This is a genomic window from Chryseobacterium sp. FR054, from assembly GCF_056844565.1.
Window position 1 is genome coordinate 346,029 of the sequence record NZ_JBXDSA010000003.1, and the last position, 114,117, is coordinate 460,145.

Below are 114,117 nucleotides of genomic sequence, written 5' to 3' on the forward strand. Positions count from 1 at the left end.
CTGCTGATCCGCAACACTGTTCAGTTTAAAGATCAGGGAAGCGATGCTCATGTTTTTAATGTCGTCTGATGAGATTTTGTATTTATCTACCATTCCCATTACTTTACCGATGATGTTTTCACCGTCTCCGAGAAGGTTTTCTCTGAGAATCTGCGCATTTTCGCTGTGATTTACAAATTTATCCAGTCCTTTTCCGGCGGAAACCTGGCGGATCACATTGTCGAAGAAGGTATTATCTCCTCCTACAATATCAATTTTAGCAGATTTGAATGCTTCTGCCAATACCAGTGACTGCGCGTCTGCAATGTCTTTCTGAATCGCAATCTGAGCCAGTTCCACTTCTTTTTCTTTGTTCAGTTTCAGACGGAATTCTTCGTGGTCTTTTCCTGCTTCGTTCAGTTTTTTCATGGCTTCTGCCTTTTCGGTAATTCCCGCAGCTTCTGCCAGTGCTTTTTCTTTGATCACTTCTGCCTGTGCAATTCCTTCTTTTTTCACCGCATCCGCTTTTTTCTCGATCACCACAGCTTCTACAATACCCTGTCTTTCTGCCGCGTCTGCTTTGGCATGTAATACCTGAGCTTCAGATAATCCCACGGTAGCTTCTTCTTTTGCTTTGGCATCTGCAATGATCTTGCGTGCTTCCGCTTCTTTTTCTGCGGCATCTCTTTTCGCCTGAGCTTCGATCACATATTTCTGAGCATCTTTTTCTGCTGCCAGTTTTCTTGCTTCTGCGGCTCTGGTTTCTTCGATCAGCTTTTTCTCTGCTTCCTGAGTGGCCAGCGTAATTTCTACCTGTTTGTTTCTTTCCGCGGTTTTGAATGCTTCAAGGTCTTTGATTCCCTGCTGTTCTTCGACTACGGTTTTTTCCATAGTTAAACGCTCACGGATCGCATCCTGAATACTTTTCTTCTCAAGTTCGATGGCTTTATCTTTTTCAATCTGTGCCAGGGAAACGATTCTTTCTCTTTCGGTAGCTTCAAGAGCTTTGTCTTTCATTACCCTTTCTGTTTCTACCAGGTCTGCACGCTCTTTATTTTTAGCTGCGATCACAACCTGGCGAAGTTTGTTTTCTTCTGCAATCTGCAGTTTTTCTTCCGTAGCGATGCGAACAGATTCATATCTCAGACGCTCTTCTTCTTCTACTTTTAAGATTTCTGCATTTTCACGGGCCTTGATATTGGCTACTTCTCTTTTTTGAGATTCTTCTTTTTCTGCCAGCTGTTTTTCAAGTTCCAGAATAGCTTCACGGGCTTCTACGTTCTGTTTGGTAATGGTTTTTTCCTCATCCCTGCGTACCTGGTTGGCTTTAATATTCTGAGTAGCGGTAAGTTCTGTAATCTTTTTGATCCCTTCAGAATCAAGGATATTGTCTTTATCAAGTTTATCAATGGAGGTCTGTTCCAGATAGTCGATTGCACAGTCATCAAGAACATATCCGTTAAGGTCTGTTCCGATGATGTGAAGGATTTCCTGACGGAATTCACTTCTTGCCTCGTACAGTTCTGTAAAATCAAATTTCTTTCCTACGGTTTTAAGTGCTTCCGAGAATTTCGCTTCAAAGAGCTCTCTTAAAGTCTGTGCATCGGAGGCTCTCTGACATCCGATCGTTTGGGCTACATTGATGATATCGTCTACTGATTTGTTGACACGGATAAAAAAAGCCACCTGAATATCGGCTCTCATATTATCTTTACAGATCAGTCCCGCTTTTCCTTCTCTTGCAATTTCCAGTTTTTTCACGGAAATATCCATAGATTCCATACGGTGAATGATAGGGATTACGATACCTGCATTAAAAAATACTTTTGATCCGCCATATCCTGTTCTTAAAATAACGATTCCCTGAACGGTCTTCTTATACATGGACAGGATCCAGAAAATCAACCCGACTGAAGCCACCACGGCAACAATAATTCCGGCAATAAAAGGTAAGTTCATAGTTTATTAATGTTTGTTTATAGTGAATGTGTTTTTTTGTTTTTTCTAAAAATACCGACTCAGGATATCCAGGATATAGCTGAATATAATCATAAAAATAGAAAGCATATTTTCAGTTTTTTAATATCTCATCGATTTCCGTACATAGTAAATTCTTTTGTCATAGTCTTCGTCTACGATCATAACGTGCGTTCCGTGTTCCAGTCTTACTCCGTTTTCACTTTTTACCATCAGGGTCATCGGGTCGCTGCCGATAAACACTTCCATCATCCCTATTTTATCGTCGTGTATACCGGATTTCAGTCTTCCTTCTCTTCCCAGAAAATCATGAGCTATTTCTCCCCTGTGATTTATCTCTTTAAAAAAGGGGTTTAAAGGCTTCAGAATCAGCTTCGTCAGCAGCATTCCGGCAATCAGCAGCGGAAAGAGTGCCAAAATTCCCAGCCATACGGGCATGGTTACAAAATAATTCAGATAAAAGGATCCCAGCCAGGCGATCAGAAGCGACAGGGTAAGGAAATACGTCATCGGAACGATATCCAGGTTAAGAAATTTCAGGAACTGCATCCATGCGGAGGCATCGTGATCAGCAATATGAACATGTCCGTCCGGGGAATCTGCCCCGGCATCCAGGTCATGATGTATTCCCACATCAATATCCAATCCGGTAAGTATGGTAAATATCCAGTAGATCACCGACAGGATCAGCAAGACGCTCAATACGGTGTTTACCGGGGAAAATGCTGTATTTAAAAATTCCTGAAAGGTCATATCTAGCCTTTTTTAAGTGTTTCTTTTAATCTGTTCAAAGCTTCTTCGGCTTCTGTGTCTTTAGTATTGACCATAGCATCTATTTCTTCATCAATACTTTTCCCGGCTTTTGAGATATCGGCGTAGGCTTCTGCAACAGCTTCCTGCTGAACGACTCTTTCTTTAAGCTTTTCCAGCATGGTTACGGCACTGCTGTTGTCTATCTGGGTCATTTTCTGGTTGATATCTCTGGTAGCTTCGCTTACCTGAACTCTTGCTTTCAGCGTAATCAGTTCATTTTCCCATTTGGCAATACTGGATTTCAGATGGGCGATACCGGTCTGCATTTTTTCACAGTCAGCCTGGAGTTTTTCATGCTCTTTCTGAAGAATGGCGGCACTTTCTTTGGAGGAAGTCTGTTTTTTCAGGGCTTCTTTAGCCAGACGGTCAGCTTCGGAAGGATCTGCTTCTCCTTTTTCTGCTTTCTGAACAATGACTACGGCTTTATTGTAGTAATCTCCGGCTATCTGTTCTTCTGCTTCTGCCGCATTTTTTTTACGGATAGCCAGCGCTTTCAGCTGAGCCAGAGCTTCAATGCTTTTACCCAGCTCTTCTTTCATTTCCCTGATCCCCTGTTCAGTTAAATTAATAGGATCTTCAAAGCTGTCGATCACCGAATGGATCTCTGCCTTTCCTATTGTTAATAGTCTTTTAAAAATGTTCATGACAATATCTTTTGTAAATTACTTACTCATTTCAAGCATTTCGTTGGCAAATTCCCCTACAAGAATTCCCAGTGAATTGATGGAGGCCATTACTTCGTTCTGCGCCATATTATCCGTAGGAAGGGTGTCTCTGAAAATCACCCGTTTTCCTGTATGGTCCAGCACAAATGCACCGTGTACTATGTCCCTGTTTTTCTGAAGCAGGCTTCTGTATATTTTTTCGGTAGGATTTTGTATTTCGAACAGGAACTGCTCCATAATCAGGATAGAATCAGATATAATAAGGATCATATTCTTGATTCCGTTGGATTCTTTTTCTATGATTAAGATTCTCTGAGCTTCATCTTCCAGCGTAATATTAAATTCATAATCTAACAACCACTCTTTGACTGTTCTAAATATCTGATTTTTCATGATGGTTTGTTTAGTTGTTAAAATTCTTTACACAAATATAAAATAAAATTTTCAAAATGCAAATATTTTTAGCATTCATTTGTCTTATATTTTCTATATTTGCAAAAAAGATTAGACAAAAATGAGCTTTTTCGGAACCAACATCAAGAAAATCAGACAGGTTAAAGGATTGAGCCAAAAGGCCTTTGCTGATCTCTTTGATTTAAACAGAGGAGTAATCAGCTCCTATGAAGAGGGGCGCGCAGAACCTAAAATAGAAACGATCCTGAAAGTAGCCAGCCATTTTAACCTGAATCTTGACAAATTACTGACCGAAACCTTACAGGTGAATCAGTTAGCCAGTGTTTCCGACATTGATCAGCTGATGTTTTTTCCTGAACTGGCTATAAAGAACAATGCCAAAACGGGGACAGAACCAGAAAATAATTCTGCCAATTCTGCCATCCTGCAAAAACTATTAGCAAACACTGATGTGGTATACGAATTCACTCCTCAGCACCCTCTACTTTCACCATACCATTACGGAGACATTCTGTTTTTGAATAAAGCAGAGTACAGAAAGGAAGAATCCCAAACATTTGTAATCCTTACCGAAGGCCATTTACAATATGCATCCGACAGCAGTCCGGAGCTCTACAAGATAACAGGTTCTGTTTCCACTTCGGAAAAAAATATTTTTACCGATATTTTTGCAAGACTGGAAGCCCTGGAAAAAAATATGGGCAGGAAATAAAGAATGCGGCCGGCTTCAGTATTGAAACACTACTTTAAACTATCTATGAATACACTTTTTGGGTAAGAAGCCCTTCCAAACGTATTAAAAGCAAAAATCTCTGCCATAACTGACAGAGATTTTTTAAGCACTTTTAGCTCAGTGCGGATGAAGGGACTCGAACCCCCACGCCTCGCGGCACCAGATCCTAAGTCTGGCGTGGCTACCAATTACACCACATCCGCAGGATTTATCTGGCGACAAATATAGGACTTTAAATTAGATTTACAAAACAAAAAAACCAGTGTATTTCATAAAAAACATCAAGTATTTGATAATATATACATTAGCGTTTCATAAATTTTTGTAGTTTAGTTTTCCTGAAGAAGACAGGCTGCATGTTATCTGAAAACTGAACAGAAAAAATCATTGAGCAGGTATGCAGTAAAAAAAATGTCATTTTAAATACCAAAACTAAACCAGCCATGCAATTCAAAACTTTCACTTCCAACCTGAATACCAGTCAATTAAACTGTTACTCACCCTATAAACAACCTGGTGATTTCAGGAGAGTGCCATCCGAAATATTAATTCAGACATTTTACAGACAACGATAGTGTAAATGAGTGAAAATTATGACATCGCCATTTTCGGAGGCGGAATTTCAGGGTTTTCGGCAGCTTTGAGATTACAGAGCAGAGGATTTAAGACTGTTGTATTGGAGGCTCACGGGCAATTGGGCGGCTGTGCCGGCTTTTTTACCCGGAAGAATTTTTCATTTGATGTGGGAGCAACAACTTTGGTTGATTTTGTAAAGGGAGGAGTAGGCGGTAATTTTTTCAGAGATATTGGCTTAGATATCCCTGAGGGAAGCTATCTTGATTATATAGCCTGGCTTCCGGACAGGCAGGTTACCCTTTACCGGGATTCTGAAAAGTGGCAAAAGGAACGTTTGGAAAAGCTCGGCTCAAGCCGGAATCATATAAAATTCTGGAAGCTGATGGATAAAGTAACAAAAGTGTTCTGGAATGCCAGCAGGAAAAACATTAAACTACCTATCAGGACTCCTGCTGATCTCTATCACGTTATCAAAAGTATCGGGATCAGCAACCTGTACCTGGTGAGGTATCTGAATTCAAGCATGCTTGATGTTTTAAAGCAATATAATCTGGAACATGACAAGCCTCTTCTGGGTTTACTGTCGGCCCTGATTGAAGATACGGTACACAGCAGTATAGACAAGGCTCCGTTTATCAACTCGGCGCTGGGAACCACTATCCGGGGAGCCGGACTTATGAGAGCAAACGGCGGAATGAAAGGTTTCTGGAATTATTTATCAGAATATTATTTAAAGTCAGGCGGAACCATAAAAAAAGGAAACAGGGTGACCGGCTTTGAGCATGAAACGGATCACTGGCAAATCATTACCGGTAAAAGAGTATTTAAAGCCCAAAAGATCATCAGTTCATTACCCATAGACGTAACCCACGCCATCAGTCCTGATTCCATAAAAAATAAGCTGCTGCCTTTCATCACAGAAAACAAGGACTACCGGGGAGGTGCAATTGTTGTTTTCTTAGGGGTTCCGGAGGAAGAGGTTTCCGGGCAGATTCTTACCCATCACCAGATTCTGCTGGATTATGATTCAAAGCTGGGAAACGGCAACAATATGTTTATTTCTGTCTCCTGTAAAGGTGATGTGGTTTCTGCACCTGAAGGCTTCCGATCGGTAATGATTTCCACCCATTGCGGGATTGATGAGTGGCAGGGTTTATCAGAAGCCGGCTACGAGTTCAAAAAGCAGCAGATCGGGCAGTATCTGATCGAACAGGCCAGAAAGGTATATCCTGATCTTGGAAAAAATCCGGTGATTTATGAAATCGGAACTCCTTTAACGTATCAGAAATTCACAGGAAGGACCAACGGAAGCGTGGGAGGATTCAAACAAACGATGAAAAATGTAAATTTCAATGCGGTTCCCCATGATATAGGCATTAAAAACTTCTGGCTTACAGGCGACAACACATGGCCCGGGCTTGGAACGGTGGCAGGACTGATTTCAGGAAGAATAGCAAGTGAATATGCATCAAAATAAAAACATAAAACCCATGACGGAATTTGAAGAATACAGGAAAATGGTCCTTGACAAGGTTTTGACGGATCTGTTTTTTACAGAACAGGAAGGACCTCATGATTATATGTCCGGAATTTCGCCTGCCTATTATTTTTCGACTATCATGGAATTGAATCAACATGAAAAACTGCGGCTGGGAAATGATTTTATAACAGAATGGAATGAAGAACAGCCGATCATAAAGCTTACCAATAAAAACTGGAATCTACCGGAAAAACTGATATTTACAGATCAGAAAATCACGGACCTCACCCAGGACGAATACGGCCGGCTGGCTCTTCATCTTGAAAACGGGACTATGATTTACCATACAATTGATTATGGCGACCAGTTATTTATTGAAAACGAAACAATTAATCCCGGTTAAGACTTTTTAAATGAGAAAACAAAAAAAGAAATACGCGAAATGCCCATGCTGCTCCATAGAGAAACACAGTACAGAGATTACAGTATGCCTGTCTATTCTTGAAAAGATCATCATGAAATATTATAACAGCCCTGCTTCTGATGCTTATGAAATGTTGGTTGACAGTAGTTATCAATGGGCCTGTGACGACTGCTTAAACCACAAAAAAGCCATTGTTGCCTTTCCCGCGTTCCAAAATAACGAGCTGAAATCCTATTTGGCTTACTATGATACGAAACTCACCTGCCGGACCTGCGGAACAGGGTTTATATTTGCCAAAGAGGAAAAAAAACTCTGGTATGAAACATTAAAATTCAGGATCGAAGCCATACCGGTAAATTGTTTACCGTGCAGAAAAAAAGTCCGTTTGCTGAAAATTGAAAATAATACCCTTTCTGATATCCTCAAAAAAGCCGACCATGACATTTCAATGGAAGACCTTAAAAAGCTTGTAGAAATTTACACAAACTGGAATAAACCGGAAAAAGTATCCTATTATCAAAAGCTGATCAGGAAAAGACTCAAAACATTATAACAGCCATAGATTATGAAGCAGTTCACCGGAATTCTCATCATCATCCTTACCGGCATAAGCACGCTGGCATTGGCGGCCATGATTATTGTCTGTATCGCTATGAGAACCAGCTATTGGGACAGTGAAATGGGTAATGAAGCCTCCGGGTTTTATAATGCTGCGGTACTGATGACTTTCTTTATCAGCCTGCCTACAATAGCTTTATGGCACATTTTATTGCAGCAGAGAAAACAAAATACCAACTCCAAATAGTTCAACAATGAAAATCATTATTACCTCCCTGCTCATGGGTATAAGCATGCTGTTCTTTTCAAAAAAAGAAACACACAGCGGAATTGAGGGAACATGGAATTTGAACCTGTATACCCTTGATTCAGATACCCTTTATTTTGAAAATTCTGAAAAGCATACATTCCGTTATTTCGAAAAAACCATGAAAAATCCTGCAGATACGGACGAAAGAAAGAATAAAGTTAAAGCCGAAAGTCAAAAATTGTATAATCAGTTGAAAACAGTTGAATTACAGATCAGTAAAAACACCATCCAGTCTTACCGGTCCGGCGGAATGCTGACAGAAATCAACTTAAAATATAAAATATCAGACGGAAAGATTATTCCTGATGAAAAAGGAAACCGGAAACACCAGTATACCATTGACTTTGATGAAAGTACGGATCAGCTGACCATAAGGCACGGCGGTTCCGGGGTGAATATCGTAAACAGATATTCGAAGGTGAAAAAATAATATTTTGCTTTAAACGACAGTGAAGTACAAAGCCAGCCATGCACCCATGAAATATCCGGAAAAAAAGATTGAAAATTTCACGATCACTACAACCTGTGAAAAAGTAATTCTTGATTATAAAAAGACACCCAAAGACCGGTTCGATGGCTTCATGGTTCTGATCATTGGAATTCTTCTTTCAATAGCCACCTACTTTTTAATGCTTCAGGGCATCAGAGTGACAAGTTATATCACTATTGCCGGAGGGCTTATTTTCGCGTTTCAGGCCGTCTATCAGACTATTTCAGGAATTTCCCGGATATTCCAGCCTGCCAGAAATCTATTGGTTATAGATAAAAAAGAGGAAAAAATTATAATAAAACGAGCCTTTTTTTCATCAAAAATATATCCGTTAAAAGAAGTTCAAACACTTATTGTGAACGGGCAAAAAGAGAAAGTCTTCACAGGAGAACAAATAAGACGGACGTATTGTTCAGTAAATATAAAACTGACCAATAGCTCTGTGGAACAACTTTTCGTCATTAATACCCACCGCTTTTTCCAGGCTTCTTCTGAGAAGATCGAAACTGAACTCTACACAGTGGCAAAACAACTTACCACAGAATTAAACAGACACCTGAAACTGGACTGCAGATGGTCCGGATACCACGAAGAATAAAGCAGGTTCCTTATACTATTTATATCTTTATACCAAAATAACCTTCATGAAATTTTTAACCTCTATCTTACTGCTTATTCCGTGTCTTCTTTTGTCGCAGCATTCCCATACTGATGAACAGAATCTACCTTTCTTCGATTTTGACCAGATCGATCATTATTCGATAAAAATAGGCACCGATAAGATTTCTGAAATGGAATTTAAACCGCAGAAAAAAGATGCTTTACTCCTGAAGATCATCAGAGGAAACTATCCTGAGAAAACTGATCCTGACATTTCAAAAACATTAACAGATCATGGCTTCAGTATAAAAGCCGTAGATAAAGCCCTGTATTCCGGGTTAAATGATATTTTCAGTGAAAAAGAATGCAGTGATCATATTGGCGGAGGTTTTTGCATTCCTACTTTCAGAGATATTCTGGTTTTCAGAAAAGAGGATAAAGTAGTGGGAGTGGTTAAATTATGTTACCAATGCCGTTTTGCCATTCTAAGAGGAACACAAAAAAATGTGAGGAATTTTGGGAGTTGCGGGGATTTTCTGAGGTTGGAGAAGTTACTGGAGAATAAGCCATGATTTCATCTGACAGTTATTTGTAATCAAACCGGTCTTCATCCGGGTACCAATAAGTATTTAAAGCTGAAGTGAAAGTACCATTTTCATAGGCTTCCAAATAATCTTCTAAACTGCCTGATGTACCAAAGCCAACCACCCTGCCTGTTTCTTTTTCAACTAAGAAAGGAGCATTGCCTACCAATGACTTATTAAAATTTCCTGTCAAAAGGTATTCTTTAGAATTATAATGGTAAATGTTACCATAAGATTTTTTAATAATATCATCTATAACTACTTCAATTTCACTCCCTCCAAATTCTCCGCGTCTTTTTAAATAACGCTCTGCTATTGATAGCATTTCTTTGTCTGTTAGCATAACTTATTCAGGCTAAATCTAAAATTATTTATAATCAAACCTATCTTCGTCAGGATACCAATAACGAGTTAGACATAGTCCTAAAGTACCCTCTTCATAAGATTTTATATAATCTTCTAAACTGCCTGATGTACCAAAGCCAACCACCCTGCCTGTTTCTTTTTCAACTAAGAAAGGAGCATTGCCTACCAATGACTTATTAAAATTTCCTGTCAAAAGGTATTCTTTAGAATTATAATGGTAAATGTTACCATAAGATTTTTTAATAATATCATCTATAACTACTTCAATTTCACTCCCTCCAAATTCCCCTCTCTTTTTTAAATAACGCTCTGCTATTTGTAACATTTCTTTGTCTGTTAACATAATACTTTTTTCTTTTGTAAACATACACTATTAACACTCTCTTTGGATAAAAAGTCCATACTTTCTATCCAAATATAACAGATTTTCTTGTTTGACCATTCAATAAATATAATTTTTCGGTTTTACATCTACGAGTTATGCTGAGGTTATTTTTCGGAAGGGAATATAGTAGGAAACTAATTCTAAAAAATTCTAATGGTAAAAACTGTCAAACAGAAGCCCGGGAGAGGTGCCACCGCGTGTACAGTTTTTCAATTTTATCCGTTTTCAGGTAATTTTGAACATAAAAAAACCCTCTGTCACCGAAGTTACAGAGGGTTTTAGTACCCCGGGCGGGACTTGAACCCGCACGCCAAAAGAGGCACAGGATTTTAAGTCCTGCGTGTCTACCAGTTCCACCACCAGGGCATGGTGTGGAGCGAAAAACGGGATTCGAACCCGCGACCCCAACCTTGGCAAGGTTGTGCTCTACCAGCTGAGCTATTTTCGCATAGTGCGGATGAAGGGACTCGAACCCCCACGCCTCACGGCACCAGATCCTAAGTCTGGCGTGGCTACCAATTACACCACATCCGCAGTTGCTTTTTTAATATATTTAAATTTAAAGAGCTTGTTTCGTTTTTGTGAGTGCAAATATAGGGCATTTTCCTTTACCTCCAAACTTTTCAGGAAAAAAAATTAAAATTTTTACATTTTTTTCCCGTGGGACCTGATATTACATTTCATTTTCTTACTTTTACAACGTTAATAATTACAATATGGAATTACAAGGAACGGTAAAGAAACTTTTTGATGCTCAGACTTTTGCGAGCGGTTTCCAAAAGAGAGAAATGGTTATTTTAACCCAGGAACAGTATCCACAGCCGATAAACATAGAATTTTTGTCTGATAAGATCAGCTTATTGGATAATCTTAAAGAAGGTGAAAATGTAAAGGTAGGAATCAACATCAGAGGTAGAGAATGGGTTTCTCCACAGGGTGAAACGAAATACTTCAACTCTATTACAGGATGGAGAGTAGAAAAAGTATTTGATAATGCTTCTGAACCTACTCAGGCTGCTCCGTCTCAATCGGCTTCCCCGGTATCCAACGAAAATCCTTTTGCCGGAGACGACGATGACGATTTGCCATTTTAATTAAAAAACAAAGATCTAATATAAATCCTGCTTTTCTGAAGTGGGATTTTTTTCAACAATGTTCCGACTAGACGAAAACGAAATTTCTTTCCCCGATCCTGAAGTTTATGACGGGCATGAAGGAGTGATTGCTATTGGCGGAGATCTGTCCATAGAACGGGTTTGGTTTGCCTATCAGCTGGGTATTTTTCCCTGGTATAATCCTGATGAAGAAATTCTATGGTGGTGCCCGGACCCAAGATTTGTCCTGTTTCCTGATGAGATAAAAGTATCGAAATCGATGCGGAAAATACTGAACCGCAATGTTTTTACCTTTTCAGAAAACCGGGATTTCAGAGGAGTAATCCGAAACTGCCAGCAGATCAGCAGAAAAGAGCAGACCGGAACCTGGCTTTCGGATGAGATGATGGAAACTTTTATCAGGCTGCATGAATACGGTCTTGCCAAAAGTATCGAAGTATGGCAGAACGGTGAGCTTGTCGGTGGATTTTACGGGCTTCAGATCGGAAACGTATTCTGTGGCGAGAGCATGTTTGCTAAGGTAAGCAACGCCTCAAAAGCAGGCTTCATTCATTTTGCAGAGAGCCATAAAGAGACGATTGATCTCATTGACTGCCAGTCGCATACCGATCATCTGGAAAGCTTAGGTGCCAGAATGATCCCTAAAAAGGAATTTTTAAAAATTTTACACGAAAATAATGAACGCGGATAGAGAAAAATGGATTCTTCTGATAGTGCTAACTGTGATCTGGGGATCATCATTTATTTTAATAAAAAAATCCCTGGAACATTTCAGCCCGTATCAGGTAGGGGCGCTCAGGGTTCTTATCGCAGGAATTATCCTGATGCCGATTGCCATTTCAAAATATAAGCTTTTTCCGAAAAAACATCTGAAATGGCTGATCCTGGCGGCATTTACCGGAAATTTTATTCCCATGTTCCTCTTCCCGATCGCAGAAACGGAAGTAAGCAGCAGTATTGCGGGAATCATCAACTCTATGATGCCGATCTTCGTGATTATTGTAGGCGCGCTGGTCTGGAAATTTGAAACGACAAAACAGCAGATCACAGGAACGCTGATCAGCTTTACAGGAGTATGTCTGCTGGCATTTGGCGGAGGAGACGGTGAAGGCGGAACATTCAAGCTTTTTCCGATCCTGCTCCTGTTATTGGCCACCCTGTGCTATGCGATGAGTACAACCACGGTAAAATCTAAGCTGATGGAGGTCTCCTCCACTGTTCTGTCCGCATTTGTATTTTCATTTGTTTTATTTTTTCCTTCGGTAATCGCTTTAACGTTTACAGGCTTCTTTTCTACCTTCAGTTTTACGGAGGACAACATGCTCGGGCTGATGTTTGTAAGCCTGCTGTCGGTATTCGGAACCGGACTGGCCATGATGATGAATTACAGGCTGCTGAAAGTATCCACTCCGCTTTTCGCGTCTACTGTAACGCTGCTGATGCCTATTGTAGCGATTGTCTGGGGTTTTCTGGACGGTGACAGGCTATCCTTGATGCAGTTTGCAGGAGCTGCGATCATTATTGCCGGACTTATCTTTTTAAGGTCAAAACCTAAGAAATAAGAAAGCCGGAAGAGGGAAAGCTGAAGTTATTTTTTCGCCCCGTATCTTATAGATTTGTTTCAAAAGTTAGGAGAATATTTTTTTATTTATCGCAATGATAAACGAAGATGAATAACAGCAAAGTGTTTTTAAGATAAACAAGGCCGCTTCGCTTATTTTAAAATAACAATCTTTATATACTTTACTAAGACTAATCCATATATTCTATCTTCCATTCAAAATAAAAAGCCTGAAGGGTATTCCTCCAGGCTTTGGTATTCATTGATTTCTTCCTATGAATTTTTCTTTTTCAGCTTGGTTCTGGCTTTCTTTACCTCATCTTTGATGTATGGATATTTTTTCTGCATATCCTGTACAAGAGAAGGATCCAGGCTCAGTGCCTTCTGAAGCGATTCTGCACCTTTTTCCGAATTTTTAAGATTAAAGTAACAGTTGCTCAGCTGATAATAAAGTTCTGCTCTGTTATGGGCCATTACAGCTCTGTTCAGAATGGTTACCGCTTCCTCGTATTCTCCCAGAAGCATTAATACTTCCGAATAGGCATACCAGTTATAAAACCTTGTAGGTTCAGCGTCTACCAGCTTTTTAAGGCAATAAAGGCTTTCTTCAAATTTTCCTGAATCGATGAACAGAAAGGCCAGTCTTTTCTGATAGTCAAGATTGTTTTCGTTCAGCATGGTAGCTTCTTTCGCAAAATGCAGTGCTTCGGACATTCCTCCCATTTCTTCATACAGATAAGACTGCTCCATCATCGCGAGATAGAACTGAGGATCTTCTCTCAGCGATTTCTGAAACGAATTAAGGGCCAGAATAGGCTGTTTCTGTGCCTTGTAGCACAATCCTATTTTGTAGAATGTGAAAGCTTTGGTATATTCCAGCTCAAGCATTTCCTCATAAACCTCCACGGCTTTGTGATACTGTCCCAGAGCTTCATAGCAGGCCGCTTTGTTGGCATATACCCCAACAGAACTTGAATTGATGGCCAGCAGGTAATCATACCCTTTAATGGCTTCATCATAGTTTTTACGGTTGAAATAGAACTGTCCGTACTCGAACCATGCGGTTTCAGAGTAGGAAAATTCATCTAAATATTCATTTAGGAAGGCAATAGCCTCCTCGCTCTTATTCAGGTCGCTGAAGCAGATCATACAGTTTTCGAGCGAATATTCATCCGCAGGATCTTCTTTCAGTGCTTTTCTGTAATGCTTAAGAGCGTTAAAGGGATCTCCTAAGTTCACATATTCATCCGCAATAAAGTTGTGAAGGAAGTTTTCTTCTTCTTTCAGTTCTAAAGCTTTTTTGCAGATTTCAATGGATTTTCTGGGATTTCCCAGGTTCGAATAATACTTGGCATAGCAGACCATAAAGTCTGTATTTTCCATCGAAGAGCCTTTCAGCTCGTCAATAAGATCTTTTGCCGTATTATAATCTTCCCATTCCAGAAGAATTTCAAGTCTTTTGATCTTGATGTCTAATGAATTGGGGTGAAGCTTAAGGCCATAGTTAACAGCATTGTCTGCGTAGTTAAAATCTCCCAGCTCCAGGTAATAAACAATAATGTCTTCCAGCTCCTCGGTATCGAAGTAGAATTCATCATTATTTTCCATCATTTCCTCGAACTTTTTTACCAGTTCATTTCCAAAATACTCTTCCAATAGTGTCTTCTTTGTCGGCCTGATGTCTGAATATGCTTGCAGACCTCGGCAAACCCTGTTTTAATTAATAATACAAAACTTCTGAAACTGAATTTCAAATGTTTATGCAAAGTTGCAACTTTTTTTTGAATTACCTGTTTCATTAATTTCTATTTTAAAGATAGCAAAAAAAGAAAACAATACGAAAGGATTGTGGATAAAAAAAGGAAATTATGGATAAGAAGGGAAGACGGGAGCAGGAAGAGGGAAGTTATTGAGGTCTGAAGTACTGCAGGAATTCCTTTAAACCAATATGAATAAGACTATTATTATTGGTTTAAAAACAGAGTCTTCTCTCTTCCGGCTTCCAGCCTTTTAAATGGTAATAACCAGCCTTTTTCCGCCCGGAATTTCTTTATTCCAGACTGTTTCTATGTCTTTTATCTCTGCGGTTTCGGTATCGATCTTAATTTTTCCATCTGCTGCTGCCCGGAACATTTCCGGGATGATCTCCGAGAATAAAAGCTTTGATTCTTCGGGAGTCCAGCTTCCCAGTCCAGATCCGGAGATCTGAATATCTGTTCCCCTCAGGATCTGTGAAGACAGCTGAATGGTATCGCCGCTCATTCCTCCTACCGAAATCAGTTTTGTTTTATGCGAGAATGTTCCGTTCCCTTTCAGGGCTGTCAGGATCATTTCCACAGAATGTCCCCAGATGTAATCTAAGACAACGTCAATGGGAGTTTCACTGTGAAGTTCTTTTATTTTTCTTTTGAAATCATCATCCTGTAATTTTAAAGAAACGGTTTCATCCGCGCCCAGACTTAGGAGGGACTGTAATGATTCTTCATTTCTTCCGGTCACGATAATTTTCCCGGCTCCGTACAGTTTCGCGATCTGGACGGCTATTTTCCCGGTTACTCCGGTTGCCCCGTTGATCAGGATGGTATGTCCCGGCTTCATTCCCCCTTTGAATTTCAGCCCCATAGCCGAGCCCATCACAGCATTGGGAAGAGCGGCCGCAGTGGTAAAATCCAATGTTTCAGGCACCGGAACAATAAAGTCTTTATCGGCCACTGCTATTTCAGCTACGGTTCCTTTTTTGCTGAAAAAATATACTTTCCGGCCGTTTTCCAGGTATCCGGCACCGTCTGTTCCTATGATTCTTGGCTGATGCGGTTCACTGCTTACGGAATAATGGTTTCCTCCGGCTATGGCACGGTCAAGGTTTTTAACAGAGGCTGCTTTTACCGTTACCGGAATCCCGTTTTCCGTTATTTCAGGTTCAGGAAAATCGGCATATTGGGGAATGCTTCCTTTTTCAAATACGACTGCTGCTTTCATTTTGTTTGATTTTTATGCAAAATTAGCTTTGGCGGATGTCTGCGTGCAATAACATTTGTTATCAGTTTCAGGAGTGAAAAGGGAAGTTTATTATTGTTCGGATATAACTTGACGGGGTTCAATCAAAATTACAGGGCAGAATAGTATTTTTAGGGAATATTCCGCTTCCGGCACCACTACTTTTCTTTCAGAATCGCACTTTTTATCCGGCTCAGATGTACGGTGGTAATTCCTAAATAGGACGCGATATAGTGCTGGGGAATCCTCCGGATGATTTCGGGGCGTTCTCTGGCCAGATTGAGGTATCTCTGTTTCGGGGTATCTTTAATGAAGGAGAAAAAGTGTTTCATATAATCAAAAACCCTTTCAAACAGGGAATCCATGAACATATTCCTGAGTTCTCTGTCTTCATATACTTCTTCCAGAACGGTATCTGCATCCGCTTTACTGATTTCCCATAAAATACAGGGTTCTATGGTTTCAAAAGAGACCATGCCGGGCAGTCCTTTTCTGAAGCTTTCCAGGGAAGAAAACATGGTATTTTCCATAAAGAACTGGAAGGTTACATCTTTTCCGTCATTATTATACCAGGCTCTCACCACTCCTTTTTCTATATAGTAGGCATGTTCTGATATTTCACCTTCCTGTAAAAGCAGGGTTTTGGCCGGAACTTCCATCCGCCGGAAACAGCGGAGAAATTTCCTCCATTTTTCTTTCGGAAAGAGAAACCGGTCCTGTATATGCTCAAACATGGAAATATCAAGAAAAAAGAACGAAACTTTTCCTGTTCCGTTCTTCTTTATTTTTTTAGATTAAACTTTTAATTTTAGCGATAATGGCATCTCCCAGCTGATCTGCTTCTTCCTGGGATTGGGCTTCGGTATAGATTCTGATGATAGGCTCCGTATTCGATTTTCTGAGGTGAACCCAGTTGTTTTCAAAGTCTATTTTCACACCGTCTACGGTAGAAACCTCTTCATTCTGATATTCTTTCTCCATTTTGGAAAGAATGTCGTCTACATTAATTTCCGGGGTAAGCTCGATCTTCTTTTTGCCCATAAAATAACCTGGATAGCCTGCTCTTAATTCTGAAACCGTTTTGTTTTCTTTTGCCAGATGCGTTAAAAATAAGGCAACACCTACCAAAGAGTCTCTTCCGTAGTGAAGGTCAGGATAAATAATCCCTCCGTTTCCTTCGCCTCCGATTACTGCATTTTTTTCTTTCATTAAAGTCACAACATTCACTTCTCCCACGGCACTGGCAAAGTATTCTGAATCATGGCTCCGGGCTACGTCTCTCAGTGCACGGCTTGAAGAAAGGTTGGAGACTGCGGCTCCTTTTTTATGTTTCAGAAGATAATCGGCAACAGCGACCAGGGTATATTCTTCTCCGAACATCTCTCCTTTTTCATCAATCAGTGCTAATCGGTCTACATCCGGATCCACCACGATCCCCAAATCTGCGTTTTCTTTTTTCACCAGTTCGCAGATGTCTCCTAAATGCTCTTTTAAAGGTTCAGGATTGTGTGGAAAGTGTCCTGTCGGCTCGCAGTATAATTTAACGGTTTCGCAGCCTAATTTATCCAGCAACATCGGAATGGCGATTCCTCCCGTAGAATTCACGGCATCCAGAACCACTTTAAAGTTTTTGGCTTTAATGGCTTCCGCATCTACCATCGGAAGATCAAGGATCTGCCGGATATGAATATCAAAAGCATCGTCTCTGGTTTCATATTTGCCTAAATTATCTACTTCTGCATAGTTGAAATCTTCGCTTTCAGCCAGGGCAAGCACTTCTGCTCCGTTTTCACCACTGATGAACTCTCCTTTACCGTTTAACAGCTTCAGGGCATTCCACTGTTTCGGATTGTGGGAAGCGGTAAGGATAATTCCCCCGTCCGCATTCAGCTCGGGAACCATTATTTCTACCGTAGGTGTCGTAGAAAGTCCCAGATCTACTACATTTATTCCTAGTCCCTGTAATGTAGCAGTAACCAGAGAGGAAACCATCTGTCCTGAAATTCTGGCGTCTCTTCCTATAACAAGGGTTAAATCTTTTTTATTTTTATTATTCTGAAGCCAGGTTCCGAATGCGGAAGCGAATTTTACGACATCCAGAGGAGTCAGGTTATCATTCACTCTTCCACCGATTGTCCCTCTGATTCCTGAAATAGATTTTATTAATGACATTCTGCTTGATTATTTTTTTAGTTGTTATTGTGTTTATTTTTTCTGAACAAAGATACTTAAAAGACTTATAACTTATAAAACCGGGATCTTTTTCTGTACGGCATCATAGGTGTTTTTTACAGCTCTTGGCGGTGCAAAACGGTAACCGATGTACAGCAGTCCGTACATTGAATTGCTCTGTACTGTCTGGTTTTCTTTTTCTTCATAAGCCTGCGCATTGATATTGAACTTACCACCAAACAAAAACCGGTCCGTATTGTAACCGATATGTAATCCTGTGGAAAATCTTACCGTCATGTACTGGGTGTTTTCCTTAACCGGCGTTCCATCCCTCCCGTAGCTTCGGCTGTTGGAGAACATCCCGCCGAGACCGAATGAAACATGAGGAGAAACGTTTATTTTTTTACTGATGATCCAGTTATAAAAGTATCCCATGCTCGCCCCGATGTTATATTGGTATTCTTTGGATTTCTGCCCGTCTATCACATCTCTGAAAACGGACAGGTCATAATCTACAATCGGTACCCAGCTTCCCCGGCTCACGCTCTGCCATTCCCCCTGTGTATAGGTGCTTTTCAGGGAAAAATCTTTCTTAAGGACATAGGCTGTGGATCCTCCGAAGCTCTGCACCCTCAGATCGGGAAATTTAAGATACGGATCTCTTCCTTCCTGCCATCCCGGGTACAGATCTTTCATATTTTCTATATAAAATCCTTTTACATTTTTATAATAGACGGTCTGAATGAATCTTTTCGGAAAAAACCTGAACCTGATATCGGTATAGGAGCTTCTTCCTTTTATATCGTCATCGCTGTTTCCGGGGAGAAAGTTGGGAGCAAATGAAATGGTGGCACTTATAATCCGGTAATCCAGAGACAAAGAAGCCCTGGTTTTGTTATTGATTGAAAGAGAGGTTTCTTTTGCCTTATCTTCAGGTCCTTCGGTAAAAATATACTTCTCAATATTGGTATCAAAGTTTACGCGAACCATTACCTGGTCTGCGTATGATTTAATCGTGGTGGTATCAGTCTGGGCATTCGCCAGTGTTACTGCGAAAGAAAATAGGAATGCAGATCCTGCTTTTAAGTTCAAAATTGAAACGGTTTTAGTTTAAAAACCGAAAATTACTACATTTTTTTCAATTTGAATTTAAAATCATATTAAGAACATCCGCAGTCTTTATCGCAGTTTGTTCTTTTGGAGCTGAATTTTTTCGGTGCAAAGTTCTTTCTGAGAACCTTAAATAAGGAGTAACAGGCAAATGCAACGATCAATGCCACGATTACGTACTGAAAAATCAATGAGGTGTCCATTATTTTAAAATCTGATATACTATCATCGACACAAAATATGCCAAACCTGTCATCATCGCTACCTGAAAGCCGGTCCATTTCCAGCTTCTGGTCTCTCTGTAAACCGCTGCAAGTGTGGAAACACACTGCATTGCAAATGCGTAAAATAAAAGTACTGAAACCCCTGTGGCAAAACTGAAAACTTTCTCTCCGTCGGGTTTTACGTCTCTTCTCATCTTATCGATCACTTTCACTTCAGGAGCATCTTCTTCCAGGCTGTACAGGGTAGACATTGTTCCTACGAATACTTCTCTCGCCACAAAGCTTGTAAGAATTCCCACTCCCATTTTCCAGTCGTAGCCCAGCGGCTCAATAAGCGGTTCAATGCTTTTTCCCATTCTTGCCAGATAAGAGTGATCCAGTTCAACGTTTGTCGCCACCATTTCTTCCGGTTTCTGTTTCGGGCCAAAATAGCTCAGTACCCAGATGATGATGCTGACGATGAAGATAATCTTTCCCGCTCCTGTGATGAAGTCCCATACTTTTCCCAGCACCATTTTAAGATCGTATCCGAAAAGCGGCTTTTTATAGGCAGGAAGATCCATTACAAGATAGGTTTTCCCTTTATTTTTAATGAAGCGTTTAAGAATTGCCGCGGAAAATAACGCCACAAGGAATCCTAAAAGATACATTCCCATGAGTACAAGGGCTTTGTATTTGATTCCCAGGAATGTTCCCTCTGAAATGATCAGGCCGATGATGATACTGTACACCGGAAGCCTGGCGGAACAGGTCATAAAAGGGGTAACCAGAATCGTCAGAAGTCTTTCTTTCACGTTCTCGATATTCCTGGTTGAAATAACGGCCGGAATGGCGCAGGCTGTTCCTGAAACCAATGGTACGATACTTTTACCGTTCAGTCCGAACGGGCGCAGCAGGCGGTCCATCAGGAATACTACTCTGGCCATATATCCTGAATCTTCCAGAAGGTAAAGGAAATATAATAAAATCCCGATCTGCGGGGCAAAAACCACAATTCCTCCGATTCCCGGAATAATACCGTTGGAGACCAGTGAATTGACGGGCCCTTCCGGCAGGTGTTCTCCTGTGAAGGCGGAAAGCCATGAGAACAGATCTTCAATCCAGGTCATCGGGTATTCTGCCAGGAAGAATACACTCTGGAAGATAATCAGTAAAATGCCCAGGAAAACGATATAGCCCCAGAACGGATGGACAAGAATCTTATCCAGTTTTTCGGTAAGCAGTTCTTTAAACTGTGGTTTTTTAGAGATAACGTCGGCAAGGACTTTATCAACATTCTGATATCTCCTTACCGTCTCCTGAACCTGCAGTCTTTTAGGAACCAGACTTTTAGTATCCACTTCATTCATCAGATCCTTTACAGAATCTATTTTTCCCAGATCAGTTCCTGAGGACAGGCTGATCCAGGCTTTATATTCATTGTCGAAGCCTTTGTGAGCTGCAATTTTCCGAACAAAATCTTTATGCTCAGCAGGGGTTTCAAAAGAGATATTTTCCGTTTTGGCAAAATCATTGTTTAAAACGGCTTCCCTGATCTCATCTATTCCCAGCTGTTCTTTGGCATTGGTCTGAATGATCTTAATTCCCAGAGCTTCTGAAAATTTCTGAATATCAATGGAAATTCCTCTTCTTTCAGCCTGATCGATCTGGTTAACCACCAGAATCATAGGAATGCCTAAATCCTGGATCTGCTGGAATAAAAGCAATCCTCTTTTCAGGCTTAATGCTTCAAGAATATAGATGACTCCGGCATAGTTTTCCTGCTCATCGATCAGAAATTTGGAAAAAATAGCTTCATCCTCTGAGCTTGGATATATACTGTACGAACCCGGCAGATCGACTACTTCAATTCCTTCATTTTTATAGGTATAATGCCCCGAATGGCTTGCCACTGTAACGCCTGCGTAGTTTCCTGTTTTCTGCTTTTTATTGCAGAGTGCATTGAAAACGGTAGATTTTCCTACGTTGGGATTTCCTACTAAAAGGACCTGTTTTTTTTTGTTTGCCTGCATTAATTCAATTCTTCAACAATGATATACTCTCCTTCTTCTTCACGAAGGGCAATACGGCTTTTTTCTTCTCCAAATTCCACATACATGGGACCATTAAACGGCGCCTGATACAATATCCTGAAAACGGTTTCCGGCAGAAGTCCCATTTCAATGATCTTGTTGGGCATTTTCAGGTCGTCATTATCATAACCCAATATCTTTCCCATTTTATTTTTAGGAAATCCGCTTAATTTATGTAATTCCTTCTCTTTCAAAGCCTGCAAATTTTAGTAATTGCAAATATACGTTATTTAAATTTAATCTAAATAACGATCTGCCATGAAAGAAATCAACCCAAATACATTGCTGTACCTGGGTTGATTCAAAATATAATTTAGTTGATATGAATGCTTATTTTTTCTTTTTATCAGAAGGCTGTTCTTTTTCAATCGGGTTGTTGTTTGATCCGAAGAAATCTTTCACCTGCTTTTCCATACGTTTCATAAAGTCTCCCACGGTACCATCTGTTCCCGGCATAGGTCTGCTCATATTCTCAGGGGTCATGTATGGACGGGATTCTGCAAAGGGATCCGCCTTGTATCCTTCATATGATTTTTGAAACTTTTCTTTTGTTGTAGGAGTTATTGTGTTGCTCATCATTCCTAATTTGGCATTGATCTTATCTGCATAAGACAATTCTTCATAGCCTTCTATTTTTTTGTTTCCGCTCAGCTTCCAGGAATAGTTTTTCTCTTCGTCTTCTATTTTTACGATAAGACCGGGAAGCCCGTAGAATTTATATGGTCCGTCCTGAAAAGGAATATCAGAGCTGAACCAGGCAGTCCATTTTCTTCCTCCAAAATCTGTTGTTGCTTTTTGGGTATTGTATTCTCCTATTTTTTGTTTTTCGGGCAGGATATTCCAATTGAATTTAACATTATCATCATAGCCAAAAAGATTTCTGCTGATTCTATCCACATATTGCTCTTTCATTTCCGGATATGTTTTAATGATCTTATAGGAAAATTTAGGCCATTTTATCATTTTAGACATATCTTTAAATGTCTTTGTTTTCTCCATTTCCTCTACCTGTATTTTTATAATAGAGTCCTGGGCCGGCATTGTATAGTCCTGATAAATTGATTTTTTCCCTGTAACATCCAATATGGTAATCACTTTATCCAGCCTGGCCGAATCTTTTTTAGGCTTAAAAGTGAGTTCATAAAAGAACCTGTTGGCTGTTTCTTTAGATTCCTGGGCTCCTGCAAAAGCGAAGAGAGCGACTAAGAATACAGAAAATAGCTTTTTCATTGTTGTGGCGTTTATCAATTAGTGCTTCAATGTTGAAATATGTTACAATTTTTTTTTAATTTTTTGTTTCAATTTATTTTATTCAACTGATTATCAGATACATTAAAATAACTTCTTGTTTTATATCTCCGGTTCACCATTAGAGGTCAAAATTAGAAGTATTCCAGGATTGGGGAGGAAGCTGAAAGAGGGAGGATGGAAGTTTTTATTATGTATGAGTTCAGCAGCGGCCTTATTCTGCTTTCTTATTCCACCCTATTTTTCATAATTATGATTTCGTTAAAACACTTTCAGCAATAAAAGTTTTATCTTTAACGGGCTTAAAAACAAAATATTATGGATACTTTATCACAACTTAGAGACGAGCTTGAAGCTGAGTACCACACCACCAGAAAGTTTATAGATGCATACCCGGACGGGAAGAATGATTATACTCCGCATGAGAAAAGCATGAAAATGCTGCCTCTGGCCACTCATATTGCAGAAATTTTTGAATGGCCGAATACGATGCTTAAAACTTCCGAACTGGATTTTGCCAGCGGTGATTTCCAGCCCAAGCATCTCTCCGGCAGAGAAGACCTTCTCAACACTCTTGATGAGAATTTTAAATCCGGAAAGGAGGCTCTTGAAAATGCTAAAGAAGATGATCTTAACGCTACCTGGGCATTGAAAAATAACGGACAGGAGCTGGCCAAATGGTCGAAATACAATTCTATCCGGCACGCCCTGAACCAGATTACCCATCACCGTGCACAATTGGGTGTTTATTACAGACTGAATGATATTCCCCTGCCGGGAAGCTACGGGCCATCAGCAGATCATCAAAGCTTTTAGAAATAAGCTCTATTGCTGATATAAAAGAAAAGAGACCGTCTTCATGACAGTCTCTTTTTCATTTATTTAAAATTGAATTTTACACTCAGCATTACCTGGCTTGGGCGAAGCTGTATCCTGGTGTACGAAACACTGTTCGTAATCTGATTGATGTTATACGTTTCAAATACTTTTCTGTTGGCAATATTCATCCATTTCAGTTCAAAGTCTATTTTTTTCTTAGACCATGCGAACTGGTAGGAAAGGTCATAAAAAGCATTGTTGTATTTCTTTTCACCATCTCCTGTATTCACCTGATCCCAGCTGAACCCGATGGTATGGTTTTCTACCGGATAGAAGTAAGCACCCAGATTATGATTAAAGCCTTCATTTACACCTAATCTTCCGCCACGGTCGTTCAGCCCTATGTTATCCTGTTTATTTCTGGAAAAACTAAGGTTATAATCTATACTCATCCAGCTGAAATAGGTATTATTCAGTTTGAATCCGTATGCCTGTGAGTTGTTTTTGCTCAGATACTGAGTTTCGTCAAGGAATGCGTCTGCTTTTGATAAAGTGTTGCTGTAACTTACCGACATATTGGTTTTGAATTTCGGGAAGTATTTTCCTATCTCAGCTCCGAACCTGGTGCTTTTTGCATGGTTTTCCTGTTCTTTATACCTCGTTAAGGTGAATCCCGTATTGATATCCAGGAATGGCGATGCAAGAAGGTTTCTTTTGCTGTCACTCATCGTGAAATTGATATTGAAGAATAAATTATTCAACGGATTCCTGTATTCAATTCTTGAGCCGGCACTTTTGGAAGTGGTCTGAGGAATCGGGTTATTAGGATCCATTACATTAAATCCTCCCGGGCTTAGAAGAGTGTATCCTGCATAGGCAGTTTTAACGTCCCCGAAGTTGTTACTGATATTACCGTTCAGGCTTGCTTTCCAGAAAGAAGCGAATGAATACTGCACAAAAGCATTAGGGGTAAAAGTTGTTTTGTTCAGAGATTTATGAACATTTCTAAGGTCATCTTCAGCTTTAATGGTATTAAAGTTCACCGGAAGATTGGCAAATAAAAGCCATGATTCAGATTTATAGTTGATTCCGAGTGATCCTGAAGGGTTGAATTCCGTAAATCTCAGATTATTTTCATATTCCGGGCCATCAAAAACCGGAGCGATATCTCCAGGAATATCCGGATTAGGAATAGCTGTTCCCATAAAATCCGTATTCAGCTTTTTGGATGAGAAATCAAGTCCTACCTGTGGGGTGAATGTCCATCCTTTTTTGGTAAAACTGATATTGGCAGAATGGGAAGTTTCCAATGTTTTAAGCCTCATACTCTGCATTACGGATGTACCAGGTGCAAAAATGATTGGTTTGATAGAGTCTACCACAGGGTTTCTGTATAATACCTGAAGGTAATTGGCAGGAGAAACCTCCAGGGTCTGTCTGTCATCCTGATAACTGATATAGGATTTAAAATTAACCATTTTTTCTTTCCACGGAATAATGGTACTTAACGAGTTCTGAAAAGAAGAAGTAGGGGATTCTACCGCCTGGTTTCCAAGTCTTCCCACTCTGGTCGCTACGGCGCGGTCACCATTCCAGAACTGGCTGAAGCTGGTTGTATTTTTAAAGAAGCCTTTTTTGGCATTTTTTGTAAAAATAAGTTCTCCTTTCAGTTTATCTGTATAGAAGTTATTTCTGGTGCTTGTTACTATTGTTGACATCGGCCTGTTGTCTCTCGGGCTGAATATTTCTTCCGTAACATCCTCTCTTTCTACGGCATTATTGGTATAGTTGGCATTAGCTTTCAGTTCCCACTCTTTCTTTTTATCAATATTGGTGAGATAGTTGGCGGAAAGATAATGTACACTGTTCATCAGGTATCTTTTTACCGGAAGATTCGGGGTGCTGGCATTTTCTACATTCAGCCAGTCATTCTGGGATGCGTTGATTCTTCTTCCTTCCCATGAGCTTCCGAATGCCAGGATATTTCCTTCATTTTCTACCTGCTCGCCCATATTATTGGTCTTATAGTTGACTACCCACTGGCTTTTCTGTCCGAAAAACATTGGGGTAAGCTTTACATTCCAAAGCCACGGATCTCCGAAACCGGAGCCTACTTCTCCTCTTCCCGTCATGGTCACGGAATTTTTCAGTTTGATATTGATGGCTGCCTGATCGGAAGGCACTTTATCCTGAAGTATTTTTACCGGCTGGTGATTTTCAAGGACTTCCACTTTCTGTACGGCATCTTTCGGCAGGGAGTTGTTGATGGTTCCGTATCCTCCTTCCATCAGGTCTTTACCGTTCACATAGAATTTATTGATGGCATTTCCCTGGTAAAGAATAGTTCCGTCTTTATTGACTTCAATACCCGGAATCTTTTTCATTACGTCGGCCAGTGTTCTGTCGTTCTGGTTGCTGAACGCTTTAAGATCATATGAAATGGTGTCTCCTCTTGCGGTGATCATCTTTGTTTTCAGCTGTACTTCTTTTATTTCTGTTGCTTCAGACTGCATTTTGAAATTCTGCGTCTGGTCGCTGTTACTGATCTGCTTAATCAGTGATTTCTGGTTGAACGCCTTTACTTTAAGGTCTACATTGGATTCTGAAGAAGTGAAAGTTACCTTATATTCTCCTTTAGAATTGGTGATCCCATATGCAAGAATAGCATCTTTGCCTGGCTCTTCCACCGTAACACTTGCACTGGGAATAGCCGTTCCGTCCTCATCTGTAATTTTTCCTGAAACTGTTCTCTGTGCCATGGCCAGCACGGTAAAGAAAAGCATCAGAAATAAAGAGATCTTTCTTTTCATAGTTTATTATTTGCCTAATTAGTTTATCGCCTGTGCTTTTTGTTACACTTTTTTAAAGATGTATTTTCAGGCTAAAGGTTAAATTGTTTTTTAAAACTATAAATCTAGTGATATTTTTTATTTCCTGGTTATTTTTTTGTAACTGAAATGGTGAAGGATAAATTTTGTATGTTTTTTTATTCTTTATATCGCTAAATGTATAAATTTGTATAAAACAACTTTTATTATGGGAGTAGGAACCAATCTTAAAAGATTAAGAAGCAAAACAAAACTTTCTCAGCAAGAAATTGCAGATATGCTTGGATTGGACAGGAATACATACACGAATTGGGAAAATGAGACCACGGATATCAAATCGCAGTATATTCCAAAGCTGGCTGAAATCTTTAAAGTCAGTATTCTTGATCTATTTGATAATGAAAGGAAATTAGAAATTTCAAATAATACTTTCGACAATAAGGATAATTCCGTAGGGTTGATTATTTTCAATATTTCTGATAAGGAAACCATAAACAGCTTCAATTCTAAACTTGAAGAACTCATTAATAGCCTGAAAAAATAATTTTAGCCACTAGAATTTACTTTATAGATTCTTTCTTCGTTATTTACTTACCTGATAATGAGTGACGTTAAAGCATTTTCTATTCAAAAGGTTTTAATTCTAGAGGATTATTGTACATTTTCTTCAATTTCTCCAAAAGGCCCTGCATATATTTATTTTGTTCTGCATCCATGTCAGGAAACCTTGCCATTGTAAATTCCATATTATATCTTGCTTTAAGATATTTGTCTTTAGGGAATTTTTTAAATTCCCCAAGATTAAAATTGAAATCGTCTGAATTCTTTTCAATTTTTGAAAGAGTAAAATGATAATCATTTCTGGTATCATAAAGTTCAAAAATTAATCCCGGAAGACCTGTAAACTTATATGGTCCCAAAGACTGAGAATAATCTTTAGAAAAATAAGCAATCCATCGTCTTCCATATTTGTTTGTTGCTGCCATCTGGCATTTGGAGCCATTGATTATTTTAATATCTCCATAAAGCACCCAACGTAAATCAACATTTTCCTCATATCTTGTTTTAGTATCTGCATTATTTATAAATACATTTGTAATTCCATCTTTTCTGATTAATCTTTCCTGAAAATAATCACTTATTGCCTTAGTATCAATCCCTTTAGATTCATATTGTCCGGTATCGTTCAAATAGTTCTGCCCTGCAGCAAAATAATAATCCTGGGAATTTCCTATCAAAACAAATTTTTGAGAATGCTGATATTTTTCTCCTAATTTTAAGTTGGCATCGTATTCGACTTTAATAGATGAGTTAAAATTAATTTTTTGGCTAAAGCCCATAATAAAGTTAATAAATATAACCAATGACAAAATTTTCTGCATAAGTATAAAATATTTTTACAAATGATAGACAGAGGTGTTTCTGTCTATCATCATAGTTTAATTGTTAGGATTAATTATTACATTCGGTCTTGTACCACACTCTATTTCGTTGATAGATGCAATTGCACTTGCTATTTGCTGATAGGTATAACTATCCGGAAACGTAGTATAATGTTTCACCCCACAGGTAGAAGTCCATACGGCTCTTACCTGTGCCAGCGCCATCACGGATATACCGAGCATGGCTGAAAATAAAAATTTCTTTGTCATGATTTTTGTTTTAATAGATTAAAAAATAATTTTTCCCGGCTCAAGAAGTCTTGTCTAGAATAGAATTCCTTGCCGGATGATGCATCATAAAAACAAAAAGGAGAAATACACTTAAGGCAAGCAGTCCTGAAGTGTTCTGCTGATTTTCTCATTCATGTTATATCACAAATATAGGAATAAAAACAATCCTGTATACCCAACAAAACCAACAAATTATGCTGCTTTTTTTAGGTACATAAATAAAATAAATACATTTCAAATAGCACATTTACTTTTTACTGTAAAACCACTTGACGGCAATATTCTTTTATAACATTTATACTCATTAGATTAAAAAAAATTTTCCATATTCATTTTTTTAATCATAATTCTTCCGGCATATTAAATCTTTAAAAGCCGACATTATTTTTACATTGGGCTGTTAGATTATTTTTTCCATGTCTGTGACTTTTCTGCACAGATTATTGTCTTATTAAAGGGGAAAGATCCTGAACGGAACAAGAGAGAGCCGGTTATTGTATTTTTATTTAGTCTAAATAGTTAAAAATGATTTGAATCATAGATTAAAAAAAAATTAAACACTGATTCATATATATTTATTTAATAATTTTGTAACATAAAATTTATAAGATGGGAATTATTTTAAAGCCTATAGATGTTGTGGAGGATATTTCTAAGGAAGATTTCTACGCAAAATATCTTAAGCCCAGGAGGCCCGTTGTCATCAGAAACATGGCAAAAAAATGGCCTGCTTATCAGAAATGGACAATGGAATATATGAAGGAGACGGTAGGAGACGTAACAGTTCCTTTATATGACAGTTCAAAAGCTGATCCCGCAGCTCCGATCAATGCCCCTACTGCTGAAATGAAGTTCGGAGATTATATTGATCTTATTCAGAAAGAACCTACCGACCTCAGGATTTTCTTCTTTGACCCTATAAAACATGCCAAAAATTTATTACAGGACTATATTTCGCCTAAAGATCTGATGGGAGGATTTCTGGACAAATATCCCTCTATGTTTTTCGGCGGTAAAGGTTCGGTAACCTTCCTTCACTATGATATTGATATGGCGCATATCTTCCATACTCATTTTAACGGGAGAAAACATATCCTTCTTTTCGATTATAAGTGGAAAGACAGGCTCTACCAGATTCCCTATGCAACCTATGCACTGGAAGATTATGATATTGAAAATCCTGACTTCAGCAAATTCCCGGCACTTGACGGTGTAGAAGGAATTGAATGTTTCCTGGAGCATGGTGATACGTTATTTATGCCTACGGGATGGTGGCACTGGATGAAGTATCTGGACGGAAGTTTCTCGATCTCTCTGAGAGCCTGGGACAAATCATGGGCTGTAAAGGCTCATTCATTATGGAACCTTACCGTACAGCGAAAGTTTGATGATATAATGAAAAAGAACTTCAAGAAAAAGTATATGGACTGGAAAGAGAAAAAAGCCATAAAAAGGGCAGAACTCGCTCTTAAAAGAGGCCTTCCAAAATAAATAAAAAAGACGTTTCATTACTATGGAACGTCTTTTTTTTGATCCTGTTAATTACAAAATTCTGTAAACAGGATACTGTCTGAATGTTTTTCCCTCAAAATAGGGTGAATGTTTGTAGATCCAGTCAAGCTGGGCTTCTCCATCTTCTGCCAGTTTTTTATCTGATGCTTTATGCGCCTCAAAAGCTTTTTTAAGCTGCCCGTCATTCTTCAGAAGTTCTGCGGCCGTATCTTCAAAAATATAGGCTGAATAATATTCTTTCTGTGCAAGGATCCCATCAAAAAAATTCCAGTTGAAAAAGGAGTCTAATGCTTCAGGTTCAAGGGTTTCTATAATATATTTCACACCAGGCTGATCAGTAGGAACAATATAATCTCCTGCTGAAAAAGTGAGTTTCTCTTTAGCAGTTTCCACGGTAGTCTCAAAGTGCAGATAATGTCCTTCATAAGGATTCTTTACCGTTTTGAAATCCTTGATCTTATACGATTCTACGGTAACGGTACTGTCTTTCTGAAGGGGCTTCATCATAATCCGGTTTCTTCTGAACTCTTCAAGAACCCTGTACTGAGCCTGGGGAATCACATAATATTCCGGAATGGTAATATATCCCGTAGGTACTGCTTCGGTAAACAGTTTTATTTTCTTTGTAAAAGGTTTGTTTCTGTCGTAGTAAAGTCTTGGTTTACCGGAAATATCACTGGGTTTGTATTTCCCTTCATATCCTTTGAAATCCATCGTAGAAAACCGGGTTGAATCGATCTTCCACCTGATTCCATAGGGTTTTCCGGCTTTATACTGCTTTAAATTCTCTATACGTAGCTGTTTTATCTTCTTATAGTCTCTGTCCAGGTTCTGAAGGTTGACCAGCATGTATTTATAGGTAGCATCCACTCTTTTGTCATAGGGTTTAAGCATATGGGTTTCGGGTACGGTTCCCAGTGAATTGAACAGAGAAGTGTATCCGGTAGAATATCTCGGTGAATCTTCAAATGCTGCAAAGCCAATATCCGGAACATCCCCGTGAATATTCACATAGGGTGTACTTTCGTATCCCAGCTTCTTCATATCTTCAAGGTTGGCTGCCTGATAGTTTTTATAAAAATAATCTCCCAAAACATTTCCTAAACGTTCCTTAAATGTAGAAATATAGGTAAATGTATACTGATAATCCGCGCCGTTACTCACATGATTATCGATGAAAACATCCGGTTTCAGCCATTGGTAGATCTCCTGGAAACTTCTGGCGTTTCTGGAATCTGCTTTGATGAAATCACGGTTCAGATCATAGTTCCGTGCATTTCCTCTGAAACCGTACTGCTCCGGCCCGTTCTGATTGGCTCTTGAATGGGAACCCCGGTTCAGCATTCCGCTGATATTGTAGGCAGAAATGGCAGCGACAATAAAGTTCCGGGGCGTTTTTATTTTTTTTGCCGCCAGATCCCTGATCAGCATCATCGTAGCGTCTATTCCGTCCGGTTCTCCGGGATGTATTCCATTATTAATGAAAAGAACAGCTTTATCCTTTCTTAATTTTTCGATATCTTTTTCCGGAAAAGGATTGTACAGGACTACATAAATGGGTTTTCCATTGTCATCTTCTCCTTTTTTAAGGTATTGAACCGTATTAAAATTTTTCGCCAGATCCTGGTAATAATCATTCATTTCCGGATAGGTAACGGTCTGGTTTCCGTTTCCTTTTTCATAAGGGGTCGGGAAGCTTTTCTGAGCAGGCAGAAGGGAACAGCTAAGGATCAACAGGAGATAGTACAGTTTCATTGAAGCAGTATTTGGACTTCAAAATTACGGATAATGAGCTGAGCAGAGAAGAAAGTCGGTTGAAGTTTTATTTTAACCCAACTCAATAGATCATATTTGAATTGTTTTTTGATTAAAAAATTTAACGCAAAGTTGATGAATAATTCCGCCTTATTAAGCGTGCAAAGGGATGCGACTTCGTCGCTGATGAAACTAACAGCTAAAACGCCCGCTTCATCGAATCAAACTCCGTTGATTCTACTCTTTGCGCTCTAAAATCAGCAGTTTCAAAAATGAAATCCTTTGCTTCAGAAAAGTTATTATCATAAAGCTATTTAAACTTTTTTATTCAACCACAAACCGGAGGTTCGACGTAGTCAAAAGTCACAAAAGTTTAAACAATTTTTATATTATCTTTTAATCAATAAATACTCAAAGAATGTGATTTAGATAAAGATTTGAATATGATACAAATCAAATTTAGAAATTTAAACAGGTTCTAAAATTATTGGAAAAAAGAAACCTCACAGATTTTGAAGTCTGTGAGGCTGGGTTCTATATTTTAAAATAAATTTTTCACCGCTTTTTAAAGAGTACAGTAATCATTAGTTCCTTCCTTTTTCGTCCGGGTATAAAGATGTCAGCGGATCGCTCTGCCAGAATTCTTTGGTATCAATATCCAACAGGGTCAGGGCACCTGTAAAAGCAGCGCCTGTATCAAGGTTCCAAACGTTAGCTTTATTGACGGGTTCTTTGCTTCCGATATATAGAGTCGGGGTGTGGCCAATAAAGATTTCGTGGTACAACAGTAGTCTTTTAGGATACAGCTCAGAGTTCTTTTCCAGTCTGGCATCCATTGAAACAGCGGTTTCCCAAAGGGTTCTGTCCCAATGATAATTGCTGGAATAGACTTCTTTTTCAGGACCGTGCATGGAGGAATATCCGGCATGGATAAACAGGCGGTTCTTTTCATCAATATGAAAATTTTTCATCTTTTGAAAAAATTCAAGATGAACCTCCAGCTCTTCCAAAGAATAGTTTTTATAGCTTTCCACGGTGCTTTTTCCTCCATTGAAAAGCCATATATCCGGATCATTTCCGAAAGCAATCCAGTCTTCGCACCAGGCATCGTGATTTCCTCTGATAAAGATACATTCCTGCTTTCGGGAAAGTTCTATCAGAAAACTGATTACCCCGGAGGATTCGCTCCACCCGTCTACATAATCTCCCAGAAAGATCAGCCGGTCATTTACCGAAACCTCAGCCCGTTCAAATACCTGGTGTAAAGCCCTCAACCCACCGTGAATGTCGCCAATGGCAAGTGTTCTGCTCATTTTTTTAATCAATTGTTTAGCTGCAGAAACCTGCTTTATTATTTTGAAATGTATCTGGCCTCTACAAAGTCTGTCAGCCAGACTCCGTTTGCAGAACGATAGAAGAGTATTCCGTCTTCATGCATTTTCCCGGTTCTGATGGTCAGAATAACAGGTTTTCCGTGTCTCATTCCAACCTTTGTAGCCGTCTCTTTATCAGCGCTTAAGTGTACATGCTGACGGTTTCTTTTTTCAATCCCTTTTTCCAGGATTGAGGCAATATTGGCTTCCGCCGTTCCGTGGTACAGATAATCAGGCGGGCTTTGTGGTTCAACGCCCAGGTCAATATCAATGGAATGTCCCTGGCTGGCTCTGATCCTTGTTTTATCTTCATTGAAGGCAAAACGTTTTTTATTGTTGGTTTCAACCATCTCATCCAGTTCTTCAAAGGTGAAGTAGACTTTTCTCATCGCTGATTTCGTCCTCAGCTCTTCTATATCTGCCCATCCGTTTTCATCCAGTTTGAGCTGAATAATATCCGGCTGATGCCTCAAAATAAGGCTCAAAAATTTACTTATTCTTTTCTTTTCTATTTCGTTCATAACTTTTGTTCTTAATCATTATACTGTTGAAAATATTTATGTTCCAGTTTGTCGCATAAAGCGGTAATGTCATCTTTACGCACCAGTTCATCAATCCATTCCTGCGGAATATTTTCAAATCCATAATAAATACCTGCCATTCCTCCGGTAATGGCTGCTGTGGTATCTGTATCTTCTCCCAGGTTTACGGCTTTCAGAACGGCTTCGGAATAGCTTTTCGAATTCAGGAAACACCATAATGAGGCTTCCAGACTGTGGAGGACGTATCCGCTGCTTCTGATTTTGGCTTCAGAAAAGGCGGAAATATCATTTTTTAAAATCCTTCTAAAAAGCCCGACCTCAACAGGATTAAAGCCCTGTAATTCTGCATGTTTCAAGACTAATTCCCGGGTATAACCATATGCTTCTTTTTTAGTTTTTCCTTTTATCAGCTGAAGTGTAAAAACTACATAGATAAAGCATGCAAAAACCGACCGGAAATGAGCATGGGTAATGGATGACACTTCTTTTACCGTCTGATATAATTTTTCAATATTTTCTTCATCTTTAAGATAAAATGCCAAAGGAAGGATTCTCATCAGTGAGCCGTTTCCGTTATCTTCTTCAAAAATATTTCCGGAAAACCTTGCGCTTTCCCCTTTAATCAGTCTTGCGATTGAATGCCTGGTAGTTCCTCCTATATCGAAAAGTTTTCCATGGGCTGTCCAGTGGCCGTATTTATTCCATTTTACAAAGCTCTGCCCTATTTTTTCAAGGTCATAGCCTTTGGTTAATTCATCAGCAAGGCACAAGGTCAGGGAACTGTCATCACTCCAGGTACCTTTAGGCTGGTTCCAGGACATATACTCCAGGTATCCGGACACCGGGGATTTCTTTAAATCCTCTCTCTTTTTAAATTCCACAGGAACTCCCAGCGCATCTCCGATACAAAGCCCCAGAATGCCTGCTTTTACTGTATTTTCCATTATGCTAAATTAACCAGCTTGTCAAACAGAAGCTTCATTCCCCGGGTTGCGGTTTCTTTCATGACTACCGCTCTCTGTCCGTACCCAAACCCTGTTTCTTTGGGATTGATAACAATCAGAAGACAGTCGTCCTTAATATCATCAACCAGCCCGGCTGCCGGAGCTACCCGCAGAGACGTTCCGATTACGAGAAGGATGTCTGTTTCTTTTACGATTTCCTGTGCCTTTTGAAACATGGGAACTTCTTCTCCAAACCATACGATAAACGGTCTCAGCTGCGCTCCGTCTTCCGCTTTATCACCTATATTAATATCGTGTTTCTGTTCATAGATCAGACTTTTATCATTGCATGAGCATGATTTGAACAGTTCACCATGAATATGAAGGATGTTGGTAGATCCTGCCCTTTCATGAAGGTCATCGATATTCTGGGTAATGATCTGAACTTCAAAATGTTTTTCGAGTTCAGCAATTAAATGGTGGGCATCATTGGGTTCCACTTCATGCAGCTGGCGTCTCCTTTGGTTGTAGAACTCCAGTACAAGCGCAGGGTCTTTTTTCCATCCTTCAGGGCTTGCCACCTCTGTTATATTATGATTTTCCCAGAGCCCGTCTCCGTCTCTGAATGTTTTTATTCCGCTTTCGGCGCTGATTCCCGCACCGCTTAATATGGTTAGTTTTTTCATTGGTTTATAATTTTATTCCGTTCACCGGGTATTGTCCCCTGATGCACGAATTTTTGTTGAATATGCAAAAGCTATTTTAAAAGTCTGCTGTAAATTTCTTTATTTTCATCATCAAAGCAGACAAAAATAACTTTTTCTATCACTTCCGTTTTAAATTTTCTGACTTCATCTACTGCTATCTTTCCCGCCATTTCTTTGGGAAACCGATAAATTCCTGTACTGATATTGGGAAAGGCAATACTTTTTACACTGAGGCTTTCTGCCAGCTTTAAAGCATTTCTGTAACAGTCAGCCAGAAGTTCTGAGCATTTTTCCATGTCTCCGTTCCACACCGGACCTACTGTATGGATCACATAATCAGCAGGCAGATTTCCCGCCGAAGTAACAACTGCGTCCCCCGTTTTACATTTTCCCTGTCTGTTTCTGATCTCAATGCAGTCTTCTAAAATCTGCTTTCCGCCAGCGCGATGAATAGCTCCATCTACCCCTCCCCCGCCAAGCAATGAAGAATTGGCTGCATTAACGATAACATCTGCATGGATCTTTGTAATATCTCCTTTTATCAGTTCAATATTCATAAAACTTGCTTTTTTTCCAGTTTTCTGTTTCATTCTTCCAGCCGGGAACGGTATTTTCGTCACAGCAAAGGATACTTATTCCTCCGGCCATAGCACAGGTGGTATCTCTGTCTCCCAATGCAGCGACTGTATTCCAGAGGCATTCTTCCAAACTGTTGCGGTATCTTGACAACATCCAGATCACAAGCGGAACGGTATCCTGGGCAGTCATTTTCACTCCGTTTCCTAAGGTGTGCACCAACATGTCAATGCCCGGATTTCCGTCTAAATAGAGAACTTTGTTCAGCTTGCTTTTCATATCTGAATCTTCAAGCTCATTCTGAATATGCTGAATGAATTCCTGGTGTCCGTATTTTCTCAAGCCCAGCTTTTCCCGTACGGCAAAGGAAGCGGCCAGAGCAACAGCTTTCGTCCCTTCTATCGCTTCTTTATGGGCATGGGTCACTTCACAGGAAAGTTCCGCATTCCGTTTAAGACGGTCCGTATCATCATAAAAATAAGCTCCGATCACGGATGCTCTCATCGCTCCTCCATTTCCCATAGAGCCCTGCCCTTCAAATTTTGCCTGAGAAACTTCTTTCCAGTATTCTCCGTCTTTTACAGCTCTGAAATACTGATGCATGGAAGGCCCGTATCCTCTGTTGATGTCCTGATAATAGTTCCGGGTAAATTCTTCTGCCAGAAAATCCTGACTGATCTCCCCGAATTTTTCTAAAGATTTAAAAACAGCCACCGTCATAATGGTATCATCGGTAAAATCCATAGCTGTTTCGGGACGGGTCCTTTGATGAATATGGCTTTTCATCAGGCTTTCTTCACCAAAAAAGCTTTCTCCGAAGGCATCTCCTATGGAAACACCTGTCAGGGATTCTGAAGCGAAGAACAGCCTGTCTGTTTTCATGGTTTTAATCTTAGTTTTTTATTTAAATGCTCGTCTTCAAACAGCAGTGGTTTCTCTTCAGGAATTATCAGGCTGCCCAGATCTCCGTTTATGACAAATGCATGCTGCTCTTTCACAAAATCTGAAATATTTTCAATGAAAAGAATATCTTCCCGGGCGAAGGAACGGGTAAATTCATTCCTAAGACCAATCTGTATGGCTCTTCTTTCCTCCTTCTGTCCGAAAGGATCATGATCCGGATCCCACTGCAGCCTTACGGAAGATTCTTTTACCTGCTCCTGCCATTCTTCCCTGGAAACTCCCGGTTTTTCATCATAGGAAGAATATACCGCATTTTCAAGATACCTTTTGAAGGCTTCTCTCTTCAGATGAATAGCCAGAACGTATTCCTGCCCCTCTTTGGTTCCCCAGCCGTTGCGGTACATCATCCAGAGGAAATTGGGTTTTATCCAGGTCATCCGCTCCAGGCTGAAAGCGCCTCCGAAGTATTGGTTCCTTACGGCAAATTCGCTTATTTCTTTGCGATAAGACTGATAGACGATGATTTTTTCATCATCATACTGTGCCATGATGTGATGTCCTTTCCGGGGCCAGTTCTGTACCTGTTCTTTATATTTTTTCAGTTTAAAATTCATCATAAAAATCTATTTCCTCCTGTTCCTCCATAGCTTTGTAATCTTCATCCGGGAAATTATACTTTTCCTTCAGCAAGCTGATATCAAATTCTTCTTTTTGGGGAAAGAGTAAAAGGGATGCTGCATTATTCAACCTTTCCACCACAGTATCGATATCCTGAATACTGTCTATAATAATCCTGTCTGAAACCCTCATTTCCACAGAGGGTCCTCCCATGATCCACATTCCTCCGAAAAAACTTTCAAGAAGTTCAATATAACCTCTTCTGAAAGAGAGGATCCGCTGAAGAATGTCTCTGAGATCAAGTCTTTTTGTGCTGTCTTCGGAATATTGTCTTCCGATTACAGCTTTTATATAATCTAAGATTTCTTCTGCAAACTGATAATCTCTGTACTGTTCTATAAAATCCAGTGTATAAAAATAACTGAGATCCCTGATCTCTATGTTGATGCTTGAAAAATAAGCCATTACTCTTTTATACCTTATCTGCATAGATGGCAGCATCTTTGAGGGGTTTTTCACATATAGTTCCGCACCGTCATGTTTTAAAATATATCTGAGCTTTAAAAGCATCTCCAATACTTCTATGGTTACTTCTTCTCTTGTCAGTTTCATGATATTTCTTCAAAAGGTTTCAGCATTTCTTCTTTTTTCTTGGTCATCACTGCAAAGACCACTCTTTTAAATTTATTTTTATATTTTCCCTGAAGGTGGTTTTTAAACAATCCTGCAATTTCTTTGGGGTCATTTTTAAAGACTCCGCATCCCCAGGCCCCTAAGATCAGTACTTCATTTTCTCTATGAAAGGCCAGTGAAAGCATTTTATCTATTCTCACATCCATCGCATCTGCTATTTCATTCTGTCTTTCCGGCTCCTGTTTCCGGACAACGCCTGCATTTACTGCGGGAGAAGTAATGAAATTACAAACAACAGGTTTTGTGAGCAGTTCTCCTTTGTCTTTTCTGAAAACAGGAACTTTCGGGCTGTAAATCATCATATCCGTATAGAAGCAGGATTCCATTGCCCGGTGGGCCTCGTAATAATATGGAGCCTGAAGCAGACTTTCATATAATCCTGAAGTTCTTGCCAGACTTTCTTCCTGTGCTTCTGCTCCGTTGATAAACCCACCACCGGGATTTTTTGCTGAAGCAAAATTAAGGCACATCAGCTTCTCCGGATTTTCTTCTTCTGCTAATTGTAAAATAGCTTTCAGTGAGCTGCAGTTCCATGTCTCAAACTTAGTTTCAAAAGCCACTTCCGGCAGCCTGGCTTCTGCCAGTTCCGCAAGCTTTTCTGACGAATACAGAATTGTTTCACGCCTGCAGATTTCCAGCTCGTTTTCTATATTTATTTTTTCGTTGTTTTCGTTGATATAGTATTTCCTGGCAAGGATCTCCAAAGTATCTTTTGCCATTCCTTTATTGGTCATCGTTAGTTTTTTTATGTTTAATAATAAATTCTCCACCTCAGCGCCGGCAGGTTTTTTAAAGTCTTTTCCCATAAACACCCTGAGCACTTTAATCTCTCCTACAATGGCTTCATTGAAGGTTTCCAGCTGTTCGGACGGAACCCATAGCTCATTATGGTTTCCGGCTCCTACATTTTGAGCGGGATACTGATCTGCGGTTTCTTTCAGCACTTCAAAACGCGTTACAAAGCCGAGATAGTTTCCTGCTTCATCTCTGGTATTCCACTTTTCAGCAATTTCGGAGGCATAGTCTTCATCCAGTACGGGATAAAATATAGGCTGCCATTCCAGTCTGGGAGGGAATTTTTTATAGCCGCTCTCCATGATCAGAATCATTTCTTTTTCTCCGACAGGTCTGTAAAGTATTGTTGTTTTCATTGTTTTTATTTTTATCCGAAGTCGTAAACGTATATTTCGAGATTGTTTTTTACCAGTGTTTTTTCAATAATGGGTTCTATTTTTTCCCATTTCCCTCCTGCCAGTCCGCATCCTATTTTCGGCATGTGGATGGTGGCATTGATCTGTACGGCCTGTACGGCCAGCTTTTCCAGGCATTTTTCCACGGCATCGTATTGTATCGGCGGTATTCCGCCGGAAGCGGTTATGATGTTGTGCTGAGCGATCATATTGCCTATCCAGATTTCATCTTCAACCTTTATCAGCTGGATTTCTCCAAGATAAAAATTTTCTCCGTTTTTAAACCATTGCCTGTATTCGTTCTCAGGGGCTTTCCATTTTTTTGAAATGGCTGTTACAAAACCTTTTCCCCAGCCTCCGATGTCGTTGCAGATGTGGGCAATTATTTTGTTTCCTTCAGATTCCGGAGCTGTGGCGTCACCTTGTATATAGTGTATTTTCATGGTTATTCTATTTTTATTTTACCTGAATTCAGGCATTTTTCAATATTTTTCAAGGTACCGCTTTTTCTCTTTGCGTCTGAATTAAAATCTACCCCGAGAAAATGGGTACACTGTGATACACCATAATCATCCCGTTCAGCGTCTGACCGGAATCCTCCGGAAAAGGTCCAGCCGGCAGCTTTGGTTTTAAAAGTGTTGATCTTATATCTTGGTTTTATCCCGATATGAAGAATGGTTACTTTTTCGGTTTTATCCTTCAGGTATTCCATCATTAAGGTATCAGCTCCTGAAAAATCACCGATAATAAACTCACAGTCAGCAAGGTCGATATTTTTTAACGGGATCACATATAATTCATGGAATTTCTCCCAGGACAGGTTTCCGTTTCCAAATACATATATTTTTTTCATCATTATCTGTGTTTTTATTTAAGTTGTTTAAAATCTTTTGAATACGGAGAATATGATCCGTATACTGTTTCAAATTCTGTTTTCAGGTTTTCGTGTTTAAATATTTCTTCTGTCTGATCCAGGCAGGTAATCACCAGATTCCTGCGGGCTCCGGCAATATAGGCTCCATCCAGCAACAATGCATAGTTCAGTAGGTCAGCATCCAGATCACCATAACGCAGTTCTTTCTGATATTCATTGAAAATACAGGTTTCCTCTTCATTGTTCTTTAAATCCAAATGTTTTTCATTGCTCATCCATCCGTTTCCGTGACGTGTGGAATAATTCCTGGTCACATAATACATTTCTATATCTTCAATTTTCAGTCTCCTGCAGATTTCAAAGGCATTTTTTGAAGTGGTATGGGCATAGGTTACATTGGGAAATATCCCATGATCCATATCCAGCAGAATTCCCTGGCTCCCTTCAAAAATAAGGTTTTCAAAAGATTCCAGGTAGCTGTAATCCCTGATTTTCCATTCGATCTGATCTACTGCATTCAGAAAAATATCCAGTTCTTCCCGGATCTGGTCCTGATCCACAAACCCGTAGAAATAAGCAATTCCTTTCAGTTTTTCGATCAGCATTTCACGTGGTGCAATAAGATCGGCAGCAAACAGTTTATAAGGGCTTTCATGTCTTTTCATCGTCGCGCCGATTCCTTTTCCGCAGGTTCCGTGTTCCAGATTCCTTGCGTTGCTCCTGTTCTGCCACACATCAAAAGGGGTTGTGACTTTTGCCAGAGGATGTATATGAAGTCCGGTATTTCCATTTTTCATTTTCAGCTCTTCTCTTTCATTCAGCATAAATTCCGGGTGAATGGTACAATGTTCAGAAAAATAAGACGGCAATCCTCTTAACGCTCCGCTGGCGAAACTGGAATGCACATGCTTTTCATTGCCGATCATTACGGTATGTGCGGCCTGCTGCCCTCCTGAAAATCTTATGACAACAGAATCCGGGTTCCGGCTTGCCAGAAAATCTGTGGTGATTCCCTTTCCTTCGTCACCAAAACCCAGACCTATTACTATTTGTGCCTTTTTCATTGCTTAAAACATATGAATATTGTCCAATCCTCCTGCAATCCCGGTTCCGGAAGCCGTGTTTTTAAATTTTTCACATACAACCCTTTTGATAAGATCCGGAATTTCTGTATGATCAGTTATAGATAAACAGTTCTTACCCAGCAGCTCTTTCCAGCCTTTATCCGCGGCTAATGCCTGGCCTGAGTGCAGAACACTGATGTGATATACGTCATACCTTTTCCGGGCTTCCGTCAACAGTTCTGTATGGGTATAAGTCTGCTGGCCGGTTCCCATAATTTCTCTTATAGCTGAAGCAGAAAGTACTTTAAGGCAAGGCTCATCTCCTATTGTAAACAGCAATCCTTTCTGGTTTCTTTTCTCAAAGGCATCTGTTCTGGTATGGAAAGCGGCAAAATACCACGCCAGAAGGTAACTTTCTCCTGCGTTTCCTCCACCTCCGGATTCAATATAGGTGCGTGTAAGCCACATATCCAGTTCATCATCTCCTGATTCAAACTGCCCTACCTGAAGAGGGTAACTGTCACATTCATGATCCCCGATTCCCAAAAACAGGAGTGCGGGATCGGGAACTCCGCCCTGCATGATCCCTCCCATCAGTTTAGGAAGACCTTCTTTGATGAGTTCGTGGGGAATGTGTCCCATACTTCCTGTTACATCCAGCCCTAAAATAATAGGAACAGAATTCGGGTTAGCTTCAGAATCCCTGGATTCTCTGAAAGAAATTCCTTTTGGATTCATAGATTCGTGTGCCATTCTTTTGGCATTCTGAGTGAAAATTTCACCGGCTGATTTTGATCCGTATCCTGCGGCCCGGGCTTTCTTAAATCGGGCATCCAGATCGTATTTTGTACCTCCCATAATTAAATTGTTTTTCCGAATAAATACTCAAATCTCTTTCTGGTTACTTCCAGCTGAATATTTAAGTTTCTGATGATTAATGATAATTCCATGTCTTTCTGAACAAATTCTTCGGGACTGAAGTCCGCAAAAGTTAAGCTGTTCCTGTCCAGAGGGCTGATGTCTATAAGGCCTTCCTGCTCACGTTCCAGCCTTTTTATTCTGAGTTCAATATCTTCCACCGTCCTTCTGTATATTAATTCTGAATCTTCTCCGATCGTGTATGCACGGTCTTTTCTGATCTGGTCATTGTTCCTCTTTAGCGATTCAATGAACCTTGATTTCAATTCGTCTTCCATGTTGTCTGTCTTTAAACTATTTGTGTTATTTTAACGCTAATTAGAAGCGACATAATTTTACCTGCCCTGAACAGGATTCATTAAATATTGGTATACATTACGTCGGTTCTCAGTACGTATTTTGTTCCGCTGATCAGGGTTTTGCCTTCATGCCTTAACGGATGATAGAAAACCAGTGCCGATCCTTTCTTCGGTGCTACCGTAAATAAGCGCTCAAATTCGGTTTCCCCTCCTTCAAAATCATCATTCAGATAGATCATGAATGTATAAAAACTTTTTTCATTTTCATTACGGATATAGCTTCCGTCATGATGCATCTTAAACCGTTGTCCCGGAGTATATTTATAAACCCTGAACATTTCATTAAAATCATGGATTTTATAATTTTCATGGAACCCCGGAAGAAAATCATATGCTCTTTTAAAAAGCCTTTCAGCCAGATCACGGTCAAAGATCATGAGCCTGTCATTATTTCTTACCCCTTTACTCATCAGCTGCTTTCCGAACATGGTGATTTTGGCTTCTTCAAAAACTTTTTCTTCGGAAGTATCTATACATTCGTCACATTCTGCCTCACTGAGGAAATTTTCAATCAGAAAGATCTGTGGGTGTAATTCTGTCTTTTTCATAATCAATATTCTGTGTCTGGTGATTGTGTTTTTACCTTCTCAGTTCATCTCTTACTTCCATTAAAGCGAAGCCTAAAAGATTTTCTCCGTTCCATAAAGACGGATCCTGCGTTCTCGGGTCTGATTCCAGCATTCCGATTCCCCAGATGTTGTCATACGGGCTGGCTTCTATAAGAATTTTATCTTCCGTTGACAGCAGAAAACCTTTTAATTTCGGATTCTGTGAAAATTTAAGCAGGTTTCCCTTTTTCACAATTTCATATTTATGTTCGTTCCAAAGTTCAGGATCAAAGTTTTTCACTTTTCTGCCCAGAGACTTTACTTCATTCGGAGTTTCTGACTGCAGTATCTTTTGCAGTATTTTCTCATCATCGAACAGTCTTGCCTTTCCAGCCATCATATAATGTTCTGCCGTAAGGTATTTTCTCCCGTCTTCTTCAAATGATGCAGGAAACCACTGACTGAAACATGATTTGGTAACCTCCTCTTTTACTGTATGTCCCCAGAAAAATAAGAACTTCATCTCTTCTTTTCTCTGGAATTTTTCAATAGTATGCTGTAAAGTGTAATTCATGATTGTGTTATTTTTACACAAATTTAAAGGATAATTATTTTATACACCAAATATATTTGTGTTTATTTTACACTAATAAACATAACCAACTGATTACCAATGTATAAATTTTATATTGAAATTTTAAAAAATTACTGTAAGAAGTTTTAATTATAATTGTAATAAGTTGGCTGATCTCAGGCAGGCGGGTTAAAGCCCACCTCAGTTGAGTAAGTCAGTCTATTGATCTGAAAAACGATAGATAGTTTATACAGGTGGCAATAAAATTTGAATGAATCTTGCAAAAAACAGCAAAAAATGCTGTATTACAATTAGCTGAATATCATAGCCTGGATTAAAAATACACTTGTTTATTTCAGGCTAAAGTCCTCAGATTTGGGTTAAACTGGGCGTAAAGTAAAATGATGAATTTATTTGATTTCAAAATAGAAACCTTCTTTTTCGAGTTCTTCATATTTCTCCTGATTGAAGGTGAAGAGTTTACCGGGTCTGCCGCTGCCTTCTTTTTTAACGTTATCGGTTTCGTTGAGAAGTCCGTAGCTCATGATTTTTTTGCGGAAATTACGGCGGTCTATTTCCTGTCCGATAATGGTTTTATAGAGATTTTCAAGATCTGAAAACGGGAATTCCTCATTGAGCAGGTTGAAGCCTATCGGCTGATAGCGGATCTTGGTACGCAGCCTTTGCAGCGCGGTATCTATAATGGTTTTGTGGTCAAATGCCAGAGAAGGAAGTTTATTTACACTGAACCATTGGGCATCTTCCGCATCTGAATCGGCAAACAGTTCATGATAAGAGGGGTTTACAAGGCCCAGATAAGCCACAGAAACCACTCTGTTCCGCGGATCGCGTCCTACCTTACCAAAAGTATAGAGCTGTTCCAGAAAATCGGGTTTTATGCCTGCCTCTTCATAGAGTTCCCTTCTTACTGCATCATCTACATCTTCATCATCCAGAACAAGGCCTCCCGGAAGCGCCCACCCACCTTTAAAGGGTTCAATATTTCTTTTTATTAAAAGAATCTGAAGGTCTTTTTTATCGAAATACCCGAAAATAACTGCATCCACGGCTACTTTTATATCCTGTAATTTTTTTGGAGACTCCATTGATAATTTGCGTTAAGATTACACAAAGATACGATTTAATAATAACATGTAAAAAACAATTTAGTGCATTATAAAAAGGGCTACCTTTATGTTATCAATATAAACCACTTAAAATTAATTGATTATGAAAAATTTACTATTCGTATTACCGGTTGTATTTTTATTCACAGCCTGTGAAAAAAGCAAAACAGCAGATCCTTCAGGACCTGATAAAAAAGATTCTGCTGCAACAGCATGGAAGCCCGTAGATTCCGCAGCTGCCAATAAAGCATGGATGGAATTTGCCACTCCGGGAGAACTTCATAAGATGCTTGCAAAATCTGACGGTAACTGGACCGGTACAACCACTACGTGGATGGAAGAAGGTGCCCAACCTATGATCAGTCAATCGGAATGCATGAACAAAATGATCTTTGACGGACGCTACCAGTACAGTACCTACAAAGGTGATTTTATGGGAATGCCTTTTGAAGGAATGAGCATAATGGGTTATGATAATGCCAGAAAGAAATTTGTAAGTACCTGGATCGACAATATGGGGACCGGGATGATGCATGCGGAAGGAGACTGGAATCCGGCTAAAAAATCTATTGAACTTAAAGGAAAAATGACAGATCCGAGCCGGCCTGAAAAAGACTGCGATATAAGAGAAGTATATACTTTCAATGATGATAACAGTCATACTCTGGAAATGTATGGCCCTGACTGGAAAACTGGAAAAGAAATGAAAACAATGGAGATTAAATTTACCCGTAAAAAATAAAATTCAGGAAAAACACCTCCTCCGAAACAGTGATTTTACCTGCTGATTTATAAAATGTTATAACCAACTTTGGTATAGATAAAAAAGGACAACCAGAAAATAATTTATACCATCATGAAAACTTTATTAACAGCCTTAATCGTAGTGATTATTATCATAGGCGGAGTATTAATCATCGTTGTAGGGAAAAGACCTTTCCCTGAACCGGAATGTATCGTATGCGGGATCAATCTTGTAAGAACCCTGGGCATTGCCGAAATTATCCTCGGACTCGGAGCCCTGGTGATTCAGTCTAATCTGACTGACAAACAGAGAAATTTCTGAAAATAAAAAGACCGGTCTCATTTTACCGGTCTTTTTTTATGATTAGTCGTTAAGCTTCAAAACTGCCATGAATGCAGACTGTGGTACTTCTACCCTTCCGATCTGCTTCATTTTCTTTTTACCTTCTTTCTGCTTTTCGAGAAGTTTACGCTTTCTGGAAATATCCCCTCCGTAACATTTTGCGGTAACGTCTTTTCTTAAGGCCTTGATGGTTTCTCTGGCAATAACCTTAGTTCCCAGTGCTGCCTGCACGGCAATGTCAAACTGCTGTCTCGGGATCAGTTCACGAAGTTTTTCGCACATCTTTTTACCGATGGTGTAAGCATTACTGTCGTGGATCAGTGAAGAAAGGGCATCCACCATATCTCCATTGATCAGAATATCCATTTTTACAAGCTTGGAAGCTCTGAACCCGATCGGGTGATAATCGAAAGAAGCATATCCTTTTGAAATCGATTTTAGTCTGTCATAGAAGTCGAAAACAACTTCTGCGAGAGGCATATTAAAGATCAGCTCTACCCTTTCCGAGGTCAGGTAACTCTGATTGACGATTTCACCTCTTTTCTCGATACAAAGCGTCATTACTGATCCTACAAAATCAGATTTAGTAATGATCGAAGCTTTGATGAACGGTTCTTCTACCCTGTCCATGATTGACGGATCCATCATTTCCGAAGGGTTGTTGATCAGGATAGGCACTTCAGGTTCCTTTTTGGAATACCCGAAGTAAGAAACGTTCGGTACCGTAGTAATTACGTTCATGTTAAATTCTCTGTCCAGACGCTCCTGAACGATCTCCATATGAAGCATTCCCAGGAATCCGCAACGGAAACCGAAACCAAGAGCTGCTGAACTTTCCGGCTCGAAAACCAGGGAAGCATCATTCAGTCTCAGTTTTTCAAGAGAGAATCTCAATTCTTCAAAATCTTCAGAATCAATTGGATAGATACCGGCAAATACCATTGGCTTTACTTCTTCAAATCCTTCAATCGGGGCATCTGCAGAGTTTTCAAAAGAAGTAATGGTATCTCCTACTTTTACTTCACGGGCATCTTTAATTCCGGAAATAATATAGCCTACGTCTCCTGTTAAGATTTCTTTTTTAGGGGCCTGCTTCAGTTTCAATGTTCCTACTTCATCCGCTTCATAGGTTTTTCCTGTTGCCATGAATTTTACCTTCTCTCCTTTTCTGATCTTACCGTTTACGATTTTGAAGTAAGCTTCAATTCCTCTGAACGGGTTGTAAACCGAGTCAAAAATAAGGGCCTGAAGAGGTGCATCGGGATCTCCTACCGGTGCCGGAATTCTTTCTACAATCTGCTCCAGAAGGTGATGAACTCCTTCTCCTGTTTTTCCTGACACTCTTAAAACATCTTCGTAATCACAACCGATAAGGTTCATGATTTCATCTGTTACTTCCTCAGGGTTGGCAGAAGGCAGGTCGATCTTATTAAGAATAGGAATAATCGTAAGATCATTTTCCAATGCCAGATACAGGTTGCTGATCGTCTGTGCCTGGATACTCTGAGCTGCGTCTACAATAAGAAGCGCACCTTCACAGGCAGCAATAGAACGGGAAACTTCGTACGAGAAATCTACGTGTCCCGGGGTATCGATCAGGTTTAAGATATATTTTTCTCCTTTATATTCATAATCCATCTGGATCGCGTGGGACTTAATGGTGATCCCGCGTTCTTTTTCCAGATCCATATCATCCAGTGTCTGAGACTGCAGTTCTCTTTGGGTAACGGTGTTCGTATACTCCAGAAGACGGTCAGCCAAAGTACTTTTACCGTGGTCAATATGAGCAATTATGCAAAAATTTCGTATGTTTTTCATTTAAGAACTTTGTAATTTGCAAAGATAAAAAAAAGCGAGAGATTTTATCTCTCTTATATTCATTGTATTAAATTATTTGGTTTTTCTCTGAAAATAAAGTGATCATTAAAATTAAACGGCTCTCACAAAATAAATTGTAAGAGCCGTCCAACATTAAAAAAATAAACTATTATGGGTTTTGCTTAGGCTTCACATTCCCGTGGTTGTGAGGCTTTCTTTCATTCATTTTATCCCGCATCATTCCTTCGGACTGAAAGAGTTTCAGTACTTTCTGGCAAGGAATCACCTGCTGCATTTTATCTGCATATTTCTTTCGGTTATCCAGCAGCTTCTGCCCTACTTCAAAACTCTGCTGAAGCTTGGCTTTTGCTTCATCATCCGATAAAGTTTCCGGATTGAAGTTGGGATCGAACTGGCTTTTGATCTGTTTCTGGTTTTCCAGATATTCATTGTAGAGCTGTGTAAATTCAGCCTTATCATCCGCATCAATATTCAGATTATCCATGACCATATTGTTCCTGAACTTGGTAAGGAGTGATTTTCTTTCTTCGGGAGAAAGATTATTAATGACTTCCTTTCTTTGTTTAGGGTCCATTTTTTTCCAGTCATAATCTGCACTCTGGGCATTCAGACCAAAACCGTACATAATAAAAAGTGCAAATAATATCTTTTTCATCTTTCTTACTTAATTATATAGATCCAAATAAACGTCCTGGGTTGAATTGCTTGCCAGTTCTGCTATTTCAGAATTGGAGAACGAATCCAGATACTCATTCATTTGAGCTTCTTCTTTCTTTGATGCGGCTTTTACCGGCTGTGCGGTTTCCTTTACATTTCCATTGGCTTTATTAGAAACATCATCATTACCTGTCTGATTAACAACTGTTTGATTACTGTTTTCAATGGAAGTTAAATCTGATTTCAGGGTTTCATAGGCCAGTTCACCTTCCGTTTTCGGTTCCTGCTTATCTGATGCATAGGTTGCTTTTGGCTGGAATGAAGGATCATTATCAGAATTGAAAACATAAGTAACCCCGAATATCAAAGCAATGGAAGCTGCTGCGGCATACATCCAGTTCAGTTTGAAAACAGGTGTTTTTATCTCTGTTTTCACTTCGCTCATTACCCGTTCCTGGATATTTTCAAATAACTGATCCGGAACTCTGTAAATGTTTTTGCGTTCTAGTTTTTCTATGTCGAACTCTTTCATCTTTGCTGTTCAAAAATTATCTCTCGTAATTTTCTTTAATATACTCTTCTATCTTTTGTTTGGCATAATGATAATTTGTTTTGAGGGTTCCTACGGACATATCTACAATTTTAGATATTTCCTCGTAAGGAAGATCATCATAATACCGCATCATAAATACCAGTTTCTGCTTTTCGGGCAGGCTTTGTATAGCATTCTGAAGCAGGATCTGTATTTCTTCGGCATCACCTTCCGTATTATCGGCAACCAGATTCTGCATATGATACTCTGCATCTTCATCAGTTTTCTGCATCTTCTTCATCTTGTTGACCTGCTGTAATGCTTCGTTGGTAGCAATCCTGTATAGCCAGGTATACAGCTGGCTGTCATTTTTGAACTGGTGAAAATTCTGATAGGCCTTAATAAAGGTCTCCTGCAACGTATCCTGAGCAAGATCACCATCCACAATAATTCTTCTGATGTGCCAGTACAACCTGCTCTGATAAGCATCCATCAAGGCACGGACACCTTTATCCTGGGTCCGTGGATTTTGCATCAACGAAATAATTTCCGCGTCCTTGATCTTCATAAGATGCTTTCACTGTTTTGGATTACAAAAATAACCGAAAGTTAAATTACTTATTCAATTTTCAGTCCAAATATTAAAGATATTATGATTAAATTATCCTGAAACCTTTATTCAGAGGGAATGCCCGGCATATCAGAAATTTCAGTTCTTCTTCCTGCTGCAGTTTTTCCGGACTCAGCCTAAAATCTTATCTTTGTTAGATGCAAACAGTAATCATAGGTTCAGGAAATGTGGCCTACCATATGGCCAAAGCTTTTACGTTAAAAGGAATTCCTCCGGTTCAGATCTTTGGAAGAAACGGAGAGGATCTGAAGAAAATTTCTGAAGAATTCAATATTCCCTATTCTACGGAACATCTGGCAGATGCCGGTCTGTATCTGATCTGCGTAAGTGATAATTCTGTGGAAAATGTTTCTAGGATCATTACGAAAAAAGACTGTCTTGTTGCCCATACTTCAGGCTCGCTTCCCAAAGAAATACTGGCGGGGGAGTACAGAAAATCAAGCTTTTACCCCTTACAGACTTTTTCAAAATCAAAAGAGCTGGAATACGGGAAGATTCCTTTTTTCATTGAAGCAGAAAATGATGAGGATAAAAAAGTGCTGTTCGAACTGGCATCACGGATCTCTGAAAATGTAATGGAAAGCAGCCATGAGAAGAGAAAATACATTCATCTCACCGCAGTTTTTGCCTGTAATTTCGTGAATCATCTGTTCTCAAGAGCCAAAGAAATATCGGATTCCCAGGAAATTCCTTTCGGGTATTTTCTGCCGCTTATTGATGAAACGGTTCAGAAAATCCATGAAATTGAACCTAAAAAAGCGCAGACCGGGCCAGCAGTAAGAAATGACCTGAGGGTTCTGGACCTGCACGAAAAGCTGTTAAAAGACGAAAGTCTTGAAATTTATAAAACAATGAATCATTCTATTCAGAAAATGTATGAGTTATAAAGAGAAATTAAAAGATATTAAAGCCTTTGTATTCGATGTAGACGGAGTTTTTACGGATGGAAGCGTATACCTGCTTCCGGGAGGAAATATGTGCAGAGTAATGAATGTCCTAGACGGATACGCCGTAGTTAAAGCCTTAAAAAACAACTATTTAATAGGTGTCATTACCGGAGGAAATGATGAGATGGTGAAACACAGAATCAATTATCTGGGAATTGAAGATTATTATCCGAAATCCCATAATAAGATAACTGATTTTGAAGACTTTAAAAAGAAACATAACCTGAAGAATGAAGAAATCCTGACTATGGGAGATGATCTTCCTGATCTTCATATCATGGAAAGTTCTGCTATTGCTGCGTGCCCGGAAAATGCGGTTCCTGAAGTGAAAGGAATTTCCGATTATATTTCTCCGAAGAAAGGAGGGAGCGGGGCCGTACGTGATGTGATTGAACAGGTGATGAAAGTTCAGGGCAACTGGCATGATGACAACACCCAATCTGTATAAAAACGGCTTATGAAAATACTTTTAGCATCCCAGTCTCCGAGAAGGAAAGAGCTTCTTTCCGGTTTAGGCTTTGATTTTGAGGTTGTAAAAACAGACTGCGAAGAAATTCTTCCCGAAACCATTGGTGTAGAGGAAGCTGCTGCCTATTTATCGGTATTAAAGGCAGACTCTTACCAAAATCTGGAGGAAGATGAAGTTCTGCTGACTGCGGATACAATAGTGGCTATCAACGGACAGATTCTCGGAAAACCTAAGAATGAGGAAGATGCACGGCAGATGCTCAGGAGCCTTTCCGGAAAAACGCACCAGGTATTTACGGGAATCACCCTTAAAAAAGCAGATAAAACCATTACGGAAACCGATGTGGCGGATGTGGAACTGGAGGAGCTGACCGATGATGAAATAGAATATTATATTCAAAAGTACAGACCATTCGATAAAGCAGGCAGCTACGGTATCCAGGAATGGCTGGGTATGGCCGCGATCAAAAAGATTACGGGAAGCTTTTATACCATCATGGGACTTCCTACCCATTTGGTTTACAAAATTTTGAAAGAAATATAAATATTATTCATTATAAAATTTTATTATTTTTACAAAATCATCAAACTGCTGATAATAAAAAACGCATTAGCGAGTTATAATTGAATAATGAAAAAGAATATTTTACTCCTTTTTGTGATGTGCCTCATTGCTTCGTGTGCTACCAAAGTAAAAAAGCCGGAGCAGCGTTCAAAACTCCTGAAAGGATTTTCCACATACTACAATACTCTTTTTAATGCAAAAGATGCATTGAACAGCGAGTTTACGAGCAGAGACAAAGGACATAAGGACAATTTCTATGCCCCTTATATTCCTATTCTTACCTATGAAGATCAGCCTTTGGGAAGTGATCTGGGCCAGAGTGTAGCTTTTGCAGAGAACTCGATGAAAATGGCACAGGTAAGTACACCTCCGCCTATGGACAGCAGGGGAGCACCTCCTTCAGGAATGCCTCCCGGAATGCCGGGAAATCCTGGGATGCCGGGAAGTGATGACAATTCCCAGAAGGGAGCTACCACATTGGAAATCGCAGAAGCTAAGGCACTGAAAGCGATCAATAAATATTCCGTTATCAGAAACGGTGAGGAGAAGAATAAGCAGATTTTTGATGCCTACATGATTCTTGTACAGTCCAGGATCTACCGGAACAAACCTCTGGAAGCGCTGGATGCCCTGAATTATGTTTTCACGCACATGAAAGAAGATAAAAGGCTTCCTCTGGCAAGAATTTATCAGGGGGTTGCTTATGATAAGATCAAAGATTACCATAAGGCCCATGAAACTTTTGCCAAGCTGAAAGGGGAGGACATCAGTAAGAGCTATGCAAAGCTTCTGAGCATTTACTATTCTGAATCGCTGCTGGATGCAGGTAAAAAAGAGGAAGCGGCCAAAGAGCTGGATATTGCTTACGAACTGAATTCCAACCGGAAACTGAAAAGCAGGATTGCCTACCTTAGAGGGCAGGTTCTTGAAAACCTGGGACAGAATGAAAAGGCAAGGGAAAGCTATACTTCTGCCTACAAATATGCCAATGACTTTGAATTTGAAGTAAAGTCGCAGATCGCAATTGCTAAAACCTTTAACGGAAAAGGAGATTATAACGGAGCTAAAAATTACCTGGAAGGCATCAGTAAGAAAGGAACTTACGGCTCAAGAAAAAATGAATTTTACTATGCTTTAGGGCTAATGGCCAATAAGGCAGGTAAAAAAGACGAAGCCCAGCAGTTTTTCAAAAAATCATTACATGAGAAGGTATCTGATCCTCAGGTACGTGGCCTTACCTATTACGAAATAGGAAAGAGCTACCTTGAAAAGAACGATTATATCGGAGCAGGAATTTATTATGACTCCGCTTTGGTTGCGATGACCTATGAACCGTCTAAAGTTCTTCTGAAAGACCAGTCTGCCTATATCAAAAAGATCTCCAGAAATTACTATCTGATCAAAAAGAACGACAGTATTCTTTCTCTGGCCAAAATGAATGATGCCCAGAAAACAGACTTTTTCGGCAAATACATTGCGAAACTGAAAGCGAAGGAAGAAAAAGAAGAGCAGGAAAGAAGACGTGCTGAAAGAAGCAAAGGTTTTGATACGGGAGATTACAGTTCCAATTCTATTTTTGCCAATAACTCCAATTCTTTTGAAGATTTTGGGGTAACTACAAAGGGATTCTACTTCAGCAATACGGGAACGGTAAGCAAAGGAACCTCTTCATTCAAGCAGATCTGGGGAGACCGTGCTCTTGCTGATAACTGGCGTTATTCTAAGAAAATGGCTTCTATTGAAGACATGAAGAATGAAGCCCTCGGAGTGGCGGCAGCCCCCAATCCGAGACGTTTTGAACCGGCTTATTATATCGAACAGATCCCTACGGACCAGGGTAAGCTGGATCAGCTTAAAAAAGACAGGGATACTGCATCTCTGGGGCTGGGAATCATGTATCAGAATTATTTTACCAATACCCCTCTGGCTACAAAAACCCTGTATGATCTGGTAGATGTAAAACCGGAAGAAAAAGTAATGCTTCAGGCGCTGTATGAGATTTTTGCGATGAACTATGAGAAAAATCCGCAGGCTTCGGAAAGAGCCAAGCAGATTCTTCTGAAAGATTATCCTTATACTTCCTATGCTGAATTTGCCAGAAATCCGAAAAACAGTTCATTCGTGAAATCTTCCGAGGATGTTGAAAGTGAATATAAAAAAGCTTACGCCCTTTACGAGTCGGAGAAATTTGCTGAAAGCAGGGATGTGATTGATCAGACGATTCAGAAATTTCCCAAAGATGCCCTGATTCCTAAATTCTATCTGCTGAATGCTTTCAATACAGGAAAGACGAGCGGCAAGGAAGTTATGATTCTTCAGCTGGAGCAGATTGCGCTGAATTACTCCAAAACTCCTGAAGGCATCAGAGCCAAAGAAATGCTGAATTACCTGAAAAGTGAGCTGAGTTTCCAGGCTACTGATAATAAAGGAAATGCTGTTCCTCCCCAGCCTATGGGAATGCCGGCACAGCCTGACCAGATCCAGAACAACGGAAATATGCCGCAGAATCCTGCAGGAAACATGAAAAGCGGAATGCCACAGTCTACCGATTCGCAACCCAAGCCATCGAGAAACAGAAGTCTTACTCCTGCCAAATTACAGGAAATACAGGCAGCAGAAACCGCTCCGGTAAAACCTAAGAAATAAAAAAAAGCGAAGATTTATTCTTCGCTTTTCTTTTTCTTTACTCCATGAAAATCTTTTAAATAAAAAGGTTCAAAGTAAGCTATGTCTTCCAGCTCCTTGTTATTGAGCTTTTCCAGGGTTTTCTTAATCAGGTACTGTGCAGAAGGGTAGATGTCTTCTCTGAATTCAGCGTCCGGCAGATTCAGGATTCCCCTGGCTTTTTCAGCGCCGTCTCCTACAAAAATCACTTTTTTGTTTCTGAATTCTTCAAAAGAATGTTCATCGAGGATTTTAGCTTCCGTTTCTGATATTTCCATTCCCGTCTCACCGTCATAAACGGCTGTATAAACCTCCATTCTTCTCGCATCGATAAGTGGCACTATAAAGTCATAGTTATTGCCTAAAAAGGGCTCTATCATGCTTTCCAGGGAATTTACTGCCACCAAAGGAATTTTCAGCCCGTAGCAGAATCCTTTTGCCGAGGCTGCCCCAATTCTTAATCCGGTATAGGATCCGGGACCTTTTCCTAAAGAAACGGCTTCAATTTCTTTCATTGAAATACCTGCTCCTTCCAAAGCCCATTCTACAAAGGTATGGAGGCTTTCGGACTGTTTATAGTTTTCGGAAACCTCTTCACACAGGCATAGCAGTTTTGCGTTGTCTGAAACAGCTACGGAACAGTTTTTAGAGGAGGTTTCAAGATATAGAATTTTCATAGGATAATGTACCAATTTAGCAATATGACCATCCTCCGGTAAGCCGGAGAGTCTTATTATTTTTATGCAAATTTAAACCTTTATTTTGACACTATTTTCTGTAAATTGTTCTCGGTTCTGCCTGGGCACTCGGATAAATGGTCATGTCTGAAACGCTGACATGTTTGGGAGCATTTACACAGTAAGCAATGGCATCGGCAATATCTTCCGCTTTCAGGGCTTCATAGCCTGCGTATACTGCGGCAGATTTTTCATGGTCTCCTTTAAACCTTACCATAGAGAAGTAGGTTTCCACAGCACCCGGTTGGATATTGGTCACTTTAATACCAAATTCCGTAAGTTCCAGACGCATTCCTTCGGAGATCACATCGACTGCTTTTTTCGTGGCACAATAGACTACTCCGTTGATGTAAGTCTGTCTTGCCGCTACTGAACTAATGTTTACAATATGACCCGAATTTCTTTCTTTCATGGAAGGGATAATCATTTTGGAGACATACAGCAATCCTTTTACATTTCCGTCGATCATAGAATCCCAATCGTCTGTCTTTCCGGCAGAAAGAGGATCAAGACCATGAGCGTTTCCTGCATTATTGACGAGTACATCAATGTTTTTCCATTCTTCAGGAAGGGAGTTTACAGCGGCTTCAACTTCTTCAGAATTTCTTACATCAAACCTTAAACTAAATACTTCGGTAAAAGCAGCCAGCTCGTTTTTCACCTGTTCAAGAACTTCTTTTCTTCTTCCACAGATAATGATCCTGTTTCCCTGCTTTGCGAAGAGTTCTGCGGTGGATTTTCCTATTCCGGATGTGGCTCCGGTGATGAGTATTGTTTTCATAATTTTATTAATGCATCAATGAAACAGTGTAACAATTTACCCAAAATTGTATTCCCGCTTCACAGATTGTTATATCTAATTTGCATCCAATGCCTGAAAAGCATCGGCAATATGTTCTACCGTTAAGTTTTTATTTTCATCAGGAAGCACGGAGATGATGTCAAATCTTACTTCATTGTGTTTATTGAATTCTTCCAGATAATGATTGGCTGCAGATACAATAGATTTGATTTTAGCTTTGGTAACAGCTTCCTGGGGCAGCATAAAAGCATCGGTAGATCTTGCTTTTACTTCGACAATGACAATAAGATCTTCTTTTTCGGCAATAATATCAATTTCAGCTTTTTGAAACCGGAAATTACGGGCCAGGATTTTATAATCATTTTTCAAAAGATACTCCGCGGCTAAATCTTCTGCTTTTTTTCCGAAATCGTTGTGATCTGCCATTATTTAAAGGATAGTTTATGATTCTTTGATATTCTTACTTCTTTTTTCTGACAGTCCCATGAAAATTGCCGGGTAAAAATCCTGAAATCAGATTTATCCGTAACAGGATAAACGCTGTCATTCCGGTTATCCGGGATAATATGAACCTGTTTATCCACTGTAAAACCCAATCTATTTTCAAGTTTATAGGTTTTATAATCTGTATGATCAAATCTGTTCCTGCTCCAAACTGTTCCTCTGTCGCGGTATTGGTATAAAGTGTAGTGGTCTCCGCACGGACATTTTTCTCTCCGTTCGATTTTGAGGCTTCTATGAAAAAAGATAAAATACGTTCCTATACTCATCAAAAAAATGATATACATAAAACCTTTTATTCTGTTTGGGGTAATTCTATTTTCTTCTGATTTCATTTGAGAGAAACAATTATTTTTTATTGAATCTTACAGCTTTTCCTTCTGAAGCTATTTCAAATTCCTGATCTATCCAGACCATAAGTTCAGAATGAAATCCTAAGAATATATCTTTACAGTCCTTTTCAATTTTAATGGCTGAAGGATGATAAGGAACTTCAATATATTTTTTCTCATTATTCACCACAGTTCCTTAGATATAAATTCTCCCATAAAACCTGGTGAATAACTATATCTAAGAATGCAATTTTTCATTTTAAAAATCAATCTTTACCTTGTCCGTAATTTTTATTTTAGCAGTTCCGCCGATCAGGAGAGGCCTGTTGTCTTTAATATGTCCGTTGGGGAAGCCAAATACTGCCGGAAATTTATATTTTGAAATTCTTTCCGAGATCAGGGTATAGGCAAAAGCGTCAAAGCTTTCTTCGTAATCTTTATTTTCCTTTTCATCGCCCATATTGGTCATTCCGCCTATGATCAGTCCTTTTATCTTTCTGAAAACTCCGGCAAGTTCCAGGCTCATGATCATCCGGTCGAGTGCATAAAAGTTTTCACCGATATCTTCAATAAACAGGATCTTATCTTTGAAACTGAAAGAATAGGGGGTTCCCAGAAGGGCGTAGATAAGGGCTAAATTACCTCCCACCAGTTCTCCTTCCATATTCCCCGGCTTATTCAATTCATGTGATTTTAAGTCGTATTTAAGCTTTTTTCCCTTTAATAGATTAAAGATCAGATCATAGCTTTCATCTGTCACTCCGAACCCTGATGTTTTGATCGTCTGCCCGTGAATGGAAGCAAAGCCTTTTTTCAACAGGTAGCTCTGTATGACTGTGTTATCGGAATAGCCGATATACCATTTCGGATTTTCAGTAAATCCTTTCAGCTTCAGATGCTGAATCAGATGCTGGCAGCCGTAGCCTCCTCTGGAAGCCCATACTGCACTGATGTCTTTATCATTCAGGGCCCAGTTGATATCTTTTATTCTTTCGTGTTCTGTTCCGGCGTAGTTGTATCCGTTTGAAAATTTAGTGTACAGGTGTTCACCTAAAACAGGCTCAAACCCTTTTTCTCTGATCATTTCTATCCCTTTTTCCAGTTGGGAAGCCTCTACGGCTCCGGCAGGGGAAATCACAGCTATTTTGGCCCCTTTTTTCAGGGGTTCCGGAAAGATAATTTTTTTCATTTGGTCTTTTGGTATTTAACTTCTTTTTTTTCTGCTTCTTCCAGCTGCCGGTCAAACTGATTGAATTTTTTAAAGCTCTGCAGGAAGATAAAGAAACTGAAAACGATCAGAATGACTCCAACACCTCTTCTGATCTGGTTGGCCAGTTTCTGGGTCAGTTTATCGTGAAATTGTTTGGCAAGAAATATTTTAGCCAGATCAATACACAGGTAGGTACCAATTACAATGCTTATATACAGGATAAAACTGCTGGTATCAGGGTACTGGTTTCTTACGGAGATCACCGTTACCAGCCAGAAAAGGATTACGCCTACATTTAATAAATTAAAGAAAAACCCGTTAAAAAAGGTTTTAAAATAGTTCTGGCCGATGATTTTTTCTTCTCCGGGCATATGCATTTTGGTTTTGGTAACCATCATCACAATCCCGTAAATGAAGATCAGGATAGAAGTGATCCTGTAAAAACCCGGGTGTTTATCTATGAGTGTTACAATATCTGCACTGGCATAATAGGCGGCAACGATACATAAAAGATCAGCCGTTATGACTCCCAGATCCAAAGACAGTGCATGTTTTGGTCCTCTGGAAAAACTGGTTTCTATCAAAAGGAAAAAAATGGGTCCTATAAAAACCAGACTCAGCATGAATCCTAATACAATAGCAGAAAGTACGAGTTCAAACATTCAGTAATATTTAAAATGAAAAATAATTTCATTCCGTTTTATACAAAGTTATACTTTATGATTTAATTATTCAATAAAGTTGTGATATATCAATTTTTATTTTACCTGCTATTTGGGGAAAAGATCGGGAAGACTGAAAGGAGGGAAGTTAAAGCAACATGAAAAAAACGAACGCAGATTAAAACACCACTATTTTAATTTTCTAAAAAAATAAAGAGGTTATTCCTACTTTTTGGAACAACCTCTTTTTCTTATTTTGTTTCCGGGTATTTTTACCCGAATTTAATTTCAGTTTTCTTTATCTAAACAATTCTCACTGTAGGCAAATTCAAAGTCTTTTCTAATTTTGAACCCAAAAAGGCCTCTTTCAAATGTATCAGTAATCTGATTTCTAAACAACATTCTTTTATAATCAATAAAAAAACTTCTGGTCATATAGGAATATTCATAGGCATTTCCACTTAGATAAATATAGGTGGTTTTACCTTTCTGACGGCTATTTCTTGCTCCAACTTCAGCAATCATATTTTTATAACAATATGTTTCTTTAGTAGGATTAATTCCTGTAACATAATTTACCAAAAAGAACCCATTGATTATAAAGGGAAGTGTAACTCCAAAAAAATATTTTTTCCCCAGCTTTTTAACAGCTATGATATTTCTGTTGATTAAAATATTACATAATACAACAAGAAGAATTATAGCAAGCACAAACAGATAAAAATTGATAACAGTATTAAAAATTACTGTTATCAACAATATTGTATTAAGAATACTAAATACGATATACTTATCTACTGCAGTCATTACTCAACAACCTTAAAATCCAGCTGTTTCTGAATCAGGTTGGCTTTCACCACTTTGATCTGAATTTCATCGCCCAGCTGGTATTTCTTGCCTGTTCTGGTTCCGTATACTGCGTGGGTTTTTGCTTCATACATATAAGAATCGTCTACCAGGTCTCTTAATTTGATGAGTCCTTCCGCTCCGTTTTCAGGAATTTCTACCCAGAAACCAAATTCTGCAACTCCTGAGATTACTCCCCTGAAGGTTTCACCCAGATGTTTTTCCATGAACTTCACCTGCATGAATTTAATGGAATCTCTTTCTGCATCTGCTGCCAGCCTTTCCATAGCACTGCAGTGTTTTGATTTTTCTTCCAGTTCCTGTTTGCTCGGAGATTTTCCGCCATCCAGATAATGCTGAAGAAGACGGTGTGCAATAAGATCCGGGTAACGGCGGATAGGAGAGGTGAAATGGGTATAATACTCAAACCCCAGCCCATAGTGACCAATTGGTTCTGTGGAATATACCGCTTTGCTCATACTTCTCATGGCCAGCGTTTCGATCATATTTTCTTCGCCTTTTCCTTTCACATCATGAAGAAGTTTATTCAAAGACTCCGCTACCTTTTTGGTATTGGCCAGATTCATTTTATATCCGAAAGTAGCAACAAAGTCTCTCAATGATTCCAGTTTTGCAGGATCCGGATCATCGTGGACCCTGTATATGAAGGTATTGCCGGTAATTTCTCCTTTTCTTGTCAGGGATACGAACTCGGAAACTTTTTTATTGGCCAGAAGCATAAATTCCTCGATCAGGTGATTGGAATCTTTACTGATTTTAAAATAAACTCCTACCGGTTCATTATTTTCATCAAGATTGAACCGTACTTCACTTCTGTCAAAAGTAATGGCCCCTTTTCTGATACGTTCGTTACGCATGATCTTTGCCAGTCTGTCAAGAACATTAATCTCTTCTGCCAGATCTCCTTTACCGGTTTCGATACGCTCCTGAGCTTCTTCATAGGTAAATCTTCTGTCTGAATGGATCACGGTTCTTCCAAACCACTGTTTCTGAATTTCAGCCTGATCATTCAGCTCAAAAACTGCTGAAAAGGTATATTTATCTTCATTCGGACGGAGTGAACATACATCATTACTCAATACTTCCGGCAACATCGGAACCACCCTGTCTACAAGATAGACGGAAGTTGCTCTCTGATAGGCCTCATCATCCAGAATTGTTCCCGGAACCACATAATGCGATACATCAGCAATATGAACCCCGATTTCCCAGTTTCCGTTTTCCAGTTTCCTGATAGACAGGGCATCATCAAAGTCTTTTGCATCTTTAGGGTCAATGGTAAATGTGCAGATCTTACGCATATCCCAGCGCTTTGCCACTTCTTCATCCGTAATGCTCCTGTCAATTCTGTCCGCGTCCAGTTCCACTTCTTTCGGAAACTCGTAAGGAAGGCCGTATTCTGCAAGAATAGAGTGGATCTCCGTCTCATGCTCTCCCGGAGCGCCCAGTACCTGTGTAATTTCTCCTTCAGGGTTTTTATCACCGGGTTTCCATTCGGTCATTTTTACGATCACCTTATCGCCGTCTTCTGCACTATTGAATTTATTCTTCGGAATAAAGATATCGGTATGGATTGATTTTTTATCACAAACCACAAATCCGAAATCCTTGTGGGCAACCTTCTGAAAAGTTCCTACAAATTCCGTTCTTGCTCTTTCCAGCACTTCCAGTACCGAGCCTTCCAGCTTTTTTCCTTTGAAATGATAGGTTATAATTAAAACCTTATCACCCTGTAAGGCATCTTTTACGTTTTTGGAATGGATAAAGATGTCGTCTTCCAGACCTTCAACGCTTACATAGGCATTCCCGGACTGGTTAAAATCAATTGTTCCGGTAAGTGTTCCTGCAATTTTCAGGTTCACGATATATTTTCCTTTGTCTACTTCTTTGATCTTTTCAGAGGCCTGAAGCTTATGCAGAGCCTGAATCACCTGTTCTCTCTGTCTTGGATTCTTGTGATCTATTCCGTCTGCAATCTGTTTATAGTTATAGATTTTAGACGAATTAGCGTTCATAAAACGGAGGATCTGTCTTCCGATCTCCATCAGTTTATGGTCATTTTTCTGACTTATATATTTTCTTTTTTTTGACATTTTAATGTTAATTTAATTGTTGTGAGTTCTCATAATCCGCTTTTGAAATTTCAATAACCGAGCCGTTTTTGAATTCAAAATAACAGATCAGGTCCCCCAGCCATACTTCGGCTTTGTTTTTCTTTTTTTCCGTATTGATATTCAAAGTTATGAAATCACTCTCCGGAATGATTAGTTCTTTGGTGTTTGCTTCTTTTACAAAAATACCTTTAATATTATAAACAATTCTGTAATCCAGTTTAGATTGGGGAACTCCTTTAAAGTTCAATTGTTCTACATATTCGCCATAGTAAACACCTATTGCAGATCTTGGAACCGGAATAATGGTTTTATCCGGAAAAAGACCGACAAATTTCTTAAAGTTTCTTACGTCCCAAAAAGACCTGAATTTCAGGCTATTTAACAGATTAACTGCTGAATAATCTGTTCTGTCCATTCCACACCCTGCCGTAGAAACATTGAGAACGCCAACATAGACTATTTTATGTTTAACCGATTTTTTATCAATCTTTTTAAAAAGCAGGTCTGCAAGAGCATGAAAATTATATCCTTTTGTTCTGGCAGTAAAATCCTCTTCAACTTTATTAAGCTCTTCCTGTGTATAATAATGACGGACGTAAGGAGCACATCCCTGGAGTTCAGCAGTTCCCGGTACAGTTGGGCACGCATCATCCTTATCCAGAATACCGTCACCATCTACATCCGTCCACGGGCAGCCGTTGTTTTCCACAGGGCCTGCTATTGTAGGGCATGCATCATCTTTGTCCGGTGTGCCATCTCTATCCTCATCCGGCCAAAGACAGCCTTCATTTTCTTCCGGTCCGGCTTCTTCGGGACATTTATCCAGATAAAATAATGTACCATCTCCATCCGTATCAGAAAGACATATTTTTTTACTGAATTCTTTTCTGCATTTTTTAAAAGCATCCTGATTGGCTATTTCCTGGGCATGAAAAGTATGTATAACTAAAAGTAATAGTAAAGATGCTTTTATTTTCATTGGTTTTTAGTTTTTAATAATATTTATCTTATCAATTTTCAGTCCAGAATTATTCCACGGTCACAGCCTTCTTCAGGTTTATATCTTATTCTTGTAACATAGCCTTTGCTGCAGTTACAGTCTGTCTTTCCTTCAGCAAATTTTGACTGCATCAAAACCGGAATCCCATTTTCATTAATTACATAAGACTGCGTAAGATTATACTGCTTAATATCTTTTTTGAATCCAGTTTCATAATGCCTGGCAATACGGAGTTCCGAGAAGAGTTTACCGTTTTTATACACACTCTTTTTATAAAACGGATCGTCTTCAGTTTCATGAAATATATATTCATCAAACTCATTTTCCCTTTGGTGAAAAGTATAAACTAACTGATTATTATCGTTAAACAGATTAAAAAATACTTCATAATTTTTATTATTCTCCTGTTCTTTGCTGTAAAAAATAAGATAATTCTTTTTGGAAGCAGGATTATATTTATAATAATCCGGGAATTTTATATTCTCAACAGTTCCTTTATATGAAAACTTCCTGGAGTATGAATAATAAAATGGCCATCCGTCTTTTTCATTATATGACCATATTTTATCCTGTCCGTATTCATCATATCTTATACTGTCTTTTGTACCGGGAAAACAGGTTACATCTTTCTTCTTCATGCTAATCAGATATTCTGAAAATTCATCTTTGAAATCCTCATATCTTCCAAAGAATTTCAACCCCTTTGAAAATGATATCTCAGAAATATTTTTCCCGGGATTTTCCATACAGTAGGTTCTGAATTTTTTGATACTGCACTCAAGTCTGTCTCTTTTTGCCAGCTGTCCGGATGCTCCCAAAAATAAAAACAGGAAAAGAAAGGTAAGATAAGTTCTCATAAAAGCAGGTTTATGGTTTCCTTAATTTTTGGTTATTACTCAAATTTCAATTTTGTTTTTAATTAAAAACTAAAACTTTAGTTTTATTAAGCTCAATACAAATAGGGGGAAAACTCAGGATAAATTGTTTTAGATACAGAACAGAAAATTCTGTCAGGCAGTGCAAAGATATAAAATAAATAATAAATAAGGCCTGTAATATGATTTACAAGCCTTTATATTTTTAGCAAACTGCAATTTTATCAACTCTGTTCTGATGTCTTCCTCCTTCAAAATCCGTAGTAAGGAACTTTTCAGCAATTTCAATAGCCAGTTCTTTGGAAATAAACCTTGCCGGCATTGAGATCATATTGGCATCATTATGCTGTCTTGCCAACGATGCAATCTCCGGCATCCAGCATAATGCACAGCGGATCTTCTGATGTTTATTGGCAGTGATCTGTACCCCGTTTCCGCTTCCGCAGATTAAAATTCCGAGTTCATTTTCTCCGTTTTCCACAGAAGTGGCGGCAGGGTGCACAAAGTCCGGATAATCCACACTGTCTGTGGAAAACGTTCCAAAATCCTGAACTTCAAAGCGTTCTGAAAGATAGTTTTTAACAATCTCCTTGTATTCATAGCCTGCATGGTCTGCAGCAATCGCTATTTTTCTTTTCATAATACCTGTATTAAGTCTTGTATAGATTTTATTTCATGACAAAGGTAAGAATAATAACAATTGATGTTAGTAAACCGGGAGTTAATTGTGAAAACGTCTGTGAATAACTGTGGAAAACTTTTATCAAGTTTATATTTTTTAACATTAAATTATTTCGTAATGGAAAATTAATCCGGAAACTTTAACCACAATTTTCCAAATCTTTTTCACATTCAATCTTAGGTTTTTCCATAAAAAAATTACTAATAACGGTTTTCATTCAAAGTTATCAACAACTGTGAATAAGTATGTGAAAAGGCAGGTTTACAGCATTTTATATTGTGAGTTAAATATGAATTGTATCTAAACTGAATGTTACCAACTTTTAGCTTAAAACTTATCCCCTAAACTAACAACACTCAACAACAAAGACATTATTCTTTTTTTTAAAAGAGAAAAAATTGTTGATTAATGAATGTTGAGGCTGCGGGAAAGTTTTTGAAAACTTTTATTTCAACGGATCTGTTGAAAAAGTTTAAAACCTTACATTTGTGAAACGAAAAAATCAATGTTACTTATGAAAACAATCAATGATTTCAATTTTAAAGATAAGAAGGCTCTGGTGCGTGTGGACTTCAATGTTCCGCAGGATGACCAGCTTAACGTAACGGATAATACGAGGATCTCAGCGGTGAAGCCAACGGTAGAGAAAATCCTTAATGACGGAGGTTCTGTAATCCTGATGACTCACCTTGGAAGACCAAAAGGAGAGGTTAAGAATGAGTTTTCCCTGAAACATATTAAAGATGAAGTTTCCAGGGTTCTTGGTCAGGAAGTGAAGTTTGTTGAGGAATGTGTAGGAGAGAAGGCTGAAAAAGCAGCTTCTGAGCTTCAGCCGGGAGAAATTTTATTGCTGGAGAATCTGCGTTTTCATAATGAAGAGGAAAAAGGAGATGAAGGATTTGCTGAACAGCTTTCTAAATTGGGAGACGCTTATGTGAATGACGCTTTCGGTACAGCTCACCGTGCTCATGCTTCCACAGCAGTTATTGCTAAATATTTCCCTTCAACTAAATATTTCGGTCTTTTAATGGCTAAAGAACTCCAGGCAATTGATAAAGTTCTGAAAAGCGGTGAAAGACCTGTTACAGCTATCCTTGGAGGATCAAAAGTTTCAACTAAAATTACCATTATAGAAAATATACTTCCCGCAATCGACAATCTGATTGTTGGAGGCGGTATGGCTTTCACTTTTATTAAAGCATTGGGAGGGAAAGTAGGTAATTCTCTGGTAGAAGAGGATAAACTTCCTTTAGCTCTTGAAATTCTTGGTAAAGCTAAAGAGCATAATGTGAAAGTTTACTTACCGTCTGATGCTATTATTGCGGAAAGCTTCAATAATGATGCGGACAGAAAGGAGGCTGATATTTATGCGATTCCTGAAGGATGGATGGGTCTTGATGCCGGTCATAAATCAAGAGATCAGTTCAATGATGTTCTTCTGAATTCCAGAACTATTCTTTGGAATGGACCGATCGGGGTTTTTGAAATGTCTAATTTTGCCGGAGGAACTGTCGCTCTTGGAGACAGTATTGCCGAAGCAACGAGCCTGGGAGCTTTCTCATTAGTAGGAGGTGGGGACAGTGTTGCTTTTGTTAAGCAGTTCGGTTACGGAGATAAAGTAAGTTATGTTTCTACCGGAGGTGGAGCGATGCTTGAAAGCCTTGAAGGTTTGGAACTGCCAGGTGTAGCTGCAATCAATAATTAACAGATATTACATTTGATATTTTAAAGCTTGCTAATAATATTAGCAGGCTTTTTTATGTACCAATCTTTTGTAAAAACTCTGCATTGAGCGGGAATAGAAAGTATTTTGTTATATAACTTTTGGTTATAGTTGGAAGGACTATAATGTATGAAGTATCTTTCAGTCTGCTGCTTATTCTTTAAAGTATATGGCAAGGATCTGCCTTAATTTTGAATGCATCTATTCTCATATTTTCTGATGTGAATCATATGTTCATCATCTTAAGATGTAGTGACAGTTTGAGTTGGATTATGGTGTTTCCTTTGAAGTTATTAAAACTCCAATAGAATTATATGTTAATCAATATCATTATCAGGCCGCTTTACAGGGTTTGCCTTAGATCATGTATTGAATTTCTATGAACAGAATATTTCTGCGGGGCACTTTGTAGAATTCAGATCACTTTATATCTATTATTCAACTCACCTATTGATCATAGACTGTAATATTTTATGTAAGTCAGAATTTATAATTCCTGGTTAAGTTAATAGGAAAGTTCATGTTTGAATCCAAAGTATCGGCGTATGACTCCCTGATGCTTAAACTTATTTGATTTATTTTTATTTCATATAATAGTGATAATGTTATAATTATCTGATTTTTAGTATTTAAACTAATTTTTAGTATTATATAAATTTTCTTTTTCAGTTTTAAATTTAGAATATATTAATTCTGTAAAGTTCTTTTTTGAGAGATTATTTCGTTACTATTTAAATAGCGTTTTTTCATGTTAATGTTGCTTCTTCAATTTGAACAGAGGATTTCCTGATGTTTATGAAAATGTATATTGCTCGTATTTTTTGAATGTAGGTTTATTTTTGAAATCAGAGAAAAGAAAATTTGTTTTTTCTGTTAAGGTTAAAGGTTTTCATAATTCAGGAGGCTTCATGAATTTCTGAATGGTGTTTTCAAAAGTACGATCATTTATTAAGTAGGGGAGTGCTGGTTATTTTCGCCAATCCTGTTTCTTTAAAAATATTTAAAAAAAGGAATAGGTCTTTTAGGCTTCTTTCTGTTTTTTATTTTCCCGATAAAGTTTGGCATTAAGAGTTTTTTTCTATTCGTTTGTGATTTTAAGTTGAAAAGTTCCAAAAAATGACTTTCAGAATTATGCCTTAAATCGATTTTCTATAATTTTCCATAGTTTTATATGTTAATCAAGAAATAAACGTTAATTACAGTGTTTCTGAAGGAATTTACTTTTAATATGCCATATTTTTACTTTTTTTACTCTGTATTTTCTTTGATTTTCTCTATTGTTGTTTTTTTTTGATTCATTATACAGTTAATTTCATTTTGCTGTATTATGAGTTTGTTTATTCTTGGAAAAAGTTTAACAGGGTAGAGTGAAAAGAAAGTTGAATTGATTTTTTGTTTTGAAAATAAAAAACTGTAAGCTGCTATTCTGGCTTTAAAAAATAAAACTCAGGAAATTTTTTCCTGAGTCTTGTAAATTTTGGGTTAATACGCTAAAAAACGACCTTCATAAATGTCTCAAAAATCGATTTTCTAATATTTTTCGATAATGTATATCAAACTGGAATATTCGTTCGAAAAAAGTGCCTTTACGTTCGAAATAGTTCCGTAGATACTTGCTTTTAGCCAGAAAAGCGGCGATTTTTTATATTTTTCGCTGAGCATGGAGATATAGTAAGAGTCCAGGATCAAAGGTTTGATCTTTCTCATTCTCCAGTCTGGATTTTTAGAAATAAGACTTTCCATTCCGTTTTTGGAAAAATGATAGATGTGTCTTGGTACATCATAAGCAGCCCAATACTCTTTATAATGTTGGGCATCGTAAGAAGTAGGATTGGGAACGGCAATCACAAGGAGTCCTTTGTCTTTTAATTTTGCACGAAAAATATCCAGCATTTCATCCTGATTTTCGATATGCTCAAAAACATGCCACAGCGTAATTGCATCTAAGCTTTTGTCTTCAATTAAATGAATGTCATCCAGAATTTTTGCTTTGGAAATTTTCCCTTCTGCTGCTTTTCTTGCATCTGCATCGGGTTCGAAACCTAAAGTTTCAAAATCATTTTCTATATATTTTACAAATTCTCCTGCGCCACATCCGTAATCCAGAACTTTTGCTCCTTTTGGTATTCTTTCTGCAAGGATATTTCTTTTGTAATTGAGATTAAAAGACTGAAGAAATTTATACAGTTTTTCTTTCAGGCTTCCCGAATCCTGATGATGAGAAATGTAATCTTCACTTTCATAATATCTGGAAATATTGGATGGGATAGGGGAGGTCTTAAAAACTCCTTTTGTATCAGTTTCTTTAATTTCAAAAATTTCCTGTGAAAGAAAATGATCTTTTATTTTCATTAGTGTCTGTCCTTTTATCATAAAAATTAAGATATTTATAAGTATTGATAGCCTTTATAAATACCTTAACTTTATATTGTTTTTAAAAAATGTTTCACGTGAAACATTTTGAATTTATCTACCCAGGTATACCAGTAAAACATTAATATCTGCAGGAGAAACACCACTTATTCTTCCGGCCTGTGCTATTGTTTTCGGTTTTACGTTGGTCATTTTCTGTTTGGCTTCTGCGGAAAGGCTGGAAAGTTTGGAATAATCGAAATCGTCAGGGATTTTAATGTTTTCAAGACGATTCAGTTTGGCAACATTTTCCTTTTCTTTTTCTATATAGCCTCTGTATTTGATATTAATTTCAGCCTGTTCTCTTACTTCATCACTGTACTGAGAAGAAAAGTCTCTGATATTTTCAATTTCATCCAGTTTTTCCAGGGTCATATTAGGTCTGGTAAGAATCTGTGCTGCTCTGTATGCCTGATCTACCGGACTGCTTTCAATAGATTCCAGAATAGGGTTGATGATTCCGGGTTTTAAAGAAGTTTCGCGTAAAAACTCTTCAAGTTGTTGACTTTCAGATAGTTTAGCTTCTACTTTTCTTAATCTGTCCTCTTTGGCAAGACCTAAATTAAAAGCTTTCTCTGTTAACCGGATATCTGCATTATCCTGTCTTAAAAGAAGTCTGTATTCGGCGCGGGAAGTAAACATTCTGTATGGTTCTTCCGTTCCTTTGGTAATGAGATCATCGATAAGTACTCCGATATAAGCTTCATCCCTGTTGAGAATGAATTCTCCTTTTTCATGTACTTTATTGTGTGCATTGATACCGGCAATTAAACCCTGTCCTGCTGCTTCTTCATATCCTGTGGTTCCGTTGATCTGCCCGGCAAAATATAAATTGTCGATCAGTTTGGTTTCTAAAGTATGTTTCAGCTGGATAGGAGGGAAGTAATCATATTCAATAGCATATCCGGGACGGAATACTTTTACATTTTCAAATCCTGGAATATGTTTCATTGCTTTGATCTGTACATCTTCAGGAAGCGAAGAACTGAATCCGTTCACGTAGATTTCCACGGTTTTCCATCCTTCCGGTTCTACGAAAAGCTGGTGTCTGTTTCTTTCTGCAAAACGGTTGATCTTATCTTCAATACTCGGGCAGTATCTTGGCCCTAAACTTTGGATAGTTCCATTGAACATAGGACTTCTGTCGAAACCTTCGCGCAGAATATCATGTACGGTTTCGTTGGTGTAAACGATATGGCAGCTTAACTGTTTTGTTAATTTAGGAGTATCAAGGTAACTGAATTTTTGAGGATTTTCATCTCCTTTCTGTTCTTCCATTTTAGAATAATCCAGACTTCTGCCGTCTACTCTCGGAGGAGTACCGGTTTTCATTCTTCCTGCTTCGAAACCTAAAGTTACCAATTGTTCTGTGATTCCGAATGCTCTCGGTTCTCCCATTCTTCCTCCTCCTAATTGTTTATCGCCAACATGGATCAATCCGTTAAGAAAAGTTCCGTTGGTTAAAACTACGGATTTTCCTTTGATCTGAATTCCCAGCGAAGTAACAATTCCGGTTACTTTATTGTTTTCTACAATCAGCTGTTTTACCATATCCTGAAAGAAGTCAAGATTGGGAGTGTTTTCTAATGCGAGTCTCCATTCTTCGGCAAAAAGCATTCTGTCATTTTGAGTTCTTGGAGACCACATGGCCGGACCTTTTGAAAGGTTCAGCATTTTAAACTGTATGGCAGATTTATCTGCTACGATTCCGGAGTATCCTCCCATCGCATCAATCTCACGAACGATCTGTCCTTTGGCAATTCCACCCATTGCCGGGTTGCAGCTCATCTGTCCGATGGTCTGCATATTCATGGTAACAAGTAGGGTCTTTGAACCTAAATTGGCTGCCGCTGCTGCTGCCTCGCAACCTGCATGTCCGGCACCTACTACAATTACATCATATGTTTCTGAAATCATTTTATTATGCTTGTTTTAAGCCTTTTATATTTAATAATCTGCGAATGTTTCACGTGAAACATTTTTCGAAAATGCACTGGAGATGATTTCTTATTGTGCTTATAATTGAATGAGTTAGGAATTGATATTTAAGTGATTCTTCAATTGCTAACCCTTTGCATTATGGTATTTCTCCAAATAGAAATCTTCTTTTCTGCGCATCTCTTTTTCCTCTTCTTCAGTCTTGTCTTTATATCCTGCAAGGTGCAGAATTCCATGAGCAAGGACTCTTCTTAATTCATCTTCATAATCTCTGGAAAGAGTAGAGGCATTATCCGAAACGCGTTGCAAAGATACAAAAATCTCTCCGCTTATTGTTTTGCCTTTTACATAATCAAAAGTGATGATATCGGTATAATAATCATGCTGAAGATAATCCTGATTAATCTTCAGCAGGTATTCGTCATCACAGAAAATGTAGCTGATTTCGCCAGTTTTTTTTTCTTCTGAAAGAATAATATCTTCCAGCCATTGTTGGTAATCTGTGGGTACAGATTCCGGTAAGTTTTCGTAAAAGAATTGTATCATTGTATTAAAACCAGTGTCCTAATATAACACTGAATATGCCTTTTTGATTATTTTTTAATGAATGGCTAAAGTTTATTTTAATCTGCCCGAAAGGAGATTTATACCCGGCAGTAAGCCCCAGGGAACTGAAATTTACTTTTACCGCATCTTCAAAACTTATATCGTCGGAAAGATTGGCAAAGCTGAAGTTTCCGCTCAGAAAATAGTTTTTATTGAATTTAAACTGAACATCGTTGGAAACCAGTATCACGTTATTGGCATTAAGCTGGGCAAAATAGAAGCCTCCGAAGCTTTTGAAATTAATCATATTCTGTTCAAAAATTCCACCCAGTCTGTACTGGTAAAATTCAGGAAGATCATCGCCGAGGGTAATTCCTCCATACAGATTCAGACGGTAGGTAAACTGTTTTGAAAGCGGAACATTAAGCCTTATATCCGCTTTAATCTGAATAATTCTTTTTTCTACTTCAGATTTAAGAAGATCCACTACTTTTCCTTCTGTATTGATATAAATACCTCTTGAAGGAAAATCTTTGTCGTTCTGGGTATCGCTTTTTAAGAATACATACGGGTTCAGAAAACGCATATACCGCTTATTCAGGCCGTTTATTTCCGCTCCGAAGTAATCATGGCTGATTCCGCCTCCGATCGCAAATTTATCCTTCCATACAGACTGTATAAAGGCTTCATTTCTGAACCATTCCCATTTGTCAACAATATTATTGTCTACATTTTTCAGATCGAAACTCATTCCGGAAGAATAAATTCCGAAACCCGGAATATATCCGTTATCAATAAAATAGTTCAGGTAGTATCTGGGTTTATCTCCAACCACTACATCCAGGGAAATATTTGAATTTTTAAAAAGAAGGCGTTTTGCTGAATAATTCAGGAGCAGACCTGTCTTGAAAACTTCATCATAATGCAGACCTACTTTCAGAAAATGACGGGCATCATCTTCGGTTACATAGAGTTTAAGGTAGCTGGCATCATTTTCAGGTATAATATCGTAGGTAATGAACTTGTAATTATTGGTGGCGACTAACCGGTCTATTTTTTTGTTGATACTTCCATAGGTCTGCATAGAGGGGAGACGTAATCCCATTTTACCCAGAACGTAGTTTTTACCGTAAATTCTGCTTCCTTCCAGCGAGATACTGTCAATCTTATAAACGTTCGAATATATTGGATTTATGCGCTGTCTGAGACGGTCAAACGGCCGTTTCGGAAGCTGGTCCAGTACTGTGGTATATTTCATCCCTTCCGCATAGCCGCTGTCAAGAATTTTTTTCTTCTCATCATAGCTTGTGGCCGTCATTCCTTTCAGATTGGGTTTGATGTTGATGTCGGTATATTTATACTGTCTTTTCGTATCTCTTTTGATTCCGAAATCAATAACCTGGTTAAGGATTGAAATAATACTGCTTAAATCCTCTCTTTTGGAAAGATCCTGGTTAAGGTCCACACCGATGACGATATCGATTCCTTTGTCCTTTAACGGCTTCGAGGGATAATTGACGGTCATCGCACCGTCAATATAGATACTGTCTCCGATTTTTACAGGATCCATCAGGGAAGGAAAAGCAGAGCTTGCCATAATGGACTGTACAAGATCCCCTTTTTCAAAGATCTCCATATTTCCGCTTTCCAGATTGGTGGCCACACACATAAAAGGAATGGGAAGTTTTGAAAAGTCGTCGATATTGGAAACATTCTTGAATAGTTCCTTAAGCAGATAAACGTTTCTCTGTCCTGTACTGATGGAGGAGGGCAGCGATATTTTTCCGTTCTTTAACGGAATAGATAAAAGATATTTGTCTACGGATTTATTGAAAAAAGAAGATTCCTGCCTGGATTTCGGATCCATAATCAAAGAATAAAAATCGGTGTCCATGACAATTTTCTCTATTTCTTTTCCTGAATACCCTGAGGCGTACAGTCCGCCCACAATGGCACCCATACTGGTTCCGGCAATATAATCTACTTTCACTCCCAGCGAATCTAATACTTTCAGTACTCCGACATGTGAAAAACCTTTGGCTCCTCCGCCGGCAAGCGAAAGCCCTATCCTGGGATTTTTCGGAATAACCAGATCCTTTTTTACCTGGGATTGGATCATCAGTAAGGGGAATATGAAAAATAGAAACAGGAGTTTTCTCATAGCTAATCTTTTATATAAATCCGTTTCACCCGGGGCGAAATAGAGGTTAGTACTTCATAGGTTATCGTTTTGCAGTATCCCGCAAATTCTTTCAGACTGGGCTGAGCATTAAAGATAGTAACTTTATCGCCTTCTTTTACATTGGGAATATGATCTACATTGATCATCATCATATCCATGCATATATTTCCGACGATCGGAGCTAAGGTTTTGTTCACCCCCAAACTTCCGACCTGATTTCCGATAAGTCTCGGAATACCGTCTGCATAGCCCACAGGAATCGTTGCAATTTTCGCAGCATGATCCGGCTTGTATCTTCTGCTGTAACCTACTGATTCTCCGTTTTCTACAATTGAAATCTGAGAAATGACCGTTTTAAAACTGACAACGGACTGAAGCTGTTTTTGTATTTCACTGTCTGGTGATTCTCCAAGCATTCCGATTCCTATCCTTACCATATCGTACTGATGGTTGGTATAACTTGTTATTCCTGAGGAGTTCAGGATGTGGCGAAGAGGAGAATACCCTAATTTTTCGATTAAACAGGTTGAGTTTTTCTCGAAAATATCCAGCTGCTTTAGCGTAAATTCTTTTTCCTCAGGCATATCTGAAGAAGAAAGATGGCTGAATATACTCTGAACTTTCAGATTTTTATTGCTTAAAGTTTCACCCAGCTGATCCAGTTCAAAATCTTTAAAACCAAGTCTGTGCATTCCGGTTTCAAGTTTGATATGAATCGGATATTTTTTATCAGATCCTGATTTCTGTAAGGCCTCATAGAAGAGTTCCAGAACTCTGAAGCTGTAAATCTCAGGTTCCAGATTATACTCAATAATAGTATTATAGCTGTGCTGCTCAGGATTCATCACAATAATAGGAGTGGTAATTCCCTTTTTGCGGAGTTCAACACCTTCATCGGCAAATGCTACCCCTAAATAATCGATATGGTGATGCTGCAGAAATTCTGAAATTTCATAACTGCCCAGCCCGTAAGCATTGGCTTTTACCATTGCCATCATTCTGGTTCCCGGTTTCAGCAGGGATTTGTGATAATTGATATTATGAAGAACAGCATTCAGATTGATTTCCAGAACGGTATCATGTTTTCTGAGTTCAAGAATATCTTTAAGCTTTTCAATTTCAAATTTTCTGGCTCCTTTCAGCAGGATGATCCGGTTATCGATTTCAGTAAGACGTTTGCTGTCAATTAATTCCTGAGTGCTGATGAAAGTATAGGTTTCAGATTTAAACAGTTCTTTGAATTTTGTTATTTCATCGCCGATCAGGAATACGGAATCAAACTGCTGCTCATTCACAAGCTCAGAAACTTCTTCATAAAGCTCCTTAGAGTTGGAATTAACCCCGACGATATCCGTCAGAACCAATGTTTTTTTAGATTTTTTATACTCTTTTAAAAACTGGAGTGCTGTTTTCAGAGAATCCAGATCCAGATTGAACGAATCATTGATTATAATATTATTTTTGATTCCTTCAATGGCTTCAAGCCGCATTTCCACTGCTTTTAAGGAGTTGATCTTCTCAATAATCTTCCGGTTGTCTATATGAAGTTCTTTCAGCACGGTTATCAGAGCCAGAGCATTCGTTAATGTTGCCTCATCTCTCTGATGAACAGGAAAGGAAATTTCTTCATCAAAATACTTTACGGTAATCTTTTCATCTTTTGAAGTATAGTCCCTGATGGAAACCTGATTGCCTTCTTTAAGGCCGTAGGAAATTAATTTTCTGTCTGAATACAGAGCTTTTATCTTTTGGTCTACCAATGAATGGTCTCCATTGTAAATAATCACTTCAGAATGTCTGAAAAGTATAAGCTTCTCATCAATTAATTCTTCCTCAGATTTAAAATTAGCCGCATGGGCTGTTCCGATATGCGTAAGCAGTCCGATTTGCGGATGGAAAATAGCTTCCAGTTTTTCCATTTCGTGAGGATGAGATATGCCTGCTTCAAAAATTCCCAGCTGGTGAGAAGGGTTGATCTGAAGCAATGACAGAGGAAGGCCGATCTGGGAATTGAAACTTTTCGGGCTTTTTACAGTTGGAAACTCATTCCATAAACACTGGTAAAGCCACTCTTTCAAAATGGTCTTACCGTTACTCCCTGTAATTCCGATAGATTTCAGTGGTGAATTTTCAAAATGATATTGAGCTAATTTCTGGAGGAAATCGATAGAATTTTCAACTAAAATCCAGGTTGCATTTTCAAACTGCGGATAATGATGTTCCGAGATAATGATATCAATGCCTCTGTCAATAGCAGCTTCAATAAATTTTTCCCCGGAATTTTTGTGGGTATTTACCGCAATGAATGCCGTATTTTTCGTTGAATAGATGATTCTGCTGTCAAAAGCTATGTTTTTTATCACCAGATTTTTATTACCAATAATCTGTGAATTGGTAATGGCTGCAATTTGTTGTACTGTATAGTTCATTGATACCTCCTTCTCTTTTATGTTCAGGCAAAACTGCAACAGGACAAAACCGCAAAAATCTGGAAGAACTCAGCTGATGTAAGCAGATCCGTATTTTTAGATTCTACACAATTGCATTTTTGCTTTTCATTATCTTTATATTTTGTTTGGCTGTATGGTTCTTTTTTACTGTGTTGCCCTTTGGTTTTACAGTTTTCCTTTTCCGGCTTATTTCCTTTTCGAAAGCACTTCGTCAATAAAAACCCTTCTGCTTACGGCTTCATAACTCTCTGTTTCTCCCAGTTCCACCAGGTCATTTCCCTGTGAAATCCTCATGGAATAATTGGCCAGGTTGCCTGTTCTCTTGCAAATAGCATGCACTTTTGTAACGTATTCGGCGGTAGCCATCAGGTTAGGCATGGGTCCGAAAGGGCGTCCCAGAAAGTCCATATCAAGCCCGGCAACCACTACTCTTATTCCGCTGTTGGCAAGTTCGTTGGCAATATCTACAATACTTTCATCAAAAAACTGGGCTTCATCAATTCCTACTACATCACAATTGGAAGCAAGAAGAAGAATTTCATTGGGATTTTCCACTGCCGTACTGCGGATTTTATTCTGATTATGAGAAACAACATCTTCATCGGAATACCGTGTATCCAGCTTGGGTTTAAAAATCTCCACATTCTGTCCCGCCATCTCTGCTCTTCTCAGCCTCCGGATCAGCTCTTCGGTTTTTCCGGAAAACATAGAGCCGCAGATAACTTCCATCCAACCACTTTGTTTGGAATGATTAATTGTATTTTCTAAAAACATTTGTTAAATTAGCCGTATATTTTTAAGATCAAAAGTAAGCAATTTTAACAAGATTCTTAATATGCAGAACATTCAAGATTTAAAGGAAAAAATTTTTTTTGAATCCAAGAATATCATTGACATTCTGGACAAAATAAATAACGTAGACGAATTACTTTCCAAGCAGGATCTTGTAGATGAGCTTGCCAACAGGATTTCTTTTCTCCGGCTTCTGGAGAAAAATATGGATTATTTCATCACAGAACATCCCAGCCAGACCCCGGAAGATCAATACCATTCTTTTGCTTCAGGAGAAACTGAAAATCATGAATCCGGTAACGAAGTTACAGAGGAGGAAGCAATTTTCAATAATGAGCTGAATGAAATTGATGAGTTCGAAAATGAAAATTTTGCTGAAGAAGCAGAGGAAGAAGCCGTTTTTGATAACCAGATCAAAGAAATTGTTGAAAATGAACTTCATGAAAATATCATCAGCTTTGCTGTTGAAAACGAAGAATCTGCACAGGAAAATTCCGGCCCTGAAAATCAGGATGACGAAACCGTTTTCAACAGGCAAATGAATGAAATTGATGACAGTGAATTCTCTGAAAAAAAAGAAATTATCTTCAGTTTTGTAGACGAAGAAAGAATTCTCGCCAACGCAGAACCGGATGATAATGAAGATATCCGTGAAGATCTTTTTGAAGACAGAACCACAGAAGAAGAAGCCATCTTCAATAACCAGCTGAATGAAATAGATGAATCCGAAAATATTTCTGAAGAAAAAACCGATAAAATTACTGCAAGAGAAGAGATTATTCCAAGTATTTTTGACACAGAAATGCTGGATGATGAAATCCTGATTGAAGAAAACGAAGAACAGTTTATTACTTCCGGAATGGCTCTGGAGCAGGGAGAAATGATGACCGATACCTCCAATGTCGAGCACATTCTCAGCGAAATAAAAAATGATTCCTCCCTGGAAGAAGAAACAACGGAAACAGCAGAAACAGCAGTTACTGAAGTAAACGACAGAAGAAAAATTGTTGAAATCGACAAGCATAATTCTGTACAGGATCCTGAAAGGCATGCATCTGATGAAAGTTTTGAAGACCTGGATGCCTATCATGAAGAAAAGAAGATCCGTCTGGCCAATATCAAAGGACTGAAGGCTGTACAGACTCTCTTTGATGATGATCCTTTGGAAAGAGACATACCCAGGGAAAAACCGGAAGTTCCTTCAGAAAAAGGAGATGCCGGAAGTATCCTGAAAACCAATATCCCAACCCATCTGATGGAAGCGGAAAAAACCAAACCTGAATTTAAACTGGACCTGAACGACCGCATAGCCTTTTCTAAAATGCTTTTTGGCGGAAGCCAGACCGAGCTGAACGATACCGTGGCTCAGCTGAACCAGTTCAAAAACCTGGAAGATGCCAAAGAATACCTGAGTGATCTGTATTACGAAAGAAAATGGAATAAAGTGGATGAGTATGCCCAGAGACTCTGGATATTGGTAGAAAATAAATTCTTATAATTTTAAATTTTGAGCGGAATCCTATATTTTGTTCCTACCCCCGTAGGAAATCTTGAAGACATGACCTTCAGGGCTGTAAACGTCCTTAAAGAAGTCGATTATATCCTGTGTGAAGACACCAGGACATCCGGAATACTTTTAAAGCATTTTGAGATCTCCAAACCTTTAAAATCCTATCATCTCCATAACGAGCATCAGGCCACTGAAAAAGTGATTGCTGACCTTAAAAGCGGACAGAATATTGCCATCATTACCGATGCCGGAACTCCCGGAATTTCAGATCCCGGCTATCTGCTGGCAAAAGCAGGTGCGGACAGCGGTATTGAAATGATCTGCCTTCCCGGTGCTACCGCACTGATTCCTGCCCTTGTGGTTTCAGGTCTTCCCAATAACGAATTCCTGTTTGCAGGATTTCTGCCGCAGAAAAAAGGAAGACAAACCAGACTGAAACAGCTGGCAGAGGAGAAAAAAACCATTGTCCTGTACGAAAGTCCGCATAAGATCAATACCACTCTGGAGCAGATTAAAGAATTCTTTGGTGAAGAAACCAAAGCCAGTCTGAGCCGGGAAATTTCCAAAAAATTTGAAGAAACCAAACGTGGGACTATCAATGAATTAATTGAATTTTCCAAAAGTAAAACTTTAAAAGGAGAGATCGTTCTTATCGTAAATAATTCCATTTAATTGAAAAAATTAATTCTTGTGTGCTGTACATCGGTGTGTATGGCACAGACTACTCAGTATACCAAAATCCTTTTATCTAAAAAAACAGGAAAAGAAGTAACCTCTTATTCCAAAGGTTATGGAACCGCTTACGATGCTAAAGCCAGAACGTACAGTATTGTCGATTCACTGGGAAATGTAACGTTTGAGGCTTCGTCAAAAGAAAGGATCTCCCATATTGTCAGAAACAGGTTTATCCTTACTGCTGAAGAATCCGGCCGTTCAGTACAATCGGCGGTTATTGATGAAAAAGGAAATCAGGTGATCCTGGCTGAAGATCAGAGTTTTAACACCCCCTGGCTCAGCAATGAATGGATTATAGCATCAAAACTGGGAAAAGATGCGGTTTATGATTATAGCGGGAAACAGATCATTCCTTATTCGGACAGGATAAAACCGGCCGGAAAGAAACGTTTTTTCGTTCTTAGGGAAAATCAATGGCTTTTATATGATTTTCATGGAAAGCAGGTCAGCAGCAGAAGCTTTAAAAAAGACTATGATTTTGAAGAGGGAAGAGCACTGATCATCAATGAAAACGGGCAAAATGAAATCATTGGTACAGATGGGCAGACCCTTCATCAGTTCTCCAGACAGATTACCAATATTCATTCCTATCCGTATCTGATCACCAAAAATCAGGCGACCGGAAAATATGGAATTATAGATACTGAAGAAAATATACTTGCAGAAGAAATTTTCGATGGTGCCGTACCGGAATATTTCAGCGGGCAAAACTATATTTATCTGAAGAAAAAGGGCAAAACAACGGTTTTCGATAAGAAAGAAAAGAAGCTATATCCCAACAATTTCAAAGATCTGGTTCCTTTATCCCAGGATCTTTTCAGCTTTTACAGCAATGCTTCGAAAAAAACAGGAATTGTAAATCTGCAGGGAGAGACGGTAGTGGCTCCGGAATATGATTTTGTAAACAGTTTCAGCATTTCAGGAAAGGATTTTATCTACCTTAAAAAAGGGAATGAAGAAAAGCTGCTCAATAAAGATCTTCAGAATATCCTGGAAGAAAACAGCCGGATTATTGCTTTTTATCCCGGGTTTTTAATTGTTAAAAAAGATAACGGCTATTATAAATTTTCGGTTTCAGACTGGTCTTTCACAATCCTGAAAGATATTATTTCCATTAAAGAGCAGGAGCCTGATTTTTATAATATCCTGAATCTGTATTCAAAACCTGTGGTCTGTAAAAACAGCAGCAATTTATATGGTATTCTCAACGAAAACGGCAAAGAAATTGTTCCTTTCGCTTATGATGATATTGTTGTTTTTGAGAACTCTGAAAATGAAATCATCGTAAAAAAAGACGGGAAATACGGAGTCATCAACTTTCAGAACGAACCGCTGAAAGAAATCATCTACGATAAATACGTTTGGCAGAAAGAAGTTCTGAAACTGGATAAAGACCGGAAAACAGATGTAATTTATTTCACCCGGTTTAAGAATATCGGCAGCCGTCTTTAATGATATGATAAAAAACAGCGAAAAAAAATAAGTAATTTGATGATTTGGAATGCATTGAATAACAATTTATAATATCTTTGCGCACTGTTTAATCCATATAAAATTAAATACACTATATTGCCGTTTTACAGAAACGGAATAATTGTAAGAATATAATTGTCAAGAGATATGAAACTATTAGAAGGAAAAGTAGCGCTAATTACAGGAGCTACAAGAGGAATCGGGAAAGCAATTGCTGAAATGTATGCCAGTCAGGGTGCAAAAATAGCTTTTACTTATGCCGGCTCTGTAGACAAAGCTAAAGAATTAGAAGCAGCTTTAAGTTCTGTAACCCAGATCAAAGGATACCAGTCTGACGCATCAGATTATGATGCTGCCCAAAAACTGATCGATGATGTAATAGAAGAGTTTGGGAAGATTGATATTCTGGTAAACAATGCGGGAATTACAAAAGATAATCTTCTGCTGAGAATGTCCAAAGAAGACTGGGACGTGATCATGAGAGTCAATCTGGATTCTGTATTCAACCTTACCAAAGCGGTGATCAAGCCGATGATGAAGGCAAAATCAGGATCTATCATCAATATGACTTCGGTTGTCGGAATAAGCGGAAACGCGGGACAGTCAAACTATGCCGCTTCTAAAGCCGGAGTAATTGGATTTACAAAATCTATTGCAGTAGAATTAGGCTCAAGAAACATCAGATGCAACGCTGTGGCTCCCGGATTCATTGAAACTGAAATGACTGCCGTTCTGGATGAAAAAGTAATCCAGGGATGGAAAGATCAGATTCCGGCAAAAAGACTGGGGCAGACTGAAGATGTTGCCAACGCGTGCGTTTTCTTAGGAAGTGACATGGCTTCTTATATTACAGGACAGACGTTACAGGTAGACGGAGGTATGTTAACTTAATCCATAACATATAAAGATAAAAAGCCGGATCGTAAAGGTCCGGCTTTTGTTTTTATAAGGTAAGTGCAGGATAGGAATTTCTTGTCTCATGAAGATTGAAAGCTATTAAGAATGACTGTCAATCCGTTTTTTACTTTTTTATATTAAAATTTTAATTTACTAATGACAATGGATGCCCGTCACTAACGTAACTTCCGGCTCCCATTCCTGTTACACTCTCTAACTCCGGATTTTTAATCTTTAAAAACCTGGTTTTCCTGTTCCTGAACCCTGATAAAAGTGGTTCTTTTGGAAAGTTCTTTAAGCTTCGAAGCTCCTACATAAGTACACGTAGAGCGTACCCCTCCGAGAATGTCTTTTACCGTTTCTGAAACAGGACCTTTATACGCTACTTTTACCGTTTTTCCTTCCGAAGCACGGTATTCGGCAACACCTCCTGAATGTTTATCCATAGCGGTTTTGGAACTCATCCCATAAAACAGGCGGTATTTTTTCCCTTTTTCTTCAATCATTTCCCCGCCGCTTTCATCATGGCCGGCAAACATTCCGCCCAGCATTACGAAATCTGCACCGCCTCCGAAAGCTTTGGCTACGTCGCCCGGAACCTTGCAGCCTCCGTCGGCAATAATGTGGCCTCCAAGTCCGTGGGCAGCATCAGAACATTCAATGATGGCAGAAAGTTGCGGATAGCCTACCCCTGTTTTTACACGGGTCGTACACACCGAGCCGGGCCCGATGCCCACTTTGATGATGTCTGCTCCGGCAAGAAGAAGCTCTTCCACCATTTCTCCCGTTACCACATTACCGGCCATAATGATCTTGTCCGGAAAATTAGCCCTTGCGCGCTTCACAAATTCAACGAAATGCTCAGAATAACCGTTGGCTACATCAATGCAGAGAAACTCAATTTTCGGATGCTTTCCGAGGATTGTTCTGATTTTTTCCTCATCGGCTTTTCCGGTTCCTGTACTTAAAGCAATATACTGATGAATGCTTTCGGGCTGACTGTTCAGAAATGCGCTCCATTCTTCAGGAGTATAATGTTTGTGTACGGCAGTGATAATTTTATCTTTGGCCAGTTCTACCGCCATTTCAAAAGTACCTACCGTATCCATATTGGCAGCGATAAGCGGAACACCGCTCCATTTTTTTTTAGTATGCCTGAAAGTGAATTCCCTTTCCAGATCAACTTCCGAACGGGATTTTAAAGTTGAACGTTTGGGACGGAACATGACATCCTTGAATCCCAGTTTTATTTCATATTCTATACGCATCTGGTAATTATTTATCAGAATAAAGGTAGTGAATAATATGAAATGGTTTATTTTTGAACCTATGGATTTTCCTGTAAGTTTTGAAATCTTCGGCCGTACGGTCCTTGCACATCCGCTTTTTGAAGCATTAGGAATGTTTCTGGGGATGCGGTATTATTTTTATCTTAAAAGAAAGTCTCCTGAAAGGCTGTCCTTCAATACTTCTGCTGCAGTTCTGATAGGTGCAACTGCCGGAGCACTGATCGGTTCCAAACTGATCGGCAATCTGGAAAATCCGTATACACTTTTTGAAAACTTCAGTTTCACTAAATTCTGGTCCAGCAATACTATTGTGGGAGGGCTTGCCTTCGGGCTGATCGGGGTAGAGCTGGCCAAGAAAATAGTCCGTCATAAAGAAAGTACGGGAGACCTTATTGTTTATCCCCTCATGCTGGCTATGATTATTGGAAGAGTAGGCTGCTTTCTCACCGGGATCTATGAAGAAACCTATGGAGTTCCTACAAATTCTGTTTTTGGAATGCATCTGGGAGATCCGTATCTCAGACATCCTGTTGCTCTTTATGAAATTGCTTTTTTAATAATGCTCTGGATTATTTTGAAATATATTCAGACCCGGAATAAATTCACATCAGGATTTATCTTTCAGCTTTTTATGCTCAGTTATTTTACCTTCAGGTTATTTCTGGACTTTATCAAACCCCATGCAGAGGTCATCGCAAACTTTGGAACGATACAGCTGGTATGTATTTGTGTAATTATTTACTACATTTATACCATTAAAAATACCCAATCTCTATTAAAATATTCAAGATGAAAAGTTTAACAATTCTGGAAGCCGGAGGTCTCGTTGGCGTAGTGATTATGATCGTAGGCCTGATGATCCTGGGAGCTCTTTTGGTTTCGCTGGTCGTAACGGTTATCGTAAAAATGATCTATGAATCGAAAGACCAGAGAAAATTCAGCAAAAAGCAGTTTATACAGACCATGCTGATCTGTCTTCTGATCTTTGGGCTGATCAGCGGATATATTTGTGGAGGAGGATTTTAAAATGAAATTATGCCGGTAAGAAATTATACCTATTACGACTACACCATCAGTCTTTGCCCTGAATGCCTTAAAAGGGTAGGTGCCAAGATTATTATAGAGGACGAAGCGGTTTTTATGACGAAAAGATGCCCGGATCATGGGTTTTTCAAGACCAAAATTGCATCGGATGTACAATACTATAAAAACATAAGAAATTACAACAAAGCATCGGAAATGCCTGTGCATTTCGGAACGGATGTGGAATACGGATGTCCGTACGACTGCGGGTTGTGTGTAGACCACGAGCAGCACAGCTGTCTTTCTATTGTAGAGGTAACGGACCGCTGTAATCTGACCTGTCCTACCTGCTATGCCATGTCGTCTCCGCATTACGGAAGCCACCGAAGTCTGGAAGAAATTGAGGCTATGTTTGATACGATTGTCCGGAATGAAGGTGAACCGGATGTAGTTCAGATCAGTGGGGGAGAACCTACCATCCACCCGGAGTTTTTTAAGATCATGGACATCGCCAAATCGAAACCCATCAAACACCTGATGCTGAATACCAACGGGATAAGAATTGCCAACGATCCCGGATTTGCTGAAAAACTGGCGACATATGCTCCCGAATTTGAAGTTTATCTCCAGTTCGACTCTTTTAAACCGGAAGTGCTTGAAGACTTCAGAGGTAAAGATCTCACTTCAGTCAGAATGAAAGCACTGGAGAAGCTGAATGCCCTTAATCTTTCCACTACTCTGGTAATTGTGCTTCAGAAAGATAAAAATATAGATGAGATAGGAAAGATCATTGAATTTGCCCTGAAACAGAAATGTGTACGGGGAATTACTTTCCAGCCGGTAGAAATTGCAGGAAGGAACAGAGAAGACTCTGCTCATGAAAAGATTACTCTTACGGAAGTAAGGCAGGAAATCCTCAACCAGTTTCCGCTTCTGAACGGGGATGATATTATTCCGGTTCCCTGTAACCCGGATGCCCTGGCTATGGGATATATCCTGAAACTGGAGGGAGAAACCATTCCGCTGACAAGATATATCAATCCTGCAGATCTCCTGAACAATGAATCCAGGAATACAATTGTTTACGAACAGGATCAGGGGCTTCAGATGCAGCTGCTGGATATATTCAGTACGGGAATTTCCGTAGATAAAGTAAAACCTAAAGTGAACCAGCTGCTTTGCTGTCTGCCGGAAGTATGCGCTCCCGATCTGGATTATGATAACCTGTTCAGGATTATTATTATGAATTTTATGGATGCCCATGATTTTGACGTAAGGGCTGTAAAAAAATCATGTGTTCATATTGTAAACAAAGACCTGAAGCTGATCCCTTTTGAGACGATGAATCTTTTTTACAGAGATGAAAAGAAAGACTATCTGGAAGAGCTCAGAAGAGAAGATAAAGTTTTATTTTAATAAAAAAGGGGCGGAAACTATTTTTTACGCCCCATAAATTGATGGTTCTCTCGTTAAACGAATGATAAACAGGATTATCCGGTTTCGTATATCAGCTGAAATTCATTACTTCTTCCAGAGTTTTCATATATTCATAAGCGGTAAGATCGAACTTCACCGGAACAATAGAAATGTACCCGTTGGCCAGTGCCGTTTCATCTGCATCTTCAGACTCGTCCATATTGTTGAAATAACCGGTCAGCCAGTAATATTTTTTTCCGTGCGGATTTATCCTTTCATCAAAGCTTTCTTCCCATTTGGCGTGGGCCTGCTTGCAGACTTTTACTCCTTTGATCTCTTCTGCCGGAAGTTTCGGGATATTAACGTTCAGCACAATACCTTTCGGCATAGGACTTTCCAGGGTTCTTCTTACAATATTCTGAATAAATTCTTTGGCCTGGGTAAAATCGGCTTCCCAGCTGAAATCCAGCAGTGAAAATCCGATAGCGGGAATTCCTTCTACACCGGCTTCTACGGCGGCAGACATGGTTCCGGAATAAATTACATTAATCGAAGAGTTAGCGCCATGATTGATCCCTGAAACCACAATATCCGGTCTTCTCTTCAGGATTTTGTCAAGAGCCATTTTTACACAGTCTACGGGAGTTCCGCTGCATGAGTAATCAGTCTGCGGTCCGTCAAGGGTTACTTCTTCATAGCTTAAAGTTGAGTTGATCGTAATAGCGTGGCCTTTTCCACTTTGGGGAGAGTTGGGGGCAACAACAACAACTTCTCCTATTTCGTTCATAAAATTTATAAGATTTCTGATTCCTGGTGCGGTAATTCCATCATCATTAGTAACCAGAATAAGTGGTCTTTCCATATAAAAAAATTAATTGTAACAAATATAATTATTGAAATCGGCTTTTAAGAAAGTTTTTAAAAAATAAAATACTAAGTTTGGCAATTCTTCAGCCTGATTTTCCATAAATGAAAGAAAACAGCCAATAACCATCTATGAAAATACCCATTTTAGCAGGAACCGTTTTTATTTTGATCCTTATTCCCATTCTTATCAAAGGAAGTTTCAGCCGGAAAAAAGGACTGAATTTTCTACTTGGATTTCCCATTGTTTTTTTACTGTGTACAATAGAACTGGAAAGCAGAAGCCACAGTAAAGAAGAAGCTATTATGTATGTTGTGAATATAATAGGGTATGTTTTCTTCCATTTCATATCTGTTCTGCACGTTTTTGTTAAACAAAAAAGAGATTTCTTCTTCTTTTTTCCGGTCATGGCAGCATTTATACTGCTTATACCGTTCATTTCCATCGGCGGCAATACAAAATATTCGTACTTTATGCTTGGAAATATTCTTCTGGCCTTCTTTCCGTGTTATATTGATCTCTACTGGTTACAGTATCATAAAAAACCGGGAGATGGTAATAGAAACAGGCTTCAATCCTGATGTAACCGATATGCAGGATCCCTTTAATATTTCTTGAATAAAAAATCTTAAAAACTACTCATATTTATAAATAAGGTATTAAATTTGATAGTTTGTAACAGTAAAATAAAATCTGCTACTAATAGCAATACTTATTTTTATAAAATTTTAAAAAAAACAGACAGTTTATGTGGAAAAATTTCAAACTGAATAAATTTTTACTCCTGATTCCATTAACAAGTCTAATGTTTTGTTTCAACTCGCCTAAGAATGATGACGAAAAGATGCAGACGATTATGGTGAGCGTAAAAAATACACTTTCTTATTTGCATTACAGCCCGAAACCTATTAATGATGCCTATTCGAAGGACGTTTATAAACATTATTTCGAACTGGTAGATCCTGCTAAAAGATACTTTCTGCAGTCTGATATGGATGAATTCAGCAAGCATGAGACAAAGCTTGATGATTATATCAGCCAGGGAGACCTTACTTTCTATAAACTTACCATCGACAGACTTTACCAAAGGGTAGACGAGATCGATAAGATTACCCAGGATATTTTCAGCAAACCGATCAACCTTCAGGAAGACGATGCGCTTACCCTGGAACCAAAGCTGAAAAAAGTTCCTGCAACCAAGCAGGAGCAGTATAATGAATGGAAAAAATACATCAAGTACAACATCCTTCAGGAAGTTGAATCGATGAACAGCAAGGAAGAGGCTCAGAAAGAGAAGAAAGACTCCGTTCAGAAATACAAACTGAAAGATACCATCAAACTTCAGGTGCTTACCCAGGATCAGAAGATCAAAAAAGCGACGGATGAAGTAAAAGACCTTGTAAAAGATACCTTTACCCGATTCAAAAAGAGAAAGAAAATGGATTGGTTTACGGTATACATGAACGCTTATACCGAAGTTTTCGATCCGCACACCAATTACTATTCCCCAAAAGATAAGGAAGATTTTGATACCCAGTTTACAGGAAAAGTAATCGGTATCGGGGCTATTATCCAGGAGAAAAAAGGAAACCTTTACCTGGGTGCCCTTACGATCGGAGCTCCGGCATGGAAGTCCAAGCAGCTTTCAGAAGGAGATAAGATCCTGAAAGTAAAATCGAAGCCGAAAGATGATGCTGTGAACGTTGTAGGAATGCTTTCCGATGAAGCGGTAAGACTGATCAGAGGAGAAAAAGGAACGCCGGTAACACTTACGGTTCAGAAGAAAGACGGAACCATCAAGGATGTAACCATGATCCGTGAAGAAGTGGCAATTGAAGACACTTTTGCAAGAAGTATCGTGGTAAACACTCCAAACGGTAAAAAATACGGATTTATCAACCTTCCGAGCTTTAATGCTGACTTTGAGGACTCCAAAGGAAGAAATGCTTCTGATGATATTAAAAATGAAATCATCAAACTGAAAGGGCAGAACATTGAAGGAATTGTCTTAGACCTCAGAAACAACGGAGGAGGTTCACTGACAGAAGTAGGAGATATTATGGGGCTTTTCATGGAAGCAGGACCTTACGTTCAGGTGAAAGACGGAAACGGAAAAATCCAGACGTTAAAGAATAAAAATGAAACTCCAATCTGGACAGGACCTCTTGTGATTATGCAGAACGAACTTTCTGCTTCAGCTTCTGAGATCCTTGCCGGAGTAATGCAGGATTACGGAAGAGCCATGATCATCGGTTCTCCGCAGTCTTTCGGAAAAGGTACCGTACAGACCTTTGTAGACCTGAACAGATTCTTAAATACAGAAGATGATTTCGGATCTTTAAAACTGACGATTCAGAAGTTTTACAGAATTTCCGGAGAATCTACCCAGAGAAAAGGGATTGTTTCCGACATCCAGATGAAAGATTTCTTTACCTATGCGGAAGTAGGAGAACGTTATGATGATTATGCCCTGGCGTGGGATAAAATTCCTACCACCAAATACCAGAAGCTGAACTATTTCAATATTCAGGCTCTTGAAAAAGCAAGTGCTGAGAGAATGGCCAGGAACAACAATTATCAGTTATTGCTTGAATCAGCCCAGTGGAGAGAAAAACTGGATAAAGAAGAAAGCATTACCCTGAATATCAATAAATTCAACGAGCTGATGAAGCAGAGAAAATCTCAGATCGAGAAATTCAAGGCTCTGACAAAATTTGAAAACGGATTGAAATTCATGATGTATCCAAGTGAAATTGAAAGAGAGAAAAAAGATGAAGCTTTCAGGAAAAAATCTGAAATGTGGATCAAAAACCTGAAAAAAGATCCGTACCTGCAGGAAGCGATGAATATCGTTGCCGATATGGGAACAAAATCATAATATAATAAAAAAACCGCTGATCATCAGCGGTTTTTTTATTGAATAACAGATTGATTACTTAATCTCCACACATCCCACTCTTCCGCCTGCATTTCCTGTAGGCTGGGTATGGAAGTCATCGGCTGCCGCATGTACAATCAGTCCTTTTCCGATGATGTTCTTGGACTCATCTGTACAGCCAAGACACCATTTGTTGGTCTTAAAGGTTAAAACGGCCTTTCCGCTCTGGTCAGCCGTCAGGTTGCCTATATCTCCCATATGAAAATGCTCGGCACCCCATTTTCCGTGGTCGTCTTTGGCAGGATTCCAGTGGCCTCCCGTAGAAGTTCCGTCAGCGGCAGAACAGTCGCCTTTCTCGTGGATATGTACCGCATGGATTCCCGGAGTAAGATTCGTTACCTCAAGTTTCATTACAACTTCATCTCCTTTCTGGGTAAATTTGGCCGTACCACCTGTTTGTGTTCCGCTTTTAGCGTTTACCGAGTACGTTTTCGTAGTACAGCAGGATGCCGCCAGAAACGCACATCCCGCTAATAATGCTAATGTTTGTCCTCTCATTTTTTAAATGATTTATAGTGATTTTAATGATAAATTTATAAAAGTTTTTTCAAAGCGCTTTATGATTCCAATCGTTTTTTACGATTGATTCCCAATAAAAGGTTTTATATCACTTTTATAAATGGAGTAAATTTTTTCTTTTTCACGTTCTGTAAATCATTAATTTTAGTCGTTAACTGATCTCTGAACAAGTATAATGACAGTTTTATATGCTTTTATAAATAAAGAGCTGCATCAACCGCTTATGAACAGGTTTCTCAACGGGTTTCCCTCAGATTTTAAAGATAAAATACTGAAATACCGGAAATGGGAAGATGCCCAGCTGTCGCTGCTCGGAAGAGTCCTTTTAAAGTGTGGCCTGAAAAAATATTATGATCTGGATCAATTTGAAATAGAGTTGTCTCAGAATTACAAACCTTTTCTAAAAGAGAAGAATATTTATTTTAATATCTCGCATTCTCATCATCTGGTGGCCTGCGCAATAGCTGATTTTCCAATAGGAATAGATACGGAAAGGATAGACCGGTCTGTAAACTATCTTGATTTTCAGTATCAGATGACAGCCGGAGAAAAGAATAGGATACACAACTCCGAAGATCAGATTCTGGATTTCTTCGTTTACTGGGCCCAAAAAGAAGCTGTTTTAAAGGCTCATGGCAGCGGGATGATGATTCCGCTTGATTCATTTGAAATCTGTGACGGACAGTGTACGCTTGAAGGTAAAAAATTTTTTGTAAAGGAATGTCGTATTGATGAAAGTTATCAGAGTTATACTGCTTCAGAAAACATAGAAATGATCAGCAGATCCGTTACTCTGGAAAATATAGAACTGAATCAGCTGCTTATATCATAATTGGAAGATTACATAAAAGATCATCAGAACGATCCGATGCATAGAAAACAACCTTGATGCAGACCTTTCACTGGAAAAAACAGCATAAGTTGCGGACTATTCACCTTTTTATTTTCACAGGATTTAAACTTATTACCGGGGAAACGGTTCAGCAGTACATACTCAGGAAAAAAACAGGGAAAAAGTACTTTTTATCGTGCCGTGCACAGGCATATCGGTATTAAGGAAATTTATCCTGAACCGGGTTTTGCCAATCATTCGGTTTTTAATAAAACGGTTGAAAAATATTACGGAATACCTCCTTCCGGATTCCGTAAACCTGCACCTGAAACATTTCCGTTTGAGAATTATCATTCTAACTTTAAAGAGTATCCTGAAAGAAAAATGATCGTGGATTTTTGTATCCCGGTCTGATAATTACCATTCGGAAGCAAAAGAATGCCTTTCAGTAATAATTTTTTTAACGGAAAGCATTTCTCATCTTATTTTTGATACGGAAAATAAATAACCATGAAAACATTAGGTCATAAAATATTTCTTCTGACGGTACTGTTCACTTTTATTACGGGATACTCCCAGGTAAAGATATCAGGAAAGATAACCTTTAAAAATAAAGGAGTGGGCGAAGTGAATGTTACCCTGAAAAATACTTATGATGGAGCAACTACTGATACCCAGGGTAATTTCTCTTTTGAAACTTCAGAAAAAGGAAAACGCACCATCACTTTTACCCATCCGAAATATGAAGGTTCTGAAAAAGATATTCTTATTGAGAATCAGGATGTCTCATTCAATGCGGAACTTAAAGAACAGATCAGTGAGATTGATGCGGTGGTGGTTTCTGCAGGCTCTATTGAAGCGAGCGACAAAAAAAGGGCAACAGCACTGCTTACTCCGGTAGATATTTATACCATTGCAGGAGCAGACGGACAGATCTCTTCTGCATTGAACTATCTTCCCGGCGTTCAGAAAGTAGGGGAAACCGGCGGACTTTTTATCAGGGGAGGTACGGCATCAGAATCCAGGATTTTTATGGACGGAAGCCTTATCAATAATTATTTTTCCAATTCCATACCGGGAATTGCAGGGCGGGATCAGTTCAATACATCGCTTTTCAAAGGAAACGTATTTTCCAGCGGAGGTTATTCTGCTTTGTACGGGCAGGCGCTTTCGGGAGTATTGATGCTGGAAAGTGTTGATCTTCCGGATCAGAGTTCATATGATTTTGGAGTTTCACCCATTTTCCTCAGCGCAGGATTTCAGAAACTGGGGAAAGATCAGCAGCATTCTTATGGGGCCTCTTTAAGTTATTCTCTTCTGAGCCTGATGCAGAAGGTATTCAGCTTCAATACCAATTTTATTGATGCTCCCAAAGGATTGGACGGTAATTTTAATTTCAGGATCAAAACCAGATCAGGAGGAATTTTAAAATATTACGGAATGTACACTTCCAATAAAATGGGAGTAAAGGCAGAAAGTCTGGAACCGGGCTACGATTTTTCAGTGGTAAGGCTGAAAGGGCAGAATACCTACCACAATTTATCTTTCAGACAAAAATTCGGAAAATATCTTCTGAATGCCGGAACTTCCTATTCTTTTAACCGATCGAATCTTAATTTCTCAAGAGAAACAGATGCTGTTGAATCGGATCAGACCAGGCTTCTCACAGACGGTAATTACATCAACTTTAAAGCTGTGGTAGATCGTAAGATTAATAGAATCAGTGCGGTAAGAGCAGGATTTGAACTGAATAATACAGATGAAAAGCTGAATTTTGAAGCCATTCGGAAAAACTATAAGGACCTTACTTCTTCTGTTTTTGCAGAAACAGATCTTGGATTCAGCAATGCTTTATCCGCCAAACTGGGAGTAAGGGCAGAACATTCATCTTTTCTGAATAAAAATAATATCGCTCCCCGTTTGGCATTAGCCTACCGTCTTGCGGAAAAATGGACAACTTCTTTAGCTTACGGGCTTTTTTACCAGAATCCGGACAGCCAGTACATCAATAGCCCGGCAAACCTGGGTTTTCAGAAATCACAGCATTACATATTCCAGCTTCAGAGAGGAAGCGAAGGAAGGACCCTGCGTCTTGAAGCATTTTATAAAAAATATGACGGGCTGATCAAAACTTTTAATATCACCCAGGGAAATACACAGAACCAGCAGATCCAGACGGCTTTAAACAATGATGGATATGGCTATGCCAAAGGAGCAGAGCTTTTCTGGAGGGACAATAATAAAACATTTAAAAATATTGATTACTGGATCACCTATTCATTCCTGGATTCCAAAAGGGATTTTCTTAATTATCCGGTCAGTTTAAAGCCTGGTTTTGCTGCGGAACATACCTTTTCAGCCGTCGTAAAAAGATTCATCCCGGAATGGAAGCTGGGCGCAAATCTGTCCTATACCTACGCCAAAGGACGCCCTTACTATGATATTGCCACTTCATTTGAGAACGGAAGAGCGGTTAACTATACCAGAAATGAAGGAAGGCTTAAAGATTACAATGCCCTTAATATCAGTTTTAATTACCTTCCCGGTATCGGAAAAAAGGATGCAAAAGCTTTTACGGTCTTTGTTCTGAGTATTTCCAATGTTTTGGGCTCGAAAAATGTTTACGGATATAACTTTTCTTTAGATGGAACGAGAAGCTCAGCCGTGGTTCCGCCGGTGAATACCTTCGTTTTTGTAGGCGCATTTATCAGCTTCGGAGTTGACAAGACACAGGATGCTATTAATAATAATTTATAAAAAATAATTGGATTTAGGTTGTAATAATATAATGTTTTCTACGAAATACATATCTTTGATAAAAATATAATTAATCTTAAAAATTGATGCAATGAAAAAATATCTATTAAGTTTTGCTTTTGCTTTTATGAGTTTAACGGCTTTTGCCCAGACAGATTATGAAAAAATAATGACAGAAAAAATTGCCAAACTGGAAGCATGCAGTACAGCAGAAGGCTTTCAGGCTCTGGCTAATGATTTTGCCAGGATTAATGCAAAAGAAACCCAGGAATGGCTTCCCGGATATTACGCTGCATTGGCCTACATTCAGAAGGGAAGAGTACTGATGAGAGAAGGAAAACTTAAAGAACTGGACGGTGTTGCCTCAGAGGCAGAGAAATATCTGGCAGGATCTACGGGTGTTTTAAGAGGAGATAATGCAGAAACTCATCTTCTCAGAAAAATGGCTAATTCATTGAGAATGATGGTCAACCCGCAACAGCGTTATAAAACAAACGGAGCTATTGCTGAAGCTGAAATGAAAGCAGCAGAAAATCTGGATCCGGAGAATCCTAGAATTGCCCTGATTAAAGCAGAAGATGTTTATTTTACTCCTAAACAGTTTGGTGGAAGCAAAGCCAAAGGAATAGAGTTGTTTAAACAGGCGTTGGCAAAATTTAATGCATATACTCCAAAATCGGCACTGGACCCGAACTGGGGAAAAGCAGAAGCTGAATATTTTATCAGCCAGCCGGCAAAATAAAAAGAATCCTGATGACAGAATCTGATGTGATTAAATATCCTTATCCCTGTCTCAGTTAAAATAAACCTTCATTCTGTGAAGGTTTTTTTATGCCGTTCAGTCAGAAAAAACTACCCTTCAGCAAGAAATAATTTATAGTAACTTTAATAAAAACTAATTTTGGATTAATAAATACCGACATGAAAGGCAAAGAATTTATCGTACTACTCTGGGTGTCTCTGGGAACAACCATGTTCTTCTTTTTGTTTTTTAATCCCGAGAAAACTTTTTATAACTTCCTGCTTACATTACTCCTTTCGATGATGTATTCTTTCGTGATCGGTATCGGTAACGGGGCGGTAAGTGATTTGCTCGATAAAAAATTCCCGTGGTCTGAGGCAACCCGCACAAGAGCTGTTTTAAGCATTGTATCACTTATCATTGTTAATTTTATCCTGGTGTATTTCTGTAACTATATGAATTATGTAGTAATTCAGAAAGTAGCCACTCCGGAAGTCTTTTTCTCTAAAAAGTATGGACTCACCAATTGGTTCATGATCAATATCGCTCTGCTGATCTCTGCTTTTCTTCATGCAAAAGGATTTATGGATGAGCTGAAAAAGACCTCCAAAAAAGAAGTGGTGGAACAGAAGCTTATTGCCAAGTCGGCCAATGCTCAATTCGAAAGTTTAAAAAACCAGCTTGATCCTCATTTTCTTTTCAACTCACTGAATGTACTGAGCTCTTTAATTGATGAAAACCCGAAACAGGCGCAGAAGTTTACCGCCTCAATGTCAAAGATATACCGTTACGTACTTGAACAGAAAGATAAAGAGCTGGTAACGGTGGAAGATGAAATAGAATTTGCCAGAACCTATTGTGAACTTTTAAAAACCAGATTTGAAGACAGTGTAGATTTTGTTTTTGATGTGAATAAAGAAGATTACCGGAAATTTGTTGTTCCGCTTTCCCTCCAGCTTTTGCTGGAAAACTGCATCAAACATAATTTTGCCACCTCTTCAAGACCTTTGATGATTAAGATCTTTTCTGATCATGATACGCTGTGTATAGAAAATAATCTTCAGGTAAGAGAACAGATCAAGGAAAGTTCAGGCATTGGCCTTGCCAATATTGTACAGCGTTATGCACTGCTTACCAAAAGAAATGTATTTATCGAAAAATCTGCAGATTATTTTAAAGTGAAACTTCCGGTTCTGGCCGTTAAACCCAATGCAGTCAGTATTCAGCCGGAAGATAAAGATAAAGCTTACGAAAGAGCCCAGAAACGGGTGAAAGAGATAAAAGGCTTTTATGCCAATCTTATTTCTTACTGTATTGTGATTCCGTTCCTGATCCTTCTGAATCTTTTAACCAATCCTAAACACATCTGGTTCTACTTTCCGATGCTGGGATGGGGGATAGGTCTTGCTGCTCACGGTATGAGTGTTTTTGCGATCGGAAAGAACTGGGAAGACCGGAAGATCAGGGAAATTTTAGAAAAACAAAACCAACAATAAAATGATTATGGAAAATTTAGATACCGGCAATATCCGCTATAAAGAAGCGGAAAAAAGAGTAAAAAAGCTGAAAGGTTTTTATATGTCTGTATTTGTTTACTTTACCGTTAACCTTTTCATTCTGTTCGTCAATTATAATGAACTGGATCCTGGAGAAAGTATATGGAGAATACAGTATTTTGTTGTTCCCATAATCTGGGGGACTGTTATAACGCTTTACGGTCTTACTGTTTTTCTTCCGGGATTCCTGCTCGGACAAAAATGGGAGGAAAAAAAGATCAGGGAATTAATGAAAAAATAAAAATAAGGAAGAGCTGAAAGACAGAGAATACAATCTGTTTCTTAGCTCTTTTTTGCAATTTCCCACATTTTTTACCTCAAAAAAATAAGACATATGAACACTCTTCAAATTATATTCTACGTTTCAATGGGTTCCTGGTTTCTCAGTGAATTTCTTTATAAAAGAATTCTTAAATCTGCAAAAGATGACCGGAAAGATAAAGACAGGTCCAGCCTTAATATTCTGTGGCTGGCTATCCCTTCTTCTATTGCCGCTTCAATAGCCGTATCCAACCTTTCATCCTTTTCCATTACCAACGGAAACTGGATCTTTTATCTGGGGGAAGCCTTTATTCTTACTGGAATTATTTTAAGGTTTGTAATCATCAGATCATTGGGTAAATATTTTACAGTGGATGTAACGATCCGGCAGGACCATAAAATAAAAAAAGACGGATTTTACAGATACTTAAGGCATCCGTCCTATGCCTTTTCCCTGCTTACCTCTCTCGGGCTGGGGTTGTACCTGAACAACTGGCTGTCGCTGGCACTTGCCTTTATTCCCCCTTTCCTGGCTTTTGCTTACAGGATCAATATTGAAGAACAGGCACTTATACAGCAGTTTGGAAAAGAATATACCGAATACAGAAAGAAAACAAAGAAACTGATCCCGTTTCTTTACTGAAAATCTGAAAACAGCAGGAAGGGACCGGAGCTTAATTTTAGTTATAAACTTGTTAACCTAACCACAAAGTTTTTACTAGCCACTATTGTAAAAAGGATAACACAGATTAAAGATTATTCCTGATTTTTGCCACATCTTTCCTCTTCAAACCTCCCTTAAATCCTTATTCCGGACTGATGTTTCTGAACATCATTTTTTTATTTCAAAAACACCTCTTTTTATTCCGGTATCTCAGATTGACCATTCAGTCGCCATAATTTACCGTTCGGTTATATAAAGTTGAATCAGGCAGGCTTTCCGTATTACCTTTGACTCAACAAAATAACAGATCAATCTTTAAAACAGAAAATTATGGAAACAACATCATTCACTAAAGAGACCCTTGCTTATGAAAAAGCATCCAAAAGAGTAAAAGAATTGAAAGGATTCTATGGAAACCTTACTTCCTACTGCCTGGTTATTCCTTTTTTACTGGCTCTTAATCTTTTAACTGCCCCGAATCATTTATGGTTTTTCTGGCCGGCACTGGGATGGGGCATCGGAATTGCCGCCCATGCAATAAGTGTTTTCGGGATCGGAAAAGAATGGGAAGAAAAAAAGATTAAACAGCTGATGGAAGAAGAAAAAAGAACCGCAAAGACATTATAAACCGAAACTTTTAACCTTAAAAACATATATATCATGAACTACAACAGTGCTTATACAAGAATGGAAAAATTAAAGAAATTTTACAAAAACCTTTTATGGTTCGGAATCGTAGCCGGAGTAATTCTTTTCAGAAAATACCTGAAATACGGTACGATTGATTTCTCTGTAACGGGAGGCTCATTACTGCTTACAGTTTGGGCGATTATATTGACTGTAAAAGCGGTCAGCCTGTTTGTTTTTGATGAGCAGTGGGAAAGGGCAGTAACAGAAAAAGAACTTGAAAAGAATAAAAAATCAATTGATTTTTAAAATCTCCCCGCTTTTTTCTAATTTTATAACGGATTTTAAACCCAAACTCAATAACCTATGATCAAAACTGTCATTATCGAAGACGAAAAACCTGCTTCAAGGAAATTAGAACGTATGCTGAACAATTTTCCTGATATTGAAGTGGTTGCCAAAATAGAATCGGTAGAGGATGGGGTGGCCTGGTTTTCGGAAAATGAACACCCGCAGCTGATCTTTTCGGATATTGTGCTGGGAGACGGGCTGTCTTTCGATATTTTCGAAAAAGTACCTACGAAAGGTTTCATCATCTATACCACAGCTTTTGATCAGTATACCCTGAAAGCATTCAAATTAAACAGCATAGACTATCTTCTGAAGCCTGTTCTGGACGAAGATCTTGCAGCAGCCGTAGAAAAATTCAAATCATTTATCCCCTCGGATAATACTGCCGGATCGGAAGATATCAAACAGCTGATCAGAAAAGAAAAATCCACGCTTTCCAGGGTCCTTGTAAAAATAGGTTATAATCTGAAGATTGTACAGACCGATGAAATAAGCTGCTTTTTCAGCGAAAATAAGATTGTATATCTCCAGACAAAAGAACGGACCTATCCTTCAGATTTCACGCTGGATGAGCTTGAAGATGTACTTGATGAAAAGAAATTTTTCCGGGCCAACAGACAGTTTATCATCAGTTCCGGACATATCAGAAATATTCATACCTCGCCCTATTATAAAGTAGAGCTTGAATATCAGCCCCAGGAAGAGATTACCGTGAGCCGTGACCGGGTGAAAGACTTTAAAGACTGGCTGGTAAGCTAAGAGTATGAATGTAAATATCACAGATTATCTTGGCGATATTCAATGATTATAATTATCTGTAATCAATTCTGTTAGAGTCGGTGTCTTCAAGCTGTTTCAGAATAGATGGAGGAATCTCGTCACTGTCAATCGGAAAGCTGATGGAATCGGAGATAAAGGTCTTTCTGTCTGCTTTCTGAAATATTTCAAACAGGGCAATCGGCTCCTGATTAAAGCTGATACATGTACTTATAAAATGCAACTCATGGAGCTTATACTCTGGATTTTTGAGCTTTTCCTTTATATCTTTTATCCTTGAGATAAAATGCCGCTGGCGGATGAACGTATTGCTGTTCATAATGATAAATACATAATCTGAATAGGCCGTTACTTTCCCGAAATATTTATGGTGGTCGCCACCGCTTCTTTCAATAAAATATTCTCCGGTAGTTTCGGATCTGTAAATTTCCATCGCAGAACGCCAGATCCGCTCTTCTTTTGCCTGTAAAGGGTTTTCGGGAAGATTCCTGTTGTAAGAATACCAACAGCCGGTAAGACGGTCTAAAAGTGCGGTATTCTGACTCACATTATTCAGATCAATCTTCAGATCATTAAAATTAAAAGATTCCGTATTGGAACTGATGAAATCAAGATAACCGGAATAGCCTAAAACTCTGACAATACTACTCAGTTTGGCCAGATTCGGTCTGCTCAGACCGGCAAGCTCATTCTGTCTGTATTTCTTCAGCTTATTAATGATGAGGTGTTCATACAGATAATTGGATCCCAGCAGATCCGGGGCTTTTTTAATGCCTTTTTCCGTTTGGCCGGCAGTAATAAGTTCATTCAGTTCCTCACTGATATAAGCCCATTCGGTTTTGGTAACATCTTCCCAGCGATTTTTCTTTAAAAAATGACGGCTTAAAAAATTCATCAGCTTTTCCAGATGTAAAATATCTTCTTTTTTCATGAAATTATTTATAAGACTAATTTAAGATTTTTATCAAACTAAAAAAGACCGTTGAAAGACTTTTATATTTCAGAATCAGATGATATTTGAGTAGAAAAATAAAAGTAAAGACAATGGAAACAACAATGCAACTAAAAGACGAATCCCTCTGGAACAGATTACAGGGATTTTCATTAGACGCTTCCGATGCCGATTTCCCTTTTTCTAAAAAGCTGGCAAAAGAAGAAAACTGGACGCTTGATTTCACAAAAAAAGCGATAGAAGAATATAAAAAATTCATTTATCTGTGCTGTATCCTGCCTCATGGCGCTTCACCCAGTAAAACAGTGGATAAAGTGTGGCACATGCACCTGATCTACACCCGGAACTACTGGGAAGAATTCTGCCCGGAAATTCTGAGAAGAAAGCTCCATCATCACCCTTCCAAAGGAGGACAGCATGAAAAAGACAGACATCAGGACTGGTTTCTGGATACGCTCAGTCAGTACAAAACAATCTTTCAGAAGGAAGCTCCTGCGGACATCTGGCTGGAGAAGACGGAAAAAAAAACCCGGCTGAATAAACTCAGAATTGTTCCGCTGTTTATGCCCCTTTTCTTACTCTCATCCTGTCTTGGAGAAGTTCTGAGTACTCTGGGAATTATTATCCTGTCAGGATTGGGAATTATTGTTTTCGGATCAGTCCTTTCTTTATTCTCCGACAGCAATGGAGACCATTCTAAAGGAAAAGATGACGGAGGTGCAGGAGGAAGCTGCGGAGGAAGCAGTTGCGGTGGAGGCGGATGCGGCGGAGGTTGTGGCGGATGCGGTGGATGTGGAGGTTAAAAAAAACAATAAACTATGAAAAATTCAATCGTTCATTCAGTTCCGGTAATGGCAGGCCTGATATGGCTTTATACAGAAGAGCATACGCTCAATCCTGTCATTGTAAAGGGTCCGGATTTCCTGAAATTTTACCTGATCCTGATCCTGGGAACCTGTCTTGCCGCTTTTTTCTTAAAAAGATCAGGAGAAACAACGCCGAAAACTTCAGTTTACATTCTCTTTCTTATACTGATTCTGGGAATCGTCAAGCTGGTCCGGGGGATCAGTCTTGGAAAACCGGTCGGTTTCCTCGTGATGATTCTTATAGTGGAATGTATTGTGATAGCGGTTATTATGTCTTATCATATCAATCATAGGAAGAAGACCTGACGGATTAAAACAGGATCAAAAAATAACCCGAAACAGACTGCTTCGGGTTTGATATGATTAAGATTTTTTCTGAACTTCATGATCTGTTTTAAGACCGTACTTTCTGGTGGCTGCTGCGGTAATGGCTACCAGGACAGCACACAGAAAAAGTTCCGATTTTTCAGGATGACAGATCTCCTGGTATATATTATATCCTAACAGTATAGATACAATGAGCAGCAAAACACTGTTAACGGCAATGTACTGATGGTTTGAAGTAGTTTTCATAAAGATATTTTTATTGTTATTTACTGAGTAAGTATGACAAATTAAAATACGTTACAAAAAATTTCAAAAAATTTTTTCTTTATGAAATAACTCCGCTTCCGATCAGTTCTTCCCCGATATACCATGAAGCAAACTGCCCTTCCGCAATCGCCGATTGAGGTTCAGCAAATTCAACGTAAAAAGCATCCTCAAACTGGTAAAGAACCGCTTTCTGTAACGGCTGTCTGTACCTGAATCTGGCCATTACTTCCATAGATCCTCCGTTTTGCAGCTTCATATCTTCACGTACCCAGTGCAGTTCAGAATGATCAATTTTTAATGCCTTTCTGTACAGTCCCGGAAAACTGTGCCCTTCACCTACAAAAAGAATATTGTTTTCCATATCTCTGGAGACGATAAAGCAGCTTTCTTTATGGCCGCCTATGCCGAGGCCTTTACTTTGTCCGATCGTGAAAAACTGGGCACCCTGATGCTTTCCTATAACTTTTCCGTCAGATTTTTTATAATGAATTTTTTGTGATAAAAACTCAAGCTCTTCCTGTTTTGAAGAAAATTCAGGCGTTTCACCTGCAAAAAGCGGTGAATCTTTGAAGATCTCTACAATTTCACCTTCCTTCGGAACCAGTTGCTGTTGTAAGAACTGCGGAAGACTTACCTTTCCGATGAAACACAGCCCCTGGGAGTCTTTTTTATCAGCAGTTACAAGTCCGATTTCCTTAGCAATCTCTCTTACCTGGGGTTTTGTAAGTTCCCCGATAGGAAACAGAGCTTTGGAAAGCTGGTCCTGACTCAGCTGGCATAAAAAATACGACTGGTCTTTGTTATTGTCTTTTCCGGCAAGAAGATGAAAGATTTCCTTCCCATTTTCGTCAAAGGTTGAATCTACTCTGGCATAATGTCCTGTTGCTACCTTATCAGCGCCAAGAGACATGGCTGTTTTCATAAAAACATCGAACTTTACCTCCCGGTTGCACAAAACATCCGGATTAGGAGTTCTTCCTTTCTCATATTCAGCAAACATATAATCTACAATGCGCTCTTTATAAAGCTCACTCATATCGATTACCTGAAAAGGAATTCCCAGCTTCTGGGCTACCATAAGGGCATCGTTACTGTCTTCAATCCAGGGACATTCGTCCTCTAAAGTTACCGACGCATCGTTCCAGTTTCTCATAAACAAAGCCACTACTTCATGGCCCTGCTGTTGCAGCAGATACGCAGTAACGCTGGAATCTACACCTCCGGAGAGGCCAACTACTATTTTCATTCTATTTCAATTTTACGGAACTCTTAACGGGAGTCCTTAGTTTGATGCGGCAAAAATACAATTAAAAAAATTCGCAAAAAAACCATAATTTTAAACATTGATAAAAACGATATTATATGAAAAAATTTATTATTCCTCTGACACTGATGCTCTCAATACCGGCATCTTCGCAGATTTCAGTAGGCACTCCGGCCCGGGAAAACAATAAATGGACCTTCGGAGGAGGGATTGGGCTGGGTTTCGGAAGCAACAGCTCATTTTACCTTCAGGCTTCTCCCAGAGTAGGATACAGACTGACCGATGATCTGGAAGCAGGGGTTGTGGGAAGTGTTTCCTGGCAGACTTCAGATTTCTACCGGTCAACAATGTTTGGGGCGGGGCCGTTTGCCAATTACTATTTTGCAAGATCGTTCTATGTAGGAGCCAATCTTCAGCACTATTTCATCAATTACAAGGATAAGTACTACGATTATAAATTCAATAAAGAGGAAACAGCCCTATACCTGGGAGGCGGTTATATGCAAAGGATAGGAGGAAATTCTTTCATGCAGATCGGGGTAATGTACAATGTATTGTGGAAAGAGAATTCCAGTGTATTTTCAAGTGGTCTGATTCCTAATATCGGTTTCGTGGTGGGTATGTAGACGAAAGACAGGATGAATTCAAAAACAGTCTGAAAAAATAAAAAAGCACCGGAATTTGTTCCGGTGCTTTTCATTATGATTAAACTATTTATTTTTTTAAGATTGAGACGACTTTTCAGCCGTTTTTTTGGGTTTTGATGCTTTCCCGGTCAATCCGTCTTTTGCTTCGTTCAGATCAAGAATTACGGTTTCTCCTTCGTTCAGCTGTTTGTTCACCAGCATTTCTGCAAGAAGATCTTCAATGTATTTCTGGATAGCCCGTTTCAATGGTCTTGCTCCGAAGTCTTTATCCCATCCTTTTTCAGAGATAAAGTCTTTTGCTTCTTCGGTAAGTTCCACTTTGTAGCCCAGTTTTTCCAGTCTTCCGTAAAGCTTGTTCAGTTCAATATCAATGATTTTCTTGATGTCGTCCTGTACCAGAGAATTAAAGATCACGATGTCATCAATTCTGTTTAAGAATTCCGGAGCAAATGCTTTTTTAAGGGCATTTTCAATGGTACTTCTCGCTCTTGAATCTGAAGTGGTCTTTTTAGCTGAAGTTCCGAATCCTACACCATCACCAAAGTCTTTAAGGTCTCTTGTTCCGATATTGGAAGTAAGAATAATAATGGTATTTCTGAAATCGATCTTTCTTCCTAAACTGTCGGTCACGTGGCCTTCATCAAGAATCTGTAACAGGATATTGAATACATCCGGATGTGCTTTTTCAATCTCATCCAGGAGAACCACAGCATAAGGTTTTCTTCTTACGGCTTCTGTTAATTGTCCGCCTTCTTCGTATCCAACGTATCCCGGAGGCGCTCCAACCAATCTTGAAACCGCAAATTTTTCCATGTATTCACTCATGTCAATACGGATCAGAGATTCATCGGATTCAAACAGTTCTCTTGCCATTACTTTTGCCAGCTCGGTTTTACCAACCCCGGTTGTTCCCAGGAAAATAAAGGTACCGATAGGGCGGTTAGGGTCTTTCAGACCTGCTCTGTTTCTCTGAATAGCCTTAACGACTTTTTTCACGGCATCTTCCTGCCCGATTACTTTTCCGTTAAGTTTCTCATCCATCTGAGCGAGTTTATCAAGCTCATTTTTGCCGACTTTGGTCACCGGAACACCGCTCATCATAGAAACCACTTCCGCTACATTTTCTTCTGTTACGGTTTCTTTTTTCTCTTTTACATCTTTGTCCCATTTGTCCTGGGCGGCATTCAGTTCCATCTGAAGACGCTCCTCTTCATCTTTCAGTTTTCTGGCTTCAAGATAATCCTGAGCTTTTACTGCTTTCTGTTTCAGTTCTTTGATATCTTCGATTTTTTTCTCAAAATCAATGATTTCCGTAGGAACTTTCATGTTTTTAATATACACTCGGGAACCGGCTTCGTCCATCGCATCAATAGCTTTGTCCGGAAGGAAACGGTCTGTAATATATCTTGAGGTAAGGTTCACACACGCTGCAATCGCCTCTGGGGTATAGATTACATTGTGATGTTCTTCATACTTATCTTTGATCTGGTTCAGAATCTGAATGGTTTCATCAATGGAAGTAGGCTCCACCATTACTTTCTGGAATCTTCTTTCCAAAGCTCCGTCCTTTTCAATATACTGACGGTACTCATCCAGGGTAGTGGCCCCGATGCATTGAATTTCTCCTCTTGCCAGAGCAGGTTTGAACATATTGGAGGCATCCAGGCTTCCGGTAGAACTTCCTGCACCTACAATGGTATGCAGCTCATCGATGAAAAGGATCACATCACGGTTCTTTTCCAGTTCCGTCATAATGGCCTTCATTCTTTCTTCAAACTGACCACGGTATTTGGTTCCTGCCACCAAACTGGCAAGATCCAGAGTGATCACCCGTTTTCCGTAAAGAACTCTTGATACTTTTTTCTGTTGAATTCTTAATGCCAGACCTTCGGCAATCGCAGATTTACCAACACCCGGTTCTCCTATAAGAAGAGGGTTGTTTTTCTTTCTGCGTGAAAGGATCTGGGAAACTCTCTCAATTTCCTTTTCACGCCCGATTACAGGGTCTAATTTTCCGTCCCGTGCCAGAGAAGTCAGATCACGGCCAAAGTTGTCCAGGGTAGGTGTCTTACTTTTGGCTGAACCTAAATTACCCGTCGGCTTTCTCATCTGCTCAAATTCCTCTCTTTCATCATCATCGTCATAAGCACTCATCTGTGGTGACTGCCCGGAATTTTTAAGCATAGTCTGATACTCTCTTGAAACTCCTTCATAATCGATGTCGTAAGCTCCTAAAATGTTTGAAGTAGGGTCCTCATATTTGTAAAGAATGCCTAAGAGCAAATGAACGGTATTAATTTCATTGCTTTTATATTGTCTGCATTCCAGTTCTGCACGCTTAATGGCATGGTCTGCCATTTTGGTGAAAGAAATATTGGTAACCTCCTCAGAAATAGGATTTAAACTTGCTGTATTTAGAGTTTCAATTTTTCTTCTGATTTGTGTTAAATCCGCATTAAGGTTTTGAAGGATTTCTTTTGCAGAGTTTTCCGTCTTTATAATACCTAAAAGTAGGTGTTCTGTATTAAGAAATTCACTTTTCAGCCTTTTAGCTTCGCTCTTGCTTTGTTTGAACACCTGGCTCAAACCTTGTGAAAACTTATAATCCATAATATATCTCATTAGAATAAAGGCTGCGGTGCCATTTATTCATTATCTAAATTACAAATATTTTACCAAAAAACAATTAATGACTTTATGGCAGAAAAAATTTTATTATCTTATTGAAAATGATTAAGTTTGTGATCCTTAAAATTTCCCCATGGATTCCAATATCACAACTTATATCGGCTATTCTGCTTCAGTTTTTATCGTACTGAGTTTCATTCTGAAAGATGTAAGAAAAATCAGAGTAGTCAATATGATCGGTTGTATCTGCTTTGTCATTTATGGTATATTTAACGGAATGCTCTGGCCGGTTATTATCCCGAACGGGCTGATTTGTTTTATTCAGGTCTACCATCTGATGGCCGGAAATAAAAAATAATGAAGAAGAAAATAATCACGTCCGCATTCAGTAATTTATACACAGACCAGCGTATAGAGAAGGTTTGCAGGACGTTGTATGAGAATGGATATCAGATCGACCTGATAGGAAATGACTGGAACGGAGCCGAAAAAATGGAGCGCCCTTATCTGTTTTCCAGAATACATTTACGTTCTAAAAGTTTAAAAACAGCGTACTTTGAATTCAACTGGAAGCTTTACCGGGAACTGAAAAAGAAAGCAGACCACAATACCATTCTTCATGCCAATGATGTGGATGTATTGGTGCCGAATTATCTTATGGCCCGAAAGCTGAACATTCCTCTGGTATTTGACAGTCATGAGATTTTTTCAGAAATGCCTGCCATTCAGGGCAAAATGTCACAAAAATTGTGGAGGTATGTTGAAAAAAGCATCATTCCGAAACTTGAGATGATGATAACAGCAAGCGGAAGTTACGCAGAGTGGTTTCAAAAAAAATATGGAGTACACCCGGTTGTTGTTCAGAATGCTCCGAGGAAAATGGGCTTCACACAGGGAATTCCTGATAATTTTCCTAAAATATTTCTGTATCAGGGGGTAATCAATCCTTTCCGGGGAATAGACAAAGCTATTCTGGCTATGCATCATCTGGAAGGAGTCATTTTAAAGATAGCAGGTGACGGACCCAGGAAAAAAGATTATGAAGAGCTGGTTATCAGAGAAAATCTTCAGAATAAAGTTCAGTTTTTAGGAAAGCTGAATCCTGAAGATTTAAGGAAAGTAACCCTGACGGCCGATGTAGGAATGAGTATTGAGGAAAACGGGGGAGACAGCTATCTGTATTCGCTTCCGAATAAAGTGATGGATTATATCCAGAGCAGGGTTCCCGTAATTCTCACCGGTTTTCCCGAAATGAAACGTATTAAAAACCAATTTGACGTTGGGGAGATCATTGAAAACCATCAGCCTGAAAATATTGCTGTGGCGGTAAAAAAGGTTATCAGTAAAGGAAGGCCTGCTTACCAGGTGGAGCTGGAAAAGGCTTCGGACGCTTTGTGCTGGGAAAATGAGGAAGTGAAACTGTTACAGGTATTTGAGAAGGCATCCCGGTATTAGATGAACGACAGGTTTCAATCGATATAATTACTTAAATAAAAAGCTTAAGAAAAACTTAAAATTTCTAAATTTAGTATCTTTGCACCAGAAATTTGTTAAAAATGACCATTAAAGAAAAACAGCAGGAAATTATCGGAGAATTTGAATTTCTTGATGATTGGGAGCAGAAATATGAATATATCATCGATCTTGGAAAAGAACTCCAGGGGCTTCCGGAGGATAAGAAAACGGATGAAAATCTGATCAAAGGATGCCAGAGTAAGGTATGGATCGATGCTGAATTCAAAGATGGAAAACTTTTTTTCAATGCAGATTCCGATGGAATTCTTCCCAAAGGAATTGTTTCCCTTTTGGTAAGCATATACAGCGGCCATTCTACACAGGAGATTCTGGATTCTGATTTCGAATTTATTTCAGAGATCGGACTGCAGGAGTTTCTTTCTCCTTCCAGAGCGAACGGGCTGATGGCTATGACCAAACAGATCAAATTTTATGCAGTGGCTTATCAGCTAAAGTCTTAGCCGTGACCAGAATTTTAGCATACCGTTTTTCCGCTTTTGGCGATGTTGCCATGACGGCTCCTGTTTTCAGAGAATTTCTGGAACAGAACCCCGGTGTGGAAATCATTATGGTTTCCAGGAAGAATTTTGAAAGCCTGTTTACCGGAATTCCGAATGTGATCTTCAAAGGTATTAACCTGGATGACTATAAAGGGATTTTGGGATTAAGAAGGCTGGCTCATGAACTGATCCGGGAATTCAAACCTGATCTTATTGCAAATCTTCACGATGTGATCAGGACCAAGATTCTTGACAGCATTTACAGAAGGCGTGGACTTAAAGTATTTAAAATAGACAAAGGAAAAGAAGAAAAAGAAGAACTTACCGATGTCTGGAACCTGAATAAGGTACAGCTGAAAAGAACCGTTGAACGGTATGCCGATGTTTTCCGTGAGATGGGTTTTCAGGTACAGCTATCTGATAAGCTGAGACCGCTGCCGGGTCCGAAATCAGGAATAGGTTTTGCGCCTTTTGCCCAGCATAAAGGAAAAATGCTTCCTCTGGAAAAATCTTATGAACTGGTTAGGATACTGGCTCAAAAGCATACCATATACTTTTTTGGCGGCGGTAAAAAAGAGACTGAAACCCTTGAAAAATGGGAAAAGGAGATTCCCAACACCCAAAGTCTTTCCGGAAAACTGAGTCTTACGGAAGAGCTGAAGAAGATTTCCGAACTGGAACTGATGATCTCTATGGATTCGGCAAATATGCATCTTGCAAGTTTAATGGGAACCCGGTGCGTGTCGGTGTGGGGCGCAACGCATCCTTATGCCGGATTTTTAGGTTTTGGACAGCGTGAAGAAGATGTAGTCCAGATTAAGGATCTTACCTGCAGGCCCTGTTCTGTTTTTGGAGATAAAGAATGTTATCGTGGTGACTGGGCATGTCTTGAAGAGCTTGATGTTCAGAAGATAGTTGAAAAAATCAGGCTGTAATGAAGCTTTCCGTATGTATTCCTGTGTATAATTTTGACATCCGTGAACTGGTCTCTGAGTTGAAAAACGAGATCAGAATGAATGGTATTGATGCGGAAATTATTCTGATTGACGATGCTTCGGATGTTCATTACAGGAAAATTAACCAGGATCTTCAGGGTAAGGTAGCCAACTTTATCTTTCTTAAAGAAAATATAGGAAGATCGCGGATCCGGAATCTTTTTTATCAGTATACGACAGGGGAGTATTTGTTATTCCTGGATTGTGACGGCAAAATTACAGACAAAAATTTCTTAAAGAATTATACGGATTTTATACAGGAAAATCCGGACGCTGCTGTTGTTTATGGAGGAAGAAATGCTCCTGAATCAGCTTCGGACGCTGAACATTATCTGCGGTGGAAGTTTGCCGTAGAAAGAGAGAACCTGCCGGTTGAACTTCGCCGGAATAAACCTTATTTAAGCTTTCAGACAAATAATTTCATTATCAGGAAAGATCTTTTTGCCAAAGTGAATTTTCATCCCGATTTTCAGAAATACGGCTATGAAGATCTTCTTTTTGCGATGGAATTAAAATCGGAAAAAGTAAAGATCAGTCATATTGATAACACGATTCTGAACAATGATCTGGAAAGCAACGGTGTTTATCTGGAGAAAGTAGATGAATCCGTAGAAAGTCTTGCTAAAATGCTTAAAGATGAAAATCTCCGGCCTAAACTGGCTGAAGTTAAGCTGGTCCGGTTATATTACCGGCTTTATAAAACACCGTTTACCTTTTTTATCAGGATCTTTTTAGGAAACAGAGGGTTGAGAGTGGTTAAAAAAAATCTTTTAAAAGGAAATGTCAACCTCAGGTATCTTGATGTTTATAAGCTGGGGCTGCTTTTTAAGAAGATGAGGTGATGGAAATCTCCTCAAAATAAAGAGACCCGGATCCGTTTTGGGGGATTAAAACCAACTGTTTTTGTGGATATAAACAGAAATCAATGCTGTTTTTCTATTGGGAAGCGTTGCTGTACAAATTTAATCAATGTTTCAAGATCTGTAAAGTCTTTTTCCAGCCCTAACTGGGCCTCAGAATATTGAATATTATACCTGTCTTCGGATATTCTTAAATAAAATTCCCCGCCAGGCTTTACAATAAATGTGTGGTCTTTAATTCCGCAAAAGAGAATTCTTTCTGATGTATTGTTGAACTGCTTAAATTCAGCATAATAACCTTTTTTCTGAAAGATTTCCTTTATATGCTCCAGATTACTCATTTTAAGCTATTCTTATATTATAAAAACAAAAAAAAATCTCCCAAAACTTGAGAGATTTCTGTGGGTCCTGAGGGATTCGAACCCCCGACCCTCTGGGTGTAAACCAGATGCTCTGAACCAACTGAGCTAAGAACCCGAATTTTTTTGAAAGGTTTCGTTTCCTTTTCTGTGGGTCCTGAGGGATTCGAACCCCCGACCCTCTGGGTGTAAACCAGATGCTCTGAACCAACTGAGCTAAGAACCCTCTTATCTTTTGTTTCCTCGATTAGAGTGGTGCAAATATACGACTTATTCGGATACTTGCAAATTTTTTTCTAAAAATTCTCCGACAACAAAGTTGCTTCCGCCGATAAAAATCATTTCTTCATTTGTACATCGTTCTTTTGCAGAGAGATACGCTTCCTGTACCGAATCAAAAATTTTATAAAAAATTTTCGCTTCCTTGAGCAGATTTTCGTAATCCTGAGGATGTCTTCCCCTGTTGATGGAAGGTTTGGCGAAATAAAATTCTGAATTTTCCGGAAGGAGAGCCATCACTTCATCTATTTTTTTATCATTTACGAAACCCAGAACCACGTGTTTATGCCTGTTAATGCTATTGAGCTGTGAAAAAACATACTCCAGTCCCGCCTGATTGTGCCCGGTGTCACAGATGGTAAGCGGATTTTTGGAAAATTCATACCAACGGCCGATGAATCCGGTATTTCTATGAACATTCAACAGCCCCAGCTTACTATTTTCATCGGAAATGGGGATATTCAGTTTTTTCAACTCTGAAATAACGGCCAGTACAACGCGGATGTTTTTCTGCTGATAGTTTCCCTGAAGATCAGATTTAAGATCCGGCTGTATAGATGTTGCATCAATGAACGGGGCTTTTTCCTCACCGGCTTTATGTTGAAGTATCTTTTTTACCTTTTCGTTTTCATCCCCGGAAATGATGGGAATGCCGTTTTTGATAATTCCGGCTTTTTCTGCTGCAATTTCTTCAATGGTGTCGCCCAGAATATTCTGATGATCCAGCTGTACGTTGGTAATGGCCGAAACCAAAGGTCTTATAATGTTTGTGGAATCCAGTCTTCCTCCCAATCCCACTTCAATGATGGCAAAATCTACCTTTTTCTGATAAAAATATTCAAAAGCCATAATCGTGGTGAACTCAAAAAATGACGGACGGATATCTCCCGGGAGGTTTTTAAGCTTTTGGATAAATTCATAAACAAACTCTTTATCACAGTTAGCTCCGTTCACTTTAATGCGTTCCGTGAAGTCGATAAGGTGAGGGGAATTGTATAATCCTACTTTATACCCGGCTTCCTGAAGCACAGAGGCAAGCATATTGCTTGAAGATCCTTTTCCGTTGGTACCTCCGATGTGAATACACCGGATCTTTTCCTGGGGATTTCCAAAGAAGGCGCAGAGCCTGCTGATATTGTCCAGACCGGGCTTGTACGCCTTCTGTCCGTCAATCTGATAATTGGGAGCCTGTACGAAAAGCCAGTCTACTGCTTCCCGGTATTGTTCATGTGTCATGATGCAAAATTCTCAAAAGTTTTAATAACATGAAACAATAATTTTTTTAAAGTGTAACTTTTTTATATTTGGTACGTCTAATATGGAAAATTCTTAATATGAAAAAAGTTTGGATTATCATTTTTGGATTAAGCTGTCTGGGACTCAGCGCCCAGAAGAAATGGTCCTTAAAAGAATGTGTGGATTATGCCGTGGAGCATAATCTTCAGGTTGTCCAAAATCAGTATAACAAACAGTCACAGGATGCCAGCCTTAAAATCGCTAAAAACGGGTATCTGCCTACTTTGTCGGCAAATATGTCGAACGGGGTAAGTTTCGGACAGGCTTCATTAGGTGCGGGAAGTTTCAGAAACGACAGATTTAATAACAGTGTAGGGGTAGGAGCGGATATATTGGTATATAATAACGGAAGACTGGAAAAAAGCGTCAGAAAAGCTCAGTTTGATGTAGAAGCAAGCCAATATGATATTGAGACCATTAAAAATGATATTTCGCTTCAGATTGCCCAGCAATACCTGACTGCCCTGTTGAATAAAGAGATTGTTAAGATTTCTCAAAGCGCAATGGAAAATGCTCAAAAACAGTATGACAGGGCCAAAATAACGACTGAAGTCGGAACTACGGCTCAAACGGTTTTAGCAGAAGCAGAGGCTGCACTGGCCAGAGAAAAGCAGAACCTTAAAAAAGCGGAGATTGAGGTAGGAAGAGCATTGTTTGCTATTGCCCAGCTTTTACAGCTGCCTGACTATAAGGATTTTGATGTGGAAAATGTAAACGTTCCTGAAACGTTGGATTCACAGCTGATAACAGCAGATGAGGTTCTTGCTACGGCCTATGAAATACAGCCGCAGATCAAAGCGGCAGAAAGCAGGATAAGATCTGCGGAAGCCCAGACAGAAGTGAGCAAAACGGCTTTTTGGCCTACCCTTACAGCCAGTGCCGGACTTAGCACTTTCTATAACTATCAGATCTCAAAAGGCCAGGAAAGACTTGCACAACCGGGTTTTTTCCAGCAATACAGTGATCAGTTCGGACAAAATGTAGGACTGTCACTTAACGTACCTATTTTTAATAAAGGAATAACAAAATTACAGGTAGAGCAGTCAAGAATCAATGAAAGCATTGCCAAAAACACACTGGAACAGCAGAAGCAGACTGTAAGACAGAATGTTCAGAAAGCCCAGTTTGATGCAGATGCCAATTATGAAACTTATTTATCTGCCGTGGAAGCAGAAAAAAGCACAAAGCTGGCTTTGGAATTTGCCGATAAAAGCTATGCTGCAGGAAGAACGACGATTTATGACGTGAATGTTGCCAGAAATAATTATGCAAACGCACAGGGATCAGTTGCACAGGCAAAATACAACTATCTTTTCAGCCTTAAACTGCTGAGTTTCTATGCGGGCATCCCATTAAGCTTATAAAATGCCGATTCAATCATTAGAAAAATATTTACCTCAAAATACACTTAAATACTTAAAAATCTGGTTTGCAGATTATTATATTCATATAAAAGTAACACGTAACAGGAATTCCAAATTGGGTGATTACAGGAAACTGCCCGATAATTCCCATGAAATAACCGTAAACTCTACACTTACCCCACCTCTGTTTTTCTTTGTCCTTACTCATGAACTGGCACACCTGATTGCCTTTGAGAAATACGGAAGAAAAATTTCCCCTCACGGCAGCGAATGGAAAGAAGTCTTCAGAAATATGCTTCTGGAAAGCCTTGAGGTATATGATGAAGAGCTAAGGCCAATCATCGTAAAATTTTCAAAATCCCCCAAAGCCAACTTCATGGCGAGCCCTGATCTGGTAAAGTATTTTCATACTGAAAAACAGGATGATAGGCTTTGTTTTGTTGAAGAGCTTCAGAAGGGTGATTTCTTTATGTACCGCAACGAAAAGTATTTATTAGAAGGTCTGATTAAAAAAAACTATCTTTGTAAGAATCTGGCTACTGGGAGAAAGTATTCTTTCAAGCCTTTGGCTAGGGTTGAAAAATGTAGGCAAGAATGTTAAAATCAGATAGATACTGCGTTATTATGGCGGGAGGAATCGGAAGCCGGTTCTGGCCAATGAGTACGCAGAAATTTCCAAAACAGTTTCAGGATATTTTAGGGACAGGACGCACCATGATTCAGCAGACATATGACAGAATCAGCAGGATCATCCCTAAAGAACATATATTCGTGATCACGAATAAAGAATATGTAGCGCTTTCCCATCAGCAGCTTCCGGAAATTCCTGAAGAGAATATCGTGGGCGAACCTCTGATGAAAAATACGGCGGCATGTAATCTGTACATGGCCAATAAGATTGCTGAAATCAATCCCGATGCTACCATGATTGTGCTGCCGGCGGATCATCTGATCCTGAAGGAAGAAATATTCTTGGAGAAAGTAGAACTGGCCTTTGATCTGGCATCAAAGAATGATTATCTTGTGACATTGGGAATTACCCCTACAAGACCTGATACGGGCTATGGATACATTCAGTTTGTAGAAAAGAAAGGATCGGAATATTTTAAAGTAAAAACATTTACTGAGAAACCCATTCTGGAAATTGCCCAAAGCTTCCTGGAAAGTGGAGACTTCCTGTGGAATGCAGGAATATTCATCTGGAATGTGAAGAGTATTCATCATGCATTTGAAATGTATCTTCCTGAAATGATGCAGCATTTTATGGCCTGTGAATACAATTCTGAAAAAGAAAATAACTGTATTGAGCTTATTTACCCGAAAGTTCAGAAGATTTCCATTGATAACGGAATACTGGAAAAAGCCAAAAATGTATATGTAATCCCTTCAGACCTGGGATGGAGCGATCTTGGAACCTGGACTTCCGTTTATGAGAATACCGAAAAAGATAAGGACGGAAATGCAGTAAAACTGAAACATTTACTGGCTTACAATTCAAAAGGAAATATTATCCGTCTGAAAAATAATAATAAAGCGGTTATTATCGACGGGCTGGAGAATTATATAGTGGTAGATACAGACAAAGCTCTGCTGATCTGTCCGAGAGACAACGATCAGCTGATCAAAGATTATGTCCTTGACTTAAAAAGTTTCAGGAAAGGAGATAAGTTTATGTAAAATGTAAGTTGGTATACTTTCTGCTGATTTTAAGATTATGATAAAAACTGCAACACGAACCATCGCTTTTATTTTTCTGTTTTCAGGAGTTCTTGGCTCTGCTCAGGAGAAAAAGACAAAGTTTCCGGGCATTTCCGGAATTTTACAGTATATCAGTCCCAATAGCAAAGTAGATTCATGGGTGTTGGTATACAACAGCTATGGGAAAAACCAGGAAATAAAGAAATCCGGAGGGAAAATAGAGTATACCCCGCAATTTTCAGGATTTAATCTGGTTCCCAGTGAAGACAGTTTTTATTATATTGCCTATTCTTCGGGTGGAAAGATCAGTTACATTGCCGACCTGGAGGCCCTGAAGAGTTTCGTGGGAAAAATTGATAATGCTGAAGAAGCTGCCATTGTGCTTGCAACAGACGGTTATATAGTGGACGAGGAATTCGCGGATCTTGCTGGAAATTATTACCAGGACTCTTCAAATTACTATCTGGAGCTTGGAAAACTGACTTCCAAAGAATGTCCTTACCGGAAAACTCATTACGCCCTGACCGTCAATAAGTCCACCGGAGCTGTTTCCAATATAAAAGACAACGGAAACTATATTGAACTTTACAATAAGAAATGCCCGAATAATCCGAGGCTTTTGAAAATCCAGAAAAAAGAAGAACCGAAAGATGACTCCAAAAAAACATCCAAAAGCAGATAATACCTACGGAACAGAAAGACTGATTCTCCGTCCGATGTCTGTGGAAGACCGTGATCTTGTCTTTGATCTCTACAACAGCCCCAAATTTATCAGATTTATCGGAGACCGTAATATCAAGACGCTTACCGATGCGGAAGAATATATCAAAAACAGATTCTGTCCCCAGTTTGAAAAACTGGGCTTTGGAAATTATACCATTATTATCCGGGACAGCAACACGAAAATAGGAGGAGTAGGAATCTTTGAAAGGGAAGGACTGGAAGTGATGGACATAGGGTTCTCTCTACTGGAAGATTTTGAAGGTAAAGGATATGCTTACGAAGCAGCAGCAAAAGTAAAATCTATCGGAATGGATGATTTCGGCCTGAAGAAAATTTCTGCCATTACCTCGAAAGATAACTTTTCTTCCCAGAAACTGATTGAAAAACTGGGACTTCAGCGTAAAGGATATGTAACGCTTCCCGAAGACGACGAGGAGCTGATGTACTATGAAACAGAATAAAGAGTTTACCTCAATAATTCCTGCAAATAATCATAATCCGCAAAATTCATCAGTAATTCAGATTCTCTTTCTGGAGTAATAACCTGATTGGAATAGCAGGATGTACAAATTTTAATAACCTTAAAGATCTTGCCATTCCGGTTTTTGTAAATTAAAATATCTCTGTAAGTTTTCAGACAGGCAGTTTCATAATTGTTTCTGCCTTCTTTCAGAGAATTG

118 protein-coding genes, 6 tRNA genes and 1 pseudogene (2 of these 125 running past the window's edge) are annotated in these 114,117 nt (G+C 39.0%); 52 read left to right on the plus strand and 73 right to left on the minus strand.

Annotated elements, in window-relative coordinates; translation table 11 throughout:
• From AC106S_RS14330 to AC106S_RS14345, 4 genes are all read right to left on the minus strand, one after another.
• Positions 1-1,938 carry the 5' portion of a flotillin family protein gene (locus AC106S_RS14330; RefSeq protein WP_482440033.1) on the minus strand. 84 nt of this gene lie to the left of the window's left edge, so only the first 1,938 of its 2,022 coding nucleotides appear in the window; it begins with the start codon at positions 1,936-1,938; its stop codon lies beyond the left edge, outside the window.
• Positions 1,939-2,058: 120 nt separating this feature from the next.
• On the minus strand, positions 2,059-2,709 hold the full coding sequence (locus AC106S_RS14335; RefSeq protein ID WP_482440035.1) for a hypothetical protein: 651 nt from the start codon (positions 2,707-2,709) through the stop codon (positions 2,059-2,061).
• A gap of 2 nt (positions 2,710-2,711) precedes the next feature.
• Entirely contained in the window at positions 2,712-3,413 is a 702-nt protein-coding gene (locus AC106S_RS14340) for a PspA/IM30 family protein (RefSeq protein ID WP_482440036.1), read from the minus strand.
• Between the two features lie 18 nt (positions 3,414-3,431).
• Positions 3,432-3,827 (minus strand): YbjN domain-containing protein, encoded by a 396-nt coding sequence (locus AC106S_RS14345; RefSeq protein WP_482440037.1) that lies wholly within the window; start codon positions 3,825-3,827, stop codon positions 3,432-3,434.
• Between the two features lie 121 nt (positions 3,828-3,948).
• On the opposite strand from AC106S_RS14345, the gene AC106S_RS14350 reads away from it, so the two are divergent.
• Entirely contained in the window at positions 3,949-4,560 is a 612-nt protein-coding gene (locus AC106S_RS14350; protein WP_482440039.1) for a helix-turn-helix domain-containing protein, read from the plus strand.
• Positions 4,561-4,702: 142 nt separating this feature from the next.
• Here the strand turns inward: AC106S_RS14350 and AC106S_RS14355 are convergent.
• Positions 4,703-4,784: transfer RNA gene (locus AC106S_RS14355), tRNA-Leu, on the minus strand.
• Between the two features lie 377 nt (positions 4,785-5,161).
• Between AC106S_RS14355 and AC106S_RS14360 the strand changes: the two genes are divergently transcribed.
• From AC106S_RS14360 to AC106S_RS14390, 7 genes are read left to right on the plus strand one after another with little or no spacing between them, the layout of a single operon-like run.
• Positions 5,162-6,634, plus strand: a complete 1,473-nt coding sequence (locus tag AC106S_RS14360) for a phytoene desaturase family protein (protein WP_482440041.1) — start codon at positions 5,162-5,164, stop codon at positions 6,632-6,634.
• Between the two features lie 13 nt (positions 6,635-6,647).
• Complete coding sequence (locus AC106S_RS14365) at positions 6,648-7,040, plus strand: hypothetical protein (protein WP_482440043.1); 393 nt, start codon at positions 6,648-6,650, stop codon at positions 7,038-7,040.
• Between the two features lie 10 nt (positions 7,041-7,050).
• Positions 7,051-7,614, plus strand: a complete 564-nt coding sequence (locus tag AC106S_RS14370; RefSeq protein WP_482440045.1) for a zinc-ribbon domain containing protein — start codon at positions 7,051-7,053, stop codon at positions 7,612-7,614.
• Positions 7,615-7,626: 12 nt separating this feature from the next.
• Positions 7,627-7,866: a hypothetical protein gene (locus AC106S_RS14375; protein ID WP_482440046.1), complete on the plus strand. Its 240-nt coding sequence runs from the start codon at positions 7,627-7,629 to the stop codon at positions 7,864-7,866.
• Between the two features lie 7 nt (positions 7,867-7,873).
• Entirely contained in the window at positions 7,874-8,359 is a 486-nt protein-coding gene (locus AC106S_RS14380) for a hypothetical protein (RefSeq protein ID WP_482440047.1), read from the plus strand.
• 19 nt (positions 8,360-8,378) lie between these two features.
• Positions 8,379-9,017 carry a hypothetical protein gene (locus AC106S_RS14385; RefSeq protein ID WP_482440049.1) on the plus strand — a complete coding sequence of 213 codons (639 nt, stop codon included), beginning with the start codon at positions 8,379-8,381 and terminating at the stop codon, positions 9,015-9,017.
• Between the two features lie 46 nt (positions 9,018-9,063).
• Positions 9,064-9,591 (plus strand): hypothetical protein, encoded by a 528-nt coding sequence (locus AC106S_RS14390; RefSeq protein ID WP_482440051.1) that lies wholly within the window; start codon positions 9,064-9,066, stop codon positions 9,589-9,591.
• A gap of 13 nt (positions 9,592-9,604) precedes the next feature.
• Here the strand turns inward: AC106S_RS14390 and AC106S_RS14395 are convergent, their stop codons facing one another.
• The 5 genes from AC106S_RS14395 to AC106S_RS14415 all read right to left on the minus strand — a co-directional run bounded on the left by AC106S_RS14395 (position 9,605) and on the right by AC106S_RS14415 (position 10,888).
• The gene (locus AC106S_RS14395; RefSeq protein ID WP_482440053.1) at positions 9,605-9,946 is read right to left on the minus strand and encodes a YrhB domain-containing protein; all 342 of its coding nucleotides are present in this window, start codon (positions 9,944-9,946) and stop codon (positions 9,605-9,607) included.
• Between the two features lie 24 nt (positions 9,947-9,970).
• Positions 9,971-10,336, minus strand: coding sequence for a YrhB domain-containing protein (locus tag AC106S_RS14400; protein WP_482440055.1), 366 nt, complete (start codon positions 10,334-10,336; stop codon positions 9,971-9,973).
• A 300-nt stretch (positions 10,337-10,636) separates the two neighbouring features.
• A tRNA-Leu gene (locus AC106S_RS14405) sits at positions 10,637-10,720 on the minus strand.
• Between the two features lie 6 nt (positions 10,721-10,726).
• Positions 10,727-10,802 (minus strand) — tRNA-Gly (locus AC106S_RS14410).
• Between the two features lie 4 nt (positions 10,803-10,806).
• Positions 10,807-10,888 (minus strand) — tRNA-Leu (locus AC106S_RS14415).
• Positions 10,889-11,070: 182 nt separating this feature from the next.
• On the opposite strand from AC106S_RS14415, the gene AC106S_RS14420 reads away from it, so the two are divergent.
• From AC106S_RS14420 to AC106S_RS14430, 3 genes are read left to right on the plus strand one after another with little or no spacing between them, the layout of a single operon-like run.
• Entirely contained in the window at positions 11,071-11,448 is a 378-nt protein-coding gene (locus AC106S_RS14420) for a DUF3127 domain-containing protein (RefSeq protein WP_153396736.1), read from the plus strand.
• 58 nt (positions 11,449-11,506) lie between these two features.
• Positions 11,507-12,160 (plus strand): leucyl/phenylalanyl-tRNA--protein transferase, encoded by a 654-nt coding sequence (gene aat / locus AC106S_RS14425; RefSeq protein ID WP_482440057.1) that lies wholly within the window; start codon positions 11,507-11,509, stop codon positions 12,158-12,160.
• The gene (locus AC106S_RS14430) at positions 12,147-13,031 is read left to right on the plus strand and encodes a DMT family transporter (RefSeq protein ID WP_482440059.1); all 885 of its coding nucleotides are present in this window, start codon (positions 12,147-12,149) and stop codon (positions 13,029-13,031) included. The genes aat and AC106S_RS14430 overlap by 14 nt, the downstream gene beginning before the upstream one ends.
• A 272-nt stretch (positions 13,032-13,303) precedes the next feature.
• Here the strand turns inward: AC106S_RS14430 and AC106S_RS14435 are convergent, their stop codons facing one another.
• The 8 genes from AC106S_RS14435 to AC106S_RS14470 all read right to left on the minus strand — a co-directional run bounded on the left by AC106S_RS14435 (position 13,304) and on the right by AC106S_RS14470 (position 22,835).
• On the minus strand, positions 13,304-14,686 hold the full coding sequence (locus tag AC106S_RS14435) for a tetratricopeptide repeat protein (protein ID WP_482440061.1): 1,383 nt from the start codon (positions 14,684-14,686) through the stop codon (positions 13,304-13,306).
• A gap of 354 nt (positions 14,687-15,040) precedes the next feature.
• The gene (locus AC106S_RS14440) at positions 15,041-16,009 is read right to left on the minus strand and encodes a quinone oxidoreductase family protein (protein WP_482440063.1); all 969 of its coding nucleotides are present in this window, start codon (positions 16,007-16,009) and stop codon (positions 15,041-15,043) included.
• Positions 16,010-16,185: 176 nt separating this feature from the next.
• The gene (locus AC106S_RS14445; RefSeq protein ID WP_482440064.1) at positions 16,186-16,761 is read right to left on the minus strand and encodes a Crp/Fnr family transcriptional regulator; all 576 of its coding nucleotides are present in this window, start codon (positions 16,759-16,761) and stop codon (positions 16,186-16,188) included.
• Between the two features lie 55 nt (positions 16,762-16,816).
• Complete coding sequence (glmM, locus tag AC106S_RS14450) at positions 16,817-18,199, minus strand: phosphoglucosamine mutase (protein ID WP_482440066.1); 1,383 nt, start codon at positions 18,197-18,199, stop codon at positions 16,817-16,819.
• A 72-nt stretch (positions 18,200-18,271) separates the two neighbouring features.
• Positions 18,272-19,291 carry a DUF4421 family protein gene (locus AC106S_RS14455; protein ID WP_482440068.1) on the minus strand — a complete coding sequence of 340 codons (1,020 nt, stop codon included), beginning with the start codon at positions 19,289-19,291 and terminating at the stop codon, positions 18,272-18,274.
• 220 nt (positions 19,292-19,511) lie between these two features.
• Positions 19,512-21,545, minus strand: a complete 2,034-nt coding sequence (gene feoB / locus AC106S_RS14460; RefSeq protein ID WP_482440069.1) for a ferrous iron transport protein B — start codon at positions 21,543-21,545, stop codon at positions 19,512-19,514.
• Positions 21,545-21,799, minus strand: coding sequence for a FeoA family protein (locus tag AC106S_RS14465; protein ID WP_482440071.1), 255 nt, complete (start codon positions 21,797-21,799; stop codon positions 21,545-21,547). Before AC106S_RS14465 ends, feoB begins: the two co-directional genes overlap by 1 nt.
• Before the next feature lie 136 nt (positions 21,800-21,935).
• Entirely contained in the window at positions 21,936-22,835 is a 900-nt protein-coding gene (locus tag AC106S_RS14470) for a GLPGLI family protein (RefSeq protein WP_482440072.1), read from the minus strand.
• A 336-nt stretch (positions 22,836-23,171) separates the two neighbouring features.
• On the opposite strand from AC106S_RS14470, the gene AC106S_RS14475 reads away from it, so the two are divergent.
• Complete coding sequence (locus AC106S_RS14475; RefSeq protein ID WP_482440074.1) at positions 23,172-23,669, plus strand: DinB family protein; 498 nt, start codon at positions 23,172-23,174, stop codon at positions 23,667-23,669.
• A gap of 62 nt (positions 23,670-23,731) precedes the next feature.
• On the opposite strand, the gene AC106S_RS14480 is transcribed toward AC106S_RS14475, so the two are convergent.
• Complete coding sequence (locus AC106S_RS14480; RefSeq protein WP_482440075.1) at positions 23,732-26,482, minus strand: hypothetical protein; 2,751 nt, start codon at positions 26,480-26,482, stop codon at positions 23,732-23,734.
• Between the two features lie 205 nt (positions 26,483-26,687).
• Between AC106S_RS14480 and AC106S_RS14485 the strand changes: the two genes are divergently transcribed.
• Complete coding sequence (locus tag AC106S_RS14485) at positions 26,688-27,044, plus strand: helix-turn-helix domain-containing protein (protein WP_482440076.1); 357 nt, start codon at positions 26,688-26,690, stop codon at positions 27,042-27,044.
• A gap of 79 nt (positions 27,045-27,123) precedes the next feature.
• Here the strand turns inward: AC106S_RS14485 and AC106S_RS14490 are convergent, their stop codons facing one another.
• Together AC106S_RS14490 and AC106S_RS14495 are read right to left on the minus strand one after the other, a co-directional pair.
• The gene (locus AC106S_RS14490) at positions 27,124-27,882 is read right to left on the minus strand and encodes a GLPGLI family protein (RefSeq protein ID WP_482440077.1); all 759 of its coding nucleotides are present in this window, start codon (positions 27,880-27,882) and stop codon (positions 27,124-27,126) included.
• A 57-nt stretch (positions 27,883-27,939) separates the two neighbouring features.
• Positions 27,940-28,152, minus strand: coding sequence for a hypothetical protein (locus tag AC106S_RS14495; RefSeq protein ID WP_482440078.1), 213 nt, complete (start codon positions 28,150-28,152; stop codon positions 27,940-27,942).
• A gap of 630 nt (positions 28,153-28,782) precedes the next feature.
• On the opposite strand from AC106S_RS14495, the gene AC106S_RS14500 reads away from it, so the two are divergent.
• Positions 28,783-29,664 carry a cupin-like domain-containing protein gene (locus AC106S_RS14500; RefSeq protein WP_482440080.1) on the plus strand — a complete coding sequence of 294 codons (882 nt, stop codon included), beginning with the start codon at positions 28,783-28,785 and terminating at the stop codon, positions 29,662-29,664.
• A gap of 51 nt (positions 29,665-29,715) precedes the next feature.
• Here AC106S_RS14500 and AC106S_RS14505 read toward each other — a convergent pair whose 3' ends face one another.
• The 18 genes from AC106S_RS14505 to AC106S_RS14590 all read right to left on the minus strand — a co-directional run bounded on the left by AC106S_RS14505 (position 29,716) and on the right by AC106S_RS14590 (position 44,429).
• Entirely contained in the window at positions 29,716-31,440 is a 1,725-nt protein-coding gene (locus AC106S_RS14505; protein ID WP_482440081.1) for a M14 family metallopeptidase, read from the minus strand.
• A gap of 584 nt (positions 31,441-32,024) precedes the next feature.
• Positions 32,025-32,753: a metallophosphoesterase gene (locus AC106S_RS14510; RefSeq protein ID WP_482440083.1), complete on the minus strand. Its 729-nt coding sequence runs from the start codon at positions 32,751-32,753 to the stop codon at positions 32,025-32,027.
• 38 nt (positions 32,754-32,791) lie between these two features.
• Positions 32,792-33,334, minus strand: coding sequence for an RNA 2'-phosphotransferase (locus AC106S_RS14515; protein ID WP_482440085.1), 543 nt, complete (start codon positions 33,332-33,334; stop codon positions 32,792-32,794).
• 11 nt (positions 33,335-33,345) lie between these two features.
• Positions 33,346-34,299: an ADP-ribosylglycohydrolase family protein gene (locus AC106S_RS14520; protein WP_482440087.1), complete on the minus strand. Its 954-nt coding sequence runs from the start codon at positions 34,297-34,299 to the stop codon at positions 33,346-33,348.
• Positions 34,299-34,985, minus strand: a complete 687-nt coding sequence (locus AC106S_RS14525) for a Sir2 family NAD-dependent protein deacetylase (protein ID WP_482440088.1) — start codon at positions 34,983-34,985, stop codon at positions 34,299-34,301. The genes AC106S_RS14520 and AC106S_RS14525 overlap by 1 nt, the downstream gene beginning before the upstream one ends.
• 71 nt (positions 34,986-35,056) lie before the next feature.
• Positions 35,057-35,563 carry an O-acetyl-ADP-ribose deacetylase gene (locus AC106S_RS14530; protein ID WP_482440089.1) on the minus strand — a complete coding sequence of 169 codons (507 nt, stop codon included), beginning with the start codon at positions 35,561-35,563 and terminating at the stop codon, positions 35,057-35,059.
• Complete coding sequence (locus AC106S_RS14535) at positions 35,553-36,464, minus strand: ADP-ribosylglycohydrolase family protein (RefSeq protein WP_482440090.1); 912 nt, start codon at positions 36,462-36,464, stop codon at positions 35,553-35,555. The genes AC106S_RS14530 and AC106S_RS14535 overlap by 11 nt, the downstream gene beginning before the upstream one ends.
• Positions 36,461-37,102 (minus strand): DUF4291 domain-containing protein, encoded by a 642-nt coding sequence (locus AC106S_RS14540; RefSeq protein WP_482440092.1) that lies wholly within the window; start codon positions 37,100-37,102, stop codon positions 36,461-36,463. Before AC106S_RS14540 ends, AC106S_RS14535 begins: the two co-directional genes overlap by 4 nt.
• Positions 37,089-37,715, minus strand: coding sequence for a hypothetical protein (locus AC106S_RS14545; RefSeq protein ID WP_482440093.1), 627 nt, complete (start codon positions 37,713-37,715; stop codon positions 37,089-37,091). Before AC106S_RS14545 ends, AC106S_RS14540 begins: the two co-directional genes overlap by 14 nt.
• Positions 37,712-38,947, minus strand: a complete 1,236-nt coding sequence (locus AC106S_RS14550; RefSeq protein ID WP_482440095.1) for a TIGR02452 family protein — start codon at positions 38,945-38,947, stop codon at positions 37,712-37,714. The genes AC106S_RS14545 and AC106S_RS14550 overlap by 4 nt, the downstream gene beginning before the upstream one ends.
• 11 nt (positions 38,948-38,958) lie before the next feature.
• Positions 38,959-39,429 carry a macro domain-containing protein gene (locus AC106S_RS14555; protein ID WP_482440096.1) on the minus strand — a complete coding sequence of 157 codons (471 nt, stop codon included), beginning with the start codon at positions 39,427-39,429 and terminating at the stop codon, positions 38,959-38,961.
• A gap of 2 nt (positions 39,430-39,431) precedes the next feature.
• Positions 39,432-39,842, minus strand: a complete 411-nt coding sequence (locus AC106S_RS14560) for a hypothetical protein (RefSeq protein ID WP_482440097.1) — start codon at positions 39,840-39,842, stop codon at positions 39,432-39,434.
• Positions 39,843-39,853: 11 nt separating this feature from the next.
• Complete coding sequence (locus AC106S_RS14565; RefSeq protein WP_482440098.1) at positions 39,854-40,924, minus strand: adenylosuccinate synthetase; 1,071 nt, start codon at positions 40,922-40,924, stop codon at positions 39,854-39,856.
• 3 nt (positions 40,925-40,927) lie between these two features.
• The gene (locus AC106S_RS14570) at positions 40,928-41,782 is read right to left on the minus strand and encodes a hypothetical protein (RefSeq protein WP_482440099.1); all 855 of its coding nucleotides are present in this window, start codon (positions 41,780-41,782) and stop codon (positions 40,928-40,930) included.
• A 2-nt stretch (positions 41,783-41,784) separates the two neighbouring features.
• Complete coding sequence (locus AC106S_RS14575) at positions 41,785-42,120, minus strand: hypothetical protein (protein WP_482440101.1); 336 nt, start codon at positions 42,118-42,120, stop codon at positions 41,785-41,787.
• A gap of 80 nt (positions 42,121-42,200) precedes the next feature.
• Positions 42,201-42,749, minus strand: a complete 549-nt coding sequence (locus AC106S_RS14580; RefSeq protein ID WP_482440102.1) for a prolyl hydroxylase family protein — start codon at positions 42,747-42,749, stop codon at positions 42,201-42,203.
• A gap of 31 nt (positions 42,750-42,780) precedes the next feature.
• A complete protein-coding gene (locus AC106S_RS14585) occupies positions 42,781-43,323 on the minus strand; it encodes an NADAR family protein (RefSeq protein ID WP_482440103.1) in 543 nt (180 codons plus the stop codon).
• Between the two features lie 410 nt (positions 43,324-43,733).
• The gene (locus AC106S_RS14590; protein WP_482440105.1) at positions 43,734-44,429 is read right to left on the minus strand and encodes an NUDIX hydrolase; all 696 of its coding nucleotides are present in this window, start codon (positions 44,427-44,429) and stop codon (positions 43,734-43,736) included.
• 124 nt (positions 44,430-44,553) lie between these two features.
• On the opposite strand from AC106S_RS14590, the gene AC106S_RS14595 reads away from it, so the two are divergent.
• On the plus strand, positions 44,554-45,192 hold the full coding sequence (locus AC106S_RS14595; protein ID WP_482440107.1) for a DUF1579 domain-containing protein: 639 nt from the start codon (positions 44,554-44,556) through the stop codon (positions 45,190-45,192).
• Between the two features lie 114 nt (positions 45,193-45,306).
• Positions 45,307-45,516: a hypothetical protein gene (locus AC106S_RS14600; RefSeq protein ID WP_482440109.1), complete on the plus strand. Its 210-nt coding sequence runs from the start codon at positions 45,307-45,309 to the stop codon at positions 45,514-45,516.
• Between the two features lie 42 nt (positions 45,517-45,558).
• On the opposite strand, the gene lepA is transcribed toward AC106S_RS14600, so the two are convergent.
• From lepA to AC106S_RS14620, 4 genes are all read right to left on the minus strand, one after another.
• Positions 45,559-47,355, minus strand: a complete 1,797-nt coding sequence (lepA, locus tag AC106S_RS14605) for a translation elongation factor 4 (protein WP_482440111.1) — start codon at positions 47,353-47,355, stop codon at positions 45,559-45,561.
• A 169-nt stretch (positions 47,356-47,524) separates the two neighbouring features.
• Positions 47,525-48,031, minus strand: coding sequence for a hypothetical protein (locus AC106S_RS14610; RefSeq protein ID WP_482440113.1), 507 nt, complete (start codon positions 48,029-48,031; stop codon positions 47,525-47,527).
• 9 nt (positions 48,032-48,040) lie between these two features.
• Complete coding sequence (locus AC106S_RS14615; protein WP_482440115.1) at positions 48,041-48,565, minus strand: hypothetical protein; 525 nt, start codon at positions 48,563-48,565, stop codon at positions 48,041-48,043.
• Positions 48,566-48,581: 16 nt separating this feature from the next.
• Positions 48,582-49,133 carry an RNA polymerase sigma factor gene (locus AC106S_RS14620; protein WP_062700492.1) on the minus strand — a complete coding sequence of 184 codons (552 nt, stop codon included), beginning with the start codon at positions 49,131-49,133 and terminating at the stop codon, positions 48,582-48,584.
• 200 nt (positions 49,134-49,333) lie between these two features.
• On the opposite strand from AC106S_RS14620, the gene AC106S_RS14625 reads away from it, so the two are divergent.
• The 4 genes from AC106S_RS14625 (at position 49,334) to porW (ending at position 53,822) form a co-directional block, all read left to right on the plus strand.
• The gene (locus AC106S_RS14625) at positions 49,334-50,083 is read left to right on the plus strand and encodes a Rossmann-like and DUF2520 domain-containing protein (protein ID WP_482440118.1); all 750 of its coding nucleotides are present in this window, start codon (positions 49,334-49,336) and stop codon (positions 50,081-50,083) included.
• Positions 50,073-50,591, plus strand: a complete 519-nt coding sequence (locus AC106S_RS14630) for a KdsC family phosphatase (protein ID WP_482440120.1) — start codon at positions 50,073-50,075, stop codon at positions 50,589-50,591. The genes AC106S_RS14625 and AC106S_RS14630 overlap by 11 nt, the downstream gene beginning before the upstream one ends.
• A 9-nt stretch (positions 50,592-50,600) precedes the next feature.
• Positions 50,601-51,155, plus strand: coding sequence for a Maf family nucleotide pyrophosphatase (locus AC106S_RS14635; RefSeq protein ID WP_482440122.1), 555 nt, complete (start codon positions 50,601-50,603; stop codon positions 51,153-51,155).
• An 87-nt stretch (positions 51,156-51,242) separates the two neighbouring features.
• Positions 51,243-53,822 carry a type IX secretion system periplasmic lipoprotein PorW/SprE gene (gene porW / locus AC106S_RS14640; protein ID WP_482440124.1) on the plus strand — a complete coding sequence of 860 codons (2,580 nt, stop codon included), beginning with the start codon at positions 51,243-51,245 and terminating at the stop codon, positions 53,820-53,822.
• Positions 53,823-53,836: 14 nt separating this feature from the next.
• Here the strand turns inward: porW and tsaB are convergent, their stop codons facing one another.
• The 12 genes and pseudogenes from tsaB to rpiB form a co-directional block, all read right to left on the minus strand.
• The gene (gene tsaB / locus AC106S_RS14645; protein ID WP_482440127.1) at positions 53,837-54,517 is read right to left on the minus strand and encodes a tRNA (adenosine(37)-N6)-threonylcarbamoyltransferase complex dimerization subunit type 1 TsaB; all 681 of its coding nucleotides are present in this window, start codon (positions 54,515-54,517) and stop codon (positions 53,837-53,839) included.
• 91 nt (positions 54,518-54,608) lie between these two features.
• On the minus strand, positions 54,609-55,358 hold the full coding sequence (locus AC106S_RS14650; protein WP_482440128.1) for an SDR family NAD(P)-dependent oxidoreductase: 750 nt from the start codon (positions 55,356-55,358) through the stop codon (positions 54,609-54,611).
• 75 nt (positions 55,359-55,433) lie between these two features.
• Entirely contained in the window at positions 55,434-55,805 is a 372-nt protein-coding gene (locus AC106S_RS14655) for a YraN family protein (protein WP_482440130.1), read from the minus strand.
• Positions 55,805-56,167 (minus strand): hypothetical protein, encoded by a 363-nt coding sequence (locus AC106S_RS14660; RefSeq protein ID WP_482440132.1) that lies wholly within the window; start codon positions 56,165-56,167, stop codon positions 55,805-55,807. The genes AC106S_RS14655 and AC106S_RS14660 overlap by 1 nt, the downstream gene beginning before the upstream one ends.
• A gap of 61 nt (positions 56,168-56,228) precedes the next feature.
• On the minus strand, positions 56,229-56,399 hold the full coding sequence (locus AC106S_RS14665; RefSeq protein WP_482440133.1) for a hypothetical protein: 171 nt from the start codon (positions 56,397-56,399) through the stop codon (positions 56,229-56,231).
• 72 nt (positions 56,400-56,471) lie between these two features.
• Positions 56,472-57,401 (minus strand): S66 peptidase family protein, encoded by a 930-nt coding sequence (locus AC106S_RS14670; RefSeq protein WP_482440134.1) that lies wholly within the window; start codon positions 57,399-57,401, stop codon positions 56,472-56,474.
• Positions 57,398-58,084 (minus strand): LysE family translocator, encoded by a 687-nt coding sequence (locus tag AC106S_RS14675; protein ID WP_482440135.1) that lies wholly within the window; start codon positions 58,082-58,084, stop codon positions 57,398-57,400. The genes AC106S_RS14670 and AC106S_RS14675 overlap by 4 nt, the downstream gene beginning before the upstream one ends.
• 288 nt (positions 58,085-58,372) lie before the next feature.
• Positions 58,373-58,891: a hypothetical protein gene (locus tag AC106S_RS14680; protein ID WP_482440137.1), complete on the minus strand. Its 519-nt coding sequence runs from the start codon at positions 58,889-58,891 to the stop codon at positions 58,373-58,375.
• On the minus strand, positions 58,891-61,044 hold the full coding sequence (rnr, locus tag AC106S_RS14685; RefSeq protein ID WP_482440138.1) for a ribonuclease R: 2,154 nt from the start codon (positions 61,042-61,044) through the stop codon (positions 58,891-58,893). Before rnr ends, AC106S_RS14680 begins: the two co-directional genes overlap by 1 nt.
• Positions 61,045-61,669: 625 nt before the next feature.
• Positions 61,670-61,921, minus strand: a pseudogene (locus AC106S_RS14690) (thrombospondin type 3 repeat-containing protein); the annotation flags it as partial.
• A gap of 161 nt (positions 61,922-62,082) precedes the next feature.
• Entirely contained in the window at positions 62,083-62,922 is an 840-nt protein-coding gene (locus AC106S_RS14695; RefSeq protein WP_482440139.1) for a hypothetical protein, read from the minus strand.
• 223 nt (positions 62,923-63,145) lie between these two features.
• Positions 63,146-63,580, minus strand: coding sequence for a ribose 5-phosphate isomerase B (gene rpiB / locus AC106S_RS14700; RefSeq protein WP_482440141.1), 435 nt, complete (start codon positions 63,578-63,580; stop codon positions 63,146-63,148).
• A 556-nt stretch (positions 63,581-64,136) separates the two neighbouring features.
• Between rpiB and AC106S_RS14705 the strand changes: the two genes are divergently transcribed.
• Positions 64,137-65,327 (plus strand): phosphoglycerate kinase, encoded by a 1,191-nt coding sequence (locus tag AC106S_RS14705; RefSeq protein ID WP_482440143.1) that lies wholly within the window; start codon positions 64,137-64,139, stop codon positions 65,325-65,327.
• A 1,548-nt stretch (positions 65,328-66,875) separates the two neighbouring features.
• Here the strand turns inward: AC106S_RS14705 and AC106S_RS14710 are convergent.
• The 6 genes from AC106S_RS14710 to AC106S_RS14735 all read right to left on the minus strand — a co-directional run bounded on the left by AC106S_RS14710 (position 66,876) and on the right by AC106S_RS14735 (position 75,647).
• Positions 66,876-67,697, minus strand: coding sequence for a class I SAM-dependent methyltransferase (locus tag AC106S_RS14710; protein WP_482440145.1), 822 nt, complete (start codon positions 67,695-67,697; stop codon positions 66,876-66,878).
• Between the two features lie 114 nt (positions 67,698-67,811).
• A complete protein-coding gene (gene mnmG, locus AC106S_RS14715) occupies positions 67,812-69,674 on the minus strand; it encodes a tRNA uridine-5-carboxymethylaminomethyl(34) synthesis enzyme MnmG (RefSeq protein ID WP_482440147.1) in 1,863 nt (620 codons plus the stop codon).
• Between the two features lie 147 nt (positions 69,675-69,821).
• Positions 69,822-70,241 carry an rRNA maturation RNase YbeY gene (gene ybeY / locus AC106S_RS14720; protein WP_482440148.1) on the minus strand — a complete coding sequence of 140 codons (420 nt, stop codon included), beginning with the start codon at positions 70,239-70,241 and terminating at the stop codon, positions 69,822-69,824.
• Positions 70,242-70,245: 4 nt separating this feature from the next.
• Complete coding sequence (locus tag AC106S_RS14725) at positions 70,246-72,402, minus strand: patatin-like phospholipase family protein (RefSeq protein ID WP_482440149.1); 2,157 nt, start codon at positions 72,400-72,402, stop codon at positions 70,246-70,248.
• 2 nt (positions 72,403-72,404) lie between these two features.
• The gene (locus tag AC106S_RS14730) at positions 72,405-74,852 is read right to left on the minus strand and encodes a bifunctional UDP-N-acetylmuramoyl-tripeptide:D-alanyl-D-alanine ligase/alanine racemase (RefSeq protein ID WP_482440150.1); all 2,448 of its coding nucleotides are present in this window, start codon (positions 74,850-74,852) and stop codon (positions 72,405-72,407) included.
• Between the two features lie 207 nt (positions 74,853-75,059).
• Entirely contained in the window at positions 75,060-75,647 is a 588-nt protein-coding gene (locus tag AC106S_RS14735) for a thymidine kinase (RefSeq protein WP_482440151.1), read from the minus strand.
• Between the two features lie 61 nt (positions 75,648-75,708).
• On the opposite strand from AC106S_RS14735, the gene AC106S_RS14740 reads away from it, so the two are divergent.
• The 4 genes from AC106S_RS14740 to fabG all read left to right on the plus strand — a co-directional run bounded on the left by AC106S_RS14740 (position 75,709) and on the right by fabG (position 80,274).
• The gene (locus tag AC106S_RS14740) at positions 75,709-77,163 is read left to right on the plus strand and encodes a hypothetical protein (protein WP_482440152.1); all 1,455 of its coding nucleotides are present in this window, start codon (positions 75,709-75,711) and stop codon (positions 77,161-77,163) included.
• A 9-nt stretch (positions 77,164-77,172) separates the two neighbouring features.
• Complete coding sequence (gene rsmI / locus AC106S_RS14745; RefSeq protein ID WP_482440154.1) at positions 77,173-77,847, plus strand: 16S rRNA (cytidine(1402)-2'-O)-methyltransferase; 675 nt, start codon at positions 77,173-77,175, stop codon at positions 77,845-77,847.
• Positions 77,848-79,362: a WG repeat-containing protein gene (locus tag AC106S_RS14750; protein ID WP_482440155.1), complete on the plus strand. Its 1,515-nt coding sequence runs from the start codon at positions 77,848-77,850 to the stop codon at positions 79,360-79,362.
• Between the two features lie 168 nt (positions 79,363-79,530).
• Positions 79,531-80,274, plus strand: coding sequence for a 3-oxoacyl-[acyl-carrier-protein] reductase (gene fabG / locus AC106S_RS14755; protein ID WP_482440157.1), 744 nt, complete (start codon positions 79,531-79,533; stop codon positions 80,272-80,274).
• 233 nt (positions 80,275-80,507) lie between these two features.
• Here the strand turns inward: fabG and AC106S_RS14760 are convergent, their stop codons facing one another.
• A complete protein-coding gene (locus tag AC106S_RS14760) occupies positions 80,508-81,548 on the minus strand; it encodes a GMP reductase (RefSeq protein WP_482440159.1) in 1,041 nt (346 codons plus the stop codon).
• 37 nt (positions 81,549-81,585) lie between these two features.
• On the opposite strand from AC106S_RS14760, the gene AC106S_RS14765 reads away from it, so the two are divergent.
• Genes AC106S_RS14765 through AC106S_RS14775 form a run of 3 tightly spaced genes read left to right on the plus strand, consistent with a single transcriptional unit; the run spans position 81,586 to position 84,008 of the window.
• Positions 81,586-82,362 carry a prolipoprotein diacylglyceryl transferase gene (locus AC106S_RS14765; RefSeq protein ID WP_482440161.1) on the plus strand — a complete coding sequence of 259 codons (777 nt, stop codon included), beginning with the start codon at positions 81,586-81,588 and terminating at the stop codon, positions 82,360-82,362.
• A complete protein-coding gene (locus tag AC106S_RS14770; RefSeq protein ID WP_482440163.1) occupies positions 82,359-82,595 on the plus strand; it encodes a hypothetical protein in 237 nt (78 codons plus the stop codon). The genes AC106S_RS14765 and AC106S_RS14770 overlap by 4 nt, the downstream gene beginning before the upstream one ends.
• A gap of 9 nt (positions 82,596-82,604) precedes the next feature.
• Positions 82,605-84,008 (plus strand): radical SAM protein, encoded by a 1,404-nt coding sequence (locus AC106S_RS14775; protein WP_482440164.1) that lies wholly within the window; start codon positions 82,605-82,607, stop codon positions 84,006-84,008.
• A 91-nt stretch (positions 84,009-84,099) separates the two neighbouring features.
• Here the strand turns inward: AC106S_RS14775 and surE are convergent, their stop codons facing one another.
• Positions 84,100-84,870, minus strand: coding sequence for a 5'/3'-nucleotidase SurE (surE, locus tag AC106S_RS14780; protein ID WP_482440166.1), 771 nt, complete (start codon positions 84,868-84,870; stop codon positions 84,100-84,102).
• A 134-nt stretch (positions 84,871-85,004) separates the two neighbouring features.
• Between surE and AC106S_RS14785 the strand changes: the two genes are divergently transcribed.
• Together AC106S_RS14785 and AC106S_RS14790 are read left to right on the plus strand one after the other, a co-directional pair.
• Positions 85,005-85,454, plus strand: a complete 450-nt coding sequence (locus AC106S_RS14785; protein WP_482440168.1) for a hypothetical protein — start codon at positions 85,005-85,007, stop codon at positions 85,452-85,454.
• Between the two features lie 167 nt (positions 85,455-85,621).
• The gene (locus tag AC106S_RS14790) at positions 85,622-87,751 is read left to right on the plus strand and encodes a carboxy terminal-processing peptidase (RefSeq protein WP_482440169.1); all 2,130 of its coding nucleotides are present in this window, start codon (positions 85,622-85,624) and stop codon (positions 87,749-87,751) included.
• Positions 87,752-87,805: 54 nt separating this feature from the next.
• Here the strand turns inward: AC106S_RS14790 and AC106S_RS14795 are convergent, their stop codons facing one another.
• Positions 87,806-88,309, minus strand: coding sequence for a superoxide dismutase family protein (locus tag AC106S_RS14795; RefSeq protein ID WP_153396875.1), 504 nt, complete (start codon positions 88,307-88,309; stop codon positions 87,806-87,808).
• 244 nt (positions 88,310-88,553) lie between these two features.
• Here AC106S_RS14795 and AC106S_RS14800 point away from each other — a divergent pair, with 244 nt between their 5' ends.
• The 9 genes from AC106S_RS14800 (at position 88,554) to AC106S_RS14840 (ending at position 96,879) form a co-directional block, all read left to right on the plus strand.
• Positions 88,554-89,162 carry a 4'-phosphopantetheinyl transferase family protein gene (locus AC106S_RS14800; RefSeq protein WP_482440171.1) on the plus strand — a complete coding sequence of 203 codons (609 nt, stop codon included), beginning with the start codon at positions 88,554-88,556 and terminating at the stop codon, positions 89,160-89,162.
• A 510-nt stretch (positions 89,163-89,672) separates the two neighbouring features.
• Positions 89,673-91,919 (plus strand): TonB-dependent receptor, encoded by a 2,247-nt coding sequence (locus AC106S_RS14805; RefSeq protein ID WP_482440173.1) that lies wholly within the window; start codon positions 89,673-89,675, stop codon positions 91,917-91,919.
• 91 nt (positions 91,920-92,010) lie between these two features.
• On the plus strand, positions 92,011-92,661 hold the full coding sequence (locus AC106S_RS14810) for a hypothetical protein (protein ID WP_482440175.1): 651 nt from the start codon (positions 92,011-92,013) through the stop codon (positions 92,659-92,661).
• Positions 92,662-92,840: 179 nt separating this feature from the next.
• Positions 92,841-94,157 carry a 2TM domain-containing protein gene (locus tag AC106S_RS14815; RefSeq protein WP_482440177.1) on the plus strand — a complete coding sequence of 439 codons (1,317 nt, stop codon included), beginning with the start codon at positions 92,841-92,843 and terminating at the stop codon, positions 94,155-94,157.
• 7 nt (positions 94,158-94,164) lie between these two features.
• On the plus strand, positions 94,165-94,458 hold the full coding sequence (locus AC106S_RS14820; RefSeq protein WP_482440178.1) for a 2TM domain-containing protein: 294 nt from the start codon (positions 94,165-94,167) through the stop codon (positions 94,456-94,458).
• 66 nt (positions 94,459-94,524) lie between these two features.
• Entirely contained in the window at positions 94,525-95,121 is a 597-nt protein-coding gene (locus tag AC106S_RS14825) for a methyltransferase family protein (RefSeq protein ID WP_482440612.1), read from the plus strand.
• Positions 95,122-95,472: 351 nt separating this feature from the next.
• The gene (locus AC106S_RS14830; RefSeq protein WP_482440180.1) at positions 95,473-95,769 is read left to right on the plus strand and encodes a 2TM domain-containing protein; all 297 of its coding nucleotides are present in this window, start codon (positions 95,473-95,475) and stop codon (positions 95,767-95,769) included.
• 33 nt (positions 95,770-95,802) lie between these two features.
• The gene (locus AC106S_RS14835; protein WP_482440181.1) at positions 95,803-96,078 is read left to right on the plus strand and encodes a 2TM domain-containing protein; all 276 of its coding nucleotides are present in this window, start codon (positions 95,803-95,805) and stop codon (positions 96,076-96,078) included.
• 57 nt (positions 96,079-96,135) lie between these two features.
• The gene (locus AC106S_RS14840; RefSeq protein WP_482440183.1) at positions 96,136-96,879 is read left to right on the plus strand and encodes a LytR/AlgR family response regulator transcription factor; all 744 of its coding nucleotides are present in this window, start codon (positions 96,136-96,138) and stop codon (positions 96,877-96,879) included.
• Between the two features lie 52 nt (positions 96,880-96,931).
• Here AC106S_RS14840 and AC106S_RS14845 read toward each other — a convergent pair whose 3' ends face one another.
• Complete coding sequence (locus AC106S_RS14845; protein WP_482440184.1) at positions 96,932-97,828, minus strand: hypothetical protein; 897 nt, start codon at positions 97,826-97,828, stop codon at positions 96,932-96,934.
• 113 nt (positions 97,829-97,941) lie between these two features.
• Here AC106S_RS14845 and AC106S_RS14850 point away from each other — a divergent pair, with 113 nt between their 5' ends.
• The gene (locus tag AC106S_RS14850; protein ID WP_482440186.1) at positions 97,942-98,652 is read left to right on the plus strand and encodes a glycine-rich domain-containing protein; all 711 of its coding nucleotides are present in this window, start codon (positions 97,942-97,944) and stop codon (positions 98,650-98,652) included.
• A gap of 15 nt (positions 98,653-98,667) precedes the next feature.
• Positions 98,668-99,021: a hypothetical protein gene (locus tag AC106S_RS14855; protein ID WP_482440188.1), complete on the plus strand. Its 354-nt coding sequence runs from the start codon at positions 98,668-98,670 to the stop codon at positions 99,019-99,021.
• A 57-nt stretch (positions 99,022-99,078) separates the two neighbouring features.
• Here the strand turns inward: AC106S_RS14855 and AC106S_RS14860 are convergent, their stop codons facing one another.
• Together AC106S_RS14860 and mnmA are read right to left on the minus strand one after the other, a co-directional pair.
• Complete coding sequence (locus AC106S_RS14860) at positions 99,079-99,288, minus strand: hypothetical protein (protein ID WP_482440190.1); 210 nt, start codon at positions 99,286-99,288, stop codon at positions 99,079-99,081.
• Positions 99,289-99,367: 79 nt separating this feature from the next.
• Positions 99,368-100,555: a tRNA 2-thiouridine(34) synthase MnmA gene (mnmA, locus tag AC106S_RS14865; RefSeq protein ID WP_482440192.1), complete on the minus strand. Its 1,188-nt coding sequence runs from the start codon at positions 100,553-100,555 to the stop codon at positions 99,368-99,370.
• A gap of 116 nt (positions 100,556-100,671) precedes the next feature.
• Here mnmA and AC106S_RS14870 point away from each other — a divergent pair, with 116 nt between their 5' ends.
• A complete protein-coding gene (locus AC106S_RS14870; protein WP_482440193.1) occupies positions 100,672-101,199 on the plus strand; it encodes a hypothetical protein in 528 nt (175 codons plus the stop codon).
• Between the two features lie 96 nt (positions 101,200-101,295).
• Here the strand turns inward: AC106S_RS14870 and AC106S_RS14875 are convergent, their stop codons facing one another.
• The gene (locus AC106S_RS14875) at positions 101,296-103,830 is read right to left on the minus strand and encodes an ATP-dependent Clp protease ATP-binding subunit (protein WP_482440194.1); all 2,535 of its coding nucleotides are present in this window, start codon (positions 103,828-103,830) and stop codon (positions 101,296-101,298) included.
• Positions 103,831-103,981: 151 nt separating this feature from the next.
• Between AC106S_RS14875 and AC106S_RS14880 the strand changes: the two genes are divergently transcribed.
• The 5 genes from AC106S_RS14880 to AC106S_RS14900 all read left to right on the plus strand — a co-directional run bounded on the left by AC106S_RS14880 (position 103,982) and on the right by AC106S_RS14900 (position 107,700).
• A complete protein-coding gene (locus AC106S_RS14880; RefSeq protein ID WP_482440196.1) occupies positions 103,982-104,206 on the plus strand; it encodes a uroporphyrinogen decarboxylase in 225 nt (74 codons plus the stop codon).
• Positions 104,206-105,303 carry a glycosyltransferase gene (locus AC106S_RS14885; protein ID WP_482440198.1) on the plus strand — a complete coding sequence of 366 codons (1,098 nt, stop codon included), beginning with the start codon at positions 104,206-104,208 and terminating at the stop codon, positions 105,301-105,303. Before AC106S_RS14880 ends, AC106S_RS14885 begins: the two co-directional genes overlap by 1 nt.
• Before the next feature lie 101 nt (positions 105,304-105,404).
• On the plus strand, positions 105,405-105,824 hold the full coding sequence (locus tag AC106S_RS14890) for a SufE family protein (protein WP_482440200.1): 420 nt from the start codon (positions 105,405-105,407) through the stop codon (positions 105,822-105,824).
• 2 nt (positions 105,825-105,826) lie between these two features.
• Complete coding sequence (locus AC106S_RS14895) at positions 105,827-106,798, plus strand: glycosyltransferase family 9 protein (protein ID WP_482440202.1); 972 nt, start codon at positions 105,827-105,829, stop codon at positions 106,796-106,798.
• Positions 106,798-107,700 carry a glycosyltransferase family 2 protein gene (locus AC106S_RS14900; RefSeq protein ID WP_482440204.1) on the plus strand — a complete coding sequence of 301 codons (903 nt, stop codon included), beginning with the start codon at positions 106,798-106,800 and terminating at the stop codon, positions 107,698-107,700. The genes AC106S_RS14895 and AC106S_RS14900 overlap by 1 nt, the downstream gene beginning before the upstream one ends.
• 80 nt (positions 107,701-107,780) lie before the next feature.
• Here the strand turns inward: AC106S_RS14900 and AC106S_RS14905 are convergent, their stop codons facing one another.
• From AC106S_RS14905 to AC106S_RS14920, 4 genes are all read right to left on the minus strand, one after another.
• The gene (locus AC106S_RS14905; protein WP_482440206.1) at positions 107,781-108,059 is read right to left on the minus strand and encodes a hypothetical protein; all 279 of its coding nucleotides are present in this window, start codon (positions 108,057-108,059) and stop codon (positions 107,781-107,783) included.
• Between the two features lie 61 nt (positions 108,060-108,120).
• Positions 108,121-108,195, minus strand: a tRNA-Val gene (locus AC106S_RS14910).
• A 33-nt stretch (positions 108,196-108,228) separates the two neighbouring features.
• Positions 108,229-108,303: transfer RNA gene (locus AC106S_RS14915), tRNA-Val, on the minus strand.
• Between the two features lie 44 nt (positions 108,304-108,347).
• Positions 108,348-109,592, minus strand: coding sequence for a bifunctional folylpolyglutamate synthase/dihydrofolate synthase (locus AC106S_RS14920; protein WP_482440209.1), 1,245 nt, complete (start codon positions 109,590-109,592; stop codon positions 108,348-108,350).
• Positions 109,593-109,690: 98 nt separating this feature from the next.
• Here AC106S_RS14920 and AC106S_RS14925 point away from each other — a divergent pair, with 98 nt between their 5' ends.
• From AC106S_RS14925 to AC106S_RS14945, 5 genes are read left to right on the plus strand one after another with little or no spacing between them, the layout of a single operon-like run.
• A complete protein-coding gene (locus AC106S_RS14925) occupies positions 109,691-111,016 on the plus strand; it encodes a TolC family protein (RefSeq protein ID WP_482440212.1) in 1,326 nt (441 codons plus the stop codon).
• Position 111,017: 1 nt separating this feature from the next.
• On the plus strand, positions 111,018-111,617 hold the full coding sequence (locus AC106S_RS14930; protein WP_482440213.1) for a SprT-like domain-containing protein: 600 nt from the start codon (positions 111,018-111,020) through the stop codon (positions 111,615-111,617).
• On the plus strand, positions 111,611-112,693 hold the full coding sequence (locus AC106S_RS14935; protein WP_482440215.1) for a mannose-1-phosphate guanylyltransferase: 1,083 nt from the start codon (positions 111,611-111,613) through the stop codon (positions 112,691-112,693). The genes AC106S_RS14930 and AC106S_RS14935 overlap by 7 nt, the downstream gene beginning before the upstream one ends.
• 37 nt (positions 112,694-112,730) lie before the next feature.
• Positions 112,731-113,396, plus strand: coding sequence for a hypothetical protein (locus AC106S_RS14940; RefSeq protein ID WP_482440217.1), 666 nt, complete (start codon positions 112,731-112,733; stop codon positions 113,394-113,396).
• Positions 113,365-113,898, plus strand: a complete 534-nt coding sequence (locus AC106S_RS14945; RefSeq protein ID WP_482440219.1) for a GNAT family N-acetyltransferase — start codon at positions 113,365-113,367, stop codon at positions 113,896-113,898. Before AC106S_RS14940 ends, AC106S_RS14945 begins: the two co-directional genes overlap by 32 nt.
• Positions 113,899-113,903: 5 nt before the next feature.
• On the opposite strand, the gene AC106S_RS14950 is transcribed toward AC106S_RS14945, so the two are convergent.
• On the minus strand, positions 113,904-114,117 hold the final stretch of the coding sequence (locus AC106S_RS14950; protein ID WP_482440220.1) for a hypothetical protein. 257 nt of this gene lie beyond the right edge of the window; only the last 214 of its 471 coding nucleotides appear in the window; its start codon lies off the right edge, out of view; the stop codon is at positions 113,904-113,906.

What these genes read in the sequence shown, in the direction of transcription:
- AC106S_RS14335 (WP_482440035.1), bottom strand. Translation starts at nt 2,709, where the DNA reads ATGACCTTTCAGGAATTTTTAAATACAGCATTTTCCCCGGTAAACACC.
- AC106S_RS14340 (WP_482440036.1), bottom strand. Translation starts at nt 3,413, where the DNA reads ATGAACATTTTTAAAAGACTATTAACAATAGGAAAGGCAGAGATCCAT.
- AC106S_RS14345 (WP_482440037.1), bottom strand. Translation starts at nt 3,827, where the DNA reads ATGAAAAATCAGATATTTAGAACAGTCAAAGAGTGGTTGTTAGATTAT.
- AC106S_RS14350 (WP_482440039.1), top strand. Translation starts at nt 3,949, where the DNA reads ATGAGCTTTTTCGGAACCAACATCAAGAAAATCAGACAGGTTAAAGGA.
- AC106S_RS14360 (WP_482440041.1), top strand. Translation starts at nt 5,162, where the DNA reads ATGAGTGAAAATTATGACATCGCCATTTTCGGAGGCGGAATTTCAGGG.
- AC106S_RS14365 (WP_482440043.1), top strand. Translation starts at nt 6,648, where the DNA reads ATGACGGAATTTGAAGAATACAGGAAAATGGTCCTTGACAAGGTTTTG.
- AC106S_RS14370 (WP_482440045.1), top strand. Translation starts at nt 7,051, where the DNA reads ATGAGAAAACAAAAAAAGAAATACGCGAAATGCCCATGCTGCTCCATA.
- AC106S_RS14375 (WP_482440046.1), top strand. Translation starts at nt 7,627, where the DNA reads ATGAAGCAGTTCACCGGAATTCTCATCATCATCCTTACCGGCATAAGC.
- AC106S_RS14380 (WP_482440047.1), top strand. Translation starts at nt 7,874, where the DNA reads ATGAAAATCATTATTACCTCCCTGCTCATGGGTATAAGCATGCTGTTC.
- AC106S_RS14390 (WP_482440051.1), top strand. Translation starts at nt 9,064, where the DNA reads ATGAAATTTTTAACCTCTATCTTACTGCTTATTCCGTGTCTTCTTTTG.
- AC106S_RS14395 (WP_482440053.1), bottom strand. Translation starts at nt 9,946, where the DNA reads ATGCTAACAGACAAAGAAATGCTATCAATAGCAGAGCGTTATTTAAAA.
- AC106S_RS14400 (WP_482440055.1), bottom strand. Translation starts at nt 10,336, where the DNA reads ATGTTTACAAAAGAAAAAAGTATTATGTTAACAGACAAAGAAATGTTA.
- AC106S_RS14420 (WP_153396736.1), top strand. Translation starts at nt 11,071, where the DNA reads ATGGAATTACAAGGAACGGTAAAGAAACTTTTTGATGCTCAGACTTTT.
- aat (WP_482440057.1), top strand. Translation starts at nt 11,507, where the DNA reads ATGTTCCGACTAGACGAAAACGAAATTTCTTTCCCCGATCCTGAAGTT.
- AC106S_RS14430 (WP_482440059.1), top strand. Translation starts at nt 12,147, where the DNA reads ATGAACGCGGATAGAGAAAAATGGATTCTTCTGATAGTGCTAACTGTG.
- AC106S_RS14440 (WP_482440063.1), bottom strand. Translation starts at nt 16,009, where the DNA reads ATGAAAGCAGCAGTCGTATTTGAAAAAGGAAGCATTCCCCAATATGCC.
- AC106S_RS14445 (WP_482440064.1), bottom strand. Translation starts at nt 16,761, where the DNA reads ATGTTTGAGCATATACAGGACCGGTTTCTCTTTCCGAAAGAAAAATGG.
- glmM (WP_482440066.1), bottom strand. Translation starts at nt 18,199, where the DNA reads ATGTCATTAATAAAATCTATTTCAGGAATCAGAGGGACAATCGGTGGA.
- feoB (WP_482440069.1), bottom strand. Translation starts at nt 21,545, where the DNA reads ATGCAGGCAAACAAAAAAAAACAGGTCCTTTTAGTAGGAAATCCCAAC.
- AC106S_RS14470 (WP_482440072.1), bottom strand. Translation starts at nt 22,835, where the DNA reads ATGAAAAAGCTATTTTCTGTATTCTTAGTCGCTCTCTTCGCTTTTGCA.
- AC106S_RS14475 (WP_482440074.1), top strand. Translation starts at nt 23,172, where the DNA reads ATGGATACTTTATCACAACTTAGAGACGAGCTTGAAGCTGAGTACCAC.
- AC106S_RS14480 (WP_482440075.1), bottom strand. Translation starts at nt 26,482, where the DNA reads ATGAAAAGAAAGATCTCTTTATTTCTGATGCTTTTCTTTACCGTGCTG.
- AC106S_RS14490 (WP_482440077.1), bottom strand. Translation starts at nt 27,882, where the DNA reads ATGCAGAAAATTTTGTCATTGGTTATATTTATTAACTTTATTATGGGC.
- AC106S_RS14495 (WP_482440078.1), bottom strand. Translation starts at nt 28,152, where the DNA reads ATGACAAAGAAATTTTTATTTTCAGCCATGCTCGGTATATCCGTGATG.
- AC106S_RS14500 (WP_482440080.1), top strand. Translation starts at nt 28,783, where the DNA reads ATGGGAATTATTTTAAAGCCTATAGATGTTGTGGAGGATATTTCTAAG.
- AC106S_RS14505 (WP_482440081.1), bottom strand. Translation starts at nt 31,440, where the DNA reads ATGAAACTGTACTATCTCCTGTTGATCCTTAGCTGTTCCCTTCTGCCT.
- AC106S_RS14510 (WP_482440083.1), bottom strand. Translation starts at nt 32,753, where the DNA reads ATGAGCAGAACACTTGCCATTGGCGACATTCACGGTGGGTTGAGGGCT.
- AC106S_RS14515 (WP_482440085.1), bottom strand. Translation starts at nt 33,334, where the DNA reads ATGAACGAAATAGAAAAGAAAAGAATAAGTAAATTTTTGAGCCTTATT.
- AC106S_RS14520 (WP_482440087.1), bottom strand. Translation starts at nt 34,299, where the DNA reads ATGGAAAATACAGTAAAAGCAGGCATTCTGGGGCTTTGTATCGGAGAT.
- AC106S_RS14525 (WP_482440088.1), bottom strand. Translation starts at nt 34,985, where the DNA reads ATGAAAAAACTAACCATATTAAGCGGTGCGGGAATCAGCGCCGAAAGC.
- AC106S_RS14530 (WP_482440089.1), bottom strand. Translation starts at nt 35,563, where the DNA reads ATGAATATTGAACTGATAAAAGGAGATATTACAAAGATCCATGCAGAT.
- AC106S_RS14535 (WP_482440090.1), bottom strand. Translation starts at nt 36,464, where the DNA reads ATGAAAACAGACAGGCTGTTCTTCGCTTCAGAATCCCTGACAGGTGTT.
- AC106S_RS14540 (WP_482440092.1), bottom strand. Translation starts at nt 37,102, where the DNA reads ATGATGAATTTTAAACTGAAAAAATATAAAGAACAGGTACAGAACTGG.
- AC106S_RS14545 (WP_482440093.1), bottom strand. Translation starts at nt 37,715, where the DNA reads ATGAAACTGACAAGAGAAGAAGTAACCATAGAAGTATTGGAGATGCTT.
- AC106S_RS14550 (WP_482440095.1), bottom strand. Translation starts at nt 38,947, where the DNA reads ATGAAAACAACAATACTTTACAGACCTGTCGGAGAAAAAGAAATGATT.
- AC106S_RS14555 (WP_482440096.1), bottom strand. Translation starts at nt 39,429, where the DNA reads ATGAAAATACACTATATACAAGGTGACGCCACAGCTCCGGAATCTGAA.
- AC106S_RS14560 (WP_482440097.1), bottom strand. Translation starts at nt 39,842, where the DNA reads ATGATGAAAAAAATATATGTATTTGGAAACGGAAACCTGTCCTGGGAG.
- AC106S_RS14565 (WP_482440098.1), bottom strand. Translation starts at nt 40,924, where the DNA reads ATGAAAAAGGCACAAATAGTAATAGGTCTGGGTTTTGGTGACGAAGGA.
- AC106S_RS14570 (WP_482440099.1), bottom strand. Translation starts at nt 41,782, where the DNA reads ATGGGAGGTACAAAATACGATCTGGATGCCCGATTTAAGAAAGCCCGG.
- AC106S_RS14575 (WP_482440101.1), bottom strand. Translation starts at nt 42,120, where the DNA reads ATGGAAGACGAATTGAAATCAAGGTTCATTGAATCGCTAAAGAGGAAC.
- AC106S_RS14580 (WP_482440102.1), bottom strand. Translation starts at nt 42,749, where the DNA reads ATGAAAAAGACAGAATTACACCCACAGATCTTTCTGATTGAAAATTTC.
- AC106S_RS14585 (WP_482440103.1), bottom strand. Translation starts at nt 43,323, where the DNA reads ATGAATTACACTTTACAGCATACTATTGAAAAATTCCAGAGAAAAGAA.
- AC106S_RS14590 (WP_482440105.1), bottom strand. Translation starts at nt 44,429, where the DNA reads ATGGAGTCTCCAAAAAAATTACAGGATATAAAAGTAGCCGTGGATGCA.
- AC106S_RS14595 (WP_482440107.1), top strand. Translation starts at nt 44,554, where the DNA reads ATGAAAAATTTACTATTCGTATTACCGGTTGTATTTTTATTCACAGCC.
- AC106S_RS14600 (WP_482440109.1), top strand. Translation starts at nt 45,307, where the DNA reads ATGAAAACTTTATTAACAGCCTTAATCGTAGTGATTATTATCATAGGC.
- lepA (WP_482440111.1), bottom strand. Translation starts at nt 47,355, where the DNA reads ATGAAAAACATACGAAATTTTTGCATAATTGCTCATATTGACCACGGT.
- AC106S_RS14610 (WP_482440113.1), bottom strand. Translation starts at nt 48,031, where the DNA reads ATGAAAAAGATATTATTTGCACTTTTTATTATGTACGGTTTTGGTCTG.
- AC106S_RS14615 (WP_482440115.1), bottom strand. Translation starts at nt 48,565, where the DNA reads ATGAAAGAGTTCGACATAGAAAAACTAGAACGCAAAAACATTTACAGA.
- AC106S_RS14620 (WP_062700492.1), bottom strand. Translation starts at nt 49,133, where the DNA reads ATGAAGATCAAGGACGCGGAAATTATTTCGTTGATGCAAAATCCACGG.
- AC106S_RS14625 (WP_482440118.1), top strand. Translation starts at nt 49,334, where the DNA reads ATGCAAACAGTAATCATAGGTTCAGGAAATGTGGCCTACCATATGGCC.
- AC106S_RS14630 (WP_482440120.1), top strand. Translation starts at nt 50,073, where the DNA reads ATGAGTTATAAAGAGAAATTAAAAGATATTAAAGCCTTTGTATTCGAT.
- AC106S_RS14635 (WP_482440122.1), top strand. Translation starts at nt 50,601, where the DNA reads ATGAAAATACTTTTAGCATCCCAGTCTCCGAGAAGGAAAGAGCTTCTT.
- porW (WP_482440124.1), top strand. Translation starts at nt 51,243, where the DNA reads ATGAAAAAGAATATTTTACTCCTTTTTGTGATGTGCCTCATTGCTTCG.
- tsaB (WP_482440127.1), bottom strand. Translation starts at nt 54,517, where the DNA reads ATGAAAATTCTATATCTTGAAACCTCCTCTAAAAACTGTTCCGTAGCT.
- AC106S_RS14650 (WP_482440128.1), bottom strand. Translation starts at nt 55,358, where the DNA reads ATGAAAACAATACTCATCACCGGAGCCACATCCGGAATAGGAAAATCC.
- AC106S_RS14655 (WP_482440130.1), bottom strand. Translation starts at nt 55,805, where the DNA reads ATGGCAGATCACAACGATTTCGGAAAAAAAGCAGAAGATTTAGCCGCG.
- AC106S_RS14660 (WP_482440132.1), bottom strand. Translation starts at nt 56,167, where the DNA reads ATGTATATCATTTTTTTGATGAGTATAGGAACGTATTTTATCTTTTTT.
- AC106S_RS14670 (WP_482440134.1), bottom strand. Translation starts at nt 57,401, where the DNA reads ATGAAAAAAATTATCTTTCCGGAACCCCTGAAAAAAGGGGCCAAAATA.
- AC106S_RS14675 (WP_482440135.1), bottom strand. Translation starts at nt 58,084, where the DNA reads ATGTTTGAACTCGTACTTTCTGCTATTGTATTAGGATTCATGCTGAGT.
- AC106S_RS14680 (WP_482440137.1), bottom strand. Translation starts at nt 58,891, where the DNA reads ATGACTGCAGTAGATAAGTATATCGTATTTAGTATTCTTAATACAATA.
- rnr (WP_482440138.1), bottom strand. Translation starts at nt 61,044, where the DNA reads ATGTCAAAAAAAAGAAAATATATAAGTCAGAAAAATGACCATAAACTG.
- AC106S_RS14695 (WP_482440139.1), bottom strand. Translation starts at nt 62,922, where the DNA reads ATGAGAACTTATCTTACCTTTCTTTTCCTGTTTTTATTTTTGGGAGCA.
- rpiB (WP_482440141.1), bottom strand. Translation starts at nt 63,580, where the DNA reads ATGAAAAGAAAAATAGCGATTGCTGCAGACCATGCAGGCTATGAATAC.
- AC106S_RS14705 (WP_482440143.1), top strand. Translation starts at nt 64,137, where the DNA reads ATGAAAACAATCAATGATTTCAATTTTAAAGATAAGAAGGCTCTGGTG.
- AC106S_RS14710 (WP_482440145.1), bottom strand. Translation starts at nt 67,697, where the DNA reads ATGAAAATAAAAGATCATTTTCTTTCACAGGAAATTTTTGAAATTAAA.
- mnmG (WP_482440147.1), bottom strand. Translation starts at nt 69,674, where the DNA reads ATGATTTCAGAAACATATGATGTAATTGTAGTAGGTGCCGGACATGCA.
- ybeY (WP_482440148.1), bottom strand. Translation starts at nt 70,241, where the DNA reads ATGATACAATTCTTTTACGAAAACTTACCGGAATCTGTACCCACAGAT.
- AC106S_RS14725 (WP_482440149.1), bottom strand. Translation starts at nt 72,402, where the DNA reads ATGAGAAAACTCCTGTTTCTATTTTTCATATTCCCCTTACTGATGATC.
- AC106S_RS14730 (WP_482440150.1), bottom strand. Translation starts at nt 74,852, where the DNA reads ATGAACTATACAGTACAACAAATTGCAGCCATTACCAATTCACAGATT.
- AC106S_RS14735 (WP_482440151.1), bottom strand. Translation starts at nt 75,647, where the DNA reads ATGTTTTTAGAAAATACAATTAATCATTCCAAACAAAGTGGTTGGATG.
- AC106S_RS14740 (WP_482440152.1), top strand. Translation starts at nt 75,709, where the DNA reads ATGCAGAACATTCAAGATTTAAAGGAAAAAATTTTTTTTGAATCCAAG.
- fabG (WP_482440157.1), top strand. Translation starts at nt 79,531, where the DNA reads ATGAAACTATTAGAAGGAAAAGTAGCGCTAATTACAGGAGCTACAAGA.
- AC106S_RS14760 (WP_482440159.1), bottom strand. Translation starts at nt 81,548, where the DNA reads ATGCGTATAGAATATGAAATAAAACTGGGATTCAAGGATGTCATGTTC.
- AC106S_RS14765 (WP_482440161.1), top strand. Translation starts at nt 81,586, where the DNA reads ATGAAATGGTTTATTTTTGAACCTATGGATTTTCCTGTAAGTTTTGAA.
- AC106S_RS14770 (WP_482440163.1), top strand. Translation starts at nt 82,359, where the DNA reads ATGAAAAGTTTAACAATTCTGGAAGCCGGAGGTCTCGTTGGCGTAGTG.
- AC106S_RS14775 (WP_482440164.1), top strand. Translation starts at nt 82,605, where the DNA reads ATGCCGGTAAGAAATTATACCTATTACGACTACACCATCAGTCTTTGC.
- surE (WP_482440166.1), bottom strand. Translation starts at nt 84,870, where the DNA reads ATGGAAAGACCACTTATTCTGGTTACTAATGATGATGGAATTACCGCA.
- AC106S_RS14785 (WP_482440168.1), top strand. Translation starts at nt 85,005, where the DNA reads ATGAAAATACCCATTTTAGCAGGAACCGTTTTTATTTTGATCCTTATT.
- AC106S_RS14790 (WP_482440169.1), top strand. Translation starts at nt 85,622, where the DNA reads ATGTGGAAAAATTTCAAACTGAATAAATTTTTACTCCTGATTCCATTA.
- AC106S_RS14795 (WP_153396875.1), bottom strand. Translation starts at nt 88,309, where the DNA reads ATGAGAGGACAAACATTAGCATTATTAGCGGGATGTGCGTTTCTGGCG.
- AC106S_RS14800 (WP_482440171.1), top strand. Translation starts at nt 88,554, where the DNA reads ATGAACAGGTTTCTCAACGGGTTTCCCTCAGATTTTAAAGATAAAATA.
- AC106S_RS14805 (WP_482440173.1), top strand. Translation starts at nt 89,673, where the DNA reads ATGAAAACATTAGGTCATAAAATATTTCTTCTGACGGTACTGTTCACT.
- AC106S_RS14810 (WP_482440175.1), top strand. Translation starts at nt 92,011, where the DNA reads ATGAAAAAATATCTATTAAGTTTTGCTTTTGCTTTTATGAGTTTAACG.
- AC106S_RS14815 (WP_482440177.1), top strand. Translation starts at nt 92,841, where the DNA reads ATGAAAGGCAAAGAATTTATCGTACTACTCTGGGTGTCTCTGGGAACA.
- AC106S_RS14820 (WP_482440178.1), top strand. Translation starts at nt 94,165, where the DNA reads ATGGAAAATTTAGATACCGGCAATATCCGCTATAAAGAAGCGGAAAAA.
- AC106S_RS14830 (WP_482440180.1), top strand. Translation starts at nt 95,473, where the DNA reads ATGGAAACAACATCATTCACTAAAGAGACCCTTGCTTATGAAAAAGCA.
- AC106S_RS14835 (WP_482440181.1), top strand. Translation starts at nt 95,803, where the DNA reads ATGAACTACAACAGTGCTTATACAAGAATGGAAAAATTAAAGAAATTT.
- AC106S_RS14840 (WP_482440183.1), top strand. Translation starts at nt 96,136, where the DNA reads ATGATCAAAACTGTCATTATCGAAGACGAAAAACCTGCTTCAAGGAAA.
- AC106S_RS14845 (WP_482440184.1), bottom strand. Translation starts at nt 97,828, where the DNA reads ATGAAAAAAGAAGATATTTTACATCTGGAAAAGCTGATGAATTTTTTA.
- AC106S_RS14850 (WP_482440186.1), top strand. Translation starts at nt 97,942, where the DNA reads ATGGAAACAACAATGCAACTAAAAGACGAATCCCTCTGGAACAGATTA.
- AC106S_RS14855 (WP_482440188.1), top strand. Translation starts at nt 98,668, where the DNA reads ATGAAAAATTCAATCGTTCATTCAGTTCCGGTAATGGCAGGCCTGATA.
- AC106S_RS14860 (WP_482440190.1), bottom strand. Translation starts at nt 99,288, where the DNA reads ATGAAAACTACTTCAAACCATCAGTACATTGCCGTTAACAGTGTTTTG.
- mnmA (WP_482440192.1), bottom strand. Translation starts at nt 100,555, where the DNA reads ATGAAAATAGTAGTTGGCCTCTCCGGAGGTGTAGATTCCAGCGTTACT.
- AC106S_RS14870 (WP_482440193.1), top strand. Translation starts at nt 100,672, where the DNA reads ATGAAAAAATTTATTATTCCTCTGACACTGATGCTCTCAATACCGGCA.
- AC106S_RS14875 (WP_482440194.1), bottom strand. Translation starts at nt 103,830, where the DNA reads ATGGATTATAAGTTTTCACAAGGTTTGAGCCAGGTGTTCAAACAAAGC.
- AC106S_RS14880 (WP_482440196.1), top strand. Translation starts at nt 103,982, where the DNA reads ATGGATTCCAATATCACAACTTATATCGGCTATTCTGCTTCAGTTTTT.
- AC106S_RS14885 (WP_482440198.1), top strand. Translation starts at nt 104,206, where the DNA reads ATGAAGAAGAAAATAATCACGTCCGCATTCAGTAATTTATACACAGAC.
- AC106S_RS14890 (WP_482440200.1), top strand. Translation starts at nt 105,405, where the DNA reads ATGACCATTAAAGAAAAACAGCAGGAAATTATCGGAGAATTTGAATTT.
- AC106S_RS14900 (WP_482440204.1), top strand. Translation starts at nt 106,798, where the DNA reads ATGAAGCTTTCCGTATGTATTCCTGTGTATAATTTTGACATCCGTGAA.
- AC106S_RS14905 (WP_482440206.1), bottom strand. Translation starts at nt 108,059, where the DNA reads ATGAGTAATCTGGAGCATATAAAGGAAATCTTTCAGAAAAAAGGTTAT.
- AC106S_RS14920 (WP_482440209.1), bottom strand. Translation starts at nt 109,592, where the DNA reads ATGACACATGAACAATACCGGGAAGCAGTAGACTGGCTTTTCGTACAG.
- AC106S_RS14925 (WP_482440212.1), top strand. Translation starts at nt 109,691, where the DNA reads ATGAAAAAAGTTTGGATTATCATTTTTGGATTAAGCTGTCTGGGACTC.
- AC106S_RS14930 (WP_482440213.1), top strand. Translation starts at nt 111,018, where the DNA reads ATGCCGATTCAATCATTAGAAAAATATTTACCTCAAAATACACTTAAA.
- AC106S_RS14935 (WP_482440215.1), top strand. Translation starts at nt 111,611, where the DNA reads ATGTTAAAATCAGATAGATACTGCGTTATTATGGCGGGAGGAATCGGA.
- AC106S_RS14940 (WP_482440217.1), top strand. Translation starts at nt 112,731, where the DNA reads ATGATAAAAACTGCAACACGAACCATCGCTTTTATTTTTCTGTTTTCA.
- AC106S_RS14945 (WP_482440219.1), top strand. Translation starts at nt 113,365, where the DNA reads ATGACTCCAAAAAAACATCCAAAAGCAGATAATACCTACGGAACAGAA.